An 80,749-nucleotide genomic window follows, 5' to 3' on the forward strand; every position below is an offset into this window, starting at 1 on the left:
AGCGAGGCGGCGGCAATCACCGGCGCCAGCGTGTTGGAAAACAGATAGGGCCGCGAGCGCTGGCGCAGCCAGTCGACAACCTCGGCCTTGGCCGACGTGTAACCGCCCGAGGCGCCGCCGAGCGCCTTGCCGAGCGTGCCGGTGATGATGTCGACGCGGCCCTCGACGCCGCAATGTTCGGCCGAGCCGCGCCCGTTTTTGCCGACGAAGCCGACCGCATGGCTGTCATCGACCATGACCATGGCGCCATACTTCTCGGCGAGGTCACAGACGCCCCCGAGATTGGCGATGATGCCGTCCATCGAGAACACACCGTCGGTGGCGATCAGCTTGAAGCGACTGCCTTCGGCCTTCTTCAGCTCTTCCTCCAGCGCCGCCATGTCGTTGTTGGCATAACGGAAGCGCTTGGCCTTGGAGAGGCGCACGCCGTCGATGATCGAGGCATGGTTCAAGGCGTCGGAGATGATCGCGTCCTCTTCGCCCAGCAGCGTCTCGAACAGGCCGCCATTGGCATCGAAGCAGGAGGAGTAGAGGATCGTGTCTTCCAGGCCGAGGAAGGCGGAGATCCGCGCCTCCAGTTGCTTGTGCTCTTCCTGGGTGCCGCAGATGAAGCGCACCGAGGCCATGCCGTAGCCATAACGATCGAGCGCCTTTTTGCCGGCCTCAGTCAGCTCCTCGTTGTCGGCCAGGCCGAGATAGTTGTTGGCACAGAAGTTCAGCACCCGCTCGCCCGAGGCAACCTCGATCTCGCCCGCCTGTTTCGAGACGATCACCCGCTCCGACTTGTAGAGACCGGATGATTTCAAGCCATCGAGTTCGGAGCGGAGATGGGAAAGAAAAGCATTGGTCATGGCGGGGTAAAGCCTCACTCTTGCCGGCGAAACACTTCCATGTCGCAGCACTGGGAAATCCATATTGAACAACGAGGACCGGGCTGTTGCCCGATCGTTTGCCACAATCGCCCGGCCTTCACGCACGATCGGCGGGCTGGCTGCCGCGAGCGCGTGAAAGCGGGCAATCAGGACTGAAGTCAGGCCGCCGCGGCAAACCCGTTGCGGCACAGCTCCTTGAGCTCGTCCAGCGACATCGCGTCGAGATCAAGGGCCGTCAGAAGGTCGTTCTCCGCGGTGAAATCACGGCCATACATCGCCGAGAAAATTCGGATGCCCGCCTCGTGCAGTTCCGCGGGATGGCCTGCGAGACGTCCGATCTTCGCCGTCATGACCAGACCGAAGGGCACGTCTTCCGTCACGTAGCGGCTATCGGCAGTGGTCGGGCCGCTGCCGCCATTGCCGGCTTCGTGCATCTCCTGATTCATCTGGGAGATGGAGCTCATCGGCACGTGGAATGACAGATGAAAGTGCTGAAAGATATTGCGCACCTCAAGTCCGAGCTTGCTGGCGATGGCGATGCGCTCCCGGTCGAGATCCTCAAGAAGGCGTCCGACGTTCGGCGTCACGTTCTGGCCCTGGCTCCAGCTTTCGCCGCGCTCCATGCGGGTCATGTTGCCGAGCGCGATGCCCATATGGTTCTGCGGATTGAGGTTGGAAAGCGCGATCGCCATCAGGCTGCCGCGGTCGAGGAAACGGTCGCCGAACAAGGACTGGCAGATCGAGAGCCCCTTGGCGCTCTCGGATGCCGGCACCGTCGCGAGATCGACCTGCTTGCGGATCGTGTTCACATTGACCGAGGTCGGGCTCAACTGCCGCCCCGATACAGCTGTCGTGCCCCAAGCGACGATCGGGACAGTAACGCCGCGCGCTGCCAGCAGGCGGGAGAGATAAAGCGCACCAAACGAGGCGTGCGAACTGAAGATGACGATCTGTCCCGGGGTAATGTGCGGTGCAATCGCATCGAGGACAGTCTTGTGACCATAGGCCGGCAGCGCGATGACGAGCGCCTCGGCACCGGCAACAAGGTCCTTTGCGCTGGTGGCAACGGCCGGATGGAAGGTGCCCTTGATCGCGCCTTCCGCAACCAGCGCCTGGCCGCTGGCCAAGGCACGCGTCCGTTCGCCGGATGGCGACCACAAGGTCACCTCGTGGCCCTGCTGCTCAACAAGCGCCGCCGTTCCAAAAGCGATCGAACCCGCCCCGACTATTCCTACCCGCATTATCATTCCCTTTTCTGCTCATGAATTCGGCCCGCTGGCCGATCGTTATTTCGGACGTATCGACGTTCTCGGCGTGTTCGGCCCGACATCGCCGGACGCAACCACCAGGAATGCCCCCGCCCCGACAGGACCGACGCTTGTCAGCGAATGGGGGACGTCGGCGGCATAGCGCGCCGTTTCTCCGGCCCGAACGATCATGGTGTTGCCTGCGCTGCGCACCACGATCTCACCCTTGGTGCAGTGCAGATGCTCAACGGTGCCTGCCCCATGCGGGTCGCTCACCAGTTCCCCTTCAGCCTCAAAACTCAGCAAATACCATTCGATCAGCGACACCATGCTGGCCGGGGACAGGATCTGCAGCGTGCAACTGCCGTCCGCACTGCGGATGGTCGGCGTCAGGTTTCCCGGCTGGAGGTCGATGATGGAACCGCCGCGCTCTTCGCTTGCGCCGCTGACCAGACTGTTGAGGTCGATCTTGAGCGCACGCGTCAGATGCCACAGCGTTCCGTAGGTCGGGTTGGCATTGCCGCGCTCAATCTCCGACAGCATGGAGCGCGATACGCCGGACATTGCAGCCAGTTCGGCGAGTGTCAGATTCAACTCTTTTCGATATGCCTGCAAGCGCGGCCCGATCTCGGGCGGGTTGACCAACACCATGGCTTGTCCCTCTTTGCCAATCGAGTGAGTGTCTCCTCCTGTCATTCCCTGATCGGTTCGCCGAGCGTATGCATAAGCCGGTTGGCCCAGCCGAACAGAGAGGTGGACAGGATGAGATCGAGGATTTCCTCCTTACCTAAACCGGCCTCCACCAGCGCCGCCATATCATCGGCGCTTGCTTCGGACGGGCATTTCGAAAGCTTGACCGCAAACTTCAAGATCGCCTTCAACCGCGGCTCGATCTCGGCATCGACGCCATCGGCAAAAATGGACGCAATCACATCGGTGCTTTTGGTCAACTGGTTGTAGCGACTGGCATGAACAGCCGCACAGTAGACGCAACGGTTGACGATGGAAGCACCGACGGCGCCGATCTCGCGCTCGGCGCGTGACAGGCCGCCACTATTATACATGACACCGTTGAAGAGCGGGCTTCTGTGCGTCAGCGTTTCGACATCATGCGCCAGCACCAGCACATAGTCCGAGACCTTGGTGTTGGATGGAGTGACCTTGAGCGCTTCGAGCTGCTCGGCGCTCGCGTCCGCCAGCTTGAGCGGGGTCACATAAGACCTCCAGACCGGGATATCGGTGGTCAAGTCGTGCACGATCTCGCTCATGCCAGCCCCCTCATCAACTCCAGGCCGACGGCAACCCTGATCTGGTAGCTGACGAAGGCGACGAGTTCTGAAAGCCGCACGATGTCGTCATCGGCAAGACCCGCTTCCTGCAACAATTCGATGTCACGGCGGGTTGCCTGCTTCGGCGCATGCGCCACCAGGTCGACGTGGCGGATCAGCGCCTTGGCACGGATATCGCTGCCACCATCGAACCAGATATCGGCCATCCGGGCAGCGGCGTCGGGCGCACCGGCTTTTTCCAGCAAAGCCTCGAAATGATCCTCGAAGGCTTTATGGTCATTGATCTTTGCAATGCGCCAGGCAAGTGCTGCGCGCTCGGCATGCGACAGGCCTCCGGGATTTTCCGGCGTCAGCGCACTGTCATGTGTCTTCTGGGTCAGCGCCATGATGTCCGCGCGCGCCGATAGCACGCCGGCCATCGCGCTGCCGGGCTCGATGCCGACGATCGCGGCAATCACGTCCTCGTTTTCAGCCATGTGATCCTCCTATGCCTGCTTGCGATCGTTGACCGCTACGCTGTCCGGCAAGGGCGATGCCGTCCATTCGTCGCCGCGCAATTCGGGCGTGTCGTAGTCAAGCAAACGCTGCCAATATTGGTCGAAATTCTCTGAGTAGAGCTTGGCGGCGATCTCCCGCACCAGCCACGACGCGCCTTCGCTGATGCCCGGAATGTCGCCACTCACCTTGCCGAGGCTGGCGGCAGCGCCCGAGTTGAAGCTGTGGATGTTGGCAAGCCACGGAGCCTGGCCTGGTTCGCGCTCGAGGAAACTGAAATCGTCGGCGAGATAGGGGAACCGGCCGAGTTGGTCATTCTCCTCGCTCTCAGGCGGCGTGAATCGGTCCTGCCACAAAAGGATCTTGTCGGCGTAGCCGTCGAGTTCCTTGCGCGCCAGCGGATCGACCCCAAAGCCGGTGCCGAGGATAAGGAAATCCGCGCGGACCGACTTGCCTTGCGACGTCTCGATGACGATTTCGTCGCCGTCGAGTTCGACACTTTCGACGGCGGCGTCAAAATGGAAATAGGCGTTGGGATGGCGGCTGACGCGCATCGTCGACCCACGCGGCGCCGGCGTCTGGGTGCGCAGCGAGTAGTTCATGATCTGCCACCGCCTGGCGTCACCCAGCTGCGGGAACGCAGCGGTGAAGCCGAACGAGCCGATACCCATCAGTTTGTTGATGCAGGGCATTTCCTTGCGCCGGATGAGATGGCGGACTTCGGCAGCCCCCGCTTCCAGCGCCTCGGCGGCGTTGTCGACCGCCGAGGCGCCGACCCCGACAACCACGACCCGCTTGCCGCTGAGGGCAGCAAAGTCGATCTCGTCAGAGGAATGCGCCCAGTATTTCTCCGGCAGATCGCCGACGAAGTCGGGAATGCTGGGATGCCCCATGCCGTCGCGGCCGGTTGCCATCACCACCTTCCGGGTAAGCACCGACGTTTCCCGCGCGCCCTTGCCTGTTATCGTCAACCGCATGAAAGCGCCCTCGGGCTGGATCGCCTTGACCTCGACGCCGTTTTCGACCGGCAGATCGAGCACCTTGCGGTACCAGCTCAGATACTCCATCCACATCGGGCGGGGGATCTTGTCGAGCTTGGCCCATGCGTCATTGCCGAACTGGGCAACGTGCCAGGCGCGGAAGGTGAGCGAGGCCATGCCATAGGCCGGGCCGGTCAGTTGCTTGGGCGAACGCAGAGTCTCCATGCGCGCATAGGTCAGCCATGGCCCTTCGAGGCCCTCTTCGCTGCGATCGAAGATGCGGATATTCTGAATGCCGGCGCCGATCAGAGCGAAACTGGCGACCAGGCCGCACATGCCGCCACCGATGACGACGACGTCATGGACCTGTTCATCGGAGGCGGTGGGCACAACCCAGTTTGCCGGCGGATAGCACAGGCAGGCAAGATCGTCGCGGACACGCTGTTCCAGCTCCAGCAGGCTCGTCGCCGCCGATGGGATCGGTGTCTCTACGTTATAAGCCATGGTTCACCTCCGTCGGCCGATGGAACTTGGGGTTCGCATTGGCCGCCTTGCCTGCTTAGGACCCGCACCAATGCGATGCGCGCCGTTGGTTGATTAGTTGTGAGCGTGCCGGTCGGGAATGACCGTCGCCGTCTCGGGCTTCCAACCGACCCAGATGTCCTCGCCGTTAAGTTGCGCGACATCGCTTGGATGCACAAGGGTGTTGAGCAAGGTGCCCGCGCCGACATCGACCATCAGCGAGGTGTGGTTGCCCTTGAACACCCGTTGACGGATCTTGCCCTTGATGCGGTTTCCGCTGGTCGGCTCGCTCGCCGAACAATGGATCGCCTCCGGGCGCAGGACCACGTAGAGATGCTCGCCGACCTTCGGCGAAAGCCCGCCTTGGTTTGCCGTGATGGTGATGCCGTTCCAGCTGAGAGCCGCGACATCGCCTTCGGTTCCGACAACGGTACTGCGCAACAGGTTGGTCTCGCCGATGAAGTTGGCGACGAAGACCGAGCCGGGGCGGCCGTACAGCGTGTGAGGATCGCCCATCTGCTCGATCCGGCCCTTGTTCATGACCACGATCGTGTCGGACATGGTCAACGCTTCTTCCTGATCGTGGGTGACGAACATGAAGGTCTTGCCGGTCTTTTCCTGGATGGCCTTGAGCTCGATCTGCATCTGCTGACGCAGCTTGGCGTCGAGTGCGGAAAGCGGCTCATCGAGCAGCAGCACGTCCGGATCCGGCGCAAGGGCGCGCATGAGCGCGACGCGCTGGCGCTGACCGCCGGACAGCTCCGCCGGCAGGCGATTGGCATAGTCCTGGAGCTGGACCAGTTCCAGGAGTTCCGATACCCGGCGATGAATCGCCTGGTTGTCGAGGCCCTTCAGCTCGAGGCCGAAGGCAATGTTCTTGGCAACAGTCATATGCGGGAATAGCGCATAGTCCTGGAACACGATGTTGACGTTGCGCTTGTTGGGCGGAACCTTGGTGACGTCCTTGCCGCTCAGCAGGATGCGGCCGGATGTCGGCGTTTCGAAACCGCCAAGCATGCGAAGCGACGTCGACTTTCCGCAACCGGAAGGTCCGAGCAAGGTGACGAACTTGCCAGCCTCGATGCTCAGGTTCAGGTTGTCGACGGCGACGTGCTTGCCGTAGCTCTTGTTGACATTGTCGAATTGGACGACGGGTTCCATCAGCGGGTCCTCGCGCGGCGGGTGAGATGTTCGGCGTACAGTCCGACCGCGGCCGTAACCACGAGGACAAGCGTCGCCATTGCGTTGATTTCAGGAGACATGCCGCCCTGCACCTTGGCGAAGATCAGCATGGGCAGGGTCGGGCGATAGCCGCCAAGGAAGAAGGTGCGGACAAAATCGTCGATCGACAGAAGCACACAGAAGATCATGCCACCGAGCAGCGCCGGTCCGAGATAGGGCAGCGTCACGCGGAAGAAGGCAACGACGCTGTCGGCACCGAGATCGCGTGCCGCATCGACGAGGTTGCCGGGCATCGAGCGCAGGCGGGTGAGCGCCATGACGACGACGAAGGGCACGGCGTGCACGGTGTGGCCGAGGATGACGGCCGCCGTACCCGTCGGCATGTCGATGGTCGAGATGAAGATGCGCAGTGAGATCGCCGAGATCATGCCCGGAACGACCGCCGGCAGACAGGCGAGCGCGAAGATGATGACCTGGCCGCGGACGCCCTCGGCAACGATCAGCATGGCGATCCAGACACCGAGGATTGTCGCCGCAAGCGTCGTCGCTCCCGCGATCATGATGGAATAGAGGCAGGCTTCCAGGAACTGCTTGTCCTGCATCACCTTGACGTACCAGTCGAACGTCCACTCCCCGATCGGGAAGGCGACGAAATTGGCGCCCTTGAAGCTCATGGCCATCATCAGCGTGAGCGGCAGAAGCAGATAGAGGATGAAGGCCCAATAGAACGCGGTCAGTGATGCGCGCGGGGCATCGGAAAACAGATTGCGCATTAGATTGCTCTCCTTTTACGCCCGCCGACCAGCCGCATGAAGATGGCGGCGGCGACAAGTGCGGTCACCAGCATGATCAGGGCGAAGGCGGCGCCGACCGGCCACTTGTCGCTGGCACCATGGAAGAAACCGCTGATCGTTTCGGGAAACAGCACGGTGTTGGGGCCGCCGAGCAGCATGGGGGTGGCAAAGACGCCGATACATGTCAGGAAGACCAGGCAGCAGCCCGATACGATGCCATCGCGCGACAGCGGCAGGATGATCCGGCGGAAGCGCGTGAACGGCCCGGCGCCGAGATCGGCAGCCGCATCCAGCAACGGCGACGGGATCTTTTCGATCGCCGAATAAAGCGGCAGCAGCATGTAGAGGCAGATCAGGTAGACAAGGCCGAAGCCCAGCGAGAACGACGTATAAAGCATCGGGATCGGCCGGTCGATCAGGCCGATCTCGCGCAGCAGAACGTTGACGGCGCCGCGGTTGGCAAGCAGCATGATCACCGAAAACGTCCGGATCAGTTCGCCCGCCCAGAACGGCACGAGCAACAACAGCAGCGCCTTGGAGCGGCCCTCCGGCCTGACGACCTTGGCGACGTAGTAGGCAACCGGATAGACCACGACCAGGGTCGCGGCGGTCGCGACGGTGGCAAAGATGAAGCTCTTGATCAGCGGCGTGAAATAGATCGCTTCCCGGAAGAAGATCGCATAGTTGTCGAGGGTGAAGCGCGACTCCACGCCCGGCTGAACCGGGTAATGGGACAGGAGGCTGATCTTCAGCATCTGATAGATCGGCCCGACATGCAGCATGATCAGCCAGATCATCGGCACACCGGCCAGAAGGATGATGCGACCGATCCGCGATTCCACCGCCGCCCCCAGCGTTTTCCGGTAAAGCGAGGAGTTGACCACCTTGGCTATGCCGGTGGAATATCTCGGCACGGCCGCATCGCGCACCGTGCCGTATCCGGCTGTCGTGTTGCTAGTCACCATTAGACGATCTCAGTTGGCGCAGCCCGACCAGTGCCGCGCGGCGTCGTCGGCGGTCAGTCATTGCGCGTTGTTGGCTGGAAGGGGCCAGCAGGCCGGCCACCGGCCCGGAGATCGCCGAAGCGCCCCGGGACAGGTGCAAGCTATGCGAAGCGTCGCCTGATCAGGCCGCCTTGACCTCGGTGGTCGCACGGTCGATCATTTCGTTCTTCATGTCGCGGTTGACCGACGAGAAGAAGATGATGCGCTCGACTTCTTCCTGCGGAAGCGTCGAGGCGAGCTTTTCGCGTTCGTTGAGCAGATCGCCGACGCCGTTCATGGTCGAGCTGTAGCCCGACTGGCGGGTCATTGCAGCGCCGACTTCCGGGCTCGCCAGGATGGCGTCGAGCAGCTTGTACGCGTTCTCTGCGTTCGGCGCGTTGTTGACGACATTGAGTGTGTAGCAGAAGCCGAACGTGCCTTCCTTCGGCACTGACAGCTGGATCGGATGACCGTCGATGATCAGTTTGGCGGCCGGGCCAGACCACGAATGGGCCAGATAGATGTCCTCGTTGATGAACATCTGCTGCACTTCAGACCCGGCATCATAGTACTTGCGAACCATGTCCTTGTTCTTGATCAGGAAGTCGCGCGCCTCGTTGGTCGCCTTCTGGGCGACGTCCGCTTTACCGGCATAGCTGACGAAGTCGCCGTCATGGCCGAGATATTGCATGACGATGGTCATGAAATCGCTGACGATGTAGGAGGTTTGGCCCTTGAACTGCGGATCGAACATGATCTCCCAGCTCGGCGCCTCCTTCACATAGTCGACGTTGCGGGCGAGACCCTCGTAGCCGGCCAGGATTGGCAGACCCCACAGATTGCCGTCGACACGCGCCCAGGGCGCGTCCTGATAGGCGGGATTGAGGTTCTTCCAGTTGGCAATCTTGCCGGTGTCGAGCGGCTGCAGCAGCTTTGAGCTGATGAACTGCGAATAGCGGTGGCCGGCAACGGTGACGATATCGGTCGACGGATTAGCACCCTCGGCGGTAAGCAGGTTGTACTGTTTGCCCTGGTCGTCGGTCAGACGGATGCGAACCTCGATACCGGTGTCTTTCTGGAACTTGTCGATGAATTCCTGCGGCAGGAACTTGTCATAGGTGGTGATGTTGAGGACACCATTGTCGGCCCAGGCCGGGCGCGGACGAATAATGTATGGCGCCGCAAGAACAGCCCCTCCCGCACCAAGCAGTTTCAGCGCAGTTCTACGATTGATGGATACAATTTCACTCATTTAAGTCCCCCTTTTTTAGTTTTGACTTGTGAGAGCAGGTATTCTGGAATGTTCACGCACCAACTGGGCGCATTCGTCCGCCGGCAACATGGTGTCGCTGCGCGATCTGTAGAAAAGGCCTCCCCGCCTTCGTCCGGTATACCGAACTTTATATCCGCTAAACAGGAATTGACCTGTATAATGGACGAATGTCAAGCGAGCTTTGCAGGAAAATTACTGGATCATCGACCATGATGGGGTGGAATCGAACCCGAGAAAAAACGCACAGGTCCGGTTGACGGAAACCGCCCAGCACGGTCTCTCTGGTTTCGTCGCTCAAAGTCGTGATTAACAGTGATTGCTTTCCTATATCGAGAGATGCCAAACCCGGCAGAGTGACGTGTTTCCGAGAAGACAAGGTTGAATTTTCATGACCGAGAAATCCCCCGCCGATAATTTCCCCGCCGGCTATGCACTTCCTAAGGTCTGGACCTGGGAAGCGGGCAATGGCGGCGCGTTTGCCAGCATCAACCGCCCGATTGCCGGCCCGACCCATGACAAGGCGTTGCCCGTCGGCAAGCATCCGCTGCAGCTCTATTCGCTCGCCACACCCAATGGCGTTAAGGTCACGATCATGTTGGAAGAGCTTCTGGCTGCCGGCCATTCAGGCGCGGAATACGACGCCTGGCCAATCCGCATCGGCGATGGCGACCAGTTCGGTTCCGGCTTCGTCGAAGCCAATCCGAATTCCAAGATCCCGGCGATGATGGACCACGCGCCGAAGGGTGGCGGGGCGCCGGTTCGCGTTTTCGAATCTGCTTCCATCCTGCTCTATCTCGCCGAAAAGTTTGGCGCCTTCCTGCCAACCGAGCTTCGCGCCCGCACGGAAACGTTCAACTGGCTGTTCTGGCAGATGGGCTCCGCGCCCTTTCTCGGCGGCGGCTTCGGCCATTTCTATGCCTATGCGCCGATGCACATCAAATACGCCATCGACCGCTACGCCATGGAAGTGAAGCGTCAGCTCGACGTGCTCGACCGCCATCTCGAAGGCAATCGGTTCATGGCCGGGTCCGAATACACTATCGCCGACATGGCCATCTGGCCCTGGTATGGCGGCCTGGCCCTCCACCAGACCTATGGTGACGCCGGCACCTTTCTCGATGTAGGGAGCTACAAGCACGTCCAGCGCTGGACGGCCGAAATCGCGGCGCGTCCGGCAGTCAAGCGCGGCCGCATGGTCAACCGCCTGAGCGGTGATCCGTCGGAACAATTGCACGAACGCCACGATGCCTCCGACTTCGACACGAAGACGCAGGATAAGATCGCCCAGAAAGAGACCGCGTAAGGAGAGTGGAATGGCCAAGCTGCCTGATATGACGAAACACCGGGGATTTCCCTACGCCATGCCGGGTACAGGCATCCAGTTCGTGATCCGTCGCGCCAATCCAAAGGGGGCAACGCCGATCAAGGCGTTGCCCCGCCATGCGCGGCCGGGCTCGGGAGCGCACCGCATCGACGCGGCCTTCCTCCACGCCCTTTGGCATCATTTCGGCGCGGAACCGTTCGAACGTGGCAATCTTGACGCCGCCCGGCTGAACCTCCTGTTCGGCCGCGAGGTCTTGGCTGTGGACAAGGACTTCGACCCGGTGTCCTATGAAGCCTTGCTCGTCATCAACGAAAAGGTCGCTCGCCAGAGCTTCCCGGAATCGTTCGAGGACGTCTTCGAGGTATGAAGGTAACGGGCCGCGACCAGTGCGCCTGTTAGCGGCCCGCACCAGCAGATACGGGGATCAACGGCGACCTGAGCCAAACGTAGGGCGGATGCAAACTCTCCGAACCTGGAGGCGACAATGCCTCGACGCGACGCCTGAAGGGCGCTGGAACTGCTGCAAAATGCGGGCCATCCTCGCCCCCACGCGCAAGCTGCCCCGATTGAGGGCCGTCAGCTAGTTCGGAGCAATTGCCTTGATACCGGCAGAACTGAGCTGGCCGCATCGCCAGACACCGTAGCCGGCGTTGGTATCCCAGTCATAATAGAAAGCGGCTTCCAATCGCCCTGACGACATGAGGTCGCTAAAAACTGATCGTATCGCCGCCACCGCCCCGGTGCGCTTCTGGTCGTCGAGCGGGCAGGAACGGGCGGAGTTCGCCACGCCCCATTCGGTGATCCAGCAGGGCTTGCCTGTGTCCCCTGCCCCGCAGAAACGAAGGAGTTCGCGGATATAGCCGGCAAGCTTCGGCCCTGCCTTACGTCCCGGATAGACGTGAATGCCATAGGCGTCGACATACTCATCGAGCCCACGCAATTTAAGAAGGGTGATCACTTCTTCCGGGTCCAGGCGCTCCATGCCCCTATGATCCGCCTCCCCGGCGCTCATGTCGGATAAGCCGGCAGAAACGACCACCGCGTCGCGGCTATGGATCGTCGCCTTCAGCTCCTGCCGGGTAATCCTGGCAACCTCCACGTAGGTTGCCAGTCCTCGCTCGAAGGCCTGCCTGTTGCGGATGTCGGAGACACGGCGCGGTGTGACGGCACCGGGTTTTCGATAAACGACGAGATCGCCATTGTAGGCGCTGTAATTGATCTCGTTACCGGGCTCGACGGCCATCAGCGTAACGCCTGCATCGTCCAATCTGCGCAATGCCGCCTTGAGGCTTTCGCGGTACTTCGCCGGATCGAGGTCGGAGAGGCGGCGAATGTCCCAGATACGACCGAAGCCGGTTCGAGCACGAACCTCGTCCGCGTAGTAGTCGGGATTCGCGAGCTGAATCTCCAGCAGGATCTTCAAGCCGAGGCCATGAGCGATCTCGACCGCGTCGATGCTCTTGTCTACCGGGGCCGACAGGGATAGCCGCACGTGGGTTGCGCCGCTCGCGGCGATGTCACCAAGGATTTTTCTCTGCTCGTCGGGTGTCTGCCAAGCGAGATTGACCCTATTGATCCCGACGATCGCCGCCGGGTTTTGATCCTGTGCGATCGCCGATCCGGTCTCGAAGACAAGAAGCGAAATCAGCGCGCAAAGAAGGACTTTGCGCGCTGCAACCTTCCATGCCACGCGCTCAGATCCCAATCTGGCCGAGCACATTTCTGAAGTTGGTCTCACAGGCGCGATAACGGTCGACGGCCGCCTCTGCGTCGATCTTGGAAAGGAAGTTCGAAAGATAGGTCCGCTTCTCGGCCTCGCGATTCCAGGTTGCCGCCTCGATATAGGGGAAGCCGATGAACTCGAGCATTTCGCGCATGCGGTCGTCCACCGCGATCATCAGCGCCGGAACGCCGGCCTGCATGCCGATGATGCAGCCATGGAACCGACGGCCGAAACACATGTCTCTGGTCGTCGTCCAGCCTCGCCATTGGTTTGTGTCGAAGAAGGCGATCAGCTCGTGTTCGCGCTGCCACTTCTCCTTGTGCTTGTACTGCGTCGCCCCGGTAATACGTCCACTGGCGCGATCGTAAACCGGGGTCGTATCCTCACCCGGCAGGTCAAGATTGTAGGCGATGACCTCGTCCTGGACCACATAGCTGGCAACGGACTTCGGCCCCAGTAGTGCGTGCGCGTCGACGATCGTGTCGGCGACGCTGCCGAGGTAACCACCGAAGGCGATCTTCTGCGCGTCCGCCAAGGCCGGATTGGCGAGTGCCGTCAGCGACCGGACCATTTCGTTCGGGGCGAAATAGAGCGAGGGGCAGCCCGTCGGCTTGACGAATTTCATCCCCTGCTCTCTCAGGAACTCCGCGGTAAAATAGCCGCGTGTCAGGAAGAAGCTTTCCCTGTTCCTGAGCACGTCCAGGAACTTGAGCGTGCCTGCCGGCAGCAACTCCTTGAGACCTTCCTTGCGCTGGATGCCGATGCCCATCACCACCACGGGCATCTTCAGCTTGGCGAAAACCTCGGCTTCGAGATCGGCGGAATATCCGGGCCGCAACAGGTTGGCGGAAGCGAAGACACAGATATCGAATTCGCGGTTTGCCTGCTCGTAGAGCTCGTCCGAAGTACGATTGTTGGCGAGGTGCCAGAAGGGAACATAGGTGACATCGTGCCCCCGCAGGCTTTGTGCGGCACCCTCGCCGATCAGATAGTTGCCGGTATTGGCTATTCTCCTGACCTGGGAGAGGAAGTCCTTCTTCGCCGTCACCTCGTCGAAATAGGGGCGGTGGTGCACCGTCATGCCGGCAACTGAGCCGATCGTGCGCTGCAGATACGAGGGGATCCCTGTAAGTAAGATACGCATAACTGTCCTTTGAACGAGCGCTTAGGAGGATGCCGAGTTCTGCTAGTGACCGATGCCGATTTCCCGCAAAGTCGAACGGAATCTGCGCTCGCGATCGGAATATCTGTCAACGAGTTCCGAAGCATTGAGCTTCCCAAGATGGTCGGCGACGAATTCGCTGCGGTTCTCGGCGCTGTCGATCTCGTTGATGTCGACTGCAGGCAATCCGGTGTAACCGAGCATTTCGCGCATGCGGTCGTCTACCGCGACCATCAGGCTCGGTACGGCCGCCTGCATGGCGATGATCGAGCCGTGGAAACGGCGGCCCAGATTGAAGTCCATCGACGAAGCCCAGGCTCGCCACTGATTGGTGTCGAAGAAGGTGCGCACCTGGAATGGCTTGCCGAGCCTGTCGGCGCCGGGATAGGCGAGGTTGCCCACCATGGTGCCCGACGCCGTGTCGTAGACGCGGCCCTCCCCATTGGGCTCGACGCTCATGTCGAAGTGGAGAAACTCGTCCTGGACCACGTATTGCGGGACGCTATCGCCGCCAGGCAGAGCCTTGGCATCCAGGACCGTATCCTGGTTGCCGCCAAGGTAACCGGAGAAAATGGTGCGCGCCTTGCCGACATCGACCTCAGGCAGCTTTCTGAGCGATTTCCGCATGTTGTCGGGCATGAAATAGACGGACGGGCAACCGGTCGGCCGCACGAAGTTAAAGCCTTGATCTTTCAGGAAACCTTCCGTCTCGAAGCCGCGCGTCAGGAAGAAGTGCTCACGCTCCTTGAGAATGGCCAGCAGCCGCTTCGTGCCCTCTGGCAGGTTGTTCTCCAGATCCTTGCGGTTCTGCTGACCGATGCCGAGCATGACGATCGGCATCTTGAGCTGCTCGAGCACATCGGCTTCCGCGTCAGCCGAAAGCCCCTTGCGCAGCAGATTGGCGCAGGTGAAGACGCAGATATCGAAATTCGAGTTGAATTCGTCGAGGCCGACGCCATTCTTGGCGCAATTATAGAGATGCCAGAACGGCACGTGCTTGGCGTGGGGTGAAAGCGCGCGCAGGGCACCTTCGCCGATGAGATAGTTGCCGGTGTTGCTGATATTGCGCAACTCCTGCAGAAACTCCTCTTTCGTCTCCGGCTGTTTTTGACGCTCCGCATAGGAGACAGACAAACCGTGGGCGCCATTGACGAGGCGGGTGTAGTGACCGGGAATACCGGTCACAAGAATCCTTGCAGGCATGCAATCGACCTTTCTGCTTGAAATACCGGCGTGGGCTCAACTGGCCGCCCGGATGCCGGCGTCTACCGCTGGATCCGCTGGAAAGACGGCCGTTCTTGACTGGGACGAGTTATCGACCCAGGTGTCGCACCACGCGAGAAACTGCGAAAACGAGGATGTCCACGAACGACGGGATGCAGTCTTGATGCAGCCTTCGATCAGCGGAGCAAGTTGGTCTGGGTTGCGGGCAACCGCCTCGATGGCCTGTGCCATCGACCTGACGACTTCGGGATCGGCGGCCGCATGGATCAGCACGCCATCTTCGCCGTCGATGATGAGTTCGTCGACGGCGCCAACCGCCGTGGCAATCGGAACGCATCCGAGCTGCTGTGCCTCGGCGATGGCGAGCGGCGCACCTTCCCAACGGGACGGCATGACGAGCACATCCGCCCAGGACAGTGCCTTGATGAGTTCCTTGCTGGCGAAGGCCGGTGGACGGACGTCGACGGAGAGATCCTTCAATCGTTCCGTCCATGAGACGCTCGAGTCGGCAAGAATCTCGCCGCCGACGGCACGCGCCTCGAATGGAACATTCCTCGCTCGAAGCTCGGACAACGTGGCCGCCAGCCTGTCGATCCCCTTCTGCCGATCAAGCCGCCCCATGTAGAGCACGTGCAAGCGCGCATCGTCGCGCGGCTGCCGTCGGGCGGCGATCACGTCTGCCTGGACTTTCGGTGGCACCGTAAAGCCCGCGCTGTTGGAGACGGCAAAGACCTTTGCGTGCGGCACGCCGAAACTGTGCAGGTAGGTCTTCAACTGCTCGGAGCAGGTCAGGAACGCGTCATAGCAATGTTCGTGAGCGATCGCGGCAAAAGGCTGGCCCGCCGGGCGCTTGAACGCGGTGTTGTCGACGACGTGAAGATAGCATGCCGTTCGCGTTCCCTCGGAACGCAGCCGGGCGATGAGGGGATGGACGGCCATGACATGGTTGTTGATCACCAGATCGAAACCAGACAGCTGGCCCTTCAACGCCTGCCAATCGACTCCATGCTCGTCGGCGATAAAATCCTGTCCGAGGAATGAGCCCGACCCGCCCCATGCAGGAACGCCGGCATCCCAGAAGTGAATGTGATCAAAGCTCGCATCGAATTCGTCGATGACATCCATCTTGGCGCTGCCGAGCACGAACAGATGTGTTTCGAAACCGGTTCGCTTCAGCTCGCGCGCGACAGCATAAATGACCTTTTCGGCCCCACCGAAAGAGGCGTTCGGCACCAGCAGAGCCGCAGTGCGCTTGCCGGAGCTGTGCCCGAGCGGCAGGACCGGCGAACCGCCGACTTCCCTTCGCAGCTCCTTGTATAGCTCGCCATAGGGCACCAGCCGCGAAGGCCGCCATGTCCACCGTTTGCCCGCCGTATGGCGCAAGGGGCTGGAAGCAATGGCATTGATGCAATTGATCATCATCTGCTGCGGCGTGATCAGCGAACGGCGCGACAGGCTCTTGGGGAAGGGAAAGCGAACTTTCAGCAGCGTCACCGTCGGCCAGACCTGCTGGTTGCCGATCGATGCGAACCACTCCAGCGCGTTGTTCTGGATCACGTCTCTGACCAGCGGCGTCGGAAGGAAAACAAGGTCAGCCGGGCCGACATTCTGCGAACCTGCCGGTAGTGCAACCGCCTCGATCCCACGCTTCACGCCGTCATTTGCAAGTTGAACGAACAACGCGTTGGTATTTTCGCTCAACCGCTCCAGGTGGGCGAGAATGTTTGGAAGCATGCGCGAGCGGAGCAAGAGATCGAAAGCCGAACCACTGCCCGCCACGAGAAAGGGCGGGAAGTGTGCATTGTCGGGTTCGCCGACATTTGCCCAGAACGCCGGGATGATGTCGTCCAGCCGAAGCACGGTTGGTGCCTTGGTCGGATCGGTAAACAGCGAGATCGACGCATTTTCGGTTCGGGCGAAGAGATAGCGCGGCGCTTCCTCATGCTCGAAATCGACGAGCATCGGGCGGCGATACAGAGCCTTGTGGCGTTTTCTGAGGTAACTGACCGAAGTAGCGCGCTCCCGGTTGGCTTCCTTGAAACGGCTTTCGGCGCGCAACCGATACTCAAAGACCGTGTCGTGGCATGGCACCCCGACGAAGCCATTCTCGATGCAGGACAACCAGAATTCCCAGTCCTCAAATCCGTTCTGCCGGTCGTCGCTGAAGCGCACGCCGGCGCGGAAAACGTCGATGGAAATCAGCGATCCCGTGTCGCAAATGTTGTCCGTGATGCAATGCGCCAGCCGCGAATACTGATTGCCGTAATGCGCGCGCCAGGACACGGAGAACGTATCGATGTTGGTATAGACCCAGCCACAAGCACTGCTGCCGAGCTTTTCATAGAGTGTCTCTATGGTGCGAGGCAGAACACGATTGTCGGCATCGAGGAAATACACCGCCCGCGCCTCGGGCAGATGCTCGAGAATGAAGTCGATGGCGCGGTTGCGGGCACCACCTGGCCCCGCGTTGCGGCCGAATATCACGTGAATGAACGGATGGACCGCAGCATAGAGCAACAGCTGGTCGAACGTTTCGTGGCACGGGTCGCCATCGACCGAAACCACGATCGCGAGCCTGGAGGTGTTCAGATCGGACGCAAGAGCGGATTCGATGGCTTCCAGGACAAGCGCCGCATGACCGTAAAGCGGCATCGCGATGGCGATGAGATCGGCCTCCGGATTACCTGGCATTCAGGGCCTCCGTCGACTGCTTTACCAGTCGGAAGCTCGACAACTTGAGCCAGCAAAAATCGACGGTCTCATCCACGGCCCGGCTGAGGATGATCAGATCCATTGGCACGCGGATCGCTTCGTCCATCTGCATGCTGATGCTGATGGATTGCTGGGCACCGACTTCGCGCCAGCCGCTGAACAGGGTCGAAGGTTTCACCGAACCCTTGCGCGCGAGCTCGGCGACTTCCGCGCGCGCGTTCGAACTGGCGGGGCTCAGGAGAAAACTGACTGCTGCCGGCGCGCCCTTGGGATGATCGATAATGGCGCTTGCCGACAACGAGACGGTGCCAGGCTCGATGGCGCGGTTGATCGCCCCGGCTGAGATACCGGTCGGCAGGGGGTGGCAGACGATCGCATGTTCGTGTTCGAGGAACCGGATCGTCTGGAAATCCGGGACGATCTGGGTCACCGAAACGTCAGTGATCTGGCTGAGCTTCTCGATCCCCAGCCTGTAATCGACGGTGAATTGTCCTTCCAGCAAACTGGTGGGAGCGATCATGTTCGCGGTGCTGGCGGGCTTGACCCCGGGCAGCCCCGTAAACACCCGGAACGCAAGCGGGCGCAGGTCAAGGTCGGGATGCGGATGTTCCGATCGCGCCGAGTAGCGCTCGCTGGCGATGTGGTGCCCGAGCGAAAGGCCAAGCGCGTCGGAGCCGCTTGCTGATACGCGCAGGCGAAGTGTCCTTGCCGCGCCGCCGCACGCACGCGGCAGAGAAAAGAAGTTCCAGCCGGAAACCAGGCCGACATAGGGAACATTCCATTCCGCCACGCCTTCGCCACTTTCCAGGTAGTTCAAAGTGACGATGAGCTCTCCACTGCCCTTCGGCAATGAGTGCAGGTGAAGCGCGAAGCCGGCGACCCCGAGGCTCGAGACGGGCAGGAGCTGCTCGATGAACGCGCTGCTCAACAGCTGCCCTACACCCTCGTCCTTCGGATCGGCAAAGGGATCATGGGCAAAGACTTCGGCAACCGGCTCCCAGTTTCGCGCATGGAAGGCGTCTTCCAGAAGGCGATAGTTTTCGAACAGTTCTTCGCGCTCACGCCTCAGCACGGCGAGTTCCGACGTGATCGAAGCCGAATATCGGGCGAGCCGGCCTACTCCGTCTTCGGCAAGCGCACGCAGGAGCGCCGAGCTCTCCGCCACATTGACCGGGTCAAGACGCAGGACCGCCAGCTCCGGGAGCGTTCGCAAGGCAGACAGTCGCGCCAGCCCCTTCTTCAGGTCCACCTCTGCCTTGTCGGAAAAGGCGACCGCGGCGATCGGAAACGTATCCTTCAACGTGTCGAAGGAACCACCGTCGGCTTCCACATAGTCCACCAGATGGGCAACATTGCTGCCCTGCAAGATCGCCCGATCGCGATCCGATGCCAGAAGCAGCTTTTTCAAACCGAGCCGAGGCCCCATGGCGGAGTGTCTTACTTCTTGCACGTAACGCCCTCAGAAGAAACGATAACGCATATCGATGGAGTTTCTGAACCGACGACAGCTATACTGTCGATCGCCATTCATCACGCTAATTACGTAGCAGTGAATTTCGCAGTGCACAACGGCAAAATACATAGCCAACCCAACAATAAACATAACAAATACTTCAATATTTGAAGTATCTTGAAATGTTATTGTCACATTGCTGGGGGACGCCCCGTCATCGTTGTCATGAGGTCTCGCTGACGCAGCAGGCAATCCTCGAGCCGGAAGCGCCGCTCGACAGTCCTTCGCGCTGCCGCCCGCATGCCGACGGACGCCTGCGGATTGCTGACGGCGCCGAGGATTGCTTCACTGAGCGCGTCGGCGTCGAAGAACGACACAAGGATACCGTTGTGACCCGAGCGAATGACTTCGCGAACCGGAGGCGTGTCGGATCCGATAACCAAGGCGCCGCATGCCATGGCCTCGAGCACGGACCAGGAAAGCACGAACGGATAGGTCATGTAGACATGGGCCGCGGAGACCTGAAAAAGTTGGCGAAGGATGTGGTGCGGGACAACGCCTGGAAAGATGATGTTGTCAGGCGGCACGTCGAGCGAGGCGAGCAGGTGCGATTTCCACGAACCACCACCAGGAGGCGGCGGCCCGTAGCTGGTTCCGTCACCTCCGACGAAGACGAAAACCGTGTCAGGGCGCTTCTTCACGACCTGTGCGGCGGCCTGCAGTGCCTGGGGAAAACCACGATAGGGCTCAAGATCGCGGGCGACAAAGGTGACCACCGGCGGATCATTGGCCTTCAGCACGCGACCGTCCGGAAGCCGCACCGACGCCGAAGCGTTGGGGCGGAACAGCGCGGTATCGATACCTTCGTGGCAAACGGCAATGCGCTCGCGCGTATCGGCGGGATAAAGGCTCTTTTGCCATTCGGTGGGGCTGATGCCGCCATCCATGGCTTCCAGTGACAGCAATTGCGCGACGTTGCGCAGTCGCAATCTCTTGCGCTCTTCGAGGTCGGGTTGATCGTCGGGCGCAAAGCCGATATCGGCCCCCTGCGACCGATAGAAAAACTCGCAGTAGCCAAGGGCCGGAATGCGAGGAAGGGCATCCTTGACGAACATCATGCTGCCCCAGCCGATGTGGCCGACGACGATGTCCGGCGTCATGTCCTGTCGCGTCATCGCATCGAGCGTTTCGGCAACGCGATGTCCGATCCGGGCATGGTGATCCGGCACCGCCATGTGCCGAGCGATGGCCGCGGACATGCGCGGCCCGGGCTCGGCCCGGTGCCGAATGACGCGCACGGACGGAATCTTCTGATCCACGGTTTCGGTGATCAGGCTGACGCTGTTGCCCGACCGCACCAGGTCAGCCGCCAACGCGGCGAACTGGCCGAAGCCGCGCCGATGAACAAATGCCACATGCATGCTATCTAATCCGCTACCTGAATGACGTCCACATTGGGTTCCGCCCGGTCACATGTCGTAACGTGACGCGCTGCCCCAGACGAGTTCGAGTTGATGCAGGGTCTGAAAGGCGGTCTCCAGGTTCTGGCGATCCTGATGGCCGCGATTGAGCGCCCGCTCGTAGGCCATCGCCGCGTCGCGCAAGTTCGCCCTCAGCAGCCGGCCCTTTTCCGTCAGCTTGATGCGCGCCGAACGCTTGTCGCGCTGGGAGGCAACCCGATCGATGTAGTCGCCATCTGCCAGTTGCTTCAGATAGTACGACACGTTCGAGCCCACATAGTGCCCGCGATCGAGCAGCTCGGCCACCGAAAGCTCGGCATCTCCGATTGCCAGCAAGACCATGGCCTGAGCCGGACCGATGTCGTCGACACGCAGCTTGGTCAGCTCGGCGCGCACCAAACCGGAAAACCGCCTGCTCACCCTCTCCATCAGGCGCGCAAGCTCGAAATAGGTCAGCTGTCGGCAATCGTTCGCGGCTTCGGTTTGATCGTGGGCTCCTACCGCCTTCGACGTCTGGTCCTCCTGCTGGAGCAACGCCACATCTTTGATCCCCGTGGACGGATAGAGTACTCTTTCATTCATCCAACTCTCCATTTCGAAATTTACTTCAAATCTTGAAGTAAACCAGACTACAACAACCCCTCCCCTCTACCTTGAACTTGCATTACCTCTTACTTTTGTGCCACACATAGCGAAGCAATACTACGCTTCACCATATTTTAAAGCCAGACGTCCTCCACGGATGGCTTTAACGTCAACCTCAGGCTACCGCCCATGCGTGATACTGTTCGGAACGAGACGATAAGCAACGCTCAAATTTTAGGGGTTCTGCGCCAGGATGAGATTATCAATCCAAGATTGCTAATATTGCAAGCCAAGCGTGTGTTTCTTTCCGTATCACTTTACGCCGCATTGCTCAGTGTCTGCATAAGCCTGCTTCAACTCACGATACCGCTGTTCATGTTGCAGATTCATGACAGGGTTCTCAACAGCCAGAGCTTTGATACGCTTACCATGCTGACGCTGCTCGCGATCAGCGCATTGGTCGTCTATGGGGTCCTAGATCTTATCCGAGCCCTAGCTTTCCAGGCGATGGGCAGCGCCATCGTGCGAAGACTGAATGCTCCGGTTCTGGCATCGGCGGTGCAGGCATCGGTGAACCAGGGGCTTACTCGCGCCGCCCAATCCCTCCGCGACCTGTCGGAACTTCGCAGCTTCCTCACTTCATCGGCGGTGGTCGCGCCGCTCGACGCCGCTTGGTCCCCGATTTTTCTAGGGGCGCTGTTCCTGCTGCATCCGCTTTTCGGCCTGATCGGCGTCGTGTCCGTGGTGTTGCTCGTGTGCTGCGGACTGGTCAACGATTTGATGACGCGCCAGCTCACCAAGGAGGCCAACCAGGCGAATGTCGAAGCGGTCTCAAAGATCGCCGGCTCCCTTAGGCACGCCGAAGCGATCGAGGCGATGGGTATGTTGCCGGCGCTCGCAAAGCGCTGGCGCGGCCTGCAAATCCACGCTTTGGGCGCTCTTGAGGCCGGAGGGACCAGGAGCAGGGCGATGGCGTCGCTGACGCGCAGCCTGCGCTATTCGATCCAGGTGATCACGCTCGCCGCCGGCGCCCTGCTGGTTCTCGACCAGGCCATCACCCCCGGCCCGATGATGGCTTCGAGCATCCTTGTCGGCCGTCTGCTCATCCCCTTCGACACGATCATTGAAAACTGGCGCCAATGGGTGCTTGCCATTGCCGGCTGGCGCCGGCTCGAGGCGGCGATCGGCGAAGATCTGGCAATCCGCCAGACGACACCAACGCCCCATTCGGTCGGCGACGTGGGCGACATGATTGTGGATAAACTCGTTTACGCCGTCCCCGGCGTCGAGGTTCCGATCATCAAGGGCATTTCTTTCTCGCTTTCCCCCGGCGAAGTGTTGGGCGTGGTCGGCCCGTCGGCCGCCGGGAAATCGACGCTGGCCCGGCTGCTGGTCGGCATCTTGAAGCCGACCTCGGGCGGGGTCTTTCTCGATGGCCACAATACTTACCTTTGGGAGCGCGGGTCCTTCGGGGAATCGGTCGGATACCTCCCGCAATCGGTATCGCTGCTGGAGGGCACGATCCGCGAAAACATCGCCAGAATGGAAGATGGGGACCCCTACAAGGTCATCGAGGCCGCGCGGCTTGCAGAAGTGCACGAGATGATCGGCCGCCTGCCGCTCGGCTATGACACGCCCGTCGGCGATGGTCACCTGACGCTTTCCGGTGGACAAAGGCAGCGCATCGCGCTGGCGCGCTGCCTCTACAATCGCCCGCGCCTAGTCGTTCTCGATGAACCAAATGCCAACCTCGATTCGCTGGGCGAGCGCGCGCTGGTGCGTGCGATCCAGCGCATGCGCGACCAGGGTGCCATCGTCATCATGATCGCCCACCGGCCATCGATCATGCAGGTCGCCGACAAGCTTCTTGTCCTCGAAAATGGTCGCATCAGCCAGTTTGGGCCGCGAACGGATATCCTGACGACCGTGCCTGGGCCCGGCGAAACTCGGCGCGAGGTTGCTTCCGCATGACCGACAAACACATGCTTCCGCTTCGTCCGCAGCCTTCAGAGCCCGTTGTCAGACCGCTGGCAAAAATCGCCCCTCAGGCGGCACCGACCCTGGCCGATATCGATGAGGCGCATTCCGAACGCGCGCTTCGCCGCCTGATGGTCGCGGGGCTTGCGACCATCATCGTATCCTTCGGCGGCTTCTTCACATGGGCGGTGTCGACGGAACTCAGCAGCGCGACCGTTGCCAACGGCAGCGTGATCGTCGATTCCAAGCGCAAGACGATCAGCCATTTCGAAGGAGGCGTCATGGGGCGCCTTCTGGTTCAGGAGGGCGAACAGGTGGCCGTGGGTCAGCCGCTCATCCTCTTGGAAGACACGCGGGCACGCTCCAACTTGAATGCCCTCACCAGCCGTCGCATCGGCCTCATTGCCAGGCTCGCCAGGCTCAAGGCGGAACAGGACGGCGCCGCCGCAATCGCCTTCCCTAAAAATTTCGGCGAAGCCGGCGAGATCGCCGTCGACGAAGCGATCAAGGCGGAGAATGTCTTCTTCGACAAGCGACACGAGGCCAAGGCCGGGCGCGTCGACGTTCAGACGAAAACGATCGAGGAATACGGCGAACAGACAAAATCGCTGCTCATTCAGCTTGAAGCGACCGACCGGCAGATCGCCCTCATCACCGAACAGCGCACCGCAATCGCCACGCTGGTCGAGAAGGGCTTCGTGCAGCGCGCGAAGCTCATAGAGGTCGATACGCGCCTGAGTGAGCTCGCCAGAGCGCGCGGCGAACTGGCCGGCGACAAGGCGCAGGCAGAAAAGGCAAGGGCTGGCGCCCAACTCGCGCTGATCGGCATCGAAAGCGAGTTTCAATCGACCATCGCGGGTGAGATCACCACGGCGCGCATCGACCTGACGGATGTCGAAGAACAGATCGTTGCGGCAAAGGATGTCTTGCGGCGCATGGAAATCCGCTCGCCCCAGGCAGGCGTGGTCAGCAACATCTGGCTGCGTACCCCCGGAAGCGCTGTCACGCCCGGCCAGCCCCTGATGGAAATCGTACCCGAAGACGAGCCGTTGGTCGTCGAGATGCGCGTCAACCCTCGTGACATCGACAGCATATCGGTGGGCTCTCCGACGCAGATCCGTCTGACCGCCTACAATCAGCGCTCGCGCATGCCCTTCAATGGCGCGGTGATCTACATTGCCGCGGACCAGACGGTCGATGAGAAGTCGGGTGCCTCCTATTTCACCGCTCGCGCCAAGATCGATGCGGCGTCTCTTGCCGCCGATCCCGATGTTCGCCTGTATCCGGGGGCGCCTGCCGAGGTGCTGATCGTGCACAAGGCACGCCGCGCCATCGACTACCTGGTGTCTCCGCTGACAGAAAGCTTCAATCGCGCCTTCAGGGAAGATTGATCCAGCGCCGGCAAGCGGGATACGTAGTAAATTACTACAAATATTGAACTAGTTTGCCGCTAAACTACCCAATGAATCGCGAAAAACTATGCATAGTTTAATTTCTGTATTGATTTCCCACGAACATTGGCAATAATGTCGCGAAGATTTCATGATTTAATCTGGAATCTATGTTGAAATATATTCGAGGCCGATGCACACTCCCGGCGCATCAACATCGACCTGGTCGGTGGACGTGCGATTTATCCACCAAGAGGAGAGGCAGATGGCCACACTAGAAGGCGGCGCATACGACGACGCGCTGTTCGGCTCTCGCTTCAACGATTTCATCCATGCTCGAGCGGGTGATGATTTCGTGAGCGGCGGCAACGGACATGACATCATTTTCGGTGACGAAGGTGACGACCAGCTTTTCGGCGGCAACGGCAACGATACGTTGTTTGGCGGCGAAGGCGACGACGTTCTCTATGGCGAGAACGGCAACGATACGCTGACCGGTGGATGGGGTGACGATCTCCTTTCCGGCGGCAAAGGCGACGACATTTTGCTCGGCGGTCAGGGTAACGACTTCCTGTCCGGCGGCAAAGGCAGCGACATGCTCTTCGGCGGTGGCGGCAATGACGTCATCGACGGCGGCGCTGGCGACGACCTCCTGGTTGGCGGTGCCGGCAGTGACGTCTTCGTATTCGACGGCGGCGGCGGCAACGACGTCATCCTCGACTTCACGCCCGGCGAAGATCTGCTGCAGATCTCGAAGGGCATCAATGGTCTCGATATCACCTCGCCTGACGACCTCGCTTCGCGGGTCACCCAGGTCGGCGGCAATGTCATCATCGACCTCGGCCACGGCGATTCACTGACCCTGGTCAACGTCGACGTCGACGACATTCACGCAAATCCCGAGAACTATTTCACGGTTCACTAAGCGTGGACTAGGCGTGCCCTGCATTCCTCCCGCAGGGCGCGCACTCCAAGAGGGATTGAATTTGCCGTTCAGCGATATCAAGCAGCCGAATACCGATCATCGGGACGCAAAGGCATTTCGTTTAGGGTCGGACCTGGCTGTTCTCATCTGGGACCTGCCGCCGGGGCTGCCAATTCCAACGCGGCCGGTGCTGACGATGTCAGAGCCGCCGGTGCCGCTCGTGAGCGTAACTCTTGCGCTCGTTGACGGACATCAGCGAACGCTGTGGGCGATGCGGACAGCGAGAGCGCCGATGTCAGCCGTCATTGCCGTCGAAGGCAGCGACAGCGTAGTGCCGATCAACATCGAACCGGCAAGCGGTCTGCCTCCCCTCGACATGGAGCAGCTGTTCCTGGAACTCGCGCCGGAAGCGCGTATCAGATTTCTCAACGTCCTGCTGACGACGTGGCGAAGCGCATTCAAGGTCGCTAGCGACCCATATTTCTCACTTATCGTCGAAGACGCCCTCAACGCATTGGCGCCAACGCCTCGACCGGCGCGCATCACCTGCGAGCTGGGCCGCGGACGGTTCTTGATCGAAACGACCATCAATCCGGAGTTCGACGACAAGCTCGGGATCTATGTCGTGGGCGCGGCAAGCGTCAGCCAATTAAGGCCGAAGGCGGTCATCCGTCGCGGCACACGCTCGGCCTGGCAGGCCTGCCACTTCATTGCCGAGATGCCAAGCCTCAGCCCACCCTTCCAGATTGTGCTGCTCAGCAAGAACGGCATCGCCATAAGACAGCTTTCCGAGCGCGAAGCGCAATGTCCAAGCCTTACGCGCTGGTGGGCAGACAATCGCGACGCGCTCGAACTGCGCGAATTGCTCGTTCAGCATCTCGCCGCCTGGCCGAACGGTGGACCGGCGACCGCAATCGACCTGCAGGTCCGGGCGCCCTTGAAAGAACGTCACGTTCCGAGAGCGGCACAGCAGCCATCCGGACAGGTCGACCTGGCGCTCGCCCTTTCCGACAGCCTGCTGGTCGGCGGATGGTATCATGATCCGTCATCCATGCTCGCCGGCATCGACTATTTGCAGGCGGATGGCAAAGCGGTGCCGCTGGACGGCAATATCTACGAATTCCCCGGATGGGCGCAGACACAGGCCGACAAATCGAAGACGGACGTGACCGGCTTCGTTGCCCGGCTACCCCTTGATCAACCGCTCGGCCCACTGCTTCAGCCGCGTTTTCAGATGCGGCTTGCCTCCGGGGCCGTGAAATCCCTCATCCCGCCGCCGCAACCCTTCGAACCCGTGCTGCAGCGAAACCAGATCCTGCGCGCGGTGCCGCCGCAACATGCCATCGACGATGCATTCCGCACGATACTTGCGCCGGCGCTTAGAGAAGTGGAGCAACGCCTGGGCAAGACGGTCGAGGTCAAGCGGACGAGAGACTACGGCCTGCCGCAGCATGCACCGCTCGTTTCCATCGTCATCCCGCTCTACAAGGTTCTCGATTTTCTCCGCTTCCAGTTGTCGGGCATGGCGACGGACCCCTGGCTCATGGAAAACGCGGAACTGGTCTTCGTTCTGGATTCCCCGGAAATTCAGGACGAGACCGAGCATCTGCTCGGCGGGCTGCACCTGTTGCACGGTTTGCCCATGCGGCTGGTGGTCATGAACCGGAACGGCGGCTACGCGCGGGCGTGCAATACCGGCGCGCGTATGGCGCGCGGCTCCGTTCTGGTCATGCTCAATTCCGATGTCGTGCCCTGCGAACCCGGCTGGGTGCAGACACTGATAGATCCGATCATGAGCGGGGCGTACGGCGCGGTCGGCCCCAGGCTGATCTTCGAAGACAAATCGCTGCAGCACGCAGGCCTCTATTTCGGCCGCGACCAGCGTGGGATCTGGCTGAACCACCACTTCTACAAGGGCATGCCCAGCGACTACATGCCGGCGCAGCAGGCGCGAACGGTTCCCGGTGTCACGGGCGCCTGCCTCGTCACCACGAGGGATCTCTACGAGAGCGTCGGCGGCTTCACCGAGGACTATATCATCGGTGATTATGAAGACAGCGACCTTTGCCTGAAGATCCGCCGGGCCGGCTTCGAGATCGGCTATGAGCCGTCGGCCTGCCTGTATCACTTCGAGCGCCAGTCGATCCGGCGCAGCCAGGACTACATGCGCGGGGTCGCCAGCCAATACAACTCCTGGCTCCACACACAGCGCTGGGACGATGACATCGCCGCGCTGATGGCGCGCGACTATCGATCGCCGAGCAGCCTCAAGACCGCGTCTCCCGATGACCACGCAATTGAATGGACGAATGCATGATCGATGCCCTGCCCCGCGATGAAATCGGTGCACCACCGCCACTGGACGACGCACATCTTCGCTGGCTGACCGACAGCGTGTCGCGCAACCGGTTCCTTCCGCAGCCGGACGCGAACAGCATTTTTGTCGGCGACGGTGATTTCCGTGCGATCGGCGCGGAGTTTCTCGGACATTTCATCCGCATGGGCGGCTTGCGGGCCAATCATCGTGTCCTCGATATCGGCTGCGGCATCGGTCGCATGGCCGTGCCGCTCACCCAATATCTCGATGGCGACCGAGGCCGTTATGATGGCCTCGATCCCGTGGAGGGCGGCATCCGCTGGTGCCGGTCGACGGTGACGCCGACCTATCCGAACTTCACCTTCCAACGCCTCGACATCGCCCATGATCTCTACAACCCGACGGGGACGATCAAGGGCCGCGAACTGAAACTGCCATTTGCAGACGCGCAGTTCGATTTCATCATCATGACGTCGGTCGTCACGCACCTGCCGGCCGACGAGGTCATGGCCTATCTGGCGGAGATCGTCCGGGTCCTGGCACATGGCGGCCGTCTGTTCATGACCGCCTTCATCGTCGACGAGATCGCCAGGCGAAATGCCACGGGGCGGCGCGATCCGCGCCTTGCCTTCGAGCGCGCCGGCCAGGGGCCCTGCTGGTTCGTACCGGGTCAGCCGCCGTTGGCCGCCGTCGGCTTCGACGATGGTTTTCTCGACGGCGCGTTCAATCGCACCGGTCTCTCGCTCGCGCTCAAGTCCTTTGGCCATTGGCGCGAACCGGGCGGCACACACTATCAGGATGTGCTCGTGGGTGAGCGTCACCGGAGCCGCCCATGAGCAAGCGCATTCTCGTGGTGGCGCACAATCATCCGGCCCTTCATCCCGGCGGCACGGAAGTCTTTGCGCACGATCTCTTCCGCGCCTACCAGCGCGCAGGACACGAGGCCCTGTTCCTGGGCGCGGTCAACCAGGTCCATCGCGAGGCCAGACCGGGCACGAGTTTCCAGGCCATTGGGCCGACAGGCGACGAAATCCTGCTTTGGGCGGGGCATTTCGATCGCTTTTTCATGAGCCAGATCGACCTTTACGGTTTCGTGCCGGATCTGGTGGAACTGCTGCGCGAATTCCGGCCCGATGTGGTGCATCTCCACCATATTCTGCTGATGGGCGCCGAGTTTCCACATATCGTGCGCAGAACGCTGCCGGCGTGCAAGATCGTCATGACCCTGCATGATTACTACCCGATCTGCCATCATGACGGCCTGATGGTGCGCACCGACAAGCGGGAGCTCTGCCATGGTTCAAGCCCGGACCGTTGTCACGCCTGCTTCAAGGACATCAAGCCCGACCGCTTCGCGCTCAGGGAACAACATCTCAAGGCGCTTCTGAGCACGGTTGATTGCTTCGCCGCGCCGAGCGAGTTCCTGAAACGACGCTATGTCGACTGGGGAATTGCCGAAGACCGCATCTCCGTCATTGCCAACGGCCTACCGCCCCAGGCGTTTGAGGCCGGCAAGGACAAACCCAAGAGCGGACGCCCCGTCTTCGGCTATTTCGGCAATCTGAACCCTTGGAAAGGGACAAAGGTGCTGCTGGAGGCGGCGCGCCAGCTGATCGCCGATGGCGTCGACTTCGAGCTGCGCGTCCATGGCGGCGCACCGTTTCAGACCCAGGAATTCGTCGCCGACATCGACCGCCTGTTTTCCGAAACCGCGCCCTTCGTCCAGCGGCGCGGCCCCTATCGGCGAGAAGATGTGGCAGCCCTCATCGGCGGCGTCGACTGCACCGTTGTCCCCTCCATCTGGTGGGAAAATGCGCCGCTGGTGATCCAGGAGGCGCAAGCGCAGGGACGCCCGGTGATCGCCAGCAATATCGGCGGAATGGTCGAACTGGTCAGGAACGGCGTCAATGGCCTGACCGTGGCACCCGACGATCCACGCCAGCTCGCAGCCGCCATGCGGCAGGTCATCGAAAAGCCGACGCTTCTGCGCCAGCTTTCCGGCCGAGCCGTTCGCCCTGATGACATCGACACCACAGCCGGTCGTTACCTTGCTCTTTTCCATCTCCAGCAGGTTCAGGCCGCATAAAGAGGACCCATGGCCCAAGTCGCAGAAAAACTCGACACGCCGCCGCCCGAGAATGAAGGCGCCAAACCCATCAACGGTCGCGTCGATGCCATCGATGGGGGACGCCTGTTCGGCTGGGCGCACGATCCCGCCGCCCCCGGCCAACGGCTCAAAGTGCGCGTCCTCCTCGATGGCGCACCGGTCGCCGAAGCGATCGCCGACCGCAATCGCCCGGACCTCAAGCGAAACGGGATCGGTGACGGCCAGCACGCATTCGAAATCGCCCTGCCTGAGGCGGTACAGAAGCGCAGCCGCGATCTCGTCGTCATGGCGTTTACGGGAGACGGAGCGGGGCAGCCCCTGCGCGTGCCACAACCAGACGAACAGGCAGCCGAAGCGCTGATCGCAGCACCATTGACCAGGGTGCTCGACAAACTGGACGTGCTGATGGCTGCGCAGCGTCAGCTGCAGATTTCCCAACGTTCGCTGCAGCGCGTACCTCATATCGGTGCAGATGCGGCGGAAACCGACGGAGCGGCAGACCCGAGCGCCGGCATCGACGGCCTTCGTGCCGAGATGAGCCGACGGCTCGACGATCTGGACGTGCATCTGCTGCGAATGGATGGCGTCGTGGCGGGCATGGAGAAGACACTCTCCACACTTCAAAAACGGGCGGGCGGCGAGACCAGGCCGCTCGTGTTGCTTCTCTTCGTCCTCATGGGATTTGCAGCCGGAGCGCTGCTGGCATTGCTGGCAAGATGATGATGCGGCAGACGATGGCGAACGATGAAAGACCCGCTGGCACCAACGGCACCCGCGCCGCGGGGGCACCCTTGCGCTTCGGCAAGGGTCGGGCCGTTTCCGCTCGGATCGATCAGGAAACCATGCTCGTCCTTGGCAGCGGACGAGCCAGGGGCCACGCTGTTTCCGTCAGGGCCGATGGCGCAAAGCCCGCGCGAGACGGCGCTTCTGTTGCAAGCTGGCCCTTGTCTGCATCGTCGCCGTCGGCGACGCACGGTTTTGCGGCGCTCCTGACGCAACCGAAGCCCGATGTGCCCATCTCGCTGATCGACGTTGACGATGGGCGCATCAGCGAGCGCTTCATCGTTGCCCCCAGACCGATTTCGATCGAAGATGCCGCAACCCTTATTGCGCAGACCGCAGCAGGAGAAACGGCCGTCGTCGTCAGTCGCCTCGCCGATCAGCTCATGGCGCAGCCGGGCAACCGCAACAGGGTTTTCGCCGGACTTTCGCTGATCAAGGCACTGCAGCCGTCCGACGGCTTCATCGAACTGGTCGGAGAGACCCATGACGGCGTCATCGTCATCATGGGCTGGAGCCGCGCATTCGTTCCCGGCCGTTGCCAAGCCTATCTGCTAGCCGGCGCAACGACCGTCGCCGATTGTTTCGTCGCCAGTTTTGCCCGGCCGGATATACCGGAGGGCGAACTGGGCTTCGTCGCCGTTCTGGAAACGGGCGGGAGGGTGCGCGCCGACGCGCTCAAAGGCATCGTCTACAATGCCGGCGGAGGCTGGCACCTGACACCGGCGCATTCGCGCGGGCAGATCAGCGCGGCCCTGGACACTCCGGACCACATCCGGTCCGTGCTGCTCGAAGCCCGGGCAACGCCAGAGGCCATGCTGCGCCTGCGTTCGGCGGCAAACGGGTTCACCGGCAAGGACACAATATCGAGCCTTCCATACCCGGTTCGCCTGGACGTCGACCGGGTGTTCGAAACCGATGAAGGCGACCTGCTGATTTCGGGCTGGCTGCTCGACCCGGAGCACCATGTTTCCTCCGTCAAACTGCGGCGGCCGGGCGCAGAGGCCAGGCTCGACGACATCTGGACGCGCCTCGATCGGGTCGACGTTTCGCAAAGCTTCGCCGATCAACCCGCATTCCGGGCATCGCTCGACAGCGACGATCAGGCCCACGGATTTGTCGCCCATGCGAGACTGCCTGGCGGCAATCTCGACGCTACACCCTATCTTGAACTGACCTTGAGAGAAGGTCGGCGCGCGTTTCTGCCCTTGACACCCAAGCGGATGCCGGCGCGACGGGCCGCAATCCAGCAATTGTCTTTGTTCGATGCCGCCAACTGGGCGCTGCCGGCGATCGTCGATCACCAGATCGTCCCGCTTCTCTCCAAGGCCGCCTGCGCCGCGCCGCGCATGGAAACGATCATCGACGTCGGGGTGTTCGACGAAAATGCCGGCGTTCCCATCATCGTCGGCTCCACCGTCGGAATGCCGGAAGTCGGCCCGCTCCTCGCATTGTTTGCGCTCGACCCGCAGACGCGCTGCGCTCCGCTCGTGATCGTTGTCAGCAAGCCGGCCTTCCAGAGGGATCTCGTCCGTCTTAGACAGCTGGCACGGTTTTATGGTCTCTCGGTCCGCCTGGTCTGCGCGGCCGCGGCACAAGATCGCTTCGATCTGCTGTCCGTCGGGGCGGAGGTGGTTTCATGCGACACGATCGTAACCATGGCGGGCTCACTCGTCCCTACCGGCAAAGGCTGGTACGACGCACTGACGGCAGTCGGAGAGGCCCACGTCGGAAGCGTGATTTCACCGATGCTTGCCTATGACGATCACTCGGTGAAATGGGCGGGAAGCTGGCTCTCCGAGGACGGCGATCAACTGCTGCTCGATCGCTATGCCGGTTATCCGCTGATGGCGATTGCGGCACTGCAATTGACACGGGTCGACGTGGCGTCGCTCGAATGCTGCATCATGCCGCGTGCGGTCCTGAACGACGCGATGCGCGATTGCGGCGTCTATCTCGGCTCAAAACAGAAGGCCTGCGAAATCGGCCTGCGGATCAACCAGGCAGGCACCGCTGCCTATTTGCTGCCGTCGATCCAATTGCTCGGCTGCGACGAGCCGATGTCGGGAGAGCAAAACGGCAAGCTTGCAGCTCTCGCCGAACGCATCGATGCGGAAATACTCAAGTCGCGGTGGCGAAGCGCTCACCAGAGCCAAAGATCGTTTGACAGGATTTCCGCATGAGGGAACAAAAGCTTCGCGTCCTGGTGATCTCGCATGCGCACCCCTCCTTTTCGCTTGGAGGGGCGGAGATTGCCTCGCACAACCTGCACCGCGGCCTGAACGCGATGGAAGGTGTCGAATCCGTGTACTTGGCGGCCGCCTCCCCGCCGCTGCAACGACACGCCTCATCGGCGCTGATGAGTGCGCGCCTGCCGCAGGAAGAGGTGTTGTTCCACACCGATGCCTATGATCATTTTCACCTGGCGAATGAGGACGTCGAGTCGATCGAGCGCGATCTCCTGCGCTTCGTGCGCGACGTGAAACCGGATGTCATTCATTTCCATCACGTTCTGGGGTTCGGTCTCGAGGCGCTCTATGCGGTGCGCTCCGCACTGCCAGACGCGGCAATCCTTCTCACCCTTCATGAATTCGTGCCGATCTGCCACAACCACGGCCAGATGGTAAAACGCCCGACGGGCCAGCTTTGCGAGCAGGCTTCGCCGACCGCCTGCAACAGCTGTTTTCCGGATATTCCGGCGTCAAGGTTCCTCCGGCGTGAGGCGCTCGTGCGCACCATGCTCCTCGATATGGTCGACGCGTTCGTTGCGCCAAGCGCCTTTCTCGCCAAGCGCTATGCGGAGTGGGGCATAGATCGCCAACGCATTCACGTCATCGAAAACGGGATCATGGGCGAGGAAGCGACACCCGCGCGCGAACTTGCGCGAAGCGACGCGCGTCGCAACCGCTTCGCCTTCTTCGGCCAGATGACGCCGTTCAAGGGCGTCGACGTGCTGATCGACGCCATCGGCCGCGTACCGGATGAGATCTGGGGCGACGACGCCTACCTGATGATCTTTGGCGCCAATCTCGAACGCCAACCGGTCGAATTCCAGGCGCGGATGAAGAAGCTGATCGAGCGAGCCGGTCGTCGGGTGCGCTTTTACGGCAGCTACCAAAATGCGGATCTGCCGAAGCTCATGCGCTCCGTCGATTGGGTGATCTTCCCATCGATCTGGTGGGAGAACTCACCCGTCGTCATCCAGGAAGCGCTGCTGCACCGCCGGCCGATCATCTGCTCCGACATTGGCGGCATGGCCGAGAAAGTTCGCGATGGCGCTGATGGCCTGCATTTTCGCGCCGGCAACGGCCAGCACCTCGCGGATCGGATCGTCGAGGTCCTGAACGACGACACGGTCTGGGACCGCTTGCGCAGCAGCATGCGCGGTCCCTTCAGCTCCAAGGATTGCGCACGGGAACACCTGGGCGTCTATCGCAGCCTGCTGCGCGAGAAAGACGGTGCCGCGCAACGCGAACATCGCGTCGAGATGCGCGTCTCGTCACAGTTCCAATGACGGATTAAGCTTTTGGCACGCATATTGGTCATGATCCCCGCCGGTGAAGTCTACGCACATGACAGCGTTCGCTGGTATCAACATCAAGACATCCAGTCTCACATCAACCACTACCACAATATGGGCGATGCCTTCGTCTTCGACTCGTCGCTGAAACTGCTGCGGTTCGAAGAACTCGGTGTGCTCGAAATATCGGAATTCAGGCCACGCGACATCGCCCGGCTTCGCGAGGAATACGACTACGTGTTCCTGCGCGGATCAAATTACATTCACGACGCCATGAACTGGGAGGCGGCAGCAACGGTCCTGAAGGCGCTCGGCCTGCCTGTGATCGGCTTCGGCATCGGCGCGCAGGCGCCGGTGGATGGAAAAATCAGGCTCTCCGACGATACGCGCGCCGTTCTGCGCCTGATGTCGGAATCGACGGCATCAATCGGTGTGCGGGGCGCCTATTCGGCCGAGGTTCTGTGGGATCTCGGCATCCGCAACGTCCGGATCATCGGATGCCCGACCGCCTTCCGCCTGAACGATCCGGAATTGCGCATCACGCTGCCGCCGCTCGAACAGGTCCGCACGGTCGGGGTCACCGTCAGGCGAGAAGTCTCCAATGCCTATGCCAAGGATATCGAACGCTATCTCGGCTTCCACCGCGAACTGGTGAAAACCATGGCTGGGCGCTTCGAGACCGTGCTGTTGACGCAGGGCGAGGTCGAGGAAAAGAAGCTTGTCCTGGGAGACGAGGCCCAGCGTGAAGAAGCACTCGCCGCTCTCAAGGCCGACCATTGGACATCGTCTTGGTATCTCGATGAGGCGATGCTGCGCCTCTACCAGCAAAGGCTGTTCTATTCCGATGTGGTTGCCGATTACGAACGGCTGATCCGCGCCCAGGACCTGGTGCTCGGCTACCGCCTGCACGGCAATCTCATGGCGCTGGCGAATGGGGTTCCGTCGATCTACTGCACCTACGACAGCCGAACGGCCGAGTTCTGCGACACATTCAAGATCCCCAGTTTCGACATCTTCGGGCAGCAGGCATTCTGCCTCGAGGACTATTGGGACCAGGCCCTCTTCGACAGGTACAACCGTGCCTGGTTCCACACCTACGGCGAAATGTACCGTTTCCTTACTGAAAATGGTGTCGAGCACAAGATGCACGACATCCTCAAATCCCCACCCGCAAAAATCTCCCGAGTTGCTTGAAGCGAAAAGGTGCTGACATGCAGAACAAAGTGCGCAAGGCGATCATCCCGGCCGCCGGATTCGGTACGCGAATGCTGCCGGCGACAAAAAGCGTTCCCAAGGAACTGCTGCCGATCGTTGATCGGCCGATCCTCGACTACATCGTCAGCGAGGCGTTTGCCGCGGGCATCGAACACGTCATCATCGTCACCGGCCGCATGAAGGGTGCTATCGAGGATTATTTCGATCACGCATTCGAGGTCGACGCAACGCTGCGGCGAGCCGGCAAGAACCCGCTTGCCGATCGGCTGGCGACGGCAACGCCTGATGTCGGCAGCATCTCATTCGTGCGTCAGCAGCAGGCGCGTGGCCTTGGCCACGCCGTCTGGACGGCGCGCCACATCGTCGGCGACGAACCTTTCGCCGTGCTGCTGCCGGATATGCTGATGGTCGATCACGAACCCTGCCTCCAATCGATGACGACCCTTCACCAGCGACATGGCGGCAATGTCGTGGCGGTCGAACGGTGCTTGCCGGAAGAGGCTCACAAATTCGGCATCGTTTCCCTGAAGCAGACCATTGGGGGCGCATTGGTCGATGGCCTCGTGGAAAAACCGGCCCCGGGCACGGCGCCGAGCAACTTGTTTATCTCAGGGCGCTACATTCTGCAGCCGGAGATCTTCAACATCCTCGAAAACCAGGAGCCGGGTGCAGGCGGCGAGATCCAGTTGACCGACGCGATGATTACCCTGATGAAAGACCAGGAAATTCGCGCTTTCGAATTCGGCGGCCGCACGTTCGACTGCGGAAATCCGACCGGCTTCGTCGCGGCCAACCTGCATATGGCAATGGCGCGCGCCGACATTGCAGCAGGGATCTCCGGCGAGATGCATGCACTTATGACGCCCCTGCGCGCAATCGCCTGATGGCACTACACCGCAAGGAGCGGCCGTGCCGCCAGGTTGCGCAATCTGTGTTCATGGCGGCGGGGTTTAAGGATAAAAACATGCAGCAGTTCAAAGGGCTACAGCGACCTTTGCGCGTCTAATAAGACGTGCGGCGCTGTAGAACATCAAAAGGCCCGCAAACATTTCGTTTGCGGGCCTTGTTTGATGTGGCTGTCAATCTCTTCCGGATTTTCATCGATCACGAGACCGGAGAATCGTTGGCGCACCGTTATCGACCGACCGCGATCAACTGTCTGGTCCCGCCGAATGGCGGTCCACAACCGTCAATTCACGGGTGCCGGAGGAAGCGTTTCGCGGATCTGATCGATCTTGCCGACGTCAGGCCCGACGCCAAGGACATCCTTGGCTTCGTCGAGCATATCATCGGTTACGACACCGTCTTTCGAGAAGCCGGCAAGCGCATCGCGCAGAGCCTCATCGCTGAGGGCTGGGTCGCTTGGGATGGCGTCCACGCCGTTCTCAGCCTCAAACTCTGCATAGGCGATGGCGTAGGCGGCAACCGCGGCCATACGGGGATCGTTCGAGTTGAGATAAGCGTGATAGTTGCGGTTCAGCGAGCGCAGTCCCGGCGTGCCGACGCCAGCTTCAATTGGCTCCACCTTGGTCAACTTGTCGGCCTTGGCAGCTTTTTTCGCGGTGTCCGGGCCTTTTTTGCCACGTGTGAACAATGATTTCCACGTCGGCGTGTCGCTGGCGCTGGCCTTGCCCGACCGGGTGTCCTTGCTTGCACGCGCGGTTCCCGATTTTCCATGGCTGGAACCTGAGCCCCCGCCATGGTTGCCGCCATTTCCATTTCCATTACCACCGCCGCCGCCGCCACCGGAATTGCCATGGCCTTCCTTGGCCAGGGCTGTGCCCGCCGCACCGACCATCCCGCCTACCGCGGGGGCTACGACCAGACTCAGCGCCAAGGCGCCACGAGCGATTGCTTTCGCGAAAACCATAAGAAACTCCTCTTCGAATAGCCGCGGGACCGACTTCGATGAAGGCCGCGTTTGTAGAGAAGCGTAACTTATCTTGGGCAAAAGGGAGCTACTATGCCCCCCGGACCATTGCGGCGGCCTATAGGACCTTGGTCCTGTCGGGCAGACAGCCTAAGGTCCGATAAGGATTGAGAACCGAGCCACGGCATTGACCAGCCTGTTCGAGCGTTTAGGTTAACGCGGGTTTGTTGTACCACAGAGACGCTGGCGGCCAGCAGTCGATACCGGGAAATTTCGTGCGCGCCACCCAACTCATCAAAAATTGGAACGCCCGCTCACTGGCATCGCAGTTCCTGCTGATCGGCGGCCTTGTTGCAGCGGCTGCAATGGTGCTGGTTGGGGCGTTTGTTTCACGCCTTATCGAGGAGGCCGTCACTCGCAACTCCGCCGCAACCACGGCTCTCTATGTGGACAGTGTGATAGCACCGTTGTTGCCCGATATGCAGACGACCCAGATACTCGACGGCGGTGTCGCGCGCGCTCTCGACGAAACCCTTGGTCAGGGCGCCTTGGGAGACCGTCTCGTGTCCTTCCGCCTTTGGCGGGCAGACGGCACGGTTCTCTATTCAAGCGACGAAGCCCAGATTGGAAAACGGCTGGAGCTCAGCGACGAGCTGCGAACGGCATTCTCCGGCAGGATGGTGGCGCTCTTCGATCAATCAGGGGAGCAGTCAGACAAACGCCCAGCCGACATGCCGATCCTTGAGATCTACAATCCGGTGCTGCAACCGTGGTCGGGCGAGGTTGTCGCCGTTTCTGAATTTCATGAGGTCTCCTATGATTTCCAACACGGCTTAAACCAAGCGCGCTTCTATACCTGGTTAGCGGTCGCAGCCTTCACGCTTGCTTTTTTCGTGGTTCTCTCTGCGATCGTGCTGCGAGGTAGCCGGACCATTGAGACGCAGCGCCATGCGCTCAAGGACCGTATCGCCCAGCTTTCAGCGCTGCTCGCGCAGAACGAAGCTCTACGTGGGCGGCTCCAGCGGGCCTCGCAGCGCACGGCGGCGCTCAACGAAAGTCATCTGCGCCGCATCGGCGCTGATCTGCACGACGGGCCGGCGCAACTGCTGGCCTTCGCCTCCCTGCGGCTCGACAGCGATGCTTTGACGAACCCGAAAACACCCGGAGCGACGCGCGAGCGCAGCATCGCCGAAATCAAGGAAAGCCTCGATGAAGCAATGCAGGAGATCCGGACGATCTGCAGCGGTCTTGTTCTGCCGCAGATAGAAACAGCGACCCTGACCGAGATCTTGAAGCGGGTCGTTCACGCCCATCAGCAGCGAACGGAAACGACCGTGGAACTGTCGGTTTTCGACCCGCCTGATCACCTCGCTCTGTCCGCCAAAATCTGCATCTACCGTTTCGTGCAGGAAGCGCTCAACAACGCGTACCGCCATGGCGGCGGCGTCGGCCAGCGTGTCTCGCAATCGACGGTGGGTGAGCAGGTGACGGTCGAGGTCGGGGACAATGGGCCTGGCTTCGACCCGGATCGCGTCGAGCCAACGGGCCTTGGCCTTGAGGGATTAAGGGAACGCATCGAAAGCTTGGGTGGAGCCTTCGAGATTAAAGTCTCAACATCTGGCACCGTTGTTCGTATGACAATCAGCACCGAGGAGACAAAAGCGGTATGAAGACAGCGATACGCATAGCCGTGGTCGATGACCATCCCTTGTTTCGAGAGGGCGTAACAAGAAGCCTGCTGGAGATCGGCGGCTTCGAAATCGTTGCCGAGGGGAGTTCCAGGGATGATGCCCTGCTTATTGCCGAGAATCTGCGTCCCGATGTCATGCTGCTGGACATATCCATGCCGGGGGGCGGCTTGAACGCAATCCCACCTATCCTCGAGTTATCGCCGTCGCAAAAAATCATCATGCTGACCGTTTCCGAAACGAGCGACGATGTCACTGCAGCCCTCGAACGAGGGGCGCTGGGATATGTGCTGAAGGGTGTAGGTGGCCGAGCCTTGGCGGAAATCATACGCAACGTCGCCACGGGCGAGAGCTACGTCACTCCGGCGCTCTCGGCCAAACTTCTCTCCAATCGGACGCGAGGTCCATCAAACCTGTCTGCCCTGGTCGCCAGCCTGACCGCGCGTGAACATGAAGTGCTGCAGTTGGTGGCCGCAGGCATGAGCAACAAGCACGTCGCCCGGAAACTCGAACTTCAGGAAAAGACAGTAAAGCACCATATGACGCAGATCATGGCCAAGCTCAGCGTCACCAACCGAACAGAGGCTGCCATGGTGCTGCGCGACGCGGCCGATTGGCGTCCCCTCACTGAATGAGGGACTGAATTCGTTTCAAGTCCGCCAGGGTCGCTCTTCGGTTGATGATCGTGCGCCCTCGCGCATCCTTCATGATGTAGCGGCCGCCATTGATCTCCTCACTCATGCCATCGGCATGGCGCACACCGACCCTGGAAGCACCGCCGCGGGCACCCGTCGAATTGCCACGGGCGTTGCCGCCGCTCGAGTTGCCTTTTCCAGACCTGCCCCCTCCGTTTCCCCCTCCGTTTCCCCCTCCGTTTCCTCCACCGTTTCCTCCACCGTTACCACCGCCATTTCCTCCGCCATTGCCTCCACCGTTACCACCGCCGCCGCCCCCACCATTGCCGTTATTCTCCCCACTCTTGGCAAAAGCGGCCTGGGGAACAAGTTCCAGCAACGTGCCGGCAGGGCCGACGGTATATGGAAGGGCTGTGGCGAACAGACAAACGGCTCCCGAGCTGACTGCGGTAAGAAACTTCCGACGCGTAGGCATGACATCTCCTCAGAACAGAACTTTGCCCGGGCTTCGACAGATTGTCGAGATTGGGCATGCTCTGCCAGACCGCAAACCGGCCGTCGATAGCATGAGTTCAACCGAGACAACCGCCTCGACAAACCCCTTTAAATGATAGTCCTGATCGCTGAAACGCGTTGGGCCAAGGCGCCGCGAACGACCCGTGGCAGGCCTTCAGTGCGGACCTTCGGCTTTGCCGGCACGGTCCACCTTCTCAATACAGGACATGAGCCGCATTTCAATATCGCGACACAGAACTTCAAACTCCCGGATCACATCCTGCCGCGGGTGCGTTTCAAGCTGCAACCTGTGCAGCTCCGTGACCGCCACGTTGTAGGCTTGGCAAAGGTCAAGAAGAGACTCCAGAACATGTGTCCTGGGCGCCCGTTCTTGCCCGACCGTTGGCGAAAGAAGTCGGTGCAGAGAGTTCTTGATCATCATTTTCGTGACACCAGCCCAACATGCTATCAGCGTGCGGAATAAGCGGGCCTGTGTCAAAGCGGACTGAAGTCGGATCAAGAGTAGGACCAAAGTCCGCCGGGCGCGCTTTCCCGACAGCAGAAGAACGGGTTTTCCCCGCGGCCATCTTGAATATGCACGCCGGGCGCGCCAAGCGGCAAAGGCTCGAGCGCGAGCTTGCCGGCTATAGCATCAAGCCGATCCTCGTTGTTGTGACAGGCACGACCGCCTCGCGCGTCGACCTTTGGGGCAGCTGGCGCGCCGACAGCTGGCAGAAGCTCCAGCTGTTTTCTAGCAGCCGAGCCGGATGAAACCGGGTTCGGACCGGCAACTTGCCGACCGTCCACGACGTTACATCGGCCCAATCTCTAGATTGCTCGTAGTCGCCGCCCAGACGCTTCAATTCGTGATCGACGAGGAACGGCACAACCTCCGTCAGGCGAACGGCTTCGCCTTGGGAATTGGTGAAGTCGGTGACGCGCTTTCCCTTGACGGTCCGCCGGTTTTGATTTGGTTGCGGGGGCTGATTGCGCTGAGACATGTACGACCCAGCCGAATTCAAGATTTGAGTGAAGTCGTTTGCGCTAAGCGCCCAATAGCGATGCGGAAATGATTTCCGCTTTGCAAGTAATGCATCACCGCTGTACCGTAAAGCTTGGCAAGCGTAGTGTTCAAGGTATAGCTGAAGCCAACGTCCGGGCGTCGTTTCAACCCGATGAATAAGTAGCCGCCGATCATGGAACTTATTGTCGCTCTTGGCCTGATCGTCTTCAAGGTCGCATTTCTGATTGCGATCCTGCTACTGCTGCCCTTGCCGCTGACCTGGGTGGAGCGCAAGGTCGCCGGTCACATCCAGCAGCGTATGGGGCCAATGCGCGTGGGTTGGCACGGGCTGCTGCAGCCGCTGGCGGACGGTATCAAGCTGCTAACCAAAGAGGACCATATCCCGGCCGAGGCCGATCGCTTCCTCTTCAAACTGGCGCCGATCCTGGCGCTTGCCCCACCCTTCGTGGTGTTCGTCGCGATCCCCTTCGGTGAAAGCGTCTCGGTCCTCGGCACCGAAATTACGCTCTACGTCTCCAATATGAATGTCGCGCTCCTATTCGTCTTCGCGGTGATCGGGATCGAGGTCTACGGCGTCATCTTCGGCGGCTGGGCCGCCAACAGCAAATATGCTGTCCTGGGCAGCCTCAGGACCTGCGCGCAGATGATCAGCTACGAGATCCCAATGGGGTTCGCGGTCATCGGCGTGGTCATGCTGGCGCAATCGATGAGCCTGCTCGAGATCGTGCGGGCGCAAGCCGATGTCTGGAACATCGTCTACCAACCCGTCGGCTTCTTCGTGTTCTTCGTCGCCGGGCTAGCCGAAGCGCAACGTATTCCCTTCGACCTGGCGGAAGCGGAAGGCGATCTGGGGGCCGGGTTCCATACCGAATACAGCGGCATCCGCTTTGCATTCTTCATGGTCAGCGAATACGCCATTGTGTTGCTGGTGTCGGTGCTGGTGGTGATCCTGTTCTTCGGCGGTTGGAACGGCGTGCTGCTCCCCTTGCCGCCGCTTCTCTGGTTTGTGCTCAAGGTCGCCTTCTTCATCTATGTATTCATATGGTTCCGCTTCACTTTCCCACGCTATCGCTACGACCAGCTGATGGCGATCGGATGGAAAGTCTTGCTTCCTCTGTCGATGGCGAACATAATTATAACCGGTGTTCTTTTGGGAGCCGCAGGGGCTCCGTAGCGGGGCGGCGATGTCGCACGCAGGAGACAGAGTTGGAACATGGATCGGTTGGGTGTTCTTCGCCGATCTAGCGAAAGCTTTGGCTCTGACATTCGGCTACATGTTCTCCAAATCCGTGACCATGCAGTATCCGGACAAGGAAAAATGGTTGCCTTATTCGCGTTACCGCGGGCACCATTTCCTGAAGCGCGACGACCAGGGCGAGATCAAATGCGTGGCCTGCGAACTCTGCGCGCGGATCTGTCCCTGCTACTGCATCGAAGTCGTTCCCTACGAAGACGAGAAGGGCAACCGTCGGCCGGCAAAATTTGAGATCGACACGGCCCGATGCCTATTCTGCGGGTTGTGCGAGGACGCTTGCCCAGCGGACGCGATCGCGCTTGGCCAGCAATACGAATTCTCGAGTTTTTCCTCGCGTGACCTGGTGATCGGGCGTGACGATCTGCTTGGCAAGCCGGGCAAGGCGACGACCGGCGGCGGTGTGGTCGCGGCGCACCTGAACACCGACGGGGACGTTCTGGTCGAGACGAGCGAACTGCAGGGGTACAACTGGTGGCGGAATATCCGGCAAACGTGAGTGCGCGTCCGCCGCCAAGCCGGAACGCGTAGACAGGAGGCTCAAATGCATGTCTGCCAAATTTTGAAAAGCAAGTCTCCCAACCTCATCTCGGTTACACCGGATCAGACGATGGAAGAAGTCCTGCGGCTGTTTCGGGCGAACAATATCGGCTTCGTGGTCGTCAGCCGTTCGCCCGGGGAATGCCTGGGCACGCTGTCAGAACGGGACTGTTGCTATGCAGTGGCTGAATACGGAACCGAGGCGCCCACTATGCGGGTCGCCGACATCATGAACCGCAATGTGGCGACGTGCTCGACAGAGGATTTGCTGCCCTTTGTGATGGCCATCATGACCAATTGGCGCACGCGCCATGTCCTGGTCATGGACGGCGGCGCGCCTGCCGGCGTGGTGAGCATCGGCGACGTGGTCAAGCACCGGCTCGAAGAAGCGCTCCGCAATGAACAGGCACTGCACGACTACATTGCCGGCACCGCCTATCACTGAGGGCGCAAACCGGGGAGCGGGAATTAGGGTGGACTGCCCGGAAGCTCGGCAATGCCTCGGCCGGGATTTTCAGTTGCTGCCCCGACTCCCGCCGCCGCATCGAAGGCGGCGCGCACCTTTTCAACCTCCACCGGACAAGGGTATTCGCCCTGCCGCATCAGGCTGTTGAGACGCAGGTCTCGGTAATTTTCCGGCACGAACACGAGCCCGCTGGGAAAGTGCCTGTTGATCTTGATCTGCGCTCTCAGTTCACCCTGGGTGGATCGCACGGCCACGTGATCGCCATCCGCAAGACCAAGCTGCGCGGCATCGCGCTCACTCATCTCGACATATGGGTCGGCTGCGACCGTATTCAGGATCGCGGAGCGTTCGGAAAGATATCCGTTGTGAAACAGGCAGTTGCCGGTAATCAGCATGAGCCGGTCGCCGGCAATCGGAATGGCAGACGGCGCCGCGAGGAACTCATCGGCCGGCGGTGTCGGCACCGATCGGGTAAATGCTCCGTCAATGCCAAGCCCGTTCAGCGTCAGCCCCTGATAGGCCGGTACCAGTTGGGTCATCTCGTCGAAGATTTCCGCTTGCGTCGACGGCCGTAACTGCTGATTTCGAAGCGCCGCGACAAAGTCGAGGATCGCCAGATTGCCCCGCGCCTCGAAGGCGGCTTCGCGGAACTTGCAGACTTTCTGGGTCCGGCCCTCATTGCTGGTGAAGGTACCGGATTCTTCGCCGTAACTCGCTGCGGGCAGCACCACATCGGCCAGGCCCACCGTGTCCGTGAGGAAAGCGTCCTGTACGATCAGCAGGTCGGCGGCGCCAAGCGCCCGCGTGACGCGTTTCCGGTCCGGATAGCTCATCACTGGGTCGCTTCCAACGAGATAGAGCACGCCCATCCGCCCGCCGTCGCAGAGCTCAAGCATGGTCCCGAAATCTGCGCCTGGCTCAGGCGGGATCGCGGCGCCCCAGGCCCGTTCGAGAGTTGCGCGCGCAGCAGCATCGGTGACGGCACGCAGTCCTGGTAGCGCTGCCGGCAGAACCCCCATGTCCCAGGCGCCCAGCTGGTTGGCACGGTCGAACAGGAATTGCATCGCCAGGTCCTTGCCAAGGGCACGGAGAAGCCGCAGCAGCTTGTTGATCTGCTGTAATGCTGCGCGCGCAAGCGGATATCTCAGGAGGTCGACGCTGACCAGAACGGTGACGCTGCCACTGTCCAGCAGCGCAGCAGCGAGGCGGTCCGCCCCGTCACCATCGGTTGCGCCCAGCCTGCCGGTTGGTGCGCCGATATCCGCGGGAACTTCGCCCGGCACGGCCTGACCGGCCGCCGCAACGAGACCGTCCACCACCGCGGCAAGGCCCGCCGCCTCACCACCCGGCGGAACGCGAACGACCGCCCGGGCATCGGCGTCCAGACGGGATGGCCGCGCCGAGAGCATGAGCAAGCCCGTCTGCCGTCGCCGCGCGCAGTCCCGCAACAGATATTCGGTGACCGGGTTTTCCTCGGTCACGTTGCCACCGACGACCAGCACGCAATCGTAGCCGATCACGTCCTCCAGTGGCGCCCGTGTGTAGAAACTCGCCAGCAATGGGCCAAGCGCATAGGAAGGTGTGGCCCAACGCGACCCGCAGTCTACGTTGTTGGTCCGAAACACCGTCCGCATCACTTTCTGGAACTGGTAAAGAACCTCGTTGGGAAGGCGCGGCGAGGCTAGGCCGCCCGCGACCTTTCCCTCGACGGCAGAGAACCGCCGCTGCAGATACTCCCCCGCTTCTTCCCAGGAAACCGGAACGAGGGCGCCATCACGGCGAACCATCGGCCGTTTGATCCGGTCCCGGCTCCCGACGAAGTCGAGGCCGAACCGCCCTCGCACGCAAAGCGTTTCTCGGTTGACCCCATTCTCCTGCTTCGAGCGGACCCGCATGAACTCGCCCTTGCGCGTGCCGACGGTCAGCTGGCAACCAGTACCGCAATGCGGGCAGACCGTGTCGGTCTCGGCCAGATCCCAGGGCCGCGCCTTGTAGCGATAGGGAAAGCTCATCAGCGCACCGACCGGACAGACCTCGACGCAATTGCCGCATTGGTCGCAACTCGCGAGGCTGCCCTCGAAGCCGGTCACGGCGGTATCCATGCCTTTTTCAACCGTGCCCAAGGCGACGGCGCCGACCACTTCCTCGCACATCCGGACACAACGCTGGCACTGGATACAGCGGTTGACGTTCATGATGATGACCGGGCTGAGGCGGATGTCCTTGGAGTGAAACACACGTTTGGCATCACGGAACTGGCTTTCGCGGGGCCCGTACGCCATCACCAGGTCCTGAAGCTCGCATTCGCCGCCCTTGTCGCAGATCGGGCAATCGAGGGGATGGTTGGCGAGCAGCATGTCGAGCATGGAAGAGCGTGTTTCCTCGACCAGCGGCGTGTTTGCCCGCACCACCATGCCGTCTGTGACCGCGGTCGCGCATGCGGGTTGCAGCCGCCGCTGCCCTTCGATCTCCACCAGGCACATGCGGCAGGAGGCCAGCGCCGGCAGCCGCTTCAGGTAGCAGAAGGTCGGGATGTCGATGCCCAAACGCTCGGCGGCCTGCAGCACGGTCGAGCCTGCCTCCACTTCCAGTGTTTGTTCGTCTATCGTGATGCTAACCATTGCCTTCCTGCGGCCTTCTATTTGCGCTCCTCAGTGAAACGGGCACCTGCCCGCTTCGATATGGGCGACGAATTCATGCTCGAAATGCGTCAGCGCCGCGCGCAGCCCCATGGCCGCACCATCGCCCAGAGCACAGAACGTGTTGCCGAAAATGCCCTTGCAGAGTGCCTGCAGTTGTTCGAGGTCGCCCGGCGCCCCCTGCCCCGCCTCGACCCGGCGTAGCACTTTTACAACCCAGTTCAGCCCTTCGCGGCACGGGGTGCACTTGCCACAGGACTCATGGTGGAAGAATTCGATGATGCGGGTGGCGACCTTGACCATGCAGGTCGAGTCGTCGATTACGATGACCCCGGCCGAACCGAGCATCGAGCCGGCGGCGGCCAGCGAGTCGAAATCCATCCCAACGTCGAGCCCATGCTCCGGGATCACTGGCGCCGAGACGCCGCCTGGGATCACCGCCTTGATCTTGCGTCCAGGCAGCGGCCCGCCGGCACGGTCCTCGACCAGTTCGCGAAGTGGTATGCCCATCGGCAGCTCGTAAAGGCCCGGTTTCCGAACCTGGCCGCTGAGGCAATAGAGCTTCGGGCCGGGACTTTTGTCCGGGCCGATGCTGCGGAACCAGTTCGGCCCTCGCGCCACGATATGCGGAACGCAGGCCAATGTTTCGACGTTGTTGATGACGGTCGGGCTGGCGTAGAGGCCTTCGACCGCCGGAAACGGCGGTTTCAAGCGCGGCTGCGCCCGCTTGCCTTCTAGCGAGTCGAGCATCGCTGTCTCCTCGCCGCAGATATAGGCACCGGCACCGCAATGGATATGCACGGCGAAATTGAAATCCGAGCCGAGAATCCGTTTTCCCAGATATCCCTTCGCATGGGCCTCAGCGAGTGCCTGCTCGAGCCGCCGGATCGCCAGCGCGTATTCCCCGCGGATGTAGACATAGGCGGTTTCAGCCCCGATCGCGTAACCGCCGATAGCCATCCCCTCGATCAACTGGTGCGGATCACGCTCCATGATGATCCGATCCTTGAAGGTGCCCGGCTCGCCCTCATCAGCGTTGCAGCACAGGTATTTCGGCTTGCCGACGCGCTTCGGCACGAAGCTCCATTTCATTCCGGTTGGGAATCCGGCCCCCCCGCGACCGCGCAGGTTGGATTCTTTGACAAGATCGATGATCTCGTCGGGCGTGTGCTCACGAAGCGCCTTCGCCAGCGCTTGGTAGCCACCGCCGGCCTCGTAGGTCGCGAGCTGATGGCCATCCGGCACGCCCACATTCCTGAGAAGGACGGGTTCCATCATGACACTACTCTCCCGGCGGGGCTGTGGTGGCGGGATCAGCGCCGATCGCCTGCCCCGCCATCGCCCGCAGCCGTTCCAACAGCGCGTCGATCCGCGCAATGTCGAGGCCGCCGCAATAGTCGTCGCCGACCTGCATCACCGGGGCCATCTCGCAAGCACCGAGGCATTCGACGGTCGAAAGCGTGAACAGCCCATCCAGGGTCGTGCCGTCCTTTTTGATCCCAAGCACCGCCTCCAGGTGCCTCAGCAAATCCTCGGATCCACGCAGCATGCAGGAGACATTGTCGCAGAGTTGCAAGTGGAACATCCCCACCGGCTCGGTGCGGAAGAGCGTGTAGAACGTCGCCAGCTCGTAGACCCAGATCCGCTCGACGCCGAGGATGTCGGCGACCTCTTCCAACACGGGGCCTGGCAGATGGCCATGCTCCTTCTGCGCGATCAGAAGGGCGGGCATGATCGCCGAGCGCTGGTTCGGATAGCGCGCCGCCGCCACTTCGATCTTTTCGCGCATGTTCATCGCGTCCAAATCTCCCGCTACTTGTCCACCTCGGCCATTACCGGGTCGAGGCTGCCCAGAACGGCGATCATGTCGGCCAGGTAGTGCGCATTGCTCGTCCCGAACAGGCCCTGGAGGTTGACGAACGACGGTGCCCGCACCTTCATGCGGAACGGTTTTTCCGACCCGTCGCTGATGATGTAGAACCCGAGTTCACCCTTTGGCGCCTCGATCGCCGAATAGACCTCGCCCTTCGGCACCTTGAAGCCATACGCCGACAGGTCGAAGTGCTGGATCAGTGCCTCCATCGAGCAATGCACCTTGTCCTTGTCCACGGGGAAAGCGACCGTCGGCATGTCAATCTGGAACGGCCCCTCGGGCATCTGCTCGAGGCATTGTTCGATGATGCGCATACTCTCACGCATCTCCTCCACCCGGCATTGCCAGCGTGCATAGCAATCGCCCTCTTCGCGGGTGATAACGTTGAAGTCGAGACGGTCGTAGATCTCGTAAGGTTCGTCGCGACGGATGTCCCAGTCGACGCCGGAGGCGCGCAGGTTCGGGCCGCTCAGGCCCAAATCGATGCCGTCTTCGGCGGTGATCACGCCGATTCCCTGCGTTCGCTTCAGGAACACCCGGTTGTTCTCGATCAGCCGTTCATAGTCGCGAATCCGGTTCGGGAAGATGTCGCAGAACTCCCTGATCTTGGGGAAAAAACCGTCGGGCAGGTCCTCGCGCACACCGCCGACCCGGCAGAAGGAGGTGTGCATCCGCGCGCCGCTGATCATTTCCAGCAAGTCCATGATCATTTCGCGCTCGCGCATGGCGTAGAGCAGCGCGGTCATTGCCCCCAGATCCAGCGGCAGCGCGCCGGTGATCAGGAGATGACCGGAGATCCGCGCCAGTTCGGCCATCAGCACGCGGATATACTGCGCGCGGATCGGCGCTTTGATGCCCAGGAGCTTCTCCACCGCGAGCGCGAAGGCCAGGTTGTTCGACGGCGGGCAGACATAGTCGAGCCGATCGGTCAGCGGAAAAATCTGGGTGTAGGTGAAGCTCTCGGCCAGTTTTTCTGTGCCGCGGTGGAGGTAGCCGATATGCGGGTCCACGCGAGCGACATATTCGCCGTCCAGCTCAAGGACGAGCCGCAGCACGCCGTGCGTGCTGGGATGTTGTGGGCCAAGATTGAGGAGCACCTCCTTGGTGTCGAGCGCCTCGCCTTCCGGCCTGCTCAGTTCCGTGACTTCGGTCATCTCAAATTCCCGACGTGGAGCGGCCTCCCTTATGGAATGTCCTTGGTCGCGAGGTCGGGCTGTGTCGGCGGCGGGCCTTCGGCGCCAAACGGGTTCAGCTCGTCCTTGTAGCCCCGGAGCGGAAAGTCCTTGCGCTGTGGGAAGCCCTCGAACCCTTCCCACATGTAGATCCGCCGCAAGTCGGGATGACCCTCGAACCTTATCCCGTACATGTCCCAGGCTTCGCGCTCATGCCAATTGGCCGTCCGCCAGACGCCCGTCACCGACGGGACCCGCGGCGGATCGTCGAGGCGGCATTTGATGCGAACGCGCCATTTGTTCGGCAGCGAATAGAGGTGATACACGGCCTCGTAGCGTGGCAACTCGGGGTAATGATCGACCCCGCAGATGTCCGACAGGAAATTGAACCGCAGCGCCGGGTGTTCCTTCAGAAACCGGCAAAGCTCGACGACCATGTCGGGTCGAGCGGCGAAGGCGTGAACGCCATGCGCGAAGCCAAGATCGTCGATTGCGTTGCCGAAGCGCTCCGTGATCAGGATGAGATCGAGGGGTGTCTCCACGCTCATGGCACCGCGATCCGGTCCAGAGGCGTTCCGGCCAGCGCTCGGGATTTCTTGATCTTCTCCTGAAGCAGGAGGATGCCATGCATCAGCGCCTCGGGCCGTGGCGGGCAGCCGGGAACATGCACGTCCACTGGCACGAAGGTCTCCGCTCCCTGCACCACGGCGTAGGTGTTGTAGACCCCGCCCGAGATTGCGCAGGTGCCCATTGCGATAACCCAGCGTGGTTCCGGCATCTGATCATAGAGCCGGCGTACGACGGGCGCGAATTTCCGGGTTATGGTACCGGCGATAATCATCACGTCGGACTGGCGCGGTGATGGCCGGAACACCACGCCGAACCGGTCGAGATCATAGCGGGCGCAACCCGCCGAAATCATCTCGATGGCGCAGCAGGCAATACCGAAGGTCTCGGGCCACAGCGCCGATTTTCGGCTCCAGTTGATAACGCTCTCGGCGGTGGTGAACAGCACGCTGTCGCGGATCGCATTGTTTACGCCTCCCATTCCAGCGCTCCCTTCAGCCAGGCGTAGGCGAAGCCCACAAGAAGCAGCACTATGAAGACGAACATCTCGACATAGCCGACCAGTCCGATGTCTTTCAGCACGACGGCCCAGGGAAAGAGGAACATCGTTTCGACATCGAAGACGACCAACAGGATTGCGAGAACAAAGAACTGCACCCGGAAGCGGCCTCCGGCGGCCTCGCCTGCCGGGTCCATGCCGCATTCATAGGGCATGTTCTTCGCGGGATAAGGATTGGACGGACGCAGCAGCGAAGAGACAAACAGCGTCGCCCCCGCCACCAGAACAACTCCGGCGACCATGACAAGAACCGGGAGGAACTCCATCGCAGTCATATCGCGTTGCCCCGTTCACCCGCCGAGGGCTTTCCTCAGGCCGCGACCGACCCAATTCGGGACCGGTAATGCGTCGCCCAGGGAAGGGACTTGGGCTATCCTTTCTTGAACTCCCAGTCTATTCCGCCGGGCGGATCATTGCAAATCCAATCAATTAGCCCCCCAAAACCGAATGCTGGGCAAGCCTCAGAAACCACGCCGGGAATAGGCCGATGCCGATGGTGCCGACGGCGGTGAAGGCGAGCGTGACGCGGACCAAGGGCGTCAGTGCCGGGTCGAACGCCCTTTCCGGCTCCCGCATGTAGATCACCATGACGATGCGGATGTAAAAGTAGGCGGCGACGGCGCTCAGCAGCACTGCGATCACCGCCAGCATGACGAAACCGCGCTCAACGAGCGCGACCAGGACGTAAAACTTGGCGAAGAAACCGGCCGTCGGCGGAATGCCGGCCAGCGAGAACAGATAGAGCAGCATGAGAAGCGCCAATCCGGGGCGTGACTTGGCGAAACCCGCGTAGTCTTCGATGATCTCGCCCGAGAAATCGCCGTTCCGCATCATGATGACGGTGGCGAAAATGCCGAGATTCATGAAAGAGTAGATCAACAGGTAGAGCATCACGCTGGCGATCCCGTCGGCGCCGCCAGCCACCACGCCGAAAATGGCGAACCCGGCATGGGCGATGCTCGAATAGGCCAGCAGTCGCTTGAAATTATCCTGCACCAGCGCCACGAAACTGCCGAGCGCCATCGTCACCACAGCAAGGACCGCGAGGATAATCCAAACGTCCGAGGTCGCGACCAGCGGATTGAGGAACACCCGCAGGATCACCGCGAACCCCGCCGCCTTGGGGCCCACCGACATGAAGGCCGTGATCGTCGTCGGTGCGCCTTCATAGACGTCCGGGATCCACATGTGAAAAGGCACCGCGCCGACCTTGAAGATCAGCCCCGCGACGATGAAGACAACAGCCAGCAGCAATCCGGGATCGAGCGGATCGCCGGTCACCGCCGCAGCCATCGCGTCCAATTGTGTGGTGCCGGTGAGCCCATAGACCAGTGAAACGCCGTACAGGAAAATCCCGGTCGAGACCGAGCCAAGGATCACGTATTTCAGCGCCGCTTCGTTCGACCGCTGCTCTCGCCGCAGGAAGCCGGTTAGCACATAGGTGCAGATCGCCATCAGTTCGACGCCGACATAGACCGACAGGAGGTCGGTCGCCGAGGCCATGATCATCATTCCTGAAAGCGCAAGAAGCAGCAGGACATAGTATTCGCTGCTGCCGATCCCTTCGGTCTCGGCATATCGCCGCGAAAGCAGGAATGTCAGAACGGTGGCTAGGTAGAACACGAACTTGAAGAAGACCGCGAAGCGGTCAGCGATGAACATGCCCGCATAGGCCGGCTGCGCCTCGCCGGCGCGCATGAGTGTCACAGAGGCGGCAATCAGCACGACCGCGACGGAAGCCCAGACAAGGACAGGGGCCTGCCCCTTCCGCAGAAACTGTCCCAGGATCAACAGGATGCAGGCCCCCGTGATCACCACGATCTCGGGCAGGCTCGCCAGCACCGACTGGAAGAGCGCGGCGGCGGTCATTGGCCGCTCCCCTTACTGTGTACCTGCGTCAGCAGATGCTTCGCGGAGGCATCGATAATGTTGAGAAAGGGTTTCGGATAGAGCCCGACCCAAAGCACGAAGGCGGCCAAGGGCAGGATTGCGACCATCTCGCGGGCATTCACATCGCGTATGCTGAACCGGGCGCCGACGCTGGCCGGGCCAAGCGCGACTTTCCTGTACATGCCAAGCAGATAGGCCGCGCCCAGCAATGCGCCCAAAACAGCGGTCGCGCCGACGGCCAAGTCGGCCGCAAACCCGCCGGACAGCACGAGCAACTCCCCCACGAACGAATTCGTTCCCGGCAGCGCCATTGCCGACAGGACGAACAACGCAAGAAACGCGGTATAGACCGGCGCCGCCTTCATCAACCCGCCATACTCCGCCATGCTGCGCGTGTGTGTCCGCTCGTAGATCAGGCCGACGAACAGGAACAACGCTCCCGTCGTTACGCCATGATTGAACATTTGCAGGATGCCGCCCTCAAGCCCGCGCAGGTTCAGCGCAAAAATCCCTAACGTCACGAAGCCCATGTGGCTGATGCTCGAATAGGCCACCAGCTTCTTCAGGTCGTCCTGCGCCAGCGCAAGCAACCCGCCATAGACGATCGCAAGCGCCGAAAGTGCCATCATCAGCGTCGAATAGTGCACTGACGCTTCAGGCAGCATCGGCAGCGAGAACCGCAGGAATCCGTACGCACCCATTTTCAGGAGCACGCCCGCCAGGATGATGCTGCCCGCCGTCGGCGCCTGCACATGGGCATCCGGCAGCCAGGTATGGACCGGAACCATGGGGACCTTGACCGCGAAGGCGATCAGGAAGGCGAAAAACAGCCAGGACTGGACCTGGAACGGCAAATCCTGCGCCGTCAGGGCGAGGATGTCGAAGGTCTGGCCGCCGTGGAAATAGAGCACGATGACACCGATCAGGAATAGGAGGCTTCCCGCCAGCGTGTAGAGGAAGAACTTGAACGCTGCGTAGACCCGGCCTTCGCCGCCCCAGACGCCGATGATCAGGTACATCGGGATCAGCATCGCCTCCCAGAAGACGTAGAACAAGAACAGGTCGAGCGCGCAGAACACGCCCAGCATCAACGCCTGCATGACCAGCAGGCTGACCATGAACTCCTTCACCTTGCGGTCGATTGCGGCCCATGAGGCGAGCACGCAGATCCAGCCCAACAGCGCAGTCAGGAACACAAAGAGCGCGCTTATTCCGTCGATGCCGAGCGCATATGTGATCCCAAGCGCGGGCACCCACGGGTGCCTCTCGATGAACTGCATCTCATGGGTAGTTGTGTCAAAGCTGGCCAGCATGGCCAAGCAGAGAGCAAGGTCGAGGATGGTGACACCGAGTGCTGTCCATCGCACTGCATCGTCACGGCGCAAAAACATCAGAACCGCTGCACCGGCGACGGGCGTGAATACGATGAGACTGAGTAGCGGGAATCCCATCGCGCCTCCTACCGCCACGCCACGGCGAAGACGGCAACGGCTGCGATCACACCGACAATCATCGCCAGCACGTAGTGGGTCACGACGCCGGTCTGGAGCCGACGCAGCGCCGCGCCGCAGCGTAGGACCGAGCGGGCAACGCCGTTCACGATGGCGTCCACGCCGGTGAGATCGATCCGCAGTCCCGCCCGTGCTGCCCCATGCAGGAAGGGCAACGCCGCGGTCTCGGAAACGTCGCTCACCGCCTTCTCGTAGCGCGCCAGCGGTTTCTCAGCGATCCACATGAGGACCCGCGCGCCCTTGCGGTAGAACCAGTCAGTGTCGAGGCTGATCTTATTCTCGGGATCGAGCGCCTTGAGGAACAACACGAACCCCAACGCTGTAAACATCAGCACGCCGAGGCTCTCGGTGACATGGACGCCGGTGTAGGGTTCGAAGTCGACCGGATAGGGCAGCAGCGCATACAGCGCCTGGGGGAACACCCCGATCGCGATGCACAGCACCGCCGCCATGCCCATCGCGACCAGCATGTTGCCCGGCGGTTCGCGCGCCTCCAGTTTCTGATCCGTGCCGAAGAACATATAGTACGGGAGTTTTAGTCCGGTGTGCAGGAACGTCCCCGACGACGCCATCGTCAGCGCCAGCACCACCAGCGCCCGATGGTCCTGCCCGGCGGCGGCCACCACCATCGACTTGGTGACGAAGCCGGAGAAGAATGGAAATGCCGAAATCGCCAAGGCACCGACCATATAGAGCGCCACGGTCATCGGCATGGTTTTGTAGAGCCCACCAAGCTCGGTGAGCTTGCGACGGCCGGTGACGTAGATGACCGCCCCCGCCCCCATGAACAAAAGCGCCTTGTAGAGGATATGCGCGAAGGCATGGCCGGTTGCCCCGTTCACGGCCATCTCGGTCCCGATGCCGATGCCCGCCACCATGTAGCCCACCTGACTGACGATGTGATAGGCCAACAGTCGCCGGCAGTCGTTCTCCAGCACTGCGTAGATGACGCCGTAGAGCGCCATCGCGGTGCCGAGCCAGACCAGAAGCTCGGTGCCCGGAAACGCCCGCGCCAGCACGTAGACGGCGGTCTTGGTGGTGAAAGCGCTCATGAACACCGCCCCGGTGACGGTCGCCTCCGGATAGGCGTCGGTCAGCCAGGCGTTGAGCGGCGGCACCGCCGCGTTGAGCAGGAACCCGGCAAGTATCAGGTAGGCGCCGACGCCCATCCCACCCTCGATCGGACCGAAAAGCAGCGAGCCGGTGGCGAGCCCGTGGAGAATGATGCCGCCGAGCAGGGCAACCCCGCCGGTGATGTGGACCATGAGATAGCGAAAACCGGCGGCGATCGCCTGCCGGCTGCCCTGGGCGAAGACCAGATAGGCAGAGGCAAATGCCATGGCCTCCCAGAACAGGTATAGGGTCAGGTAGTCGCCGGCGAACACCACTCCGAGCGCGCTGCCGACGTAGACGAACGCGGCGACATGCTGGCCGGCGTGAGGCAGGTGCAGCGCGTAGACGGTTCCAATCAGCGCCATGATGGTGAAAACGGTGGCGAAGACGATGCTCAGCTTGTCGACCTTCGCGATCAGGACTTCCTGCCCGATGAATTGCATCTCGCCATAGCTGCCCGGCTGCATCGCAAGCACGGCAAGGATCGCCAGCGCCGGAACCAGCAGCAGATAGGCCTTGCGGATCGACCCGTTGAGCAACGGGATCGGCAGCGCGCCGAGAATGAAGATCAGGCTCGGATGGATAAAATCAATCATAGTAATCCTCGCGCCGCATGAGCCCACACTGGTGGCCGAGGAACTTGGAAACGAAAATCAAAACCATGCAGGAGCCGAAGCCGTAGACGGCAGACCAACCAGGCAGGCGGTCCCACAGGTATTCGGCGTGTTCGCGAGAAACCAGAAAGTCGGCGACGACGATCAGGACGAGCACCAGATAGAACAATCGGCGGCGCTGCCTCGCATATTCTTCGTCACCAAAGAAGTTGACGACGCGTTTGATCATTTGACCACTCCGTCCGCCAGGGCGAGAAAATAGCCGGGAAAGATGCCCATCAGCACCGAAAGGATGGCGGTTGCGACCAGCGGGATCGTCATCATCGGAATTTCACGAACCGTCGCCGGGCTCTCCTGCACCTCCGTCCCGAAAAAGGCGACATAACTGACCGGCAGGAAGTAGGCGGCGTTCAGGACAGAACTCACTAACAGCACGATCAGGAATGCAATCTCCCCCGCCTCCACAGAGCCCAGCGCCAGATACCACTTGCTGACGAAGCCCGCGGTCGGCGGCACCCCGATCATGCTGAGCGAGCCGACAAAGAATGCCCCCATCGTCCAGGGCAGCCTACGGCCGATACCGGCCATATCGCTGATGTTCCGTTTGCCAGACGCGCAATAGATCGACCCGGCGCAGAAAAAGAGTGTGATTTTCGAGAAGGCATGCGCGGCAATGTGGATAATCCCGCCGACCATTGCGACCGGCGACAACAGAACCACGCCCAGCACGATATAGGATAGTTGGCTCACCGTAGAATAGGCCAGCCTGGCCTTCAGATCGTCCCGGGTCAGGGCGTAGACCGACGCCATCAGGATGGTGAACGAGACCAGATAGGCCGTGGCTGTGCCGAGGCCCAGCTCGCCGACCAACCCGACGCCAAAGACGTGGAGCACCACGCGCAGCACGCAGAATACGCCCATCTTGACCACCGCCACCGCATGCAAGAGCGCGCTGACTGGTGTCGGCGCCACCATCGCGGCAGGCAGCCATGCGTGCACCGGCATCACGGCGGCCTTGGCGAACCCGAAAAGATAGCAGAAATAGACGACTGTCAGCAGCGCCGCCGAGGCATCGGCCCCTGCCAGCAGTCCCCCTGCCACAAAGTCCAACGACCCCGCAATGTGATAGGTCAGCGCCAGCGCGGCAAGCAGCACGCTTTTCGACGCGCCCATCAGATAGACGAGATACTTGCGGCTGCCCTTCCATCCCTCTTCGTCCTCGTGGTGGTAGACGAGCGGATAGGTAACGAGGCTGAGTACCTCGTAGAAGATCACCAGCGTAAACAGATTGGCGGCGAAGGCGCCCCCGACGGCCGCTGCCAGGCTGGTGGCGAAACAGGCGAAGAACCGGGTCTGCGCATGCTCTTTCAGGTGCCGCATGTAGCCGATGGAATAGATCGCGGCCACTATCCATAGAAGTGACGATACTGTGGCAAAGACCATGCCGAGCGCATCGACGCGGAAAGCGAAGTCGACCCCCGGCAGTATCTCGAAAAGGCGCAAATCGACGGTCCCGCCAGCCAGAACTGTGGGCGCCATCGATGCGACAATCGCGAACAGGGCGATTGCGGCCAACGGCGAGACGACGTCGCGGAGTTTCTCGCGGTTGTTGAGAAGGACAACGGCCAGGGCCGCCAGAGCCGGGACGGCGACGGCAAGCAGCGGCCGGATCGTTGTCTCCGGGTCCAAGCCGCTATCCTTTCATCATGGTCACATCGTCGACCTTGAGGGTGGATTTGTTCCTCACAAGGGCGACCAAGATGCCGAGGGCGACGGCAACCTCCGCCGCAGTGATTGCGATGACGAAGATCGCGAAGATCTGCCCGCGGAAATCGCCGTACTGACGGCCGAAAGCGATGAAGTTGATGTTGACCGAGTTGAGCAGCAGCTCCAGCGACATCAGCACAACCAGAATATTGCGTCTGAGCAAGACGCCCGCCGCTCCAATCACGAACAGGGCCACTCCGAGCAAAATATACCACCAGAGCGGAACCATCACCCCGACTCCTTCCGCGCCAGCACGATGGCGCCCACCAGGGCCGCCAGCAGGATCACGGAGGCGGCTTCAAACGGCAGGAGATAGTCGGAGAAAAGCGTCGTGCTAAGCTGTCTGATCGCGTCGCCGTCGCGCGTCGCGACCGGTTCGACGACGGAAAAGCGGTCGCTCCGGAGCACCAGCACGAGCATCTCGATCCCAAGCAGGACGAGCAGCACGAGAGTTGGAAGGCTACCGCCGGGCAAGAACCGCTGCAAGACGGCTTCGCGCACGTCGATCATCATGATCACGAACAGGAACAGCACCATGATCGCGCCGACATAGACGAAGATCTGGATGACGGCGAGCAACGGCGCCTCGAGCATGATGAAGATTGCGGAGATCTGCAGAAAACAAGCCATCAACGCCAATGCGCTGTGAACCGGATTCCGCGCCACGACGACCATCAGGGCCGCGACCACGGCCACCGTAGCGAACAGAAGAAAGAACCCCTGATCCATCGACGCCGCCCCTCGGGCGCGAACTGTCACTCGGCGAGACGGCCGGATTGGAGTAGCGCCGCACTTCAGATGCGTTCACAAATTGTGCCCTAGTATCGGATTTTTCACAAGATTATTGTCGGCGGTCGGCTAGAGGGGCGACCTTCGGAGGGAAACTTTACAAGGGGCATCGTAGACGTGCCTAAGCCGCAACCGGCGTTTCATGCAGATGCCGCCATCGGAGCGAGCCATCCGCTGAAGCTTCCAAAACGACGGTCGAGCGTCTTGCGGTTTGAACCCCGCCCGCATCCGCGTGCGTCTCGCGATAGGTGACGCAGGCTCCGCCCGACCATTCATGGCAGATCTGCATCTCGTCGACCGTGATCCGCAGCTCCGGGCGTTTCCCGTGCAGACGTCCGAACAATTCGCCCACGCCCTCTTTGCCAAGCGCGGTCCCTTGCATGGAGATCATGCGAAACTCAGGCGAGAAGCGTTCGAGCAGTTGCACCAGATCGGCAGGCCGAGCCGCCCCGATGAACCAGCGTTCGATCGCGACGTGGACATCGACAATCTCACGGAAGAATCTTTTAGTATCGGTCACGTTCGGCTCCTTGTCGGACAGTGTGAAAGAATGAGCTACGCGCGCTAATCGGCTCGCCGCAGGCGCAGAACGAAGGGCAGCGGAAACACGATCAGAACGGCAGCGATCACAAAACAGTAGCGGTAAGCCAGGGCATCGGCCGCACCGCCGCTGGCAGCGAGGAAGAGCCCCAGCAAGCCTCCCAGCACACTCGCACCGAGCGAGAAACTGAGCTGACGGTTGATGTTCCACAGCGCGCTTGCCTCTGCCATCCGTTCCGTTGGAACCGACGTAAAGGCTGCCGTCTGGGCCGTGCTCGTGCAAAGGCTCGCTCCAAAACCCATCAAAACAAAGGACGTGATCCTGACGGTGAACATTCCGGCGAATGGTGTGGCCAACAGCAGCACGCCGGCGCTGGTGACGGTCATGCCGACGAGAAAGAGCGAGCGCGGGCCTCGGGACGCAAACATCCGCCGCGTGGACATGATGGCGACGCAGGATGCGGCTGCCCATGGGAGCATAAGCATTCCCGTTTGTGTGGCCGTCAGACCAAGGCGGTCCTGCAAGTACAGGGAGGCGATCAGGTTTACGCCCGTGAAAACGCCCGGCACACACAGGTAGATGATGCTGCCAGTCCTGAGCATCGGATCGGAGAGCAGACGCAGATCAAGCAGCGGTTCGCGCGAACGCAGCGCATGGCGGACATAGGCGGCGCCCGCGACAATCGCCAAGGCAAGGACAATCGCGGCATGAACGCCACGTCCCGCCTGACTAGTGAGCGTCAGGCCAAGGGGAAGGCAAAACAGGGTGATGGCGCTCAGCAGGAAGCCGGCAATGTCGAGCGCCGGCTTCGCTTCCGCCAACCGATCGACCGGCGCCCAGGCAAGGGCCAATGCTGCTATCGCCGCTGCCAGTGGCGCAACACCGATAAACACCCAGCGCCAGGACACATGATCGGCAGCGATCCCGCCGATGGCGGGTGAAAGTGCCGGCACCAGCAGCGCAACCGTCATGACCACGGCCGTCAGATGGGCGCGGTCTTCCGGCGGATAGGCGCGATAGGCCATGCTCTGGCCGACCGGCACGAGCAGTCCTCCGCCGAGACCCTGAACGAGCCGCCAGGCGAGAAGCGTCGCAATCCCAGTGGCCATACCCCCGCCGAAGCTTCCCACCGCCACAATGAGCAGAGAGGCAATGAACACGCGGCGTTCGCCGATCCGGCGCGCAAGCCAGCTCCCCAGCGGAATGGCGACAGTCAGGCCGAGCATGTAGATCGTGCCGACCCAGGCGAGATGCACGACGGATGCGCTCAGCTCCCGCTGCAACGCCGGCAGGGCGGCATTGAAGATGAACATATTCGCGAGATCGACGGCGAAGCCGAGAAGATAGAGGGTGGCAATTCGGGAGCGGGCGGACACCGGGAAAACCTTTGATAGGAATGACGCCCGCAGGGTATTCCCTTTCATATCGTCGAATAAGGCGATACAATTCGACAACACTTGTCGACTCTATTTACCAATTGGAGTGCGTTATGGCGGTGAGTCTTGATCGCCTGACTGCTTTGCGAGCCGTCGTGGAAGCAGGATCGTTCACTGCGGCCGCCAAGCAACTCAATCAGGCCAGGGCCGCCGTCAGTTTCAACATCAAGCAGCTCGAAAGCGAATTGGGCGTCACGCTCCTTCATCGCACCACGCGCAGCCTTGCTCTGACCGATGCCGGCGAACGGTTCTATGCGCGCTGCCTTCGCATTCTCACGGAAGCCGATGAGGCGATTGCCGAAGCGCGCACGGAGCAAACGGTGCTGAGCGGCAGCTTGCGCCTGACATCGACGGTTGAATATGGCGTCGCGGTGATCGCTCCGGCGCTTCAGAAATTCACTGCGCTGCATCCAGACCTCGACGTCCAGTTCGAAGCCTATCCGACGAATGTCGACCTCCTGCGCGACCGCTTTGACGTCGCAATCCGGCTGGGGCGCAACGAGCAATTCCAGACGTCGCCATATGCTGGTGTGCACCTGGGGACGTATCAGCTCAGGCCAGTCGCGTCGCCGGACATCCTCGCCCGCGTTGATCGAACTGTCGTTGGTGCGCCCAAGATGCTGAGCGCGCTGCCGCACATCAGCAATGCCACCGTCGACCATGTGAAAAGCTGGACAATGTTCGACGAAGACGGGTGCGAATGCGCGTTCGAGGTGCCTCGTCCGTCCCGGCTACTTGCCAACAACGCATCGGTTGTGAAGGCGCTGGCGGTTGCCGGCGCAGGCGTTGCGCTTCTGCCTGACTGGTTCGTCGCGCCAGAACTTGCCAAGGGCACGTTGGCCGACGCCCTGCCGTCCTATCGCTTCCCCGATCACCAGATTTTCGCGATGCACCTGCCCATGCAGATGGTCCCGCAGAAAATCCGGGCCTGGCTCCTTTTCCTCAAGGATCATGTCCGTCGTTGATTTCCTGGCACGGTACGCCGGACTTCTGCTCGGAAGTTCTCGACCAAACCCTACATTCCTACATGGCGGAGCGTGACAGATTCAAACTACCACCTCGTGAAGATCATCGACATTCTCGATACCGTGTCCGGTCATCGCCGATGCGTCGACATGTGGGTCGTAGCAATTCCTCCTGCCTTATCCGATGTCCGGCGCTTCAACCCGCGAGGATCGATTGCTCGACGATCGTCAGCGCCCGGTCGAGTTCCTGGCGGGAGACCACCATGGGCGGCGAAAGCGTCATGACGTTGCCCTGGCTGATCTTCAGGCTCAGCCCCGCTTCCATGCAGCGATAATAGGCCCGCTCCGCCAGCGCATTGTCCGGCGTGAAATCCGTCCGGTCGGATACGATCTCGACGCCGAAAAGCAGGCCGCGGCCGCGCACATCCCCGACCGCCGCGCAGCGTTCGCCGAAAGTGCTGAGCCGGTCCATCGCATAGCCGCCGAGTTCGGCGGCGCGCTCCGCAAGCCCCTCCTCGATGATGATGGAAATGGTGGTCAGCGCCGCGCGCGTCGTCACCGGGTTCTTTTCGTGCGTGTAGTGGCCGATGGCATAGTCGCCCGCCACGTCGAGATCGCGCCTGGCGACCACGCCCGCGATCGGCAAAATGCCGCCACCGAGCGATTTTCCGAGCACGAGGATGTCGGGAACGACCTCGTCGTGCTCGCAGGCAAAGAAGCGGCCGGTCTTGCCTAGGCCGGTCGGAATTTCGTCGAAGATCAGCAAGGTTCCGTGCCGGTCGCAGGCCTCACGCACCTGTTTCCAGAAACCCGGCGCCGGTGGATTGGGCGTCGCCCGCATCGGTTCGGCGACCAGCGCTGCAAAATCGCCCTCGCGGGCGAGGACGTAGGAGATCATGTTGGCGCAGGCGCGCGCGGAACTTTCGAGATTGTCCTGGCCATAGCCGCAGTGGCGGTTCGCCCAGGGCGCGACGTGTTCGGCGCCCGGCAGGAGCGGGCCGGCTATGCCCGAGCGGAAGGTCGCCTCGCCGCCGACGCTCGACGCGCCGAAGCCGGCGCCGTGGAAGGCATCCCAGAAGGAAAGCGTCTTGAACCGGCCGGTCGCGGCGCGCGCCAGCTTCAGCGCGACTTCGATCGCATCGGATCCACCCGTGGTGAACAAGACCTTGCCGAGATCGCCGGGCGCAAGACGGCCGAGCATCTCGGCAAGCTCGACGGCAGGTTCGCAGGTGAAACGACGCGGTGCAAAACACAAATCATCGATCTGGGCCTTGATTGCCTGTTTCAGCCGGGGATGGCCATAGCCGATGTGGTGAACGCTGTTCCCATGGAAGTCCATGTAGCGCCGGCCAGAGGTGTCCTCGATCCAGATGCCCTCCGCCTTGGCGATGGCGGTCAGGCAGGGGCTTGACAGGCTCTGGTGCAGGAAGGCGGCGGCGTCGCGCGCCACAAGGGAGTTCGTCCGTTCGTCGCCCATCCGGGCGTTCCAGGCCCCGCGCGCTGCCGATGTGTTGGCTTCGCCCTCCGTGTGAACCAGGGCGGATGCTGTGGCTTTCATCGCTTTCTCCGATCATCGTGCAGCTGCGTGCAAGCTATCGCATCTATCGGAGAGTGAACAAAATCGATATTAATGAGACAAATTAAGAATTCTTCGATGCCGATGCATCACCTAGGGGGCTTCCGCCTGTCATGCGCTATGTCCAGCTTCGGGCTTTCCATCACGTGGCTCTTGCCGGCAGTTTTTCGCAAGCTGCCCGAGCATTGCACCTCACGCAGCCTGCCATTTCCGACCAGGTGCGCTGGCTGGAGGAGGAATACGACGTCGCCCTATTCGTTCGAAAGCGCCGTCAGATCGAGCTGACACCGGCAGGTTCCCGGCTCCTGGCGGCGACCCACCGCCTGTTCGATGCCGAAGGCGAAGCCCTCGAGGTCCTGCAGGAGGAGCGATCGCTGAGGGCAGGCATGCTCAGGATCGCAGCCGATTCGGTGGATCACGTCCTGGACGTGCTCACCGTCTTCCAGGCGCGGTTTCCCGGCATTCAGATCAAGATCGTCGGCGGCAATTCCAACAGCATCGTGGAGGATTTGCTTGCCTACGACGTGGACGTCGGCGTCCTTGGCGAATTGGCTGATGAGCGCCCGTTCGAAGTCTTTTCGCTCAATGTCTCGCCTGTCGTGCTCTTCGCCGCGAAATCGCATCCCCTGGCGACGCGGACGAGCATTCCGCTTGAGGCGTTGAGCGCATGGCCCCTGATCATGAGGGAGCAGGGTTCACGCACCAGGCAGATGCTGGAGAAGCTCGCGGGGGCGCAAGGGGTGACCCTCCGCTACGCAATCGAGGCCGAAGGACGCGAAGCCGTCCGGCGGATCGTTGCCGCGGGCATGGGTCTCGGGGTTGTGTCCGAAGCGGAGTTCGACAACGATCCGAGGCTGGTGAAAATCGCGCTCGAACACCAGCCGCTTTCGATGCATGAAAAGCTGATCTGCCTGAAGGATCGCCGTAGCAGCAAGTCAATACAGGCCTTCTTCGCGACTGCGCGCGCACTGTCGCAAGGCTAGTGCGTTCCCCACCCAGCATGACCATCGATAGCCAATCGCGAAGATCCCTCGCCTTCGGCAGCGTCGCGTTACCTAGCGAAGCAACGCGCCTCCGACGCGCCGCAGCGAACGCTTGTGCCCCGCGGCACATCATGTCATTAGGACGCCTTCCCCGGAGACTGGCAGATGACGAAAAACATAATCGCCGGAAAACCTTTGAAAAGATTGGTGTTTATGGCGTCCCTTTTTTTGTGGACACCGGCGAATGCAACGCCGGCACTCGTCGTGGATGCCGACAGCCATCAAGTTCTCTATCAGGAAGATGCCGGCGTACCCTGGTATCCGGCCTCGACAACCAAGCTCATGACCGCGTTCGTCGTGTTTGAAGCCCTTCGGTCTGGCGAGGTGACACTGACGACGCCGGTCACCATGACCCGCAACGCAACGAAACAGGCGTTTGTCGAATCCGGCCTGACCTCCGGCCGGACAATGACCCTCGAAGACGCGCTCTTTGCCACGATTACGGCTTCAGCAAATGACGTCGCTGTAGCCTTGGCAGAAGTAGTCGCTTCCGGCGAAACGTCTTTCGTTCGGCGAATGAATGAAGCGGCGGCCCGCATCGGGCTTACGGGCACGCATTTTACCAATCCAAACGGTCTATTTGACCGAGAGAATTACACCACTGCCCGCGATCTTGCGATCCTTGGGTTGGAAGTGGACCGGATGTTTCCTGAATATCGCCGCTTCTTCCTGGCTTCGGCAGTCACGATCGACGGTAAAGAGATCAAGTCCAACAATCTGTTGTTGACGCGTTTCAGCGGCACCATCGGGATGAAGACTGGTTTCCTATGTGCATCTGGACGAAATATCGTCGGGCTCGCCACTCGAAACGGAAGGCGCGTGATGGTGGTCATCTTGGGCGCCACGACAGAACGGGAACGCAACGAAAGATCCGCGCAATATCTGACGCACGCCTTCGATGGAACGCTGTCGCCAGATGCAGTGCTTGTGGATCATCTGCCGAACCGGACCGGTGTCACGCCGCAGGATATGCGCATTCGCCTCTGTACCGACCAGAGTGCTGACTACGAGGCCAGCCGAAATAAGCTTTATCCAATGGGCCTGGCAGGTCAGGAAACCTACTTGCGAGATCATATCACCGGGCAGGTCCACGCGATCACGACATGGGCCAACGATAACGTCACGGATGTACCAACACCCACACCACGCCCATCATAATCACAACAACGAGCCGGCTGTATGGTGCGATACACCTTCGGCCTAAGTCCCCAGCGATCTGCCCAGAGCCGCGGCCTGCCGTTCATGGGTCGCCGGCGGCACGCCGGCTCCCGTCTGGATGCACGGCCTTAGCCGTATGACACGCGCAGTTTGGTTTAGAGGTGCGCCCACGCGTGAAAGTGTTAATGTGGAAAGTCACGGATTTGCATTGCCGCCCCTGTTTCGATCACTGTCGAGGGAGACTGCAAGATGGCAAAGAAGCTGCTCGAAGGCGCCTCGAAGGAGGATCAGACCTGGTTGGCCGAAGTGACATACCGGTTCGCGTTCGATGCTGTGTATAGGTCCCTACCACCGGATGCGAACGCTGCCCGGTCGAGACTCGAGGCTGGAAACCGGGCCTTCGCCGAACTCCTTGACCGGATCGCCTCATCACCACCCGCAAAGCTGAACATCGCTGTCGACCCGCATGATGTCGGCCTTCTTCCCGGGCGCAGCGCGGCACCCAAACAGCAACCGTTTGCGGCAATTGTCGGTTGTGCCGATGCGCGTGTTCCGGTCGAGCTGATCTTTTCCGAGGGCCCGAACGACCTGTTTGTCGTCAGGGTGGCCGGCAATGGCATGGGCGACGACGTCACGGCCAGTCTGAGCTATGCTGTTGATCATCTCAAGGATAGCCTGCGCACGATAGTCATCCTCGGCCACAGCGGGTGCGGGGCCGTTTCGGCGGCCGTCGACGTCTATCTGGAGCCAGCAAAATATATGCAAATCATGACGCAGAAGGATCTGCGTCAAATCCTGGACAGCATACTGATCGTCATCCAGCTTGGCGCGACCTGGCTGGAGAGGGTGTATGGGACCGAGGTCGTCCGCCGGCCGGGATATCGGACCACACTGATTGAGGTGGCGATAGCGCTAAACGCGGCGCTGACCGGATATGGCATTCGTTCGCGCCTGAACTTGGCGGCCCGCGGCGAAATTGAAGTCGTCTACGGCGTCTATCTTCTGGAGGAGCGACTTGTGTGGTCACCAAGAGGAGAGAACCCGGACTGGTTTCATTTGTCGGCGGCACCAAGGGACCCGGATGACTTCGTCATACTGTGTGACCTCCTAGTGTCGTGCCCTCGGGTACTGGACCTGCTCGCTACCACCCCGAAGCCCGTGCGGCACTAGGAGACCTGTGCGCGGGTGTCTGGACTGGCGTGTTGAATTACGATTCTCTCAATCTGAACAATGGATTGAGGATGCGATGTCGCACGTCGGCGCATGGGGCGGCTGCTTGCTGGCCGCTTTCGAGGCGCTCAAGCCGTCGTGCGGTTGCGCGGCAAACAAAAAACCCGCCGGTTTTCGCCTGGCGGGCTTTTTTTGATTTGGTTGCGGGGCTTGATCACGCAGAGACTTGTGATTTCGGGACGCTATATGAATTTCGCTCATATTACGACGTCGCCGCCACACCTTGAGGCGCCTAGCCGCGGCGATGATGCGGGCGGTGATCGGCGTGTAGCACAAGAGCAGGAGGTCGGCTTCAGCCACCTCGCGCCTCAGCCTGTCCTCCGGCACGCGCCGTCGGGCAGCGAGACGAGCTCGACGCCGCGCGCCCCTAGCCCGGCGTCGATTTCCGGACATTCGATTTCCTGATCCGTCCGAACGGCTTTCATGGCATTCCTCCTGCTTTATCCGATGTCCGGCGCGTCAACCCGCGAGGATCGATGTTCGACGATCGTCAGCGCCCGGTCGAGTTCCTGACGGGAGACCAACGGATTTCACGCCGGACAATGCGTTGGCGGAAGCTGCCACTAATCCTTTTGATCGAGGTGACGAGCAAAATCATCCTACTTTAGGCGAAGTTGTTCTGCGGATAGTGAAACTCTAGCGTGCCGTGTCAGTTGGCGCCTCCGTCTTCAATCCGCTGGCGATCCCGCCAAGACTGATCCGCAGTGCCACGAGGGGACGGAAGGGTGATTGCGGTGGCGGCTAAAAGGGCGCTGGCTCAAAAGTGGGGGGCAGATGTTTGCGGGTTTAGAGGTCTTTCAACAGGCGTTTGACGTGTGCGTCGCGGGCGCTGGCCCGGTCGGTATTGCCGCTGCGCTTGAATTGAGCAGGCGCGGCATGCGAACGCTGCTTCTCGAAGCGGGGCCGAAACGATCGAAACGACCCCAACGAAACGAAACAGGCTTCGACATAGAAGACGATATCTATCACGCTGCGGACCGACTTACTTCGGCCACCGGACTTGGCGGCACGTCCGAACGATGGGGTGGGCAATGCGTTGAGCTGGATGATATAGACTTCGAGGCAAGAGATTATGTCGCACACTCCGGTTGGCCTATTGCTCACGAAGAGATTTCGCCTTTTTATCAGCGGGCACGGGCTCTTTTGAGCAGCAACGTCGCCGGCGAGCGATCGGAGCCGGAACCGGAGACTGATTTCCCATCATCCCGGGAAAGCTGGACACGAATACGCAACACAGCGAAGGCCAACAGCGCCGAGCTCGCTTCTTCGAAGAACCTCTTCGTCGCCCTGGACGCGAGGATCAAAGCTCTGGCGTTCGATCCGGTTGAGGCGCGCGTACATTCCATGTCGATTGCCTGCCGCGGTGGTTCGTACAAGGTGTGCGCAGACCAATATGTGCTGGCCTGTGGCGGCAGAGGTAATACCCGGCTCCTACTGAACCTCCAGCTGGCGTTTCCGCAATTGTTCGGCGGAAGCGATGGGCCGCTCGGGCGCTTCTACATGGGACACCTCGCTGGACAGATCGCGCAGATCGAATTCGCCACCAAAGAGCATGCCGAACGGTATCTTTTTAAGCGCACATCCACCGGAACCTTCGTGTGTAACCGGTTTCAACCCGCCCCCCAATTGCAACGGGCACACGAGCTGCCGAATATCGCTTTTTGGCCGACGAACCGTAGGGCCGCTTTCGGTGAGGCCGACACGGCGCTCTCGCTGCTACATCTCTGGAACAGTCGGAAGTCCTTCGTCCACAAGGCGACATGGGGCGAAGCCGACCGATTCCGTTACTATAATGCTCTGCATAATGTACTGCGCAATCCCCTTGGCGCGACCTCTTCCGCGCTGGGGCTGCTTCGCCAAAAATTCAGCTTTGCCGAACCATATGTTCTGCTGCGCAGGCCAGACATGAAATACGGCCTTCGCTACCATGGGGAGCAAATTCCAAGCAGTTCAAGCCGCGTCTTCCTCAAGCCAGAGCAAGATGCGGACGGCCAGTTCAAGCTCGACGTCTCATTCCGATATCTGCCTCAGGATTTTCGCGGGACGCTCCAAGCACATGTCGCCTTGGATCGCTGGCTCAAGGAGCGCAAGATAGGCAAGCTGATATTCGACGCAGCCCCCGAAAACCTCGAAGAGCATATCGCCGCGCAAGCCAAAGACGGATACCATCAGATCGGGTTGACCAAGATGGGCGTGGACCGCAACCACGCCATCGTCAACCACAACTGTCGCGTCATCGACATCGCTAACCTCCATATCGCCGGCAGCTCCGTTTTCGCTACGTCCGGACAAGCGAACCCCACGCTTCCCGCCGTCGCCTTGGCCATCAGACTCGCCGAACATCTCGCCAGCGAGGCCCGCCATCAAAGGACGGCGGCGAGTTTGTCGACGAGCAGCTGCGGAAGCCTCTCTTCCGGCCCTCAACCCGTCACGGAAATCCTGTCCTCACTCTGACGCTCGGGGGCGTTGCGTGGGAAGCTCCCCGCTCGAAGGCCGGCGACCCTGGCGCCGGTCAGGGGGAAGCTGTCCGCACATAGGATCAACTTGGCGCCCCCAGACAGGACATTAACCGCCACCCGTTACAATACTAATCTTACTAATCAAACACCCTCTTGACTCCTAATTGACACCGGCCGTTGCTTTGTTCTGCCCCAGAACGCCAAAAAAGCCCGCCGACTCGGGCGCCCTATGCAGATGCTCAACACGATTGACGACATCCGCGTTTTCAATGCTGGTGCCGAGCCAGACGTTTGGCAGGACTTCGCCAATCTTGCCGGAAACCAGCTCCGTCATTCGGTCGGGCCGCTTCGTGAGGATTTGATAGTTGTGGCGCGGCGTCTCGCGCATCACCTGCCAAACTTCGAGAATGAAGGCGTCGCTGACCTGCTCATGAAACAGGTCACTCATCGAGTTTACGAAGATCTTTCGGGGTTTGCACCAGCGATGCGGAATCGACAGCGCCTCCCGATCCTCGCGTACCACGCCATTTTAGACAGTTCACCGTCCAGTCTTGCGGGTCAGCCCCGCATATTTCTCCACGCCCATCGCCTCGAGGCGTTTAGCCATTTCCATGGCATAGCAATGCGTGCAGCCAGCGGTCACAATCGAACACCCGGCAACTGGATTCCAAGTCGAATCCGTCCACTCGATCTGCGTTTCAGCCATGCCTCTCTCCCGAGAATCTGTCACCCAACGAAGACATCAGTTGCCATCCCTCATAGGATTGACGAATTGGATACCGGCGAAATCTTTTCCGTTGTCCGTGACCACCACGCAGTCGTTAGCACCGGCGACGGCAGCGATGATCATGTCGAGTGCGCTGCGCGGACGACCTGCGGCTTTGCCTTCGGCCATCAATCGCGCCCAGATCAAAGCTGCCTTGTCGTCGAACGTAAGGATACGGTTGGCGAACAACTCCTGCGGACCTTCCGGCCCCGAGAACCAGGCATCAAGGGCGTCTCGCTTCTTGCCGCGCGGCTTCTCCAGAATGCCGCGCCGGATTTCCGCGATGGTGAGCGAAGCGACGAACAGGTTCTCATCCTTCTGTTCGATCCACCATGCCAACAGCGCTTCCGAGGGCTGCGGCTTGACGATATTGCTGATGATGTTTGTATCGAGGAGATAACGCGTCACAGCTCGACCCTGCGCCCTTCCTCGCGGGGGCGCGACAGATCGACATCAGCGCCGACCAGAGGCGAGCGGCGGAGGGCGGACAGGATACCGCCGGATTTCGGCGGCTCACTCGCGACGAGGGCCTTGACCGCCGCCCGCGCCTGCTCCGCTTCCGGCCCCTCTTCAGCTAGTTGGCGGGCAAGCGACCGGATCAGTTCGCGGTCGGATTCTAGCGCCAGGACCTCGAAGCGCTTGAAGCCGCGCTGCGTCAGCCGTGCGCGATAATTCTCGATTGCTCTCTTCTGTGCGGCATTGCTCATGACGGGTCTCCGTTCTATATCCTGATATATAGCCGATATTAACATCATAAACAAGGGATGTCAGCGATGCCACGAGACTCGCGCCATAAAGCAGTAATGCAGAACAATACTGCGCGTTGGCGCCAGTATTTTCCATATGCTGCGGCACGCGGAAGTGCGCCAAGCTTTGCCGTAGCCGCCGAAGGCACGCCGTCCACCGCCGAATATACGCCTTTAATTTCAGTTGCTTATACTGATCCTCACGCGAATTCTGCAGGGCATGACCTTGCACCCACCCGGCAACAAAGCGAAGATGTCAAGAAGAGAGCGCGAAGAGCTCCTCGAATCCTTGCTGATCGACGAACTGGAACTTACCTTTACACCTCGTGGCAACCCCGATCCGCGCTTTCTGGGTCTGGTCGACTTTCTGGCACGGCAGGCAGCGCGGGAGTGCTTCGCGGAAGAAGTGAAGATGATGAGGCGACGGGGGAAACGCACCTCCTGATGCCGAAGGGAGAGGTGCATTGAAGGTCGCGATCTACGCCCGCTACAAAGAGAAGGAGAAGCGGATCGAGGCGGCGAGCATACTGCGCTTCGTGGTGGACACGATCGTGCTGAGGCCGGTGGAGGGCAAGGTGGAGATCGACGTTCAGGGCGATCTTGCTGGAATCCTTACGATTTCCGCACAAACGAAAAACCCCGCCTTAGGGGCGGGGTCATCGCAAGTAAAGATGGTTGCGGGGGCCTGATCGCACCGAGACTTGCAATCCCAGCGCCATGCCTGAGCTTTACGCAACCATTCTGTTATACGGTCCAGCGGTCATTCGCTTCGTCACCCTATCGGTGCGGCTCTTCCGGCGCTGTCGCGTGCGGTTCAGATCGTTTCGATGAGAACGCGGTTGCCTAGCCCTTGTCCATCGCAGACTGCAAGGTTGCTCGCATCTCGTTGGCAACGTCTTTTAGGATTGCGGTGAATTTTTCCGCGACTGCCGAACCCGTTTTTCGGGCCGGACGCCAGACGGCGAGCGCGTAGGGGACGCCGACGCTGAACCTTCGCAGGACCACGCCCTTGCCCAAATAGTTCGCGGCGGTCAGCGGATTGATGATTGATACGCCCACTCCGGCTGAAACCATTGAACAGACGCTTGCCGCAGTCGTTGTTTCAACCGCGTAGCTACGCGAGATGCCCGCTGCAAAGAAGATGTCGTCCAGTTTCCGTCTATACGGGTCATCCTGCGAAAAATAGACGAACGGGACACTATCGAAATCGGCAGGCTCGAGAACCGGTTTGGACGAAAGCGGATGACCAATCGGCAAGACGCAGACCAGGTCGCCAACTTCGATGCGCTGCGAGATAACTCCCTGATGTTCGAACCGGCCTTCAGTTACCCCCAGGTCAAACACGGTCGTGGTCATCTCATGCTGCAGCGACAATTCCTCGAGGGAATGAAGGGACAAATGAACCGCGGGGCGATGCTTCAGGAGCCGTTGCGCCACACGGGGCAGGATCGCCTCAGCATAGGCGGGGATGGTCGCGACCCGGCAGTTCGCGGCATTGTGCGTTCGGATCGCGGACGCGGCCCGACTAATTTCTTCCATGCCGACGAAGGCGCGGCGCACGACTTCATGCAGCAGCAGCGCCTGGTTCGTCGGTGTCAGGCGCTTGCCGAAGCGCAAGAACAGCTCGAATCCGATCCGCTGTTCCATATCCCGCAACTCGCGGCTTATCGTTGGTTGCGATGTCCCCAAGGCCGCCGCAGCCGCGGTCATGCTCTTGTTGATCATGATGGCGTTAAAAATCTCCATCTGACGCTGATTGAGCCGCATCGTTCCGTTCTTTCTCTTTCCCGCCTCGGAGATACCACCGTTCCCGTCGTTGACCGGTCGAGGTTCCAGCAATTTGCATATCAAATCTGAATAAGACGGCTTTAGCAATTATTTCCCAAGCATCGCGAGGTCTGGAATCATCCGCTCATTAGGAACCGCTGATGCAATTATTCGTGATGGGCTGATGACAAAACATACGGAACCGCCGAATCGCCTGGGAAAAGACCGGAAGTGGCTCGTCTATCAGGCTGGCGGCCTGCATATCGAGGATGTATGTCTTAGCGCCGTGGCAAGGGCCGTGCCGACCCCTTTCTACTGCTATTCCGCAGATGCCATCCGATCGGCGTACAAGTATCTCGCGTCTGCCGTTAACCCGATCGGCGTTTCGATCTGTTTCGCGGTCAAGGCCAACAGCAACATCGCCGTGCTTGGCTTGCTGGCGGAACTTGGTTGCGGCATGGACATCGTTTCCGGCGGAGAGCTTGAGCGCGCCCTCGCCGCGGGAGTGCCGGCATCGAAGATCATCTTCTCCGGGGTTGGAAAGACGCGCGCCGAGATTGCCCGCGCAGTTGAGGTCGGCATCCACCAGATCAACGTCGAGTCGGCCGCTGAAATCACCGCAGTGGCCGAGGTTGCTCGAGGACTTGGCCAGCGCGCGCCGATCACGCTTCGCGTGAATCCCGACGTCGATGCAAAGACACACGCAAAGATCACGACGGCAACCAAGGACAGTAAGTTCGGAATCCCGATCGGCGATGTAGCCGACCTCTATGCCGAGGCAGCGGCGATGCCGGAACTCGAGGTGTTGGGCGTCGCCGTTCACATCGGATCGCAAATTCACGACATGTCGCCGTTCCGACGTGCCTTTTCGGCAATGGCCGAGCTGGTAATGTTCATGCGCGGGAGAGGACTGGTCGTGCCGCGTCTGGATCTTGGCGGCGGGATAGGCATCGCCTCGGACGACACGCCGGGTCCCGACATCGCAGAATATGCTGCAATCATTGCCGAGACAGTCGGCCACCTTGGCTGCCAACTGACTGTGGAGCCCGGTCGATGGCTGGTCGGACGGGCGGGGTTACTGGTGACGGAGGTTCTTTACCTCAAGGAAATGCAAAGCGGGCCCATGGCCATCCTGGACGTCGGGATGAACGACCTGATGCGTCCGGCGCTTTACGACGCGCAGCATCCCGTTTTAACCCTTCACGTGCCGCGCACGGATCGGGCCTCCCATCACTACAGCCTCGTAGGTCCGATCTGCGAAAGCTCCGACAAATTCGGGACGTATAATAGACTTGGCGAGATGCGCGCGGGCGATCTGCTGGCGTTCGATTGCGCCGGCGCCTATGGCGCGTCGATGGCCTCGACCTACAACTCCCGTGATCTCGTGGCCGAGGTCCTCGTGGAGGGCAGCCGGTTCCGGACGATACGGCGTAGGCAAAATATCAGCGAGATGCTGAGGCTCGAGCAAGCGGGAAGGTGGCAGTTTCCTGTTCCGGAAGGGCAGGAAGCGACCAGGTCAGCTCAACCGGTCTCGGACGAGGCGCTCAGGACGCCGGTGACAATCGGCACAAACTGAACTGGAAACTGATCCGGAAACGGAACAGTCGGGGAGGCACGCGGCGACATTCGTCGTGCACGTCGACCCGGATGGGGAACCAAGAAAAAGGAAGAAGGACGGACAAATGCTTAATAAGGTCAAATTTCTAATGGCGACGGGGCTGGTCACGCTTGCCCTGGCCTCGCCCACACTGGCGGCAGATCACGTATTGCGAATCGCCTACCAAGAGGATCCGAAGACCGTCGACGTGCAGATGACGCAGGATTTCTACACCCTGCCGCTGAATGTTTACGACCGGCTTATCGAAGCGGAAACGAGCGGCCCTGGCCAATCGAAGCTGGTGCCCGGCCTCGCCGAGAGCTGGGAAGTTTCGGAGGATGGCAAGACCTATACGTTCCATCTGCGCAAGGGAGTCCTTTTCCACAATGGCGAGGAACTGACGGCCGATGACGTCGTCTACACCTTCGACCGGATGCTCGACCCCAAGACCAAGGCCCTTAGCACCGATATTCTCGACTTCGTCGATGGCGCCAGGGAGCGTCTGGACGGCACGGCCACCACCGTCCGTGGATTGCAGGCGGTAGACAAATACACTGTCAAGATCATTCTGCGCGACCCCTACGCGGCCTTCACCGCTCTTATGGCCGCCCCGGCCGCCTCGATCTACAATCGGAAGTTCACCGAACCGTTGGGCGACCAGTACGGTCTCACGCCTGAAACGACCAACGGCACTGGTCCGTTCAAGTTGACGGAATACAATCTGAACGACAATCAGGTTCTCGAAGCCAACGACCAGTACTACCGTGGTCGTCCCAAGCTCGACCAGATCATCATCCGCGTTGTCGCAGATTCGGAGACCTTGCGGCTTCTCTTTGAATCTGACGAACTGGACGTCTTCGACGTTGACTACGCTCCGACGCAGTTGCCTTATTTCACCAGCAGCGATCAGTGGAAGGGCCAGGTCCGGGCGGGTCCGCGCGTCGGCATGTACTACTATCACATCAACCAGGCGCTGAAGCCCTTTGACGACGTGCGCGTCCGCAAGGCATTCCAGATGGCCATCAACCGCGAGGAAATTCTCCAGAAGAATTTCTACGGCAAGGGCATGGTTGAAAACGGCGTGATGCCGCGTGGCCTTACCTGCTACGCCGCCGCCACGCCCATCGAATACAATCCGAGCAAGGCCAAGCAACTTCTGGCCGAAGCGGGTTATCCCAACGGCGTGGACATCAAGCTTGCGCAGGTCAGCAGCTGGTCTTCGAAATGGTCTGACATGAACCAGATCATTCAGGCCCAGATTAAGGAAGCCGGCTTCAACGTCCAGATCAACACGATGGACGAGTCGGCCTATCTTGCGAGCCGCAAGGCCGGGACGGTCGACAACTACACGCAAAACTGGTCCGCTGACTTCAACGATCCGGACAACTTCTTCTACACGTTCTTCAGCAAGAGCGGGACAGCGGTTCGTGGTTACAACAACAACGATACTGAAGTCTTCGCGGCTCTCGACAAGGCACGGTCGATGACCAATCCCGAGGAACGCTGCGCACTCTATCAGAAGATGACCGATCGGATCGTGCAGGAAGACGCGGCCTGGGTGCCGATGTTCAGCCTCGATCACGCCTACGTCGTGCAGCCGCGGGTGAAGAACTTCGTGGTGCCGTGGAACGGCTGGAGCGACATGAGCTACTATAAGATGGAAGTCGAATAAGGCATTCGAGGTGGCGGGCGTTGTTCATCGGTGCCCGCCCCATCTGAGCGCGCTTGTCGCCAGTGCGCCTTCTCTGGCAGGTATCTCCTTGCAGCTCTCGCCTCAGTGAGACCCAATGAAAGATTTCTTTCGATGCTGATCTTCGTGATAAAGCGCATCGCGATTTCGATCCCCGTTCTGATCGCCATCACGGCGTTGCTTTTCATCATGCTCAATGTGATCCCCGGCGATCCCATTGCGCTGATGATGAAGGAACATGCGAGCGCCGACGTGATCGACCGCGTACGTGCCCAGATGCACCTCGATGATCCGCTGCTCACGCGGTATTTCAGGTTCCTTTTCGCCGCGCTGCAGGGCGATCTCGGCGTGTCGATCAAGCTCAACCGGGACGTGACGACACTCATACTCCACGCCTTCCCGAATACGCTTCTCCTCGCAGCCAGCGCGGCGATCGTTTCCTGGGTCATCGGCATCCCCGTGGGGATTCTGTCGGCGGTTCGGCGGGGCTCCAAGCTCGACCATTTCTTCATGGGCTTCTCGCTTCTGGGCGTGTCGATGCCGATCTTCTGGTCCGCCCTGCTGATGCAGTACATCTTCGCCTTGAAACTGAAATGGCTGCCGGTATCGGGGTTCTACGGCTTCGAATATGTGATCATGCCCGCCATGGTTCTGGGGTGGAGCTCCGCAGGCGTGATCGCCCGTTTGACTCGATCCAGCCTCTTGGAAGTGATGCGCCTTGACTATATCCGAACGGCCCGGGCCAAGGGACTTCGCGAGATCCTGGTAATTCAGCGGCATGCACTCAAGAACGCGCTCATTCCCGTGGTGGCTATCATGGCGATCCAGGTTGCCACCCTTCTGTCCGGCGCGGTCATCACCGAAGCGATCTTCGGCATTCCCGGCGTCGGCCGCATCTCCGTCAACGCCATTCAGGCGCGCGATATGCCGCTTCTACAAGGGTCGGTCCTCTTTGCGACTACCCTTGTCATTATGGGGAATCTGATTGCCGATATTCTCTACTCCATTCTCGACCCCCGCATTCGATACCAAATGAAGGGAGGATCGAAGTGACGCAATTTTCCGAAACAACGGAAGACTTTGCCGATACGAGCGAGAGCGACAGCTTCTTTCGTGAGACGGTCAGGGTCTTTTGCAGAAACCGCATGGCGGTGATCGGGCTGATCCTGGTCGGCGCTCTGGTCTTCGTTGCGATTTTTATTCCGCTTATCAGCCCCCACGATCCCTATCGCGTCGCGCTGGACGAACAGTTCTTGCCGCCGTCCACCACCTATTGGCTCGGGACAGACAATTTTGGCCGGGATCTTCTGACACGGATTCTCTATGGCGCCCGGATCTCGTTGGTCGTCGGCATCGTGCCGAGCTTCATCTCTCTGGTGATCGGGGCCGTAATGGGCATCATCAGCGGATATTTCGGAGGCAAGACCGATGTCCTCATCATGCGCCTGGCCGATACCATGCTCGCTTTCCCGTCGCTGCTCTTGGCGATGGTCGTGATGTACACGCTGGGCGCAAACCTCTTCAACATCTTCATCGCGTTGAGCCTCGTCGGCTGGGCAGGTGTGGCGATGGTCGTGCGCTCCCAAACGCTCGCCCTCAAGGAGAAGGAATACATCGAGGCGGCGCGCGCGAACGGCACGAGCAAAGTGACGATCATGGTTCGCCACCTCTTCCCCAATGTCATCCCGACGCTGATCGTCCTGTTTTCGCTCAGCATTCCCGAGGCGATCATGTGGGAATCGAGCCTCAGCTTCCTCGGCGTGGGCGTCCAGCCACCCGAAGCGAGCTGGGGGTTGCTAGTGGCAAAGGGCAAGGAATACCTCTTCTCGGCACCGCTGGTCGCGATCATTCCGGGGGTGGCAATCCTGGTCGCGGTGCTGGCGTTCAATTTTGTCGGTGACGGGCTGCGCGACGCGCTCGATCCCTACATGAAAGACTAGCGGGCGCTGCGATGACAGATCAGAGCATATTGTTAAGCGTGCGCAACCTGCGCACGGAATTCCAGACCCAGCGCGGCTCCGTCAAGGTTGTCGACGGCGTGTCGTTCGAGGTCGGCCGTGGCAAAATAGTGGGACTGGTGGGAGAATCCGGCTCCGGCAAGAGCGTGACGGCGCTGTCGCTGATGGGGCTGGTGGCATCCCCCCAGGGAAAGGTAAGCGCCGACAGCATTATGCTGAACGGCACCGACCTGACACGGCTGAACGCCGAAGAACTGCGGCGCAACCGCGGCCGTCAACTATCGATGGTGTTCCAGGAGCCGATGACATCCCTGAACCCGGTGAGAACCATGGTCCAGCAGGTCGGAGAGCCTCTTTCGATTCACACGAATCTCGGTCGGCGTGCTATCCGCGACAAGGTTCTGCACATGTTCGAAACGGTGGGCATACCGGAACCTGCGGCGCGTCTCGACGTCTATCCGCACCAGCTGTCGGGCGGTCTCAGGCAACGGGCGATGATCGCCATGGGACTGATTTGCGAACCGAAGCTTCTCATCGCGGACGAGCCGACGACCGCGCTGGATGTGACGACACAGGCGCAAATCTTGCGGCTGATGATGGCGCTACGCGACAGGGTCGGCACCGCGATCGTCATGATCACCCATGATCTCGGTATCATCGCAGAGATGTGCGACGAGGTGAACGTGATGTATGCGGGCCAAATCGTCGAGCAAGCCAACGTCTTCGACCTATTCGACCGGCCATCGCATCCCTATACGCGCGGACTTCTCGCATCGATCCCGAAGGCGACGGAAAAGCGCTCGGCGGAACGCATGAACAGCATTCCGGGTGTGGTGCCCAACCTCGCCAAACTTCCCACGGGCTGTCGTTTCAATCCCCGATGCGGGGACGCGATGCCCATCTGTCGGGTGCAGCAACCCGGACTGACGGATCTCGGCAATGGTCACAAGGCCCGCTGTTGGCTTCACGACAAACAGGGAGGAAAGCTGTGAGCGAAGTCCTCATCTCAACCGACGGGCTTAGCAAGCACTATCCTATCGGTACAAGTTTCTTCGGCCGACGGGATCAGGTGATCCGTGCCGTGGACGGCGTCAGTTTGGATATCTACGAGAGAGAGACATTCGCGCTGGTGGGCGAGTCGGGCTGCGGCAAGACCACGCTTGGCCGTGTCATGCTGCGGCTCCTCGACCGGACCGCAGGCACCGTGCGGTATCGCGGCCAGGACCTTCACGCGCTGAACGATTCAGCGATGCGGGCGATGCGCAAGAAGCTCCAGATCGTCTTTCAGGACCCGTTTGCCTCGCTCAATCCCCGGATGCGGATCAAGGACATTCTGGCCGAACCGCTGCGCACGCACCGCTTCGGAACAGAGGCCCAGATCGAGGAACGCTGCGGCGAACTGCTCGACATGGTCGGGCTGCGGCGAACCTTGTTGCGCCGTTACCCGCATCAGTTCAGCGGCGGGCAACGGCAGCGCATCGGCATCGCCCGCGCTCTCGCCAACAGCCCTGAATTCGTGGTCTGCGACGAGGCCGTTTCGGCGCTGGACGTCTCGATTCAGGCGCAGGTCCTGAACCTGCTCCGCGATCTTCAGGAGCAGCTGAAGCTGACCTATCTGTTCATCACGCACGATTTGAGCGTGGTTCGCCAGTTCGCTGACCGCGTCGGCGTGATGTTCCTGGGGCGGATGGTGGAGGTCGGCACGACGGAGGAGATATTTTCCAATCCGCGTCACCCCTACACGATGTTTCTAATTTCGGCGGTTCCGCGCGCCGATCCACATCAGCGGAACCGCGAAAAGCCGTTGCTGGTCGGCGACATTCCGAGCCCGATGAACTTGCCGACCGGATGTCGATTTCAGACGCGCTGTCCTTACGCTCAGGCGATCTGCAGGACGGAGGAACCGGCCCTGTCCGATCAGGGCGGCCGGCCAGTCGCGTGTCATTTTCCCCTGGGTCTGTGAGATTTCAAGAAGGAAGGAGCTGAGCGTGGATCTGATCGTTTCGCGAGACGGGGACGGCTGGCAGGCCACATTTGGAGACAAGCGCTGGCGCTGCGCCGTTGGCCGCGGCGGCTTGCATACAGACAAGGTCGAGGGCGATGGCGTCAGCCCCATGGGCCGTTGGCCGATCCGCCAGATTTTCTACCGGGCAGACCGGATGGCCAAGCCGACAACGCGGTTCCCCTGCCATGAGATCGACAGGTTGGACGGCTGGTGCGACGCCCCCTCGCACCCAGACTACAATCGCCAGGTGAAGCTACCCTTCGCCGCGAGCCATGAAGAGCTTTGGCGACAGGACGATCTCTATGACGTTGTTGTCGTATTGGGACACAATGACGACCCGCCGGTCGCCGGCGCGGGCAGCGCGATCTTTCTGCATGTCGCCCGACCGACCTATTCGCCGACTGCGGGTTGCGCCGCGCTCTCGAAAGAGGATCTGCTCGCCTTTCTGGCAATTGCCGAACCTACCTCGCATCTGTGCTTTCACCGTCGATCCGCATGATCTCGGTCAGCAGCCATCTCAGACACCCGCACCCGTTCCCATCCCGACCGCGCATGGGCTGCCTACTCTCACGGAGGGCAACGACGACGGTTTCCTGTCGGCTGAGAACGGCGTCCACGGGTTCGGCGATGCCGGTATTGCGGCCTCGCTCGACGACATGCAGACCTGGGAAACCCATATCGACGACCCGAGCTGCCTCTACAACCGCTTGTCGGCCCCGGTGACTTTTCGCGACGAATCTCCCGCCAGCTACGGGTATGGCCTGCGCTGGGATGACGTCGGCGGCATCAAGGTGACCGATCTTGGCAGCGGTCTGCGCGGCTTCAGTGGCTGCACGCGGCGGCGGAGCGGCTTTCGGTGGTGTTGATGCTCAACCATGACACCAGCACACTCTCGGCCGCCACAGCCCTTCTGGACGCGGCTCCCGGCCGCGTTACCAGTCCCCAGCCTGTCCGCGCCGAAGATTGGGACGGACTTTGACTGAATGACGAACAAGGGCTGGTCGTCATAACCGTTCAGGATCCGCCCGGCGTCAAGCTCCATTATGCGCCGTCGGCGGCAGGGGTTATGGTCACCGCAGACGGTGTCGCCCATGACCAAGGGCTCACGCTTCAAAAGGAAGGTCATGCGCCGCCAGAGCGAAAACCTAGACGTGGTCGCCCGCTCCCTTCCCCCTGTCAAATGGGCCGGCCGAGGCGGGATTGCTGGACGCTATTGGTCGGAGGAACTGGAAACCTATCTCGGGATCGAGACCCGCGACGGCGCCACCTACGCGGTCTTCGAAGGCATGTTGGGCACTGGTCCGATGGAGCCGATATATCCGCTCTCCGACGAAATCTGGACAATAACGACAAGGCGCTTGATGGACGCCGCCCCGCCTGGCGATTGGTCGGTTCAGGCCCATCGGGACGCAGGCGGTATCGTGACCGACCTGACCGTCGGCTGCTGGCTCCAACGAAAGATCAGCTACCAACGCGTTCGGTGATCGCACAAGCCTGCCGCGTGCAGGGCCTTGATGATATCGTCGGTCATCTTCTTGGTGTCGCCGTGCGGTTCGGGCCTGATGGCAGAATGACCGGCACTTTCACTCCCGACGGCCGAAACACAGAGTTGGTTTCGCGTTCATTTCTGTGCCGTTTCGTCGGCTTGCGCCTGCTTGCGGGCCGCTTTTGAGGCGATCAACTCGTCGCGCCGTTACGAGACAAACAAAAAGCCCGCGGACCTTTCGGTCTCGCGGGCTTTTTTTTGATTTGGTTGCGGGGGCAGGATTTGAACCTGCGGCCTTCAGGTTATGAGCCTGACGAGCTACCGGGCTGCTCCACCCCGCGCCATCTCGG

General features: G+C 60.9%; 75 protein-coding genes, 1 tRNA gene and 2 pseudogenes. 34 read left to right on the forward strand and 44 right to left on the reverse strand.

Annotation, left to right across the window (positions count from 1 at the left end):
- The 10 genes from ASD00_RS19065 to ASD00_RS19110 form a co-directional block, all read right to left on the reverse strand.
- Positions 1–851, reverse strand: an 851-nt coding sequence (locus ASD00_RS19065; protein ID WP_063963301.1) for a glycine C-acetyltransferase, incomplete at its 3' end; no start/stop codon positions are given.
- Positions 852–1,030: 179 nt separating this feature from the next.
- The gene (locus tag ASD00_RS19070) at positions 1,031–2,113 is read right to left on the reverse strand and encodes an NAD/NADP octopine/nopaline dehydrogenase family protein (RefSeq protein WP_200951481.1); all 1,083 of its coding nucleotides are present in this window, start codon (positions 2,111–2,113) and stop codon (positions 1,031–1,033) included.
- A gap of 45 nt (positions 2,114–2,158) precedes the next feature.
- The gene (locus ASD00_RS19075) at positions 2,159–2,770 is read right to left on the reverse strand and encodes an XRE family transcriptional regulator (protein WP_063997110.1); all 612 of its coding nucleotides are present in this window, start codon (positions 2,768–2,770) and stop codon (positions 2,159–2,161) included.
- Positions 2,771–2,811: 41 nt separating this feature from the next.
- Complete coding sequence (locus tag ASD00_RS19080; RefSeq protein WP_057208302.1) at positions 2,812–3,387, reverse strand: peroxidase-related enzyme; 576 nt, start codon at positions 3,385–3,387, stop codon at positions 2,812–2,814.
- Entirely contained in the window at positions 3,384–3,884 is a 501-nt protein-coding gene (locus tag ASD00_RS19085) for a hypothetical protein (protein WP_041692984.1), read from the reverse strand. Before ASD00_RS19085 ends, ASD00_RS19080 begins: the two co-directional genes overlap by 4 nt.
- Before the next feature lie 9 nt (positions 3,885–3,893).
- A complete protein-coding gene (locus tag ASD00_RS19090; RefSeq protein ID WP_057208304.1) occupies positions 3,894–5,387 on the reverse strand; it encodes an NAD(P)/FAD-dependent oxidoreductase in 1,494 nt (497 codons plus the stop codon).
- A 93-nt stretch (positions 5,388–5,480) separates the two neighbouring features.
- Positions 5,481–6,566, reverse strand: coding sequence for an ABC transporter ATP-binding protein (locus tag ASD00_RS19095; protein ID WP_057208306.1), 1,086 nt, complete (start codon positions 6,564–6,566; stop codon positions 5,481–5,483).
- The gene (locus ASD00_RS19100; protein WP_025431402.1) at positions 6,566–7,360 is read right to left on the reverse strand and encodes an ABC transporter permease; all 795 of its coding nucleotides are present in this window, start codon (positions 7,358–7,360) and stop codon (positions 6,566–6,568) included. The genes ASD00_RS19095 and ASD00_RS19100 overlap by 1 nt, the downstream gene beginning before the upstream one ends.
- Positions 7,360–8,346, reverse strand: coding sequence for an ABC transporter permease (locus ASD00_RS19105; protein ID WP_025431403.1), 987 nt, complete (start codon positions 8,344–8,346; stop codon positions 7,360–7,362). The genes ASD00_RS19100 and ASD00_RS19105 overlap by 1 nt, the downstream gene beginning before the upstream one ends.
- Positions 8,347–8,506: 160 nt before the next feature.
- Positions 8,507–9,616, reverse strand: coding sequence for an extracellular solute-binding protein (locus tag ASD00_RS19110; protein WP_057208311.1), 1,110 nt, complete (start codon positions 9,614–9,616; stop codon positions 8,507–8,509).
- Positions 9,617–10,025: 409 nt separating this feature from the next.
- Between ASD00_RS19110 and yghU the strand changes: the two genes are divergently transcribed.
- Positions 10,026–10,940, forward strand: coding sequence for a glutathione-dependent disulfide-bond oxidoreductase (yghU, locus tag ASD00_RS19115; protein ID WP_025431405.1), 915 nt, complete (start codon positions 10,026–10,028; stop codon positions 10,938–10,940).
- A 10-nt stretch (positions 10,941–10,950) separates the two neighbouring features.
- Positions 10,951–11,328, forward strand: coding sequence for a hypothetical protein (locus ASD00_RS19120; RefSeq protein ID WP_025431406.1), 378 nt, complete (start codon positions 10,951–10,953; stop codon positions 11,326–11,328).
- A gap of 213 nt (positions 11,329–11,541) precedes the next feature.
- Here the strand turns inward: ASD00_RS19120 and ASD00_RS19125 are convergent, their stop codons facing one another.
- The 7 genes from ASD00_RS19125 to ASD00_RS19155 all read right to left on the reverse strand — a co-directional run bounded on the left by ASD00_RS19125 (position 11,542) and on the right by ASD00_RS19155 (position 21,277).
- Positions 11,542–12,651 (reverse strand): glycoside hydrolase family protein, encoded by a 1,110-nt coding sequence (locus ASD00_RS19125; protein ID WP_244496089.1) that lies wholly within the window; start codon positions 12,649–12,651, stop codon positions 11,542–11,544.
- A 4-nt stretch (positions 12,652–12,655) separates the two neighbouring features.
- Entirely contained in the window at positions 12,656–13,828 is a 1,173-nt protein-coding gene (locus tag ASD00_RS19130; protein ID WP_057208315.1) for a polysaccharide pyruvyl transferase family protein, read from the reverse strand.
- A gap of 42 nt (positions 13,829–13,870) precedes the next feature.
- Positions 13,871–15,049, reverse strand: coding sequence for a polysaccharide pyruvyl transferase family protein (locus tag ASD00_RS19135; protein ID WP_057208317.1), 1,179 nt, complete (start codon positions 15,047–15,049; stop codon positions 13,871–13,873).
- Positions 15,050–15,085: 36 nt separating this feature from the next.
- Positions 15,086–17,761, reverse strand: a complete 2,676-nt coding sequence (locus ASD00_RS19140) for a glycosyltransferase (RefSeq protein WP_057208319.1) — start codon at positions 17,759–17,761, stop codon at positions 15,086–15,088.
- On the reverse strand, positions 17,751–19,208 hold the full coding sequence (locus tag ASD00_RS19145) for a DUF6212 domain-containing protein (protein ID WP_156585686.1): 1,458 nt from the start codon (positions 19,206–19,208) through the stop codon (positions 17,751–17,753). Before ASD00_RS19145 ends, ASD00_RS19140 begins: the two co-directional genes overlap by 11 nt.
- A 218-nt stretch (positions 19,209–19,426) precedes the next feature.
- The gene (locus ASD00_RS19150; protein WP_057208323.1) at positions 19,427–20,656 is read right to left on the reverse strand and encodes a glycosyltransferase family 4 protein; all 1,230 of its coding nucleotides are present in this window, start codon (positions 20,654–20,656) and stop codon (positions 19,427–19,429) included.
- 48 nt (positions 20,657–20,704) lie between these two features.
- Positions 20,705–21,277 carry a MarR family transcriptional regulator gene (locus ASD00_RS19155; protein ID WP_082523640.1) on the reverse strand — a complete coding sequence of 191 codons (573 nt, stop codon included), beginning with the start codon at positions 21,275–21,277 and terminating at the stop codon, positions 20,705–20,707.
- A 192-nt stretch (positions 21,278–21,469) separates the two neighbouring features.
- Here ASD00_RS19155 and ASD00_RS19160 point away from each other — a divergent pair, with 192 nt between their 5' ends.
- The 11 genes from ASD00_RS19160 to ASD00_RS19210 all read left to right on the forward strand — a co-directional run bounded on the left by ASD00_RS19160 (position 21,470) and on the right by ASD00_RS19210 (position 36,396).
- Positions 21,470–23,251: a type I secretion system permease/ATPase gene (locus tag ASD00_RS19160; protein WP_057208327.1), complete on the forward strand. Its 1,782-nt coding sequence runs from the start codon at positions 21,470–21,472 to the stop codon at positions 23,249–23,251.
- On the forward strand, positions 23,248–24,648 hold the full coding sequence (locus ASD00_RS19165) for an HlyD family type I secretion periplasmic adaptor subunit (protein ID WP_057208329.1): 1,401 nt from the start codon (positions 23,248–23,250) through the stop codon (positions 24,646–24,648). The genes ASD00_RS19160 and ASD00_RS19165 overlap by 4 nt, the downstream gene beginning before the upstream one ends.
- Positions 24,649–24,913: 265 nt before the next feature.
- Positions 24,914–25,573 (forward strand): calcium-binding protein, encoded by a 660-nt coding sequence (locus ASD00_RS19170; protein WP_025431416.1) that lies wholly within the window; start codon positions 24,914–24,916, stop codon positions 25,571–25,573.
- Between the two features lie 292 nt (positions 25,574–25,865).
- Positions 25,866–27,890 (forward strand): glycosyltransferase, encoded by a 2,025-nt coding sequence (locus ASD00_RS19175; RefSeq protein ID WP_244496090.1) that lies wholly within the window; start codon positions 25,866–25,868, stop codon positions 27,888–27,890.
- Positions 27,887–28,726, forward strand: coding sequence for a class I SAM-dependent methyltransferase (locus tag ASD00_RS19180; RefSeq protein ID WP_057208421.1), 840 nt, complete (start codon positions 27,887–27,889; stop codon positions 28,724–28,726). The genes ASD00_RS19175 and ASD00_RS19180 overlap by 4 nt, the downstream gene beginning before the upstream one ends.
- Positions 28,723–29,976 (forward strand): glycosyltransferase family 4 protein, encoded by a 1,254-nt coding sequence (locus tag ASD00_RS19185; protein WP_057208331.1) that lies wholly within the window; start codon positions 28,723–28,725, stop codon positions 29,974–29,976. The genes ASD00_RS19180 and ASD00_RS19185 overlap by 4 nt, the downstream gene beginning before the upstream one ends.
- Before the next feature lie 9 nt (positions 29,977–29,985).
- Positions 29,986–30,717 carry a hypothetical protein gene (locus ASD00_RS19190; protein ID WP_057208333.1) on the forward strand — a complete coding sequence of 244 codons (732 nt, stop codon included), beginning with the start codon at positions 29,986–29,988 and terminating at the stop codon, positions 30,715–30,717.
- A gap of 14 nt (positions 30,718–30,731) precedes the next feature.
- Positions 30,732–32,960: a hypothetical protein gene (locus tag ASD00_RS19195; protein WP_063963304.1), complete on the forward strand. Its 2,229-nt coding sequence runs from the start codon at positions 30,732–30,734 to the stop codon at positions 32,958–32,960.
- Positions 32,957–34,291, forward strand: a complete 1,335-nt coding sequence (locus ASD00_RS19200; RefSeq protein WP_025431422.1) for a glycosyltransferase family 4 protein — start codon at positions 32,957–32,959, stop codon at positions 34,289–34,291. Before ASD00_RS19195 ends, ASD00_RS19200 begins: the two co-directional genes overlap by 4 nt.
- 12 nt (positions 34,292–34,303) lie before the next feature.
- Positions 34,304–35,491 (forward strand): polysaccharide pyruvyl transferase family protein, encoded by a 1,188-nt coding sequence (locus ASD00_RS19205; protein ID WP_057208337.1) that lies wholly within the window; start codon positions 34,304–34,306, stop codon positions 35,489–35,491.
- Between the two features lie 17 nt (positions 35,492–35,508).
- A complete protein-coding gene (locus ASD00_RS19210; protein WP_057208339.1) occupies positions 35,509–36,396 on the forward strand; it encodes a UTP--glucose-1-phosphate uridylyltransferase in 888 nt (295 codons plus the stop codon).
- A 305-nt stretch (positions 36,397–36,701) separates the two neighbouring features.
- Here ASD00_RS19210 and ASD00_RS19215 read toward each other — a convergent pair whose 3' ends face one another.
- Positions 36,702–37,382: a hypothetical protein gene (locus tag ASD00_RS19215; RefSeq protein ID WP_057208341.1), complete on the reverse strand. Its 681-nt coding sequence runs from the start codon at positions 37,380–37,382 to the stop codon at positions 36,702–36,704.
- A gap of 275 nt (positions 37,383–37,657) precedes the next feature.
- Here ASD00_RS19215 and ASD00_RS19220 point away from each other — a divergent pair, with 275 nt between their 5' ends.
- Both ASD00_RS19220 and ASD00_RS19225 read left to right on the forward strand, forming a co-directional pair.
- Positions 37,658–39,052 carry a sensor histidine kinase gene (locus tag ASD00_RS19220; RefSeq protein ID WP_057208343.1) on the forward strand — a complete coding sequence of 465 codons (1,395 nt, stop codon included), beginning with the start codon at positions 37,658–37,660 and terminating at the stop codon, positions 39,050–39,052.
- The gene (locus tag ASD00_RS19225; protein WP_057208345.1) at positions 39,049–39,705 is read left to right on the forward strand and encodes a response regulator transcription factor; all 657 of its coding nucleotides are present in this window, start codon (positions 39,049–39,051) and stop codon (positions 39,703–39,705) included. Before ASD00_RS19220 ends, ASD00_RS19225 begins: the two co-directional genes overlap by 4 nt.
- Here the strand turns inward: ASD00_RS19225 and ASD00_RS40765 are convergent.
- The 4 genes and pseudogenes from ASD00_RS40765 to ASD00_RS40205 all read right to left on the reverse strand — a co-directional run bounded on the left by ASD00_RS40765 (position 39,695) and on the right by ASD00_RS40205 (position 41,398).
- The gene (locus ASD00_RS40765) at positions 39,695–40,180 is read right to left on the reverse strand and encodes a hypothetical protein (RefSeq protein ID WP_162249738.1); all 486 of its coding nucleotides are present in this window, start codon (positions 40,178–40,180) and stop codon (positions 39,695–39,697) included. The genes ASD00_RS19225 and ASD00_RS40765 overlap by 11 nt on opposite strands.
- Before the next feature lie 195 nt (positions 40,181–40,375).
- Positions 40,376–40,642: a hypothetical protein gene (locus ASD00_RS19235; protein ID WP_156585683.1), complete on the reverse strand. Its 267-nt coding sequence runs from the start codon at positions 40,640–40,642 to the stop codon at positions 40,376–40,378.
- Positions 40,643–40,932: 290 nt separating this feature from the next.
- Positions 40,933–41,153, reverse strand: a pseudogene (locus ASD00_RS41805) (type 1 glutamine amidotransferase domain-containing protein); the annotation flags it as partial.
- A 65-nt stretch (positions 41,154–41,218) separates the two neighbouring features.
- Complete coding sequence (locus ASD00_RS40205; protein WP_156585684.1) at positions 41,219–41,398, reverse strand: hypothetical protein; 180 nt, start codon at positions 41,396–41,398, stop codon at positions 41,219–41,221.
- On the opposite strand from ASD00_RS40205, the gene nuoH reads away from it, so the two are divergent.
- From nuoH to ASD00_RS19255, 3 genes are read left to right on the forward strand one after another with little or no spacing between them, the layout of a single operon-like run.
- A complete protein-coding gene (gene nuoH, locus ASD00_RS19245; protein WP_057208356.1) occupies positions 41,397–42,398 on the forward strand; it encodes an NADH-quinone oxidoreductase subunit NuoH in 1,002 nt (333 codons plus the stop codon). The genes ASD00_RS40205 and nuoH overlap by 2 nt on opposite strands.
- Positions 42,399–42,408: 10 nt before the next feature.
- Positions 42,409–42,975 (forward strand): NADH-quinone oxidoreductase subunit I, encoded by a 567-nt coding sequence (locus ASD00_RS19250; RefSeq protein ID WP_057208358.1) that lies wholly within the window; start codon positions 42,409–42,411, stop codon positions 42,973–42,975.
- Between the two features lie 45 nt (positions 42,976–43,020).
- Positions 43,021–43,461, forward strand: coding sequence for a CBS domain-containing protein (locus ASD00_RS19255; RefSeq protein ID WP_025431440.1), 441 nt, complete (start codon positions 43,021–43,023; stop codon positions 43,459–43,461).
- Positions 43,462–43,484: 23 nt separating this feature from the next.
- Here the strand turns inward: ASD00_RS19255 and nuoG are convergent, their stop codons facing one another.
- The 16 genes from nuoG to ASD00_RS19335 form a co-directional block, all read right to left on the reverse strand.
- The gene (gene nuoG / locus ASD00_RS19260; RefSeq protein WP_057208361.1) at positions 43,485–46,103 is read right to left on the reverse strand and encodes an NADH-quinone oxidoreductase subunit NuoG; all 2,619 of its coding nucleotides are present in this window, start codon (positions 46,101–46,103) and stop codon (positions 43,485–43,487) included.
- Between the two features lie 30 nt (positions 46,104–46,133).
- On the reverse strand, positions 46,134–47,399 hold the full coding sequence (gene nuoF, locus ASD00_RS19265) for an NADH-quinone oxidoreductase subunit NuoF (RefSeq protein ID WP_057208363.1): 1,266 nt from the start codon (positions 47,397–47,399) through the stop codon (positions 46,134–46,136).
- A 4-nt stretch (positions 47,400–47,403) separates the two neighbouring features.
- A complete protein-coding gene (gene nuoE, locus ASD00_RS19270; RefSeq protein WP_057208365.1) occupies positions 47,404–47,916 on the reverse strand; it encodes an NADH-quinone oxidoreductase subunit NuoE in 513 nt (170 codons plus the stop codon).
- A gap of 17 nt (positions 47,917–47,933) precedes the next feature.
- A complete protein-coding gene (nuoD, locus tag ASD00_RS19275) occupies positions 47,934–49,148 on the reverse strand; it encodes an NADH dehydrogenase (quinone) subunit D (RefSeq protein WP_057208367.1) in 1,215 nt (404 codons plus the stop codon).
- A 29-nt stretch (positions 49,149–49,177) separates the two neighbouring features.
- Positions 49,178–49,714, reverse strand: a complete 537-nt coding sequence (locus ASD00_RS19280) for an NADH-quinone oxidoreductase subunit C (protein ID WP_057208369.1) — start codon at positions 49,712–49,714, stop codon at positions 49,178–49,180.
- Positions 49,711–50,214, reverse strand: a complete 504-nt coding sequence (locus ASD00_RS19285; RefSeq protein ID WP_025431448.1) for an NADH-quinone oxidoreductase subunit B — start codon at positions 50,212–50,214, stop codon at positions 49,711–49,713. Before ASD00_RS19285 ends, ASD00_RS19280 begins: the two co-directional genes overlap by 4 nt.
- Positions 50,202–50,567: an NADH-quinone oxidoreductase subunit A gene (locus ASD00_RS19290; protein ID WP_025431449.1), complete on the reverse strand. Its 366-nt coding sequence runs from the start codon at positions 50,565–50,567 to the stop codon at positions 50,202–50,204. Before ASD00_RS19290 ends, ASD00_RS19285 begins: the two co-directional genes overlap by 13 nt.
- Positions 50,568–50,721: 154 nt before the next feature.
- On the reverse strand, positions 50,722–52,161 hold the full coding sequence (locus ASD00_RS19295) for an NADH-quinone oxidoreductase subunit N (protein ID WP_057208371.1): 1,440 nt from the start codon (positions 52,159–52,161) through the stop codon (positions 50,722–50,724).
- Entirely contained in the window at positions 52,158–53,633 is a 1,476-nt protein-coding gene (locus tag ASD00_RS19300) for an NADH-quinone oxidoreductase subunit M (RefSeq protein ID WP_057208374.1), read from the reverse strand. The genes ASD00_RS19295 and ASD00_RS19300 overlap by 4 nt, the downstream gene beginning before the upstream one ends.
- 8 nt (positions 53,634–53,641) lie before the next feature.
- Entirely contained in the window at positions 53,642–55,402 is a 1,761-nt protein-coding gene (locus ASD00_RS19305) for a Na(+)/H(+) antiporter subunit D (protein ID WP_057208377.1), read from the reverse strand.
- Complete coding sequence (locus tag ASD00_RS19310; RefSeq protein WP_025431453.1) at positions 55,395–55,649, reverse strand: hypothetical protein; 255 nt, start codon at positions 55,647–55,649, stop codon at positions 55,395–55,397. Before ASD00_RS19310 ends, ASD00_RS19305 begins: the two co-directional genes overlap by 8 nt.
- Positions 55,646–57,109, reverse strand: a complete 1,464-nt coding sequence (locus ASD00_RS19315; RefSeq protein ID WP_057208380.1) for a monovalent cation/H+ antiporter subunit D family protein — start codon at positions 57,107–57,109, stop codon at positions 55,646–55,648. Before ASD00_RS19315 ends, ASD00_RS19310 begins: the two co-directional genes overlap by 4 nt.
- Positions 57,110–57,113: 4 nt before the next feature.
- Positions 57,114–57,416, reverse strand: coding sequence for an NADH-quinone oxidoreductase subunit NuoK (gene nuoK, locus ASD00_RS19320; protein ID WP_025431455.1), 303 nt, complete (start codon positions 57,414–57,416; stop codon positions 57,114–57,116).
- Positions 57,416–57,916 (reverse strand): NADH-quinone oxidoreductase subunit J, encoded by a 501-nt coding sequence (locus ASD00_RS19325; protein ID WP_025431456.1) that lies wholly within the window; start codon positions 57,914–57,916, stop codon positions 57,416–57,418. The genes nuoK and ASD00_RS19325 overlap by 1 nt, the downstream gene beginning before the upstream one ends.
- A 181-nt stretch (positions 57,917–58,097) precedes the next feature.
- Entirely contained in the window at positions 58,098–58,496 is a 399-nt protein-coding gene (locus tag ASD00_RS19330) for a nuclear transport factor 2 family protein (protein WP_057208382.1), read from the reverse strand.
- Positions 58,497–58,540: 44 nt separating this feature from the next.
- A complete protein-coding gene (locus tag ASD00_RS19335) occupies positions 58,541–59,893 on the reverse strand; it encodes an MFS transporter (protein ID WP_057208384.1) in 1,353 nt (450 codons plus the stop codon).
- Positions 59,894–59,913: 20 nt separating this feature from the next.
- Here ASD00_RS19335 and ASD00_RS19340 point away from each other — a divergent pair, with 20 nt between their 5' ends.
- The gene (locus ASD00_RS19340; protein ID WP_210173876.1) at positions 59,914–60,918 is read left to right on the forward strand and encodes a LysR family transcriptional regulator; all 1,005 of its coding nucleotides are present in this window, start codon (positions 59,914–59,916) and stop codon (positions 60,916–60,918) included.
- Positions 60,919–61,114: 196 nt separating this feature from the next.
- On the opposite strand, the gene ASD00_RS19345 is transcribed toward ASD00_RS19340, so the two are convergent.
- The gene (locus tag ASD00_RS19345) at positions 61,115–62,476 is read right to left on the reverse strand and encodes an aspartate aminotransferase family protein (protein ID WP_057208388.1); all 1,362 of its coding nucleotides are present in this window, start codon (positions 62,474–62,476) and stop codon (positions 61,115–61,117) included.
- A 131-nt stretch (positions 62,477–62,607) separates the two neighbouring features.
- On the opposite strand from ASD00_RS19345, the gene ASD00_RS19350 reads away from it, so the two are divergent.
- The 4 genes from ASD00_RS19350 to ASD00_RS19370 all read left to right on the forward strand — a co-directional run bounded on the left by ASD00_RS19350 (position 62,608) and on the right by ASD00_RS19370 (position 68,379).
- Entirely contained in the window at positions 62,608–63,477 is an 870-nt protein-coding gene (locus tag ASD00_RS19350) for a LysR substrate-binding domain-containing protein (RefSeq protein ID WP_057208390.1), read from the forward strand.
- A 165-nt stretch (positions 63,478–63,642) separates the two neighbouring features.
- A complete protein-coding gene (locus ASD00_RS19355; protein ID WP_057208392.1) occupies positions 63,643–64,695 on the forward strand; it encodes a D-alanyl-D-alanine carboxypeptidase family protein in 1,053 nt (350 codons plus the stop codon).
- A 249-nt stretch (positions 64,696–64,944) separates the two neighbouring features.
- Positions 64,945–65,865, forward strand: a complete 921-nt coding sequence (locus tag ASD00_RS19360; protein ID WP_057208394.1) for a carbonic anhydrase — start codon at positions 64,945–64,947, stop codon at positions 65,863–65,865.
- Positions 65,866–66,699: 834 nt separating this feature from the next.
- Entirely contained in the window at positions 66,700–68,379 is a 1,680-nt protein-coding gene (locus tag ASD00_RS19370; protein WP_082523643.1) for a GMC oxidoreductase, read from the forward strand.
- Between the two features lie 219 nt (positions 68,380–68,598).
- On the opposite strand, the pseudogene ASD00_RS19375 reads toward ASD00_RS19370, so the two are convergent.
- The 3 genes and pseudogenes from ASD00_RS19375 to ASD00_RS19385 form a co-directional block, all read right to left on the reverse strand.
- A pseudogene (locus ASD00_RS19375) lies at positions 68,599–69,090 on the reverse strand (DUF5131 family protein); the annotation flags it as partial.
- Between the two features lie 36 nt (positions 69,091–69,126).
- On the reverse strand, positions 69,127–69,558 hold the full coding sequence (locus ASD00_RS19380) for a PIN domain-containing protein (RefSeq protein ID WP_057208401.1): 432 nt from the start codon (positions 69,556–69,558) through the stop codon (positions 69,127–69,129).
- On the reverse strand, positions 69,555–69,857 hold the full coding sequence (locus tag ASD00_RS19385) for a hypothetical protein (RefSeq protein WP_057208403.1): 303 nt from the start codon (positions 69,855–69,857) through the stop codon (positions 69,555–69,557). Before ASD00_RS19385 ends, ASD00_RS19380 begins: the two co-directional genes overlap by 4 nt.
- A 223-nt stretch (positions 69,858–70,080) precedes the next feature.
- On the opposite strand from ASD00_RS19385, the gene ASD00_RS19390 reads away from it, so the two are divergent.
- Positions 70,081–70,341, forward strand: a complete 261-nt coding sequence (locus tag ASD00_RS19390) for a hypothetical protein (protein ID WP_234908109.1) — start codon at positions 70,081–70,083, stop codon at positions 70,339–70,341.
- A gap of 19 nt (positions 70,342–70,360) precedes the next feature.
- Entirely contained in the window at positions 70,361–70,585 is a 225-nt protein-coding gene (locus ASD00_RS19395) for a hypothetical protein (RefSeq protein WP_057208405.1), read from the forward strand.
- 154 nt (positions 70,586–70,739) lie between these two features.
- Here the strand turns inward: ASD00_RS19395 and ASD00_RS19400 are convergent, their stop codons facing one another.
- Positions 70,740–71,663, reverse strand: coding sequence for a LysR family transcriptional regulator (locus tag ASD00_RS19400; protein ID WP_025431465.1), 924 nt, complete (start codon positions 71,661–71,663; stop codon positions 70,740–70,742).
- A gap of 184 nt (positions 71,664–71,847) precedes the next feature.
- Between ASD00_RS19400 and lysA the strand changes: the two genes are divergently transcribed.
- The 9 genes from lysA (at position 71,848) to ASD00_RS19445 (ending at position 80,397) form a co-directional block, all read left to right on the forward strand.
- Positions 71,848–73,239, forward strand: coding sequence for a diaminopimelate decarboxylase (lysA, locus tag ASD00_RS19405; RefSeq protein ID WP_082523644.1), 1,392 nt, complete (start codon positions 71,848–71,850; stop codon positions 73,237–73,239).
- A gap of 106 nt (positions 73,240–73,345) precedes the next feature.
- Complete coding sequence (locus ASD00_RS19410) at positions 73,346–74,932, forward strand: ABC transporter substrate-binding protein (protein ID WP_057208407.1); 1,587 nt, start codon at positions 73,346–73,348, stop codon at positions 74,930–74,932.
- 132 nt (positions 74,933–75,064) lie between these two features.
- Entirely contained in the window at positions 75,065–76,003 is a 939-nt protein-coding gene (locus ASD00_RS19415) for an ABC transporter permease (RefSeq protein WP_057208409.1), read from the forward strand.
- Positions 76,000–76,890 carry an ABC transporter permease gene (locus tag ASD00_RS19420; protein WP_025431468.1) on the forward strand — a complete coding sequence of 297 codons (891 nt, stop codon included), beginning with the start codon at positions 76,000–76,002 and terminating at the stop codon, positions 76,888–76,890. The genes ASD00_RS19415 and ASD00_RS19420 overlap by 4 nt, the downstream gene beginning before the upstream one ends.
- Positions 76,891–76,901: 11 nt before the next feature.
- Positions 76,902–77,900 carry an ABC transporter ATP-binding protein gene (locus ASD00_RS19425; protein ID WP_057208411.1) on the forward strand — a complete coding sequence of 333 codons (999 nt, stop codon included), beginning with the start codon at positions 76,902–76,904 and terminating at the stop codon, positions 77,898–77,900.
- Positions 77,897–78,871 (forward strand): ABC transporter ATP-binding protein, encoded by a 975-nt coding sequence (locus ASD00_RS19430; RefSeq protein WP_025431470.1) that lies wholly within the window; start codon positions 77,897–77,899, stop codon positions 78,869–78,871. The genes ASD00_RS19425 and ASD00_RS19430 overlap by 4 nt, the downstream gene beginning before the upstream one ends.
- Positions 78,872–78,896: 25 nt before the next feature.
- On the forward strand, positions 78,897–79,412 hold the full coding sequence (locus ASD00_RS19435; RefSeq protein WP_025431471.1) for a L,D-transpeptidase family protein: 516 nt from the start codon (positions 78,897–78,899) through the stop codon (positions 79,410–79,412).
- On the forward strand, positions 79,366–79,779 hold the full coding sequence (locus tag ASD00_RS19440) for a hypothetical protein (RefSeq protein WP_057208413.1): 414 nt from the start codon (positions 79,366–79,368) through the stop codon (positions 79,777–79,779). The genes ASD00_RS19435 and ASD00_RS19440 overlap by 47 nt, the downstream gene beginning before the upstream one ends.
- A gap of 225 nt (positions 79,780–80,004) precedes the next feature.
- Entirely contained in the window at positions 80,005–80,397 is a 393-nt protein-coding gene (locus tag ASD00_RS19445) for a hypothetical protein (RefSeq protein WP_057208415.1), read from the forward strand.
- A gap of 266 nt (positions 80,398–80,663) precedes the next feature.
- Here the strand turns inward: ASD00_RS19445 and ASD00_RS19455 are convergent.
- Positions 80,664–80,740, reverse strand: a tRNA-Met gene (locus ASD00_RS19455).
- Positions 80,741–80,749: the final 9 nt, after the last annotated feature.

It is taken from the genome of Ensifer sp. Root31 (assembly GCF_001424825.1).
GTDB classification, from domain to species: Bacteria; Pseudomonadota; Alphaproteobacteria; order Rhizobiales; family Rhizobiaceae; genus Ensifer; species Ensifer canadensis.

Coding starts and splice junctions, on each gene's coding strand:
- ASD00_RS40765 (WP_162249738.1), bottom strand. CDS start 40,180: ATGCCTACGCGTCGGAAGTTTCTTACCGCAGTCAGCTCGGGAGCCGTT.
- ASD00_RS19305 (WP_057208377.1), bottom strand. CDS start 55,402: ATGATTGATTTTATCCATCCGAGCCTGATCTTCATTCTCGGCGCGCTG.
- nuoD (WP_057208367.1), bottom strand. CDS start 49,148: ATGACCGAAGTCACGGAACTGAGCAGGCCGGAAGGCGAGGCGCTCGAC.
- nuoF (WP_057208363.1), bottom strand. CDS start 47,399: ATGATGGAACCCGTCCTTCTCAGGAATGTGGGCGTGCCGGATGGCCAT.
- ASD00_RS19155 (WP_082523640.1), bottom strand. CDS start 21,277: ATGAATGAAAGAGTACTCTATCCGTCCACGGGGATCAAAGATGTGGCG.
- ASD00_RS19285 (WP_025431448.1), bottom strand. CDS start 50,214: ATGGGAGGCGTAAACAATGCGATCCGCGACAGCGTGCTGTTCACCACC.
- ASD00_RS19135 (WP_057208317.1), bottom strand. CDS start 15,049: ATGCCTGCAAGGATTCTTGTGACCGGTATTCCCGGTCACTACACCCGC.
- ASD00_RS19150 (WP_057208323.1), bottom strand. CDS start 20,656: ATGCATGTGGCATTTGTTCATCGGCGCGGCTTCGGCCAGTTCGCCGCG.
- ASD00_RS19445 (WP_057208415.1), top strand. CDS start 80,005: ATGACCAAGGGCTCACGCTTCAAAAGGAAGGTCATGCGCCGCCAGAGC.
- ASD00_RS19185 (WP_057208331.1), top strand. CDS start 28,723: ATGAGCAAGCGCATTCTCGTGGTGGCGCACAATCATCCGGCCCTTCAT.
- ASD00_RS19090 (WP_057208304.1), bottom strand. CDS start 5,387: ATGGCTTATAACGTAGAGACACCGATCCCATCGGCGGCGACGAGCCTG.
- ASD00_RS19345 (WP_057208388.1), bottom strand. CDS start 62,476: ATGAAAGCCACAGCATCCGCCCTGGTTCACACGGAGGGCGAAGCCAAC.
- ASD00_RS19190 (WP_057208333.1), top strand. CDS start 29,986: ATGGCCCAAGTCGCAGAAAAACTCGACACGCCGCCGCCCGAGAATGAA.
- ASD00_RS19110 (WP_057208311.1), bottom strand. CDS start 9,616: ATGAGTGAAATTGTATCCATCAATCGTAGAACTGCGCTGAAACTGCTT.
- ASD00_RS19355 (WP_057208392.1), top strand. CDS start 63,643: ATGACGAAAAACATAATCGCCGGAAAACCTTTGAAAAGATTGGTGTTT.
- ASD00_RS19175 (WP_244496090.1), top strand. CDS start 25,866: ATGTCAGCCGTCATTGCCGTCGAAGGCAGCGACAGCGTAGTGCCGATC.
- ASD00_RS19280 (WP_057208369.1), bottom strand. CDS start 49,714: ATGAGCGTGGAGACACCCCTCGATCTCATCCTGATCACGGAGCGCTTC.
- nuoG (WP_057208361.1), bottom strand. CDS start 46,103: ATGGTTAGCATCACGATAGACGAACAAACACTGGAAGTGGAGGCAGGC.
- ASD00_RS19160 (WP_057208327.1), top strand. CDS start 21,470: ATGCGTGATACTGTTCGGAACGAGACGATAAGCAACGCTCAAATTTTA.
- ASD00_RS19295 (WP_057208371.1), bottom strand. CDS start 52,161: ATGACCGCCGCCGCGCTCTTCCAGTCGGTGCTGGCGAGCCTGCCCGAG.
- nuoK (WP_025431455.1), bottom strand. CDS start 57,416: ATGGTTCCGCTCTGGTGGTATATTTTGCTCGGAGTGGCCCTGTTCGTG.
- ASD00_RS19130 (WP_057208315.1), bottom strand. CDS start 13,828: ATGCGTATCTTACTTACAGGGATCCCCTCGTATCTGCAGCGCACGATC.
- ASD00_RS19195 (WP_063963304.1), top strand. CDS start 30,732: ATGGCGAACGATGAAAGACCCGCTGGCACCAACGGCACCCGCGCCGCG.
- ASD00_RS19425 (WP_057208411.1), top strand. CDS start 76,902: ATGACAGATCAGAGCATATTGTTAAGCGTGCGCAACCTGCGCACGGAA.
- ASD00_RS19215 (WP_057208341.1), bottom strand. CDS start 37,382: ATGGTTTTCGCGAAAGCAATCGCTCGTGGCGCCTTGGCGCTGAGTCTG.
- ASD00_RS19290 (WP_025431449.1), bottom strand. CDS start 50,567: ATGACTGCGATGGAGTTCCTCCCGGTTCTTGTCATGGTCGCCGGAGTT.
- ASD00_RS19225 (WP_057208345.1), top strand. CDS start 39,049: ATGAAGACAGCGATACGCATAGCCGTGGTCGATGACCATCCCTTGTTT.
- ASD00_RS19310 (WP_025431453.1), bottom strand. CDS start 55,649: ATGATCAAACGCGTCGTCAACTTCTTTGGTGACGAAGAATATGCGAGG.
- ASD00_RS19145 (WP_156585686.1), bottom strand. CDS start 19,208: ATGGGGCCTCGGCTCGGTTTGAAAAAGCTGCTTCTGGCATCGGATCGC.
- ASD00_RS19325 (WP_025431456.1), bottom strand. CDS start 57,916: ATGGATCAGGGGTTCTTTCTTCTGTTCGCTACGGTGGCCGTGGTCGCG.
- ASD00_RS19170 (WP_025431416.1), top strand. CDS start 24,914: ATGGCCACACTAGAAGGCGGCGCATACGACGACGCGCTGTTCGGCTCT.
- ASD00_RS19340 (WP_210173876.1), top strand. CDS start 59,914: ATGACGCCCGCAGGGTATTCCCTTTCATATCGTCGAATAAGGCGATAC.
- ASD00_RS19250 (WP_057208358.1), top strand. CDS start 42,409: ATGTCGCACGCAGGAGACAGAGTTGGAACATGGATCGGTTGGGTGTTC.
- ASD00_RS19075 (WP_063997110.1), bottom strand. CDS start 2,770: ATGGTGTTGGTCAACCCGCCCGAGATCGGGCCGCGCTTGCAGGCATAT.
- ASD00_RS19360 (WP_057208394.1), top strand. CDS start 64,945: ATGGCAAAGAAGCTGCTCGAAGGCGCCTCGAAGGAGGATCAGACCTGG.
- ASD00_RS19200 (WP_025431422.1), top strand. CDS start 32,957: ATGAGGGAACAAAAGCTTCGCGTCCTGGTGATCTCGCATGCGCACCCC.
- ASD00_RS19350 (WP_057208390.1), top strand. CDS start 62,608: ATGCGCTATGTCCAGCTTCGGGCTTTCCATCACGTGGCTCTTGCCGGC.
- ASD00_RS40205 (WP_156585684.1), bottom strand. CDS start 41,398: ATGATCGGCGGCTACTTATTCATCGGGTTGAAACGACGCCCGGACGTT.
- ASD00_RS19070 (WP_200951481.1), bottom strand. CDS start 2,113: ATGCGGGTAGGAATAGTCGGGGCGGGTTCGATCGCTTTTGGAACGGCG.
- ASD00_RS19120 (WP_025431406.1), top strand. CDS start 10,951: ATGGCCAAGCTGCCTGATATGACGAAACACCGGGGATTTCCCTACGCC.
- yghU (WP_025431405.1), top strand. CDS start 10,026: ATGACCGAGAAATCCCCCGCCGATAATTTCCCCGCCGGCTATGCACTT.
- nuoE (WP_057208365.1), bottom strand. CDS start 47,916: ATGAACATGCGCGAAAAGATCGAAGTGGCGGCGGCGCGCTATCCGAAC.
- ASD00_RS19100 (WP_025431402.1), bottom strand. CDS start 7,360: ATGCGCAATCTGTTTTCCGATGCCCCGCGCGCATCACTGACCGCGTTC.
- ASD00_RS19165 (WP_057208329.1), top strand. CDS start 23,248: ATGACCGACAAACACATGCTTCCGCTTCGTCCGCAGCCTTCAGAGCCC.
- ASD00_RS19370 (WP_082523643.1), top strand. CDS start 66,700: ATGTTTGCGGGTTTAGAGGTCTTTCAACAGGCGTTTGACGTGTGCGTC.
- lysA (WP_082523644.1), top strand. CDS start 71,848: ATGACAAAACATACGGAACCGCCGAATCGCCTGGGAAAAGACCGGAAG.
- ASD00_RS19210 (WP_057208339.1), top strand. CDS start 35,509: ATGCAGAACAAAGTGCGCAAGGCGATCATCCCGGCCGCCGGATTCGGT.
- ASD00_RS19085 (WP_041692984.1), bottom strand. CDS start 3,884: ATGGCTGAAAACGAGGACGTGATTGCCGCGATCGTCGGCATCGAGCCC.
- ASD00_RS19400 (WP_025431465.1), bottom strand. CDS start 71,663: ATGCGGCTCAATCAGCGTCAGATGGAGATTTTTAACGCCATCATGATC.
- ASD00_RS19255 (WP_025431440.1), top strand. CDS start 43,021: ATGCATGTCTGCCAAATTTTGAAAAGCAAGTCTCCCAACCTCATCTCG.
- ASD00_RS19180 (WP_057208421.1), top strand. CDS start 27,887: ATGATCGATGCCCTGCCCCGCGATGAAATCGGTGCACCACCGCCACTG.
- ASD00_RS19235 (WP_156585683.1), bottom strand. CDS start 40,642: ATGATGATCAAGAACTCTCTGCACCGACTTCTTTCGCCAACGGTCGGG.
- ASD00_RS19080 (WP_057208302.1), bottom strand. CDS start 3,387: ATGAGCGAGATCGTGCACGACTTGACCACCGATATCCCGGTCTGGAGG.
- ASD00_RS19140 (WP_057208319.1), bottom strand. CDS start 17,761: ATGCCAGGTAATCCGGAGGCCGATCTCATCGCCATCGCGATGCCGCTT.
- ASD00_RS19105 (WP_025431403.1), bottom strand. CDS start 8,346: ATGGTGACTAGCAACACGACAGCCGGATACGGCACGGTGCGCGATGCG.
- ASD00_RS19300 (WP_057208374.1), bottom strand. CDS start 53,633: ATGGGATTCCCGCTACTCAGTCTCATCGTATTCACGCCCGTCGCCGGT.
- ASD00_RS19095 (WP_057208306.1), bottom strand. CDS start 6,566: ATGGAACCCGTCGTCCAATTCGACAATGTCAACAAGAGCTACGGCAAG.
- ASD00_RS19385 (WP_057208403.1), bottom strand. CDS start 69,857: ATGAGCAATGCCGCACAGAAGAGAGCAATCGAGAATTATCGCGCACGG.
- nuoH (WP_057208356.1), top strand. CDS start 41,397: ATGGAACTTATTGTCGCTCTTGGCCTGATCGTCTTCAAGGTCGCATTT.
- ASD00_RS19410 (WP_057208407.1), top strand. CDS start 73,346: ATGCTTAATAAGGTCAAATTTCTAATGGCGACGGGGCTGGTCACGCTT.
- ASD00_RS19415 (WP_057208409.1), top strand. CDS start 75,065: ATGCTGATCTTCGTGATAAAGCGCATCGCGATTTCGATCCCCGTTCTG.